A 115,343-nucleotide genomic window follows, 5' to 3' on the forward strand; every position below is an offset into this window, starting at 1 on the left:
CAGGCGCTGTCGACGCTGTCGGGCGATCCGACGGTCTTCCCAGGCCACTGGTACTCGACGGAACCGAGCGCCCCGCTCTCCGATGTGAAGCGCTCCAATTACGTCTACCGCGCCAGCAATCTGGACCAGTGGCGCATGCTGATGGGCGGCTGAGCGCGCCGCTCGACCCGCAATACTCTCGCGGCATACCTGCGCCTGGACTATTCTGCGAGGTCACAGCGCCCCGGTGGCGCACATAGGGAGGAAACCCCGCATGACGACACCGCCGACCACGGCCGGCTGGTACCCAGATCCTGACGGATCCGGAGGTCAACGCTATTGGGACGGTGCCACGTGGAGCGATCACGGGCCCGACGCCACCGAGACATCTGCGTCCACCGAAGAGACATCGGCCTGGCCGAGCGAACTGCCGCCGTGGCCCGAGGACATGACGATGCCGTCCTGGGACGAGGCCGGAAAGGCCGAGCCCGTCAGTGAGGTCGAGACTCCCGAGGCCGACCCGGCACCGGAGCCCGAGGAGCCCGTCGTCGACGAGGTCGAACCCGCCGCCGCCGAAGAGCCGGAGGTGTCCGCGGATCAGCCGACGACCGTCGTCGAACTCGCAGATCAGGATCAGCCCACCGCCGTCGTGCAGCTGCCCGAGCCGCCCACCGCGGCGGTGCCGACTCCCCCGACCGAGCCCGTGGCGTTCGCCGCCACCGCACCGCAGACCGAGGCCGGTTCTTCCGGTCCGCTGAAGGGCTATCTCATCGGTGTCGGCGGGCTGTTGGCCGTGCTGGTGGCCGTGCTGGTCTGGGCGTTCGCCTTCGCCGATCCCGGCACCGATTCCACTGAGGCCACCGGGGCTGACGAGACCTCCGAGACTGCTGGGACGACGGCACCGGCAACGGATTCCACCGACCCGACCGGGACGGCCGAGGGCGAGGTCATCGGGGCCGGCGGACAGGTCTCCGACGGCGACGTCGCGATCACCAGCAACGGCGTGGAGATCACCCCGACGGTCTCGGCCGCCGACAACGAGATGCTCACCAAGACGGCCTCCGGCGAGTTCGTCGTCGTACGCCTGACATTGCTCAACAACGGTGAACTGCCCGCCACGTTCCTCGCCGACCAGCAGGTACTCAACGCCGGCGGGCAGACCTTCAACACCGAAACCGAGAGCACGTTCTACCTCGGCGGTATCTCGGCGGTGCTGTACCCCGGCCAACCGGTCGACGTCGCCTTCGCCTACGACGTGCCGCCCGGTACCGCTCCGGAGTCCCTGGAGGTCCACGGCGACCTGGCCAGCCCGGGCGTGGTTCTGCCCCTTTCCTGAGTCATCGTTGCTTGCAAACAATTGATGCTGTACGTCATTTGGCGGATAGACAACTGATTCCGCGGCTAGATAGCCTTTGAACGCCTAATTTCGTTGAGGACTGTGGTGTTTTCAGCGAGATTACGCCTTGGTAGCACCAAGGCATGTTGGCAGAATCGTTCGCTAGAGCTTGTTTGTGTTGCAGCGCTGGGGGTGGCCATGAAGAACATCGTGTTGTGTTTCGACCATTCCGGGGAAAGCAACGCCACAACCCTCTTCCGGCTCGTCGATCAGGGCGGACAGTTCGGCTGGCGGCAGTACACCAACAGCCGGCCCGAAGATGCCCGCGCATCGGTCGCCGCCGCCTACACACACCTGGTCGATCACTGGCACCCCGGTGACCACGTCTATGTCTTCGGCGCCGGTAGCGGCGCGGCCTGCGCTCAGGCGCTGACCCGCCTGCTGGGCACCATCGGTGTGCTCGACGGCGATCTGCGCAGCTACATGCTGGCCACCTACGCACTGCCGCGGACCTCGCGCACCGCACAGGAATGGCGGCACGTCACCGAGGTCGCCGCCGGCCTGGCCGAGCACGACGACATCACGCTGCCGGTGCGTTTCCTGGGATTGTGGGATGCCACCCGCATCCGCGGAACGGCCGGGCCGGTCAACGTCATCGCCGGCCGCCACGCCGTGGCCATCGACGGCGCACCGAACCTGCAGCGCGTCGAGGGGGTGGATGAGGTGTGGTTCCGCGGGTCGCACCGCGACATCGTCTCCAGCCCGCTGACCCTGGAGTGGATGCTCGACGGCGCCGAACGGGCCGGGCTGCGACTCGACCGCACACCGTCGGTGCATGCCGAACCGGAAAGCTCGGCGCTGAACGTGGGACTGCGCCGGCTGCCCGCCGATGCCGTCGTGCACGCCAGCGTCCAGATGCATGTGCGGGCGCATCCGCGGTACTGGCGTCGGCTACCGGCGCAGGTCGAATGGGCCGATCAGGACTGGCTGGACCGCGGTGAGCGCCTGATGGCCGGTACCCCGGCCGCGCCACTGCGGCCGAGGGCGCTCGCCGCGGCCTCCTGAGCTCACCAGCTAAACCGCGCGTTGCGGTTTACGCGATCACCAGCGAAGCGCTAATGTCCGAGGCGCAATCGGATGATCAGGTGAGGTCGCGGTGGAATGGTTTAGGGATCGGTGGGCCGATCTGAGCGGCCTGGGGTCGGCCGGATGGCTGACGATCGCAGCGTGGGCTGGGCTGGCACTCGGGCTGGGCGCACTGCTGTTCACCGCGCGTGCGCTCAAGCGGAACCGCCTGATCAAGAGCGATGAGCTGCGGCCACACGTGGTGGTCTACATGGAGCCGCATCCCGCGGACTGGCATGTCATCGAACTCGTGGTGCGCAACTTCGGGAAGTCCGCGGCGCACAACATCAGGTTCGAGTTCACACATCCGCTCACGGTCGGCCGCTACGAGGACACCCGTGAGGACGGGCTGCCCGAGATCGCCGAACTCCGGTTGCCCAGCGAACTCACTCAGCTCGCTCCGGGGCAGGAGTGGCGAACTGTGTGGGATTCGGCGATCAGCCGCGAGGAGTTCGGCGGGCAGATCCGGGCCCGGTTCGAGGGCACGGTGCACTACGGAGACCGGCCCGCCGGCGGGAAGGGTCGTGACTTCGATGCGGAGGTGGTGCTGGACTGGGCGACACTGCAGCCCGTGCAGCGCCTCGAGCTGATGACGACCCACGATCTGGCCAAGCGGGAGAAGCAGAAGCTGGAACTGCTGCGCAGCGTGCTGACCTATTTCCACTACGCCTCCAAGGAGACCCAGCCCGAGGTGTTCCGCGCCGAGATCGACCGGATGAACCGGGCGGTGCGCGAGACGCAGGACCGTTGGCGGACACGGCAGTCCGATGAGACCGCCGAGCTGGAGTTCCCGTGGATCGGCCAAGAACAGTTGGCGCCGGAAGCATCCAACGGGCGGCACCACTCCAGCCCCGCCATCGGAATCAAGCACCGCGCTCCGTAACATCCGGGCCCATGACCGCCACTTACGCCGCTCACGAAGCCGTCGCGACCATCACGCTCGACGACGGCAAGGTCAACGCGTTGTCGCCGGCGATGCAGGCCTCCATCAACGCCGCCCTGGATCAGGCCGAGACCGATATCGCCGCGGGCACGGTCAAGGCCGTGGTGCTGGCCGGCAACGATCGGGTGTTCAGCGGCGGATTCGACCTGAGCGTGTTCGCCTCCGGTGACGCCGACGCCGGACACGGGATGCTCTCGGGCGGTTTCGAATTGGCGATCAGGACGCTGACGTTCCCGGCGCCCGTGGTGATGGCCGCGACCGGGCCCGCGATCGCGATGGGGTCCTTTCTGCTGCTCAGCGGTGACCACCGGGTGGGCTCGCAGCGATCGCGCTGCCAGGCCAACGAGGTCGCGATCGGGATGACGCTGCCGCTGGCGGCGCTGGAGATCATGCGGGCGCGGCTGACGGCTGCGGCGTTCTCGCGGGCGGTGTCGGTGGCCGCGGTGTTCGCCGGGGACGCGGCGATCTCCGCCGGCTGGCTCGACGAGATCGTGGAGCGCGAGGCGGTGCTGTCGCGGGCCCAGGAGGTCGCCGCGGAATACGCCGGGACGCTGCACCTGAAGGCGCATGTGGCCAGCAAGTTGAAGGCCCGCTCGTCGGCGCTGGAGGCGATCCAGGCCGGGATCGACGGGCTGGCAGCCGAATTCAAGATGTCGCTGAGCTGATTTTGGGGCCGGACGGGTCCGCCGTCCTCCACCGACCCGATCGGCAGTTCGCGAACAAATTGAAGACTCTCGAGTCGGGGATCGATCGACGTTGAATAATCACCGACACACAAAATGGTGAGGCCCCAACGCGACCGCACCGATGGAGAGGGCCCGTTGAACTACCCCACGCCAGGCTCCAGACCCCCCGAACGGGACCAACCGCAGCCGCACCGCACAACGTTGCTGTGGGTCGCTCTGGTCATTGCAGTCGTCGTCATCGTGGTGCTATCGGTGGTCGTGGTCAAGCAGTTCAGCAACGACACGTCCGACAGTCCGGCCCCGTCCTCGACGGCAGCGTCGGCAACCGTCCAATCCGCACCCCCACCGGTCTCATCGAGCCCAGACGATGGCGTCGTCAGTTCCTCGATGACCTGCGACGGCTACACCGCATCCGTCGACGAGGGCTCCCAGCCGGGATGGCACGCAGCCATCAATCGGTTCGGCTTGGCCTACGCCGCTCCGCCGGACTGGACCGTCGCGGCATGCGGTGTTCGATCGGGTTGGGCCAAGCCCTGCCCCGCAGGCCAGTGTGTGATCCGGGAACTCGGCGCGGTGGCCACCGTCGCCAACCCGGCCTGCCCGAAGCAGAACCTGGCGATGTCCGGCGTCGCCGGTTCCAAGAATCCGGACATCAGGGCCGCCCTGGACGAGGAATCTGCCCTGGTGGCACCGATTTACACCCAGGGCGAGACGGTGCCGAACGTGGAGTTCAGCCCTGTTCGTGACTTCACCATCGGGACTCGTCCCGCGGTGCAGGTGGTGGCCACGGTGACCGGCATCGCCGCAGACGACTGCAACGGGCCGAACGCGTTGCACAGCATGGTCGTCACCACGGTGCCCAACGTGGAGGGATCCGTGGTCTTTTTGATCTCGTTGCGGGAGGGGGCTACCGCCTCCCCGAAGTCCGTTGTCATCGACGAGATGGTCCAGACGCTGCGCAGCCCGGCCTGACGCGACCGCTTAGGTATGCCTTAGCAAAGCTGCTCGGCACACACCAATTGATCTTGATGTGTCGATTCAGCACGCACGATCACGGCTGCGATCAGGCCGGCATTCGGCCACGAAGGATCGTCGACAGACTTACTATCAGGTACGTCAATTTTTGCTAGGCGCATGTCGTGAGGTCCGATCGCTGGACGCTCCCCGGGGAAACGTGCCACTGCGAGGCGAGTGGTCCAACGATGGGCCCAAGGCGGCGGGAGTGGGATATTGGCATCTGGTACGCGACGTCGGGATGCGGGACGAAACCGGGCCCGCCACCACAAGCACAAGGACCCCGCCAGGGCCCAAGCGACGTACCCCACTTTCCGCCTGGACGCCCAGGCAGCCACGTCGACCGCCGACAACGGCAATTACGGCAGGTACATCGGGCGGGTCGGCGGGCTGGCTATCGCGCTCGGCGTCGGGGCCGCACTGACGACCGGGCTCGGCGTCGGGACCGCGCATGCCAGCCCCACCACGTCCAAGAACTCCTCGCACGACTCATCGCCGACTACGCCGCGCACAAAGTCGCCCAAGTCGGCGAAAACGGCGACAACATCTCCTCGGACGGCGACAGCGCCTAGGCCGACGACTGCGCCGACCCTCGACGTTCCCCCTGATGCAGCGGACGAGACCGGGCCGGACGTCACCACCGAGGCACCCACTCACACTGATGTCGATGCTGCGACGGAGCCGGCGAGCCAGCCCGACGCCACGGTCACCACCCCAGCGTCGACCAACACGGACACATCGGTCCCCGAGACGACGCCACCGTCGTCCGAACCCGACCGCGCCTACTCCGATGCGTCGGCATCCGACTCGACGCCGGCTGATCCTGCTGCCCCCGTACTACCCACCGGATCGACCCCGTCGGCCGCCATCTCGCTGCAGTCCCGGACCGACGAGACCGAGCCGGCACCACAAACCGCGGGTATGGACTTCTGGGCCAACAGCAGCCCGGCAGCGAGCGTCGGTACGCCATCGGCTTCCCTCGCGCCGATCACGGCGGCCCCAGCCGCGAAGACGAGCGTCATGCAGGTATTCGTCTCGACGCTGCTGTCGCCGTTCCTGGCACCGGGGCCGGCCGCCCCCTGCCAACCACCCCTGCTGTGGGCGATGCTGGCCTCCGTCGTCCGGGAGTTCCAGCGCACGTTCTTCAACAGGTCCCCCGTTGTGCTGCCGCAGGAAGTCACCCTCGTCCTGGAGCCGGACGGAACCAGCAGCCCGACCGCGTTCAACGGCCATGACGGCGACGGCGACAAGCTCACCTACATCGTGCCGACACGCGGTGTCCCCGGCGGACCCAGCCACGGATGGGTCACCGTCGACGAACTGACGGGCACGTTCACCTATACCCGCGACGACGACTACACCGGCCCCGACCAATTCACGGTCACGGCCAGCGACGCCGGCAACCGCTTCCACATGCACGGGCTGCTCGGGTTCCTGCGCCCAGCCTGGGGTCACACCGACACGGCGACGATCACGATCAACGTCGTCGCCGCCGAGACCCCACCGGTTGTCAACAACGACTTCTTCACCACTCCCGAAGACGTCCCGGTGCTGGGCAGCGTACTGAGCAATGACAGCGATCCCAACGACCAAACCCTCACCACCACACTGCTTTCCGAACCATCCAATGGCAGCGTGACATTGGAACAGAACGGCGTGTTCAACTACACGCCGAACCCGGACTGGAATGGCGTGGACGGATTCACCTACCGCGCCTCCAACCTCATGGCCAGCGCCAGCGCCTCCGTGGCGATTGTGGTCACCCCGGTCAACAAGGCGCCGCAGACCAGCGACGATCTGTACACGACCACGGAGGACACCGCGCTCTTCGGGAACGTGTTGAACAACGACACCGATACTGATGGCGATGCCATGACTGCCGGCCTCGTGATGCCCGCAAGTCACGGCAACGTCCAACTCAATGCCGACGGGTCCTTCACCTATACCCCGGGCACGAACTTCCACGGCACGGACGGATTCTCCTACGTCGCGTCGGACGGAACACTCACCAGCGCACCGACACTCGTCAGCATCACAGTGACACCGGCCAACGACGCCCCCGTCGCCCAGAACGACAGCTACACCATCAATGAAGACAGCATCCTGACCGGGAGTGTGCTGCCGAATGACACCGACGCGGACGGGGACTCCCTGACCGTGTCACTCGGGGCGGGACCGGCTCACGGCAGCCTCACATTGAACCCGAACGGGTCGTTCTCCTACATACCCGCCGCCAACTACAACGGGACCGACAGCTTCACCTACACCGTGTCCGATGGCGTAGCCACCAGCAATTCAGCTACCGCCACCATCACGGTCAACGCCGTCAACGACACCCCCGAAGCAAGTGACACTTCGTTCACTGTCGACGAGGACGCCAGCTACACGGGCACCGTGAGTGTCAGTGACGTCGATGGCGATTCCGTGGCCTCCGTCGTGGTCAACGGTCCCGCCCACGGAAGCCTGGTCTTCGACGACAACGGTGCGTTTGTCTACACGCCGGCAGCCAACTACACAGGCACAGACTCGTTCACCTACACCGCCACCGACGGCGTAGGAACCAGTGCTGTTGCCAAAGTATCTATTACGGTGACACCGGTCAACGACGCGCCCGTCGCCGTCAACGACACATTCACCACCAACGAGGACAGCGTTCTGACCGGAAGCGTGCTCAGCAACGACACCGATATCGACGGAAACACCCTCACTGCCACGACGATTATCGGGCCCAGCCACGGAACTCTTGTACTGAACACGGATGGCTCGTTCAGCTACACGCCGGACCCCGACTACGCCGGGGCGGATTCGTTCGCCTATATCGCCGGCGACGGTACCGCGACAAGTTCGGTCGCCACCGTGTCGATCACCATCAGCCCCGTCAACGATGCACCCGTCGCCGGCGACGACATCTTCAGCACCAATGAGGACAGCTCCCTCACCGGGAACCTGCTCGCCAATGACAGTGATGTGGACGAAGATTCACTGACGGCGTCGCTGACCGAAGGCCCGGGGAACGGCACCCTGGAGTTCAATACGGACGGCACCTTCACCTACACCCCCACCGCCAATTTCAACGGCGTGGATTGGTTCACCTACACCGTCTCGGACGGGGTGCTATCCAGCGCTCCGGCACTCGTGGTGGTGCTGGTCGATCCGGTCAACGATGTCCCGGTTGCCGGCAACGACAGCTACACGGTCAATGAGGACAGCACCCTGTCCGGCAATGTCCTGTCCAATGATACTGATGCTGAATCGCCTTCATTGACCGCGACATTGGTGTCTGGACCGGCGCACGGCACACTCACCCTGTATCCGAACGGCTCGTTCACCTACACCCCGGCGCCGAACTACAAAGGAGCGGATTCCTTCACCTACACCGCATCCGACGGTGCCGCCATCAGTTCAGTTGCCGTGGTGTCGATCTCGGTCGCCCCTGACAACAAGGTGCCCGTCGCGACTGCAGACAGCTACACCGGTGGCGAGGACAGCATTCTCACCGGCAATGTACTGTCCAACGACACTGACGCCGACGGCAACACGCTCACCGCGACACTGATCAGCGGACCCACCCACGGATCACTGGAGCTGAACTCCGACGGGACGTTCACCTACACACCAGTGCTGAACTACAACGGGGCTGATTCCTTTACGTACACCGCGAGCGACGGCACCGCCACCAGTTCTGTTGCCACGGTGTCGATCACGGTCAGCGCGGTCAACGACACTCCTGTCGCGGTGAGCGACACGTTCAGCACCGACGAGGACACCGTCCTCACCGGGGACGTGTTGTCGAACGACGCTGATGCCGAAGGCAACACATTGACCGCCACACTGGTCAACGGGCCTGCCAACGGCAGCCTGACGCTGAACCCGGACGGCACCTTCACCTACACCCCGGTGGCCGACTTCAACGGCGCCGACTCCTTCACGTATACCGCCACCGACGGCTCGGCCACCAGCTCGGTTGCCACGGTGTCGATCACCGTCAACCCAGTCAACGACGCGCCCGTCACCGTGGATGACAGCTTCAGCACCGATGAAGACACCGTCCTCACCGGGAACGTCCTGACCAACGACTCGGACGTGGACGGCAACACATTGACCGCCACCCTGGTGGCAGGGCCGGCCAACGGCACCCTGACCCTGAACCCGGACGGCAGCTTCACCTACACCCCGGCCGCGGACTACAACGGCACTGACTCCTTCACGTATACCGCCACCGACGGCACCGCCACCAGTTCGATTGCCACGGTGTCGATCACCGTCGACGCGGCCAACGACACTCCAACGGGGGTGGATGACAGCTTCACCACCGACGAAGATACCCAGCTGGTCGGCGATGTCCTGTCGAATGACTCGGACGTGGATGGCGACACCCTCACCGCCACCCTCGTCACCGGTCCGACAAACGGCACGCTCACCCTCAACCCAGACGGAAGCTTCACCTACACCCCGGCGGCCAACTACACCGGCCCCGACTCCTTCACCTACACCGCCGGCGACGGCACCACCACCAGCCCGGTGGCCACCGTGTCCATCACCATCAACCCGATCAACGACACCCCAGTTACCGTTGATGACTCGTTCATCACGGACGAAGACACCCAACTGACCGGCAACGTCCTGACCAACGACTCGGATACCGACGGTGACACGCTCACGGCGACCCTGGTCGATGGGCCCACCAACGGCACCTTGACGCTGAACCCCGACGGCACCTTCACCTACACCCCGGCGGCCAACTACACCGGCCCCGACTCGTTCACCTACACCGCAAGCGACGGCACCGCCACGAGTTCTGTTGCCACCGTGTCGATCACCGTCGACCCGGTCAACGATGCGCCCGTAGCAGCGGGTGACACGTTCAGCACCGATGAAGACACAGTCCTCACCGGGAATGTGCTCTCGAATGATTCCGATGTCGATGCCGACACGCTGACCGCCATCCTGGTCGATGGCCCCACCAACGGCACCCTGACGCTGAATGCCGACGGATCCTTCACTTACACACCGGATACAGACTTCAACGGGGCCGACAGCTTCACCTACACCGCCACGGACGGCACCGCCACCAGCCCCGTTGCCACGGTGTCGATCACGGTCGACGCGGTCAACGACCTCCCCGTCGCGGTCGACGATTCCTTCGCCACCGACGAGGACACCGCCCTCACCGGGAATGTGCTGACCAACGACTCCGACGCCGATGGCGACACGTTGACCGCGACACTGGTGACCGGGCCGACCAACGGCACCCTGGCCTTGAATGCCGATGGCAGCTTCACCTACACCCCCACCGCCGACTTCAACGGGGCTGACTCGTTCACCTACACGGCAGGCGACGGCACCGCCACCAGTTCTGTTGCCACCGTGTCCATCACGATCAACGCGGTCAACGACGCGCCCGTCACCGTGGATGACAGCTTCAGCACTGATGAAGACACCGCCCTCACCGGAAACGTCCTGACCAACGACTCGGACGTGGACGGCAACACCCTCACGGTCGCCCTGGTCGACGGTCCGGCCAACGGCACCCTGACACTCAACCCGGACGGCAGCTTCACCTACACCCCCGCCGCCGACTTCAACGGCGCTGACTCCTTCTCCTACACCGCCGGCGACGGCACCACCACCAGTTCTGTTGCCACCGTGTCCATCACCATCAACCCGATCAACGACGCGCCCGTCACCGTGGATGACAGCTTCGGCACCGACGAAGACACCGTCCTCACCGGAAACGTCCTGACCAACGACTCGGACGTGGACGGCGACGCCCTCACGGCCACCCTGGTCGACGGCCCCACCAACGGCACACTGACGCTGAATGCCGATGGATCCTTCACCTACACCCCGAATACCAACTTCAACGGGGCCGACAGCTTCACCTACACCGCAAGCGACAGCACCGCGACCAGCCCCGTTGCCACCGTGTCCATCACCGTCAACCCAGTCAACGACGCTCCCGTTACTGTTGATAACTCGTTCATCACGGACGAAGACACCGCCCTCACCGGCAACGTCCTGACCAACGACTCGGACGTGGACGGCAACACCCTCACGGCCACCCTGGTCGACGGACCCACCAACGGCACATTGACGCTGAATGCCGACGGCAGCTTCACCTACACCCCGGATGCGGACTTCAACGGCGCGGACTCGTTCACCTACGCCGCCACCGACGGTGCCGCCACCAGCCCGGTGGCCACGGTTTCGATCACCGTCAACCCGGTCAACGATGCTCCGGTCACGGTGGGTGACGCGGTGAGCACGGACGAGGACACCCAACTGACCGGAAACGTCCTGACCAACGACTCCGACGTGGACGGCGACACGTTGACCGCGACACTCGTGACCGGACCCACCAACGGCACCCTGACGCTGAATGCCGACGGATCCTTCACTTACACCCCGGATACGGACTTCAACGGGGCCGACTCGTTCACCTATACGGCGGGCGACGGCACCGAGACGAGTTCGATTGCCACGGTGTCGATCACCGTCAACCCGGTCAACGACATCCCCGTCGCGGTCGACGATTCCTTCGCCACCGACGAGGACAGCGTCCTCACCGGGAGTGTGTTGGGCAATGACACGGACGCCGAAGGCGATTCCTTGACCGCCACCCTGGTCGACGGGCCCACCAACGGCACCCTCACCCTCAATGCCGACGGGTCCTTCACCTACACGCCGAATACCGACTTCAACGGCCCCGACAGCTTCACCTACACCGCAGACGACGGCACCACCACCAGTTCGGTTGCCACCGTGTCCATCACGATCAACGCGGTCAACGACACCCCCGTCACTGTCGATGACTCGTTCAGCACGGATGAAGACACCGCCCTCACCGGGAACGTGCTGAGCAACGATTCGGATGTCGATGGCGACACCCTCACCGCCACCCTGGTCGACGGCCCCACCAACGGCACCCTCACCCTCAACCCCGACGGCAGCTTCACCTACACACCGAACGCCAACTACAACGGCCCCGACTCCTTCACCTACACCGCCACAGATGGCACCACCACCAGTTCTGTAGCCGCCGTGTCGATCACCGTCGGTGCGGTCAACGATGCGCCCGTCGCAGCGGGTGACACGTTCGGCACCGACGAAGACACCGTCCTCACCGGCAACGTGCTGACCAACGACTCGGATACCGACGGCAATACGTTGACCGCGACCCTGGTCGACGGACCCACAAACGGCACCCTGACGCTCAACCCGGACGGCAGCTTCACCTACACCCCGGCAGCCGACTTCAACGGCCCCGACTCCTTCACCTACACCGCAAGCGACAGCACCGCGACCAGCTCCGTTGCCACCGTGTCGATCACGGTTACCCCAGTCAACGACACCCCCGTCACTGTCGATGACTCGTTCATCACAGATGAAGACACCGCCCTCACCGGCAACGTCCTGACCAACGATTCGGATGTCGATGGCGACACGCTGACCGCGACACTCGTCGACGGGCCGACAAGCGGCACCCTGACGCTGAATGCCGACGGCAGCTTCACCTACACCCCGGATGCGGACTTCAACGGGGCTGACTCGTTCACCTACACCGCCACGGATGGCACGGCCACCAGTTCTGTTGCCATGGTGTCGATCACGGTCGACTCGGTCAACGACACCCCCGTCACTGTTGATGACTCGTTCAGCACCGACGAAGACACCCATCTGACCGGCAACGTCCTGACCAACGACTCCGATGCCGACGGCAGCACGTTGACCGCGACACTGGTGACCGGGCCGGCAAACGGCACCCTGACCCTGAATGCCGACGGATCCTTCACCTACACGCCGGATGCAGACTTCAACGGGACCGACTCGTTCACCTATACGGCGGGCGACGGCACCGAGACGAGTTCGATTGCCACGGTGTCCATCACCATCAGCCCGGTCAACGACGCTCCAGTTGCCGCGGGTGACACGGTGAGCACGGATGAAGACACCGTCCTCAACGGCAACGTTCTCTCGAATGACTCGGATGCCGACGCCGACACGCTGACCGCGACACTGGTCGACGGGCCGACCAACGGCACCCTCACCCTCAACACCGACGGCAGCTTCACCTACGCACCGGATGCGGACTACAACGGCCCCGACTCGTTCACCTACACCGCAAGCGACAGCACCGCGACCAGCTCCGTTGCCACCGTGTCGATCACGGTTACCCCAGTCAACGACACCCCCGTCGCCGTGGGTGACACGGTGAGCACCAACGAAGACACTGTCCTCACCGGAAACGTACTGACCAACGACTCCGACGCCGACGCCGACACCCTCACGGCCACCCTCATCGATGGCCCCACCAACGGCACCCTCACCCTCAACCCCGACGGCACCTTCACCTACACCCCGGCGGCCAACTACAACGGCCCCGACTCCTTCACCTACACCGCCACCGACGGCACCGCCACCAGCTCCGTCGCCACCGTCTCCATCACCGTCAACCCAGTCAACGATGCCCCGGTCGCAGCGGGTGACACGGTGAGCACCGACGAAGACACCCAGCTGGCCGGCAACGTGCTAACCAACGATTCAGACATCGATGGCGACACGTTGACCGCCACCCTGGTCGACGGACCCACCAACGGCACCCTGACGCTGAATGCCGACGGATCCTTCACTTACACACCGGATACAGACTTCAACGGGGCCGACTCGTTCACCTACACCGCCACCGACGGTGCAGCCACAAGTTCGGTTGCCACGGTGTCGATCACGATCAACGCGGTCAACGACACCCCCGTCACCGTGGATGACAGCTTCACCACCGACGAAGACACCGCCCTCACCGGCAACGTGCTCTCGAATGATTCCGATGTCGATGTCGACACGCTGACCGCCACCCTGGTCGACGGGCCCACCAACGGCACCCTGACGCTGAATGCCGACGGATCCTTCACTTACACACCGGATACGGACTTCAACGGCGCCGACTCCTTCACCTATACGGCAGGCGACGGCGCCGCCACCAGTTCGATTGCCACCGTGTCCATCACCGTCAACCCGGTCAACGACATCCCCGTCGCGGTCGACGATTCCTTCGCCACCGACGAGGACAGCGTCCTCACCGGGAGTGTGTTGGGCAATGACACGGACGCCGAAGGCGATTCCTTGACCGCCACCCTGGTCGACGGGCCAGCCAACGGCACGTTGGAACTCAACGAGGACGGAACGTTCACCTACACCCCAGCCGCCAACTACAACGGCACCGACAGCTTCACCTACACCGCAGACGACGGCACCACCACCGGTACGGTTGCCACCGTCTCGATCACCGTGACAGCGGTGAACGATGCTCCCGCCGCCGTGGACGACTCATTCACATTCGATGAGGACAACAGCCTGTCGGCTAGCGTGCTCTCCAATGATGTTGATGTTGATGGTAATTCGTTGACGGTGGCACTGGTCGACGGACCCACAAACGGCACCCTCACTCTCAACACCGACGGGACGTTTACCTTCACACCGACCGCCGACTTCAACGGCACCGACTCCTTCACCTACACCGCCACCGATGGCACCGCCACCAGCAACACCGCGACCGTGTCGATCACGGTCACCCCGGTCAACGACGCACCGGTCGCCAACAACGATTCCTACTCGATCGGTGAAGACAGCACCCTGACCGGAAACGTGATGTCCAACGACACTGACGTCGACGGCGACACCGTCACGGCCACATTGCTCGACGGTCCTGCCCACGGCGCCCTGACCCTCAACCCGGATGGCAGCTTCACTTACACCCCGACCGCCGACTACACGGGTATCGACAGCTTCAGCTATCGGACATCGGATGGATCTGCGACCAGCAATACCGCCCTGGTGACAATCGCGGTGACGGCCGTCAACGATGCCCCGGTCGCTGTGGATGACTCGTTCACCACCAACGAGGACACCCAGGTCAGCGGCAATGTGCTCACCAATGACACCGATGCCGACGGCAACACCCTCACCGCGACACTGGTCGATGGGCCGACCAACGGCACCCTGACCCTCAATGCCGACGGCACCTTCACCTACACCCCGACGGCCAACTACAACGGCACCGACAGCTTCACCTACGCCGCCGGCGACGGCACCTTGACGGACAACGCCTTGGTGACAATCTCGATCACGTCCGTCAATGACACTCCGGTCGCCGCCGGGGACGGCTTCAACATCAACGAGGACAGCATCCTGACGGGCAGCGTGCTCAGCAATGACACCGACGCCGACGGCAACACCCTCACCGCAACACTGGTCACCGGACCCACCCACGGCACCCTGACCCTCAACACCGACGGCACCTTCACCTACACCCCCACCACCAACTACAACGGCACCGACAGCTTCACCTACACCGCCAGCGACGGCACCGCCACCAGCAACACCGCCACCGTCTCCATCACCATCAACGCCGTCAACGATGCGCCCATCGCCGCTTCCAACAGCTACACCACCAACGAAGACACCCAACTGACCGGCAATGTCCTGACCAACGACACTGACGCAGAAGGCAACACGTTGACGGCAACGCTGGCCAGCGGACCCACCCACGGCACCCTCACCCTCAACACCGACGGCACCTTCACCTACACCCCCACCACCAACTACAACGGCACCGACAGCTTCACCTACACCGCCAGCGACGGCACCGCCACCAGCAACACCGCCACCGTCTCCATCACCATCAACGCCGTCAACGATGCGCCCGTCGCCGTCTCCAACAGCTACACCACCAACGAAGACACCCAACTGACCGGCAACGTGCTGACCAACGACACCGACGCCGACGGCAACACCCTCACCGCAACACTGGTCACCGGACCCACCCACGGCACCCTCACCCTCAACACCGACGGCACCTTCACCTACACCCCGACGGCCAACTACACGGGCTCCGACGTCTTCACCTACAAGGCCAATGACGGCACCGTCAACAGCAACACCGCGGTGGTCAGCATCACCGTCACCGCGGTCAACGACACTCCCGTCGCCGTGAACGACACCTACTCCACCAACGAGGAATCCCCCCTCAACGGCAACGTCTTGAGCAACGACACCGACGCCGACGGCAATCCCCTCACCGCCACCCTCGCCAATGGGCCGACAAACGGCACCCTGAGCCTCAACCCGGATGGCACCTTCACCTACACCCCGACCACCAACTTCAACGGCACCGACAGCTTCACCTACACCGCCACCGACGGCACCGCCACCAGCAACACCGCCACCGTGTCGATCACCGTCAACCCGGTGAACGACGCCCCCGTCGCCACCAACGACTCCTTCACCACCAACGAAGATGTCCAGCTCGCCGGCAACGTGCTCAGCAATGACACCGACATCGACGGCGACACGTTGACGGCAACTGTGGTCGCCGGACCCACCCACGGCACCCTGGCCCTCAACACCGACGGCACCTTCACCTACACCCCCACCACCAACTACAACGGCACCGACAGCTTCACCTACACCGCCACCGACGGCACCATCACCAGCAACACCGCCACCGTCACGGTGACGGTCAACGCCGTCAACGACGCACCGGTCGCCACCAACGACTCCTACAGCACCAACCAGAGCATCACCCTCAACGGCAACGTGCTGAGCAACGACACCGACGTCGACGGCAACACGCTCACCGCCTCGGTGGTGGCCGGGCCCACCCATGGGTCCCTGACGCTGAATGCGAACGGCTCGTTCACCTACACGCCCGCGACGAACTACAACGGCACCGACAGCTTCACCTACGTGGCCAACGACGGTACGGCGAACAGCACCGTCGCCACCGTCAGCATCACCATCGTCGACAACGTCGCCCCCACGGCAGTCGACGTTCAATCCACCAACAGCGGCTCCGCCGGCTTGATCGAACAGGGAGACACCTTCACCTACACCTTCAGCGAGGCGATCGATCCGACAACGATCCTGGCTGGATGGGACGGTTCGACGACGAACGTCGTGGTGCGCGGGTACAACGGCACCCTCTTGAATGGCCTGAACGACTACCTGCAGATCTACGACTCGACCAACAGCGCGATATTGCCCCTGGGTACGGTCTATCTCGGCCGCCAGGACTATCTCGCCAGTTTGAGTGGCAGCGCCCCCGTCACTTACGGCGCGACCGGAACGGCGTCCACGATGACGTTGACCGGCAACACCCTCACCATCGTGCTCGGCACGTATGACTCCGACACGCTCGGCGTGTACCGACAGTTCGCCCTGGGGACCGGTGCGATGGTCTGGACACCCTCGACGGGTACGAGGCCGGAGGACCTGGCCGGGAACGTGATGGCGACGACGTCGGCCACCGAGTCGGGCACCGCCGACAGGGACTTCTGACAACGCAGCAACGGGTGAGACCGCCCACTGCGATGTTTGGGCCTGGAGTACCCGCCGCTGTCGTAGCCGCCCACTACGCTGACCTCGATGGCTCTGCACCTGCACCGCGCCGAGCGGACGGATCAGCTCGCCGACGGTCTGGGCGCCATGCTGGCCCAGCCACTGGCGGACCCGTTCGCCACCGAGCTGGTCCTGGTGCCCGCCAAGGGCGTCGAGCGCTGGCTCAGCCAACGACTGTCCAACCGTCTCGGCATCTGCGCCGGTGTGCAGTTCCGCAACCCACGGTCCTTGATCGCCGAATTGACCGGCACCACCGCCAGCGACCCGTGGGCCGCCGACGCCATGGTCTGGCCGCTGCTCGCCGTCATCGACGACAGCCTCGACGAGCCTTGGTGCGCGACACTTGCCACCCACCTCGGCCACTTCGCCGCCGGCGAAGAACGCGAGCTCCGACAGGGGCGCCGGTACGCCGTCGCGCGCCGGCTGGCCGGGCTGTTCGCCTCCTACGCACGGCAACGCCCGGCGTTGCTCACCGACTGGGACGGCCTGCCCGACGATCTATCCTGGCAACGGCCGTTGTGGGACAAGCTGATCCAGCACATCAACGCCCCTGCCCCGCACATCCGGCATGCCGAGACGCTGGCCCGGCTCCGCGACGCGCGCACCGACCTGCCGGAGCGGATCTCGCTGTTCGGGCACACCCGACTGCCGTCCACCGAGATCGAGCTGCTGGACGCCCTGGCCGCCCACCACGACCTGCACCTGTGGCTCCCGCACCCCAGTGACAACCTCTGGCGCGCACTGTCCGGAAGCCGCGGCCCCATCCCCCGCCGCGACGATGTCGGTCACCGCGACGTCGGACACCCACTGCTGGCCACCCTGGGCCGCGACCTGCGCGAGCTCCAGCGTGCGCTGCCCGAACCGACGACCGACGAATACCTCTCCCCCGCAACGTATCCCGACACGCTGCTGGGCTGGCTACAATCCGATATCGCCGCGGACGCGGTGCGCCCCGAGGGCCGGACCCACCGGGCAACCGACCGATCCGTCCAGGTGCACGCCTGCCACGGCCCGGCCCGCCAGATCGACGTCCTGCGCGAGGTGCTGCTGGGACTGCTCGCCGACGACCCCACCCTGGAACCGCGCGACATCCTGGTGATGTGCCCGGACATCGAAACCTACGCACCCCTGATCACGGCCGGGTTCGGGCTCGGCGAGGTGGTGCGCAACGCCCACCCGGCCCACCGGCTGCGCGTGCGGCTCGCCGATCGCGCTCTTGTGCAGACGAATCCGCTCCTGTCGGTGGCCGCACAGCTGCTCATCCTCGCGGGCGGCCGGGCCGGTGCCAGCGAGGTCCTCAACATCGCCGCGGCCACCCCGGTGCGGGCCCGGTTCGCGTTCACCGACGACGATCTGGACGCCATCACCGGGTGGGTGCGCGAGGCCAACATCCGGTGGGGCTTCGACCAGCCACACCGGGCACCCTACGGCGTCGAATTCCTACACAATACCTGGCGATTCGGCGTCGACCGAGTGCTTGCCGGGGTAGCCATGTCCGATGACTCGCGCGCCTGGCTGGGCACCACGCTGCCCCTCGATGATGTCAGCAGCAACCGGGTGGAACTGGCCGGCCGCTTCGCCGACTTCGTGCAGAAGCTCACCGACACCATCGGTGCCCTCAGCGGCACCCGCCCCCTCACCGACTGGCTGCAGGCACTGACCGACGGCATCGAGGCGCTGGCCTTCGACGACGAGGAATGGCCGGCCGCCCAGGTGCAGCGCGAGTTCGCCGACATCGCCGAGAGCTCAGGCGCCGGATCGATAGCATTGCGGCTCAGCGATATTCGTGCGCTACTGGACCGGCACCTGGCCGGGCGACCGACCCGCGCCAACTTCCGCACCGGCACCCTGACGGTGTGCACGATGGTCCCGATGCGCTCGGTGCCGCACCGGGTGGTGTGCCTGGTCGGCCTGGACGACGGGGTGTTCCCGCGCCTCGGCGCCGTCGACGGTGACGATGCGCTGGCCCGCGACCCGATGACCGGTGAGCGCGATATCCGCTCCGAGGACCGCCAGCTGCTGCTCGACGCGATCGGTGCGGCCACCCAGACCCTGGTGATCACCTACACCGGCGCCAACGAGTACACCGGGCAACCGCGGCCCCCCGCGGTGCCGATCGCCGAACTGCTGGACACGCTGAAAGCCACCGCCGGCGGTCCCGTCGACGACCTACTGACACGGCATCCGTTGCAGCCCTTCGATGTCCAGAATGTGCAACCGGGCCGGCTGATCCCGGATTCGCCGTTCACCTTCGACCCGACCGTCCTCGACACCGCCCGCGCGATGGCGGGCACCCGGGCCCCGCAACCGGCCTTCGTGTCCGGGCCGCTGCCGGCGCCGCCGACCGGTGATGTGTCGCTGGCCGACCTGATCGCCTTCTTCAAGAATCCGGTCAAGGGCTTCTTCCGGGCACTGGACTACACCCTGCCGTGGGAAGTGGACGGGTTATCCGATGTGATGCCCGTCGAGATCGACGCGCTGCAGGAGTGGACCGTCGGCAACCGGATGCTCAACGACATCATGCGCGGGATGACCCCGCAGGACGCCCAGCAGGCCGAGTGGCGGCGCGGCACGTTGCCGCCGGGCAGGCTCGGCTGGCGGCGCGCCGTCGAACTGCGCGACCAGGCAGCCCTGCTGGCGGCCGAGGCCCTGCGCTACCGACGGGCCGACGGCCAGGCGTTCGACGTGGACATCGAACTGGGTTCGGGGCGGCGGCTGACCGGGACGGTGAACTCCGTCTTCGCCGATCGTCTGGTCCCCGTTCCGACCTATTCCAAGCTCGGCGGGCAGCACCTGCTGGCATCGTGGATTCCGCTGCTGGCGTTGACTGCTCAACGCGGCCAGCGGTGGTCGGCGGTGTGCATCGGCCGGCCGCCGCGTGGCACCACGCCCCGCGTGCAGGGCCTCGACGGCCCGAACGACGCCGTCGGCCTGTTGCGTGATCTGGTGGCGATGTACGACGAGGGCAGGCGCCGCCCGCTGCCGCTGCCGATCAAGACCTCCTTCGCGTGGGCCGGTGCCCGCGACGCCGGCGATGACCCCGCGCAGGCGGCGAACTACCGCTGGCGCAACGAGCGCGACGACCCGGCCATCGAGCGGGTGTGGGGCCGCGACCCCGATCTGGCTGACCTGGTGGGCATGGACGACTACGCGCAGCGGCTGTGGCTGCCGCTGCTGCACGCCGAGGCCACCGCGTGAGCGGGGACGTGCGCACCTTCGACCTGACCGGTCCGCTGCCCGCACCGGCGTCGACGACGGTGCTGGAGGCCAGCGCCGGCACCGGCAAGACCTTCGCGCTGGCCGGGCTGGTGACCCGGATGGTCGCCGAAGACCGGGCCACGCTCGACGAGATGCTGCTCATCACCTTCGGCAGGGCCGCCAGCCAGGAGCTGCGAGAGCGGGTGCGCGGCCAGATCGTCGGCGCGCTGGCCGCTTTCGCGGACCCGTCGGCGGCGGACACCGACCTGCTGCGACATCTGATCGCCGCGGACCACGAGGCGCGGCAGCAGCGGCTGCGCGACGCGCTGGCCGGATTCGATGCCGCCACCATCGCGACCACGCATCAGTTCTGCCATATCGTGCTGAAATCCCTCGGCGTGGCCGGCGACAGCGACAGCGGCGTCACCCTGGTGGAAAGCCTCGACGAGCTGGTGTCCGAGATCGTCGACGACCTGTACCTGGCCCGGTTCGGCAATGACGCCGACGCCCCCCGGCTGAGCTACCGCGACGCTCAGAAGCTCGCAGCCCAGGTGGTGCGCAACCCGGCGACAGAGCTGCGGCCGCTGGATCCCGAGCCGGACTCGCTCACCGCGGAATGCCTGAGCTTCGCGCGGGATGTGCTGGACGAGTTGGAGATCCGTAAACGCCGCCGCGGCGTGTTGGGCTATGACGATCTGCTGACCCGGCTGGCCGACGCGCTGGCCGATCCCGGTTCGGCGGCCCGGGTCCGGATGCCGCAGCGTTGGCCGGTGGTGATGGTCGACGAGTTCCAGGACACCGATCCCGTGCAGTGGCAGGTCATCGAGCGGGCCTTCGCCGGCCAGTCGACGCTGATCCTGATCGGCGACCCAAAGCAGGCCATCTACGCCTTCCGCGGCGGCGATATCGACACCTACCTGCGGGCCGCGGAGACCGCCGGGGACAAGCAGACCCTCGGCATCAACTGGCGCAGCGACGCCGCCCTGGTGAACCGACTGCAGGTGGTGCTGGGCGGCGCGCAGCTCGGAGGGCCCGGAATCGTCGTGCACGATGTCACCGCACATCATCAGGGCCACCGGCTCGCCGGCGCGCCGCGCAACGATCCGTTCCGGTTGCGGGTGGTGACCCGCGGGGGCAAGGGCACCCGCACCATCGGCATCGACCGCCTGCGCGAGCACATCGGCCGCGACCTGGCCGCCGATATCGGCGCGCTGCTGGCCGGTGGCGCCACATTCGCCGGACGGCCGCTGGAGGCCCGCGATATCGCCGTCATCGTGGAAACGCACAAGGATGCCCGGGCCTGCGACCGCGCACTCGCCGAGGCCGGTATCCCCGCGGTGTACACCGGGGACTCCAATGTGTTCGCCTCGACGGCCGCGCAGGACTGGTTGTGCCTGCTGGAGGCGTTCGAGCAGCCGCACCGCCCCGGCCTGGTCCGGGCGGCGGCGTCGACGGTGTTCTTCCGGGAGACCGCGGAAAGCCTTGCCGCCGGCGGTGACTCACTGACCGACCGGATCGCCGAGGAGCTGCGCAGCTGGGCCGGACATGCCCGGGAACGCGGGGTGGCCGCCGTGCTGGAGGCCGCGCAACTGGCCGGCATGGGCAAGCAGGTGCTGTCCTGGCAGGGCGGCGAGCGGCTGATGACCGACCTGGCACATGTCACCCAGCTGCTGCAGAACACCGCGCACCGTGCGGGTTTCGGGCTGCCCGCGCTGCGGGACTGGCTGCGCACCCAGACGACCGAGGAGACCGGCTCGGCTGAACGCAACCGGCGCCTCGACAGCGACGCCGCCGCGGTACAGATCATGACGGTCTGGGTATCCAAGGGGCTGCAGTACCCGATCGTGTACCTGCCGTTCGCGTTCAATCGGTATTCACCGGACCCGAATCCGGTGCTGTACCACGAGGACGGAGCCCGCTGCCTGTATGTCGGCGAACCCGATCCGGTGGTGCTGCGGACCGGCAAGGCCGAGGCCGCGGCCAATGACAGCCGGCTGACCTATGTGGCGATGACGCGCGCCTGCTCGCAGGTGGTTGCGTGGTGGGCGCCGTCCTGGGACGAGCCCAACGGGGGGCTGTCGCGGCTGATGCGGGGCCGCGCGCCCGGCGAGGCCGAGGTGCCCGCGGTGTGCAGCCCCGCCAAGATCTCGGACCTGGACGCGCTGGCCCGGCTGCGCGCGTGGGAGCAGGCCGGCGGCCCGGTGCTGGAGGAATCACTGATCGAGCCGGTCACCCCGGCGCCGGCGCCACCCGCGCCCACCGCGTTGGCGGTGCGGCATTTCCACCGCGCCATCGACACGTCGTGGCGGCGCACCTCCTACTCCGGTCTGCTGCGGGCGGCCGAGGAGTCCCCGGTGTCCAGCGAGCCGGAGGTGGCCGAACTCGACGACGAGGTGGCCGACATCCCCTTGGTGGCACCGGCTTCCGGCGCGGATGTGCCCTCGCCGATGGCGGATCTGCCCTCCGGTGCGGCTTTCGGGTCACTGGTGCACGCGGTGCTGGAGACCGCCGATCCGTTCGCCGGCGATCTGACCGCCGAACTGACCGAGCACGTGCGCCGCCACGCTGCCCGCTGGCCGGTGACGGTGACCGCCGAGGATCTGGCGGCCGCAATGGTCCCGATGCACGACACCGATCTGGGCCCGCTGGCGCCCGGGGTCACCCTGCGCCAGATCGGGTTGTCGGACCGGTTGCGGGAGTTGGATTTCGAGTTCCCGCTGGCCGGCGGCGATACCGCGGCCGGGACGTTCGCGCGGCTATCGGACGTGGGTGCGCTGCTGGCCGAGCATCTGAGCACCGACGACCCGTTGGCCTCCTACGCGGGCCGGTTGTCTGCGGGCGCGCTGGGCCGGCAACCGCTGCGGGGTTATCTGTCCGGTTCGGTGGACGCGGTGCTGCGTATCGGTGATGGGCTTGACGCGAAATTTGTGATCGTGGACTACAAGACCAACTGGCTGGGCGTCGCCGATGCGCCACTGACCGCCGCCGACTACGGCCGCGAACGCATGGTCGAGGCCATGCTGCACTCGGACTATCCGCTGCAGGCGCTGCTGTACAGCGTGGTGCTGCACCGCTATCTGTCGTGGCGGTTGCCGGGCTATGACCCGCAGCGCCATCTCGGCGGGGTGATGTATCTGTTCGTGCGCGGCATGTGCGGCGCGCTGACCCCGGTGCAGGACGGCCACCCCGCCGGCGTGTTCAGTTGGGACCCGCCGGCCGCGCTGACCATCGCACTCGCCGACCTGCTGGGGCGCACATGATCATCGACGATTTCGCACCCGCCGATATCCAGGTGGCACAACGGCTGACGGCGCTGGGCGGGGAAACCTCCGAGGACGTGGCGCTGGCCGTGCGCCTGGTGGTGCGGGCGCTGCGCGGCGGATCGGTGTGCGTGGATCTGCGGGCGGCCGCACCGGAGGTGGGACTGCAGGCCGACCAGTGGCTGGCGGCGGTGGCGGCGAGCCCGCTGGCCCAGACCCCGCCGGTGCTGCGACTGTTCGGCGATCTGCTCTACCTGGACCGGTACTGGCTGGAGGAGCAGCAGGTGTGCACAGACGTGCTGGCCCTGGTAGGCACCGTCCCGCCCGGGCGAGCTCCGGATGTGCTGCGGCTGTTCGACGACGACTACGCCGAGCAGCGGGCCGCGGCCAATATGGCGCTTTCCCAAGGGCTTACCGTGCTGACCGGCGGCCCCGGCACCGGGAAGACGACGACGGTGGCGCGGCTGCTGGCCCTGCTGGCCGAGCAGGCGGCCCTGGAGGGCAGGCCGTCTCCACGGATCGCGCTGACCGCGCCCACCGGCAAGGCTGCGGCCCGGTTGCAAGAGGCCGTGCAGGCCGCCGTCGACGAGCTCGATGCGGCGGACCGGTCACGGCTCACCGGGTTGCAGGCCACCACGTTGCACCGGCTGCTCGGGTCGAGACCGGACACCTCGTCGCGGTTCCGGCATCACCGCGGCAACCGGTTGCCCCACGATGTGATCGTCGTGGACGAGACCTCGATGGTGTCGTTGACCATGATGGCCCGGTTGTTGGAGGCCGTGCGCCCGGATACCCGGCTGCTGCTGGTGGGCGATCCGGATCAGTTGGCGTCGGTGGAAGCCGGTGCAGTACTTGCGGATCTGGTGCAGGGACTGGGTGCGGCGCGGGTAGCGTCGCTGACGACCTCGCATCGGTTCGGCGCCGATATCGGCGACCTGGCCGCCGCGGTGCGCGACGGCGATGCCGACACCGCGTTGCAGGTGCTGCGGGCCGGCGGCGCGCATATCGAGTGGCTGCCCTCGGCGCAGTCGCTGCGCGATGTGCTGCTGCCACAGGCACTTCGGTTGCGGGAGGCGTGTGTGCTCGGCGATACCGCCACGGCGCTGCGGACGCTGGAGGAACACCGGCTGCTGTGTGCGCACCGGCGCGAGGTGGCGCACTGGAACCGTCAGGTGGAGCGGTGGCTGACCGAGGCGACCGGCGAACCGCTGTGGTCGACGTGGTATGCCGGGCGCCCGATCCTGGTGACCGCCAACGACTATGGGCTCAAACTGTACAACGGCGACACCGGGGTGACGGTGGCAGCACCGGACGGGTTGCGGGTGGCGGTCGGAGGCCCCTCGTTCGGAACACTGACGTTCGCCCCGGGCCGGCTGGCGGAGGTGGACACCATGCACGCGATGACGATCCACAAATCCCAAGGCAGCCAGTCCGCCGAGGTGACGGTGCTGTTGCCGCCGGAAGACTCCCAGCTGCTGACCAGGGAGCTGTTCTACACCGCGGTGACGCGGGCGCAGAGCCGGGTGCGGGTGGTGGGATCGGAAGCCGAGGTGCGCGCGGCCATCGACCGGCAGGCGGTGCGCGCTACCGGACTCGGGCGGCGGCTGAAGGTCTAGCTAAACCGTCTTGGCGGCGAACGCCGCGCTGGAGATGATGCCGATCGCCAAGGCGATCGTGCCGTATCCGAGGATCGCGGCGGCCACGACGGCGGCGATGGAGCCGGCGCCCAGCAAGACCATCACTATGCCCAGAAGTACACCGCTCATGATCGCGCCCTTTCGTATGACTGCCGTCACAATGTAGCGCATACCGTGCGGTGAATCACACTCAACCCGGCGACGATTTGGGCACGATCACTTACGCGCATTTGTACAGCACACAGCCGGGTTTGCCGGGTCTGGAGCAGATATTTTGTTAGCTTGGCATAGTACCGATCTCTAGCTGGCTCAGTTAGGTGAGCTATCGATTCTGCCGCCGTTGCCGCCGCGGCATGGGCAGCGCTGCAACGATTCAGGTGGCCGCTTTCGAAGCTTGGCTGCGGCACGTATGACGGGACTAGAGTCGCCTCGATGATCAGACGATTCCAAGAATTGGGCTGGCAAGACACCCCGATGGGTGAGCTCAGTTTGCGCCGCCGCTTTGATCTATCCGTACGCACCGACGTGTACGAGATCAAACTCGACGACGAGTACGTGATGACGAGCCTGTTCACCGTTGCGGAGCGCGAACTTGCCACACTTGGATTGGCGCGCACGCCGGGAACCGACCTGGACGTGGTCATTGGCGGACTGGGCCTGGGGTACACCGCGCAAGAAGCACTGACATGCGATCGACTTCGATCACTGACGGTCATCGAATACGCCGCTGCAGTCATCGATTGGCACCAGCGAGGCCTTCTTCCGGACACTGCGGGTTTGGCCGCCGACAGCAGGGTCACCCTCGCGTGCTCGGACTTCTTCGCGGATGCCGCGAGCGCCGCGGGATTCGAGCCCAGCAAGCCCGGCCGGACGTATGACGCGATACTGCTCGACATCGACCACTCGCCCCGCCACGTACTGAACGCCCCTCACGGCCACTTTTACACCCGCGACGGTATCCATTCCGCCGCAACCCATCTCACCCCTGGCGGCACCTTTGCCATGTGGTCCGACGACGCGCCGGACGATGACTTCAGCACAGTCCTCGAATCCGTCTTCACCGACGTCGAAGCCCGCCGGGTCTGGTTCGACAATCCGCTGACCCGCGGCCGGTCCAGCGCCACCATCTATCTCGCAACCAATCCGTAGCGGCAACGCGGGCGTGCGACCTAGCCGCTCTGCTCGGGCCTACTCCCGCTCAGCGGCCAGCAACCCGATCAATTCCTCGGCGTAGGCGAGCTGCTTGCGCAGCTTCACAGCGCTTTCCTGAGCCTTCAATCGGGATTCCTGCAGATATCGCGCCGCGTCTGCTCGTTGCTTCTGCGTGCCGCCGCCCCCGTTGAGGACACGCAGTGAGTCCAACAGATCTTTCATGTCAACGAGCGTGAACCCCAGTGGCTTCATCCGCCGGATCACCAACAGCCGCTCGACATCGGCCTCGGTGTAGAGCCGGAACCCTCCGGTCGAGCGTGCGGACGGAGTGACCAGTCCGACCTCGTCGTAGTGGCGCACGGTGGCGATGGACAATTCGGTGCGGGCAGCGACCTGCCCGATCTGCATGTGCGCGTCGTCGCTCAATGTCCCGCACCCAGAGATCCGGACAGCCTGTCGTGCCGGTCCGCGGAATCGGTGTTCAGGCCGACGATTTCGACGTTCTTGCCTCTGGCGTGGTACTTGGTCGTCACCGCATCCAGCGCGGCGACCGTGGAGGCGTCCCAGATATGCGAGGCGGACATGTCGATCACGATGTTCACCGGATCCTCGGTGTAATTGAACTGGTACACGAGGTCATTGCTGGAGGCGAAGAACAGCTCACCGGTCACGCGGTACACGACCGTGTCGGTGGTGCCGTCATGGTCGTCATCGGTTTCCTCGATCTTCTCGACGGTGACCAGGTGGGCCACCCGACGGGCGAAGAGCACCATCGCGGTCAACGAACCGACGATGACGCCGTAGGCCAAGTTGTGCGTGGCCACGGTGACCACAACGGTGGCCAGCATGACCAGCGTCTCGCTACGCGGCATGCGCCGCAACGTCTTCGGCGAGATGCTGTGCCAGTCCATCGTGCCGACCGAGACCATGATCATCACCGCCACCAGAGCCGCCATCGGGATGAGCGCGACGATATCGCCCAGCCCCACCACCAGACCCAGCAGGAACAACCCGGCCAAAAATGTCGAGATCCTGGTGCGCGCACCGGAGACCTTGACGTTGATCATGGTCTGGCCGATCATCGCGCAGCCGCCCATACCGCCGAAGAATCCGGTGACGACGTTGGCGACACCCTGGCCCCAGCCCTCACGGGTTTTGTTGCTGTGGGTGTCGGTGATGTCGTCCACCAGCTTCGCCGTCATCAGCGATTCGAGCAGGCCGACCAACGCCATGGCCAGTGCGTACGGCGCGATGATCGAGAGGGTCTCCCACGTGAACGGTACGTCGGGGAAGAACAGGGACGGCAGACTCGAGGGCAGTTCACCCTCGTCACCGACGTTGGGGATCTGGATGTGGAACACGATGGCGGCCGCGGTCAGCAGCACGATGGCGACCAGGGGCGCGGGAATGATGGTGGTCAGCTTCGGCAGGAACACCATGATCAGCAGGCCGATGGCCACGAACGGGTAGACCAGCGCCGGTACGCCCAGCAGGTGCGGCAGTTGCGAGGTGAAGATCAGGATCGCCAGCGCATTGACGAAGCCCACCATCACGCTGCGCGGGATGAACCGCATCAGCCGAGCCACCCCCAGCACGCTGAGCAGTATCTGCAGGACGCCCGCGAGGAGCACTGCCGCCACGAAGTAGTCCAGCCCGTACTGGCGGGCGAGCGGCGCAATGACCAGGGCTATCGCGCCGGTTGCCGCCGAGATCATGGCCGGGCGGCCACCGACGATCGCGATCGTGACCGCCATCGTGAACGAGGCGAACAACCCGACCCTGGGGTCGACTCCGGCGATGATCGAAAAGGAGATGGCCTCGGGGATCAGGGCCAGTGCCACCACGAGGCCGGCCAGCACTTCGGTCTTGAGGCGTTTGGGGGACCGCAGCGCTGCCATCACCGACGTGCTGGGGTCACCATCGACCTCCCGCACGATTGACGAAGACGAAGTCGGTTGAGAAGACACAGTTTTCCGTTCGAAGTCTCGGCACCGCGGTACCAGGCGATCATCAGGCGCGGCCGTCGCGTCGGTGCGAGAGCCGTGGACCCTGCAACCGATACGGTGCGAGTCACTCCGGCTTCAGCCGGACATGACCCTACTCTCACCCAAGGTTAGAGTGCGAATCACGTGGCGTACATCTCGCCGATTGCGCCGGCGCAGGTGTGTCGGCGACGCACCGGAAGCCGATGTGGGTGGTCGAACTGTCCTGTGATTGCGAGGACCTGGCCGCCGGCCGGTAGCGGTGGCAGTACTCGGGCGCGCACAGGTGTGAGCCGCCCTTGAGCACCTGATTGACCGACGGGTCACCGCCGGGGGCCGGGCAGCACCCGGACACCTCGGGGTGGGCGCGGTGCCGCGGGGCGTAGCGGGTGGCCGTCCACTCCCACACGTTGCCGATCATGTCGAGCAGCCCGAATCCGTTGGCGGGAAAGGTACCGACCGGCGAGGTGCCGGCCCAGCCGAGGGCGCCGTCGTTGCGGTGGGGGAACGCGCCCTGCCAGGTGTTGGCCATCAGCGCGCCGCCGGGACGGACGTCTTCGCCCCACGCGTAGGCCGATGTCGCACCCGCGCGGGCGGCGTACTCCCACTGCTCCTCGGTCGGCAGTCGCCGGCCCGCCCACGCCGCGTAGGCGGCCGCGTCGGGATAGGCAACCTGCACCACCGGGTGATCGGGCCGGTCCTCGAACGTCGAGCCCGGGCCCTTCGGGTGTTTCCAGGACGCCCCGGGCACCCAGGTCCACCACTGCCGCCAGTCCCGCAGGTCGACGGGACCGGCGGTGGGCTGGAAGACCAGCGAACCTGGTACCAGCTCGTCGGCGGGAACACCGGGAAAGGCCGCCGGATCGAGTTGCTGCTCGGCGACGGTGACATGGCCGGTGGCGGCCACGAACTCGGCGAACTGGGCGTTGGTCACCGGGTGCCGCTCGATCGCGAACGGTGCGACGGTGACGTCGTGCACCGGCGCTTCCTCGGGGTAGAAGTCCGGCGATCCCATGCGGTAGGTGCCGCCGGGGAGCGCGGCGAGTTCGGTGAGCATGCCGACAGACTATGCAGAGACCGCGATCGGGGCCGCTACGAGGAAGCCAGCACCGCCAGCAGATCGGGTAGCGGCACGGTGGCGATGCCGATCTGGGCATCGCCGATCCCGTACGGCAGCACCAGGGTGTCGGCGTGCACCAGCCCACCGCAGGAGTAGACGACATTGGGCACATAGCCGTCCTGCTCGTCCGCCGCGGGCGACAGCAGCGGCCGGCGCAACCGGCCGATGATCCGGGTGGGGTCATCCAGGTCGAGCAGGATCGCCCCGATCCGGTAGGTCCGCATCGGACCCACCCCGTGGGTGAGGACCAGCCAGCCCGCCTCGGTCTCCATCGGCGGACCGCAATTGCCCAGCTGCAACGTCTCCCATGCCAACAACGGGCGCTGGCACGGCAGCGTCGTCTCCCACACCGAGAGGTCATCGGTGAAGGCGATGGTGTTCGATTCGCGGTCCGAGCGCGACAGGGCGGCGAAGCGCCCGCCGATCCGGCGGGGGAACAATGCCAGACCCTTGTTCGCCGCGGCGTCGCCCACCAGCGGCGCGGAGGCGAACGATCGAAAATCGTTGGTGGTCAACATCTGCTGACTGATATGCGAGCCGTTGTAGGCCGTGTAGGTGGCGCGGTAGATCACCGATCCGTCGTCCTCGACGAACCGCACCAGCCGCGCATCCTCCATACCGACGGCCTCGGCGGCCATCGCCGGCCAGAGCACCCGCTCGGACAGCTCGGTGTCGGTGGGGAATTCGACGGTGTAGGTGCGGTCCGCGATCTCCCGGATCAGTTCGATCGTCTCGGGCACGTGCATCCAGGTGGCGCGGTGCCGGTACAGCCGTTCGAGTCGCTCATCGAGATCGGCTCGGGTGAACCGCTCGCCGAGCCCGGCGAGGACGTACTCGGTCGCCTCGGCGGCATGCACACCGAACAGCTCGTGCCGGAAGATCTTTGCGTCCAGGAGCGTCGACGCGACCGTGCCTTCGGTGGCGAACGGTGCCGGCTCATCGATGAGGGCGCTGCCCGCGGCGTCGACGGTTCCGGTGCGGAAACCGATGGACGACCGGTGCCCCTCCCCGATCCCCCGCACGCTCATCACGAATCGCAGGCTGCCGTCGGATAGACCGCTCTGATCGGGATGCGCGACGATGCTCGGGTTGCACAGCGCGGCCCCCTCGATCGCCACCTCGCTGGTGAACGTCGCTCCCAGCAACAGCATGCGGTCCGCCGACAGACCGATACCGGGGTCCAGTCGATCGGTGAGCTCACGCGCATGCTTGCCGAAGGTCACCACCAGATCGCGGTGTCGCCCACCGAATCTGGTCAGCACATCGTCCATCGAGGCTCTCACCTCGTCCTCGCTCAAGGCCAGTACCCGCCGTAGCGCCGCGCCGGCACGGGACTCCTGGTCCTCGAAACCTTCCTGCCCGGGCACGAACAGTTTGGTGATGACGCGGGACCTGTCGGCCACCAGCCGCTGCGGGCTCCGGGTGATCAACTCATCCCGCACCGCCGTCACTGAGGCACGCCGACGAATCGCCGAGCCTGCTGGAAGGTCGACAACAGTGCCAGTGTCGACTCCGCGCCCTGGTTGAGGTTCACGCCGTCTGCGTGCAGACCGTCGAATCCACCGCCGGTCTCGGTGTTCCACATGACGGCCCCGGCATCGTTGTCCCCCTGGAACCAGGCCGCCGCCGCCCGCACCGTGTCGGGCCAGATGGCCGCGGCATCCACCGATGCGGCGCGCGCGCAGGCATCCGCCAACGAGGACACCTCGATGGGTTGTTGGTCGAACCCCGGCCGCGGTTCACCGGCGGCCCAGCCGCCGACCGGGGTCGGCGACAGGTGCCCCCCGGATGTCTCCTGCTCGATCAGCCAGCCCAGCAGTTCCAGCCCGCGTTGGCACAGCGCCTCGTCGTCGAGCGCGGCACCGGCGGCGATCATCGCCTCGGCGAGTACCGCGTTGGCGTAGCTCAGGCGCGGCTCCGGCCACGGCCAGCCGGTATCGCCGCCCGCCTCGGCGAGACCGTCCGCGTAGTCACCGATCAGCTTGCGCGCGGCGGCATTTCCGGGTTCGACGCTCAGCAGCTCAGCCGCACCGATGGCCGCAAAGGCCATGGCCCGCGGCCACGTGGAACGGCCGTGCGCGGCCCGCTCGAACTGGATCACCGCCAGCCTGCGGATCAACCCGTTGTCACTGTGCGCGGCGGCGGAGCCCAGACCCCACAGGCAGCGGCCCCAGCAGTCGTCGAACGCGTGCGTGTCGGTCCAGCGCCCGGTGTGGTCCATGCGGTTTCGGCAGCCGCCGAGATAGGCCTGCGCCTCGTCGAGGAACCGCACCGCGACCTTCGCCAGTCCGCGCACGGCATCGCCGGCATCGGGTTCGCGGGTGGTCACCACCAGCACCCTGGCCATGTCGTCGGTGCAGTAGCCGTGCTCGCGCCGGGGCTGCGCACCGCAGGCGTGCTCGAAGGTGCCGCGGTGGTCCGAGAGCGCGAGCAGGTGGTCGAACGTGGGTTCTAGAACGACCACGTGCGCTCCCGCGGCGTCGAGATGCTCTGCGCCACAGCCTGATAGGACCTGGCGACCAGGGACCACGCCATGGTGGGCGCGAGCCGACGCGCCTCGGCGGCCATGCCACCGGCCAGCCGGGGGTCCGACAGCACGGATCGCAGCGCCGCGGTCATCGCGTCGGGATCATCGTGGGCGACGATCAGTCCGGCGCCGCTGCCGAGCAGTTCGACCGCGTGCGGGAAGGCGGTCGCGACCACCGGACGTCCACTGGCGATCGCGTCCACCAGCACCCCGGAGGTGACCTGCTCGGTGGAGTCATACGGCAGCACCACCACGGCCGAGGTCTGCGCCAGCGCCGACAACGCCGCCGTGCTGCGGTAGGTGGCGTCGAAGAACACCGAGCCCGCCACCCCGAGGCGCTGCGCCTGTTCGACGCGTGCCTCCCGGTAGGCGTCGCCCTCGTGTGCCAGCACCTTGGGATGGGTCCGGCCGGCGATCAGGTAGCGCGGGTTGCCCCGCAACGTCTGCAGCGACGGCATCGCGTCGATGACCCGCTCGATGCCCTTTCCGGGCCCCAGCAACCCCCAGGTCAACAGGGTCGGCCGGCCGGCCCGCTTGCTGGCGGCGACGGTCGGGGCCGTCGATCCGTGCGGGATCGTGGAGATCTTGCGTCGTTCGACGTCGAACCCGGCCCGCAGCAGCGCACCGGCCGAGTCGGACATCACGACCACGTGGTGGGCCAGCCGCATCACCGATTCGAGCACCGAGCGCTGATGCGGGGTCGGGCTCCTGGGCACGGTGTGCAGTACCACGATGGACGGAACATTCAGCCCGCCAAGGATATCCACCACTTCGTCGCCGTCGGCTCCGCCGTAGATGCCGAACTCGTGCTGGATGACGGCGACATCACTGTCGTTGAGCAGGTCCGCACAGGCGGCCACCGATGCCGGGGACCCGTTGATGAGTTCGCCGACGACGCGACCACTGGGGCTGGGCGGTCCGTCGGCCACCCGCACCACGTTGACGCGCGAGCCGTTGGCGGACAGCCCGTCGGCCAGTGCCGCGCTGAAATTGGCGATGCCGCACGGTGTCGGCGGATAGGTGCTGAGCAGGCCGACAGACGGGGTGCGGCCGCGCGGGCGCTCCAGCACCGAGGTGCCGGAGGAATGAAAAGTGGGCGCGCTGGTAACTGCGGTCAAGGGTGATCCAAACAGACGGATGTCACCTGAGTGTCCGGCGCAAGCTGACGCTCGGCGAGTTCAACGGCGGACGGCTGACTCATCCCGGACTGGCTGGGTTCCCAACTTCCCCCACGTTACACCCCGTGACCTGTGCCTGGGGAATCGGCTGCGGCGGGCAGGAGCGCAGCGACCCGGGAATCAACCCCGCCGGGCACGTGCCCGGCGGACGGCCTCGTCGACGACGCGTTCGGCCACCGCGGCCAACTTGCGGTGCTCGGCCTGACTCATCGCCCGCAACTGGTCGAACGACTCGGCGGCGCTGCGGCCGGTGCGCGATCGAATGATGCCGATCGCCTGGTCGATGACCGGCCTCGTCACCAATGCCGCCTGCAACTGATCGGTCAGCGCCAACGCGTCGGCGAGGATGCGCGCGTTGTGCACCGCGACCGCCGCCGGCTTGGCGAACAGTTCCCCGAACCGCGCGGCATGCTCGTCGAAACTGTCCTTGCCGTAGGCGTAGGCCGTGATCGCGCCGACCACCCGCCCGGAGACGTTCAGCGGTAACGCCAGCGTGCTGTGGACCCCCAGGCGCCCCGCCCGCGGGCCGAACCGCGGCCACGACTGGTCACCACCGAGCGACCCCGACCACACGGTGCGTCCTAGTTCCACGGCCGTGACGCCCGGGCCCTCCTGCAACGTCCGGTACTGGATCTCTTCGAGCTCGGTGACGAACGGCGCACTGGCCGCCAACGCCACCGCTGTCCCGTCACCGGGCGCACCGTGCATCAGCGTCACCCCGACGCCGTCGGCGCCCGGTATCGCACGGACCGCGGACGCGGCCACCTCGGCGAGCACCTGCGCCAGTCCGAGGCTGTCGGCCACCAGACCGGCCAGCCGGGTCAGCCCGGCCTGCAGGTCGGCGGCGGCAGAGGCGCTGTCATCCGGTGCCGGGAACTCCGCCCTCGTCGACATCTACACCCGTGACGGGTCGGGGCGGTCGGGTAGCGCGAGACGGAAGTTGGTCCGCACCGTCTGCAGGTACTGCCGGGGCAGCGACCCGGTGATATAGGCAATGTCGTACTTCTCGCACAGTTCTCGCACCCGCAGGCTGATCTCGGCGTAGCGGTTGCTGGGCAGGTCGGGAAAGAGGTGATGTTCGATCTGGTAGCAGAGGTTTCCGCTCGAAATGGCCAGCACCGGACCGGCTTTGAAGTTCGCCGCGCCCAGCATCTGGCGCAGATACCATTCAGCCCTGGTCTCATCCTGCAGGGACTCCGGGGTGAATTGCTGAACGCCGTCGGGGAAATGCCCGCAGAAGATCACCACGTAGGTCCACAGGTTGCGCAGCAGGTTGGCCGCGGTGTTGGCGGCCAGCGTCCGCCGCCACCGGCGCAGGCTGAGCGCAGGCCAGATGACGTAGTCCTTTGCCACCTGACGAGCCATCTTGGCCAGCATTGTCCGTTTCACCGTACGTTTGGCATCCTCGGTGTCGGCGCGCTCCATATCGGAGTGATAGCCGTGACGTGCGATGCCCCATTCGAAGATGACGGCGAGCAGCAGGTTGCGCAGGGGCTGAAACAGATGCTCGCGTTTCCATGGTTGATCGGGGGTCACCCGCAGCACCCCGAACCCGAGATCATCGTCGACCCCGAGCACGTTGCTGAACACGTGATGCCGGTAGTTGTGCGAGTAACGCCACTGCGACGAGGCACCCGCCATATCCCATTCCCAGCTGGTCGAGTGGATCTCGGGATCGTTCATCCAGTCCCACTGGCCATGGCTGATGTTGTGGCCGAGCTCCATGTTCTCAATGGATTTCGCGTAGGCCAGCGCGGACGTGCCGAGCAGCCACCCGGCCCTGGAGCGGGTTCCGGCGATCGTCAGTCTGGCCGCCAGGTCCAGGGTCCGCTGGAAGACGATGGTCCGCCGAATGTAGGACGCGTCCTTGGCACCCAGGGATTCCTCCACATCGCTGCGGATGCGGTCCAGCTCGGCACCGAACGCCTCGACGTCGGCGCTACTCATGTTCGCGTACGCCGCGATATCGCTGATTGCCACCTGAGTTCCTCGTCCGATTGTGTGCGGCGGCGAGGGTCCGGACCACCTGCGATGTGCCTCCAAGCCTAGGCCCCGACCGGGATCTGCGCCAAGTCGGTAGACCGATAAGCAAGACTGGAGTCATGACAGAAACCGCCGCCACCCGCGTCGCGGTCTACCTCGACTTCGACAACATCGTGATATCGAGATACGACCAGGTCAACGGCCGAAACTCGTTTCAGCGGGACAAGGCCAAGGGCCTGGAAACCGAGAAGCTGACCCGCGCCACCGTCGACGTCGGCGCCATCCTGGACTTCACGTCCTCGTTCGGCACACTCGTCCTCACCCGGGCGTACGCCGACTGGTCGGCCGACGTCAACGCCGGGTACCGCCAGCAGGTGGTGGGCCGCGCGGTGGACCTGGTGCAGCTGTTCCCCGCCGCCGCGTACGGCAAGAACGGCGCCGATATCCGGCTTGCCGTCGACGCCGTCGAGGACATGTTCCGGCTGCCCGACCTGACCCACGTCGTGATCGTGGCCGGCGACTCCGACTACATCGCCTTGGCGCAGCGCTGCAAACGGCTGGGCCGCTACGTGGTGGGTATCGGCGTCGCCGGCTCCTCCAGTCGCGCCCTTGCCGCCGCCTGTGATGAGTTCGTCGTCTACGACGCGCTGCCCGGTGTGCCGGTGTTCGAGCCCGAGCCGGTCACCGAGCCGCAGAAGAACACCCGGCGCAAGAAGACCGAACCCGAGGAGCCCGACCCGCAGACCGCGGCGACCGCACTGCTGACCCGCGCGCTGCAGATCGGGCTGGAGAAAGATGATGTCGACTGGCTGCACAACTCGGCGCTGAAGGCTCAGATGAAGAGGATGGATCCGTCGTTCAGCGAAAAGTCGCTGGGATTCCGGTCTTTCAGTGATTTCCTGCGCTCACGCACCGATGTCGTCGAGCTCGACGAGAGTTCCACGACCCGGATGGTGCGGCTGCGCAGCGCGGACTGAGACACGAAAAACCTAAATTCACAAGAAAATTCGCGCAGTCCCATCCGTGCCGCGCGGGTGTATGGTCGAAGAACAGGGACCATCTCAGGCCCCCTCATCGAAGGGGCCACTATGGCCGACAAGTCTCCGCGTCAAAGCATGACGAAGAAATCCGGTAAGTCTCTCAAGGAGAAACGCGCGGACAAGCGCGGAGATTCGTCCACCAACACGACCGACAACGTCTTCAACAACAAGAAGCGCTGAGCCCTATCGCGTCGCCCCATTGATCTGTGGCGCCGTGATGATCCCGCGTTCCACACCCCACATGGTCGCGATGGTCTTGTACTCCCCCGTCTCGATCAGGTGCTCGAGCGCCCGCAACAACGGCCGCGCCAGCGGTGAGCCCTTGGCGACCGGCCAGCCGTACGGCGCCGAGTCGAACACCCCACCGGCCGGCACCAGCGCCCCGCCGCTGAGCTTGATCGCGAACCCGGTGACCGGTGAGTCCGCGGACATGGCATCGATCTCCCCGGCGATCAACGCGGCAGTCACATCGTCTTGCCGGGCGAAGACCACCTTCTCGATCGGCGCCAGCCCGGCCGCCACGCACGCGTCACTCTTGGCCGGGATCTCCACCGTTTCCTGAAGCACGCTGTGCGCCACGCCAATCCGCAGCCCACACGCCGCCGCCGGGTCGATCGAGGAGTCGCGCTGCTGGGCCCAGAGCGTGCCCGCCTCGAAGTAGGTGACGAAGTCGACCAGCTTCTGGCGATCGAGGGTGTCGGTGAACGACGACATCCCGACATCCAGTGAACCGTCCTGCACCGCGGGAATGATGGCGTCGAACTCGCTCTCGCGGTACTCCGTGGCCAGCCCCAACGTCCGCGCGACCGCATTCATCAGGTCCACATCGAAGCCCACGATCTCGCCCTCGGAGTTGGTGAACTCGTTGGGGGCGTACGGGACGTTGACCCCGATCGTCAGCGTGCCGTCCGCGCGGATGTCTGCGGGCACGCCGGCCGCGATGGCCGGTACCGCACCCTCGGGGAAATCCTGTGCCGACCGCACATCCCACCACTTCCACGCACCGACCGCGCCGGCCCCGACGAGCACCAACACCCCGGTGATCACCAGCGCGCGCTGCGGCAGCCGGCGTCCCCCACCGGAGCGCGCCGCCGTGTGCCGCCCCGAACCGGTGACCCGCACCGGCGCCGACAATGCCCGCCTGGCCGCGGCCGCCAGCTCCGCACCGGTCTGGTAGCGCTTCTCCGGTTTCTTGGCCATACCCTTCGCGATGACCTCATCGAAGGCGCCCAGGCGCGCATTGGATTCCGACGGCTTGGGCGCCGGCGACACCATGTGCCCGGCGATCTGCTGCTCCAGGCTGTCCGCGGGGTAGGGCCGCGCGCCGGTCAGGCATTCGTAGAGCACGCACGTCAGCGCATAGGTGTCGGCCCGGGCGTCGGCGAACCCGCCGTCGAAACGCTCCGGCGCCATATAGGCCAAGGTGCCCAGTGTGCTGCCCGCGGTGGTCATCCCGGACTCACCCGCGGTACGGGCCAAGCCGAAGTCGATCAGGTAGGCGAAGTTCGACCGGGTCAGCAGGATGTTGGACGGTTTCACGTCGCGGTGGATCAGCCCCAGCTGATGCGCCGCATCCAGGGCCGAGGCCACCTGCTCGATGATCTGCACCGCGAGCGCAGGAGCGACCGGCCGGTCGGTCTCGGAGAGCAGCGCGCCCAGGGTGCGGCCCTCGATGAGGCGCATGTCCAGGTACAGCCGGCCGTCGATCTCGCCGTAACCGTGGATGGGCACCACATGCGGGTCGTTGACGCCGGCGGCCGCCTGGGATTCCCGGCGGAACCGTTGCTGGAACACGGAGTCCTGGGCGAGCTGGGGCGGCAGCACCTTGAGGGCGACGACGCGGTCGGTCTTGGTGTCGTAGGCCCGGTAAACCTCGCCCATACCGCCCCGGCCGATCAGCTCCTGGAGCCGATAGTGACCGAAAGGTGTCGCGTCCACCGGTTTTCCTCTCGGCGCGGGCCCCCAGGCGGCGATATGTCGATCGAAGTTACATCACAGTTGGCAAAAATGTCATGACGGGACAGCTAGGCGGGCGGCAGCTGACGTGGGGAATCGTCCGCGGCGCGCTCGCCGATCTGTCGCTGCTCGTCGGATCCGTCGAGCACAACACCGCGGCGCGACTCGATCCGCGGCCGGGACAGATCCACCCATTCGCGTTCCGTCGTCACCTGCTGGGGGTGCTCGCCACCCTCGGATTCCACCGTGACCCGGTGCGTGCGACGCATCGTGAAGTGGAATTCCTCGGTCTCCTCGAACACCTGCCGGATCGGCTTGGTGGCGGTATCGATCGCTCCCGCGACGATCGGCGGCACGAAGGGCCGGATGAACCGGACGGCGGCCCTGGTCACGTCGGGGATGAGCGGCACCCCGCCGCCCCGGTGCGGCTCCAGTTCCTTGGACGCTTCGGAGTCCCTGCCGGCGGCGACGGGCAGCGCCGGTGGCGCCGGCTCGGTGGCCTCCGCCGGTGCGAGCGCCTCGGCGACCCGGCGGCGCTGCCGCTCGGCGTCGATCGCGTTCTGCGCCTCGATCGCCATCCGCGCGCTGGCCAGCTCCTGCTCGGCCCACAGCTGATCGACCTGTGCGCGCACCTCGGCCCGCTTCACCGCGATCGCGGTGTCGGCCGCGGACTCGGCCTCCAGGGTGGTGGCGCCCTGCCACCGCTTCATCAGCAGCGGCAGGATGGTCAACAGCACGAAGAACGCGGCGATCAGGGCCCGCAGCACCAGCGGACCCGGATGGCCCAGCGTGTACGCATTCATCCCCTGCCAGCGGGCGCCCAGACCGCCGGTCAGTGCCGCGTCGCGGGCCTGCGCCAGCGCCTGCTCCCGGACCGCCATCTCGGCGTCCAGGCCGGCGGCTCGGCTGTCGCGTTCGGCGATCGCGGTGTCCAGGGCACGGTCTGCCGCACCGAGGAAGTCGTCGGCGGTCCGCGCCCCAGGCCCGGTACCGGGTAGCCCGGTGATCCGGCTCTGCGGGCAGTCCGCCGCCGGGTTCACCTCGCAGCGCGCCACCACCAGCGCGTCATCGCGGCGCTGCTCGGCCCGCGCGACGGCGTCATCCAATCCGGCACGCGCCTGGCGGGCCTGCTGCAGCGAGGCCGCAGCCAGCTCGGTGCGCGGGGAGGCCTGACTGGCCAGCTCCGCGTCGATGGACCCGCTGAAGACCACGACGGCGGCCAGCTCACCGAGCACCAACCCGACCGCGACCCCCACGGCCAGCCGGGCCGGCAACGCCGAGCGGCCGACGGACACCGCGCGTCCGACCACACCGGCCAACACCCCGACGACGATGCCGCCCGCGATCACGGCCGCCGTCGGCCATGTCGTCGAGGCGGCCAGCGCCAGCGCGAAAACCACCGCGGCCACCGCCGCGAGCAGGACTTCTACGATTCGATCGGCACGCATTGAGGCTCCAAAGTGTGGGGTGCTGTGCGGTGCGCCATGCGGAATCCCTCACGCCGGCTGCGAATACCGGGATCATCTCACAGCCCCGAACGTTGCGCTTCGCGCGTATAAGGGCCCGGCATGGTTACGTTGGTCCCCGTGCGAGTCGACGGTCGTGACATCAGCGTCACCGGCAGCCTGCTGCAACCGCTCACCCGTCGCACCAACGAGATCCTGCGGGTGGTGCTGTCGGCCGCCTTCCTCGGCGTCGTCATCACCAGTTCACTGATCACCCGCAACGAGTGGGTGAGCCTGGAGCGGTCGGTGTCCGAGATCATCGGCGTGCTCACTCCGACCCAGTCCAACCTGGTGTATCTGGCCTACGGCGTGGCCATCCTGGCGCTGCCGTTCATCATCCTCGTCCAGCTGGTCGTCGGCAGGCACTGGACGCTGCTGGCCGCCTACGCCGCGGCCGGTGTGCTGGCCGTGCTCGCACTGTCCATCAGCGGCCGGGGTATCGCCGCGCCGCAATGGCATTTCGATCTGCGCGACCGCCTGGACACCCAGCTGTCCCAGTTCCTCGACGACCCCCGCTGGATCGCGCTGCTGGCCGCGGTGCTCACCGTGTCCGGGCCGTGGCTGTCGCGGCGGCTGCGCCGGTACTGGTGGGCGCTGCTGCTGGCCTTCGTGCCGATCCACCTGTTCGTCAGCGCCGTCGTCCCGGCCCGCTCACTGCTGGGCCTGGCCGTCGGGTGGTTCGTCGGCGCGCTGGTGGTGTGGGTGGTCGGCACGCCCGCCCTGGAAGTGCCGCTCGACGGTGCGGTGCGGGCCCTGACCCGGCGCGGTTTCGTGGTCTCGGCGCTGGCGGTCATCCGCCCGCCCGGGCCCGGCCCGTTGGTGCTCGCCGCGACCGGCCCGGACAGCACCGCCGTCGTCGAGTTGTACGGACCGAACCAGCGCAGCGGCGGCGCGCTGAGCCAGTTGTGGCGAAAGTTCCGGTTGCGTACCGATGAGACGGCCCCGCTGCAGGCCTCGATGCGCCGCGCCGTCGAGCACCGCGCGCTGATGGCCATCGCCATCGATGATCTGGGGCTGTCCAACATCTCGTCGGTGACGGTGAGCGCGCTGGACCGCGGCTGGACGCTCTACGCCCGCAAGCCCGCCCGCGGAACGCCGCTGAGCGCGCACGCGGCCGCGGTGGCCGATGTCTGGCAGGCGCTGCACACGCTGCACCAGAGCCAGATCTCGCACGGCGATCTGTGCTGCGGTAAGATCACCGTGCACGACGGGCAGGTCCAGTTCGGCGGATTCGACAACGCCGAATACGGCGCCACCGACGCCCAGCTGCAATCCGATATCGCCCAGCTGTTGGTGACCACCTCGGCGATGTACGACCCGGCCTCGGCGGTGTCCGCGGCGATCGACACCTTCGGCCGCGACACCGTGCTGACGGCGTCGCGACGGCTCACCAAAACCGCGGTGCCCGCAAGGATCCGCGAGTCGGTGACCGACGCCAAGGCCGTCATCTCCGCGGCCCGCGAACAGGTTCAGCACCAGACCGGCGCCGACAAGATCACCACCGAGACCATCACCCGGTTCACCCGGGTGCAGCTCATCCAGTTGGTGCTGTTGGTCGCGCTGGTCTACGTGGCCTATCCGTTCATCAGTACGGTGCCCGCCTTCTTCGACGAGCTGAGCAACGCCAACTGGTGGTGGGCGTTGCTCGGCCTGGCGGTCTCGGCGTTGCGCTACCTCGGTGCCGCCGGTGCGCTGTGGGCGTGCGCCGACGGCCTGGTGCGCTTCCGCCACCTGGCGATCATGCAGGTGGCCAACACTTTCGCCGCGACCACCACCCCGGCCGGGGTGGGCGGGCTCGCGCTGAGCACCCGGGTGCTGCAGAAGGGCGGGCTGAGCACCATGCGCGCCACCGCAGCCGTCACACTGCAGCAGAGCGTGCAGGTGCTGGTGCACGTGACGCTGCTCATCCTGTTCACCGCCGTCGCGGGTACCTCGGCGAATCTGCAGCATTTCGTGCCGAGCGCCACCGTGCTGTACCTGGTGGCCGGTGTCGCGCTCGGCCTGGTCGGTGCGTTCCTCGCGGTGCCCAAGCTGCGGCACTGGCTGTCCTCGGCGGTGCGCCCGCGGCTGCAGGAGGTCAAGTCCGACCTGTGGGAGCTGTCCCGCGAGCCCAAACGGCTGGCGCTGATCGTGCTGGGCGCCGCCGGAACGACTCTTGGCTCCGCACTCGCGCTGTGGGCGAGCATCGAGGCGTTCGGTGGGGACACCTCGTTCGTCACGGTGACGGTGGTGACGATGATCGGCGGCACCCTGGCCTCGGCAGCTCCCACCCCCGGCGGTGTCGGCGCGGTGGAGGCCGCGCTGATCGGTGGCCTCGCCGCGTTCGGTGTGCCCGCCGCGATCGCGGTGCCCTCGGTGCTGCTGTACCGGGTGCTGACCTGCTGGTTGCCGGTGTTCGTGGGCTGGCCGGTGATGCGCTGGCTGACCCGAAACGACATGATCTGACGTTTGCGGGCGCCGGCGTCTGGATACTGGAGGGTGACCCGCGACACTCTGACGATTCTGGAGCGCCACTGTGCAGATCCGCACGTTCGTCCCGACCGCGCTGGCGGTCGCCGCCACCGCCGCCGTCGGCAGTTTCGCCAGCAAACCGGCCGTGGAGTCGGACTGGTACGCCACCCTGCGCAAGCCGAGCTATCAGCCGCCATCGGTCGCCTTCCCGATCGCCTGGACATCGCTCTACACCGATATCGCCGTCGTGTCGGCCCAAACCCTCGATGACGCTCCGCCGGAGGTGCGGCGCACCTACATCCGGTCCCTGGTGGTCAACCTCATTCTCAACGGCAGTTGGTCGTGGTTGTTCTTCAACCGGCGCCAGCTCGGCGCCTCCGCCGTCGCCGCCGGACTGCTCACCGCGAGCAGCGCCGACCTGACCCGCCGCGCCGCCGCGGTGCGTGGGGTCAAGGCTGCACCGATGGGCCTGTACCCGTTGTGGTGCGCATTCGCCACCGCGCTGTCCACCCATATCTGGGTGCTCAATCGCCGCTGAAAGGCGGCCGGCCGGCACCCAACTCCGATCGGCCCGAGAGACGGACATGACACGCTCGAGCCATCGTCAGAGCACGCTCGCCCGCTGGTGGAACGACCCCGTCGACCACTACTGGTTACTGAACTTCCTGCGCCACCGCGGACATCTGGCCCCGCTGCGGGCGCTCATCGGTTCCGGCGGCGTCGCAATGGGCATCGCACTGGTGCTCCTGCAGTTCACCCAGCTGACCGAACCGGTGTCGCTGTCCCGCGCCGTGTTGGGGACGCTCACGATCGCCGCATTCGCGTGGCCCCTCTACTGGTGGTTCTTCCGGTGGCCCTCGCCCCGCACGTCGATCACCCTGTTCATCCTCACCGACCTCGGCATCGCCGTGGCATGCGCGGCCCAAGGCGCGCCGATGGCTGCAATGGCCACCACCCCGTTGTTCGCGGTGACCGGGATCTACCTCGTCTACTTCCACGGACCACGGGCCACCGCGGTGCACCTGCTGATTGCGATCGCCACGGTGCTCGGTGTGGCGGTATGGCTGAGCCTCTCCGACGAACCGGGCGCCGTGTTTCTCGCGATCGGCAAGGCTCTGGTGTCGCTGCTGGTCACGGTCGGCATTCTGCCCTCCGCCCAATTCGGCTTCTGGCTCATCCGGAACAGTTCGGTGGAGTCGCTTGTCGATGAGCTGACCTCGCTGGCCAACCGGCGCGGGCTGCAGGACCACGTGTCGCGTCTGAGCGCATCGGCCGATCCGCTGCCCGCCATGTGTGTCCTCGTCATCGATCTCGACAAGTTCAAGACGATCAACGACCGGCACGGCCACGTCGTCGGCGACCAAGTGCTGGTGCGAACGGCCCACCAACTGCGCGATGTGGTGGGCAGGCGGGCGTTCCTCGCGCGGACCGGCGGCGAGGAGTTCGTCGTCATCGACCGGTTGCCGTCCGCCGAAGCGGTGGCCCTGGGCGAGCGCCTGCGCGCCGCCGTGGCCGCCGCCGGACCGCCGGCGGTGACGGCCAGCGTCGGGGTGGTCTGCGGGCACCTGGACAACGCCGCCGATTTCGACCGCCTGCTGCACCTGGCCGACACCGCGATGTACGCGGCCAAACGTGACGGCGGAAACCGGCTGGCCGTCGCGCAGCCGTAACAAAACGGCCATACCCGCCGATCCACGGATATAGGTCATCTATCGTGGCACGACACAACCCAGGGAGTTCCAACAGTGAAAACGCTTGTAGTGGCCGGTGCCGCAACGCTTCTGATGTCCGTGGTCGCCGCTCCGACCGCGGCGGCTGCGACGATCTGGGAGATGCCGTCCCTGGTGGGCATGAATCTGGCCGACGCCGAGGCTCTCTACGAGGAGACGGTGGGCGAAGAAGGCCCCTGGCTGGACATCATCAACAGGGCACCCGCAGCGTCCGGCGCGATCGCCGCCCCGGTCATGTGGGAGGTCTGCCAGCAGGCGCCCAGCGCCGGGGCGAAGATCGCCGCGAAGTCGTACACGGCGGTTGCGGTCAACCGACCGGGTAAGTGCTAGCACCACCCCGCTCGTAGTTCGGGGCGCACCGAGCCCGGTTATGCTCGGTGCGGCGATACGCGCGTGCCTGGGTTCGGGCCGGCGACAGGCCAGGACCCTCCATTTTGCAGACAACACAGCACACCCCAGTCACTGTCGCGCCGGTCGCACGGCAGTCCCGGCGCGACCTGGACATCGTCGCGACGGTCGCCGTCACCCTCGTCGTCCTCGGCCATTTCTGGTGGGGACGGGTCACCGGTGGCGTCGACGTACTGCTGGTGCTGGCGGGCTACTACGTGGGCATCCGGGTGCTGCGCAGCCCCTCGGTCCCGGCCGAGATCTGGTGGTGGGCCCGGCGGGTGCTCCCCGCGCTGGTCCTGACGCTGACGGTGTGCGCCGGACTGACGCTGGCGGTGCAGCCGCAGACCCGCTGGGAGTCCTTCGCCGAGCAGACCCTGGCCAACCTGGGCTTCTATCAGAACTGGCTGCTGGCGACGACCGCGGGCGACTATGTGCAGGCCGGCGAGACCGTCACCCCGCTGCAGCATATGTGGGCGGTGTCGGTGGCCGCCCAGGTGCTGCTGGCCGTCCTGCTGCTGGGTGCGCTGATCCGCCGGCGCGCCGCGCTGGCGACGGTCCTGGCCGCGGCTGCCCTCGCCTCGCTGGTGTGGGCGATCATGCAGAACGCCGGCGAACAGACCGTCGCCTACTACAGCAGCTTCACCCGGGCCTGGGAGGTGCTGGCCGGTGTGCTGGCCGCCGTGGCGGTCGGGCGCGTGCCATGGCCGCGGTGGCTGACCCGGCCGGCGGTGGTGGCCGGGTTGATCGCGATCGTGGTGTCGGGATTCCTGGCCGACGGGCTGGCCGACCACCCGGGCCCCTGGGCCCTGGTGCCCGTGCTGGCCACGGTGCTGATCATCGTCGGCGGCACGGAGACCGGAACCGTGCCGTACGCCGGGTGGGCGTTCGCGATGTACCTCTGGCACTGGCCGCTGCTGATCTTCTGGATGGCGTACACCAACAACGACACCGTGGGCGTCGACGAGTCCGCGGCGATCCTGGCGGTGGCCGCGCTGGCGGCGTTCCTGACGTGGCGCTGCGTCGACACGCAGTGGTGGCCGTCCTGGCATCCGCTGCTGACCGGCAGCGTCACCGCGTGTCTGGTGGTGGCACTGGCGGTGGCCTCGGTGGGATGGCGGGACCACGTCCAGCGGGTGCGGGACAGCGGCACCGAGCTGACCGCGCTGTCGGTGCGCGACTATCCGGGCGCGCGGGCGGTGATCGAGTACCGCAAGACCGCCCGGCTCCCGGTCCGCCCGACCGGGCTGGAGGCACCCGATGACGTCCCGCCGACCACCATCGACAGATGCCTGGCCGATTTTGGCGGCGAGGAGGTGGTCACCTGTGTGTACGGCGACCCGCGCGCCGACCGAACGGTCGCACTGGCCGGCGGCTCGCACTCCGAGCACTGGCTGACCGCGCTGCACACCCTGGGCCGCGAGCACGGTTTCCGGGTGACGACCTACCTGAAGATGGGCTGCCCGCTGACCACCGCGGAGGTGCCGATCATCGCCGGACCGTTCACGCCGTATCCGTCGTGCCGCACCTGGTCGGACAACGCGATGGCGCAGATCATCGCCGACCGTCCCGACTACGTGTTCTTCACGACGACGCGGCCGGTGCTCGACGGCCCCGGCGATTACGTGCCGGACTACTACCCGGGTATCTGGGAGGAGTTGTCGGACAACGGCATTGCCATGCTCGGCATGCGCGATACCCCGTGGATGCTGCGCGAGGGCCGGTTCTTCTCCCCCGTCGACTGCCTGGCGGCCGGCGATGACGCCGACACCTGTGGGCTGGCCCGCGACGAGGCCCTGCAGGAGCGCAATCCGACGCTGGATTACGCGGCCGACTTTCCGATGATGCAGCTACTCGATCTCAGCGACGCGGTGTGCCGGCCGAACATCTGCCGGGCAGTGGAGGGCAATGTGCTGATCTATCACGACGCGCATCACCTGTCGGGGACGTACGTGCGCTCGATGGCCGGCGAGCTGGGCCGCCAGCTGGCCGACGCCACCGGGTGGTGGTGACCTCGGTGCGCGCCAGATCCGGGCTACGAGCAGGCGTTGGCGACCATATCGTCCCAGGTGTTGCGGGCCGCGTCGAATTCGCGCGCCACGCCGAAGTCGACATCCGCTGCGCTGGTGATCTTCTCGCCGGCCGCGGGTGACTGGTCGCATACCAGCCAGTCGGCCAGGCTCAGCTGCTTCTGCTTCATGCCCTTGATGTTGTGTGAATGCATTTGCAGCGGAATGCCGTTGGCCGCCGCGGTCACCGCGTCCTCGGCTTCCTGCAGGTTCATCCCGTCGATGCTGGGCATCACGAATCCGGCCGCGGCCTGAGCCGGCGCGGCGAAGCCGATGACGGCCGGCAGCAGCAAAGTTGCCGCGCCGATGGCGAAGGAGCGCTTCTTCAACATGATGTGTCCCTAGATGTCGTTGCCCGCGGTAACCGGGGCCATGCCAGTGGGGTCGAAATAATCTGACGCTGAGCGACGTTCACCGTTGTAGGCTTGGTCTGTCGCGGCTACCGCGCTGTAGGGCCGACGATTCGCACAGAGTCACATCCCGGACCTGTACATACCAGTGCGACGCGCTGTGAGGATTCTGGCTAACCGCTGTCACGCGATACAGCGACCTCGCAGCGGGCTCACAGAAACTACCTCGACCCGTACTCCAGCGCCCGCTCAGCCGAATCGACGCGCCCATTGCTCAGGATGGTCAGCGTGTCCGGGCGGACCTCGTATCGGGCGCCGTCCGCCGGGTTGACCGCGTCGAATCCCCCATCGGCGGGGACGGCGTTCGCCAACCGCACGTTGGCGCCGTCGCGCAGCCGTTCGCCGTGGTAGTAGTAGCCGCCCGACGACCCGTCGCAGATGACCGCCAACGATGACGCGGTGCGGATCGCGGCCACCAGCGCATCCCCGGCCTCGCAGCGCGCCGCGTGGCCGACGAAGCCCTGCGCGTCGGCGCCCGACACGCCGGCCAGGGCGGTGGCGCTCGTCGTCGTGGTCGAGGGCGGCGCGGAGGACGACGGCGGCACCGTGAGCGGGCGCTGCGACGGTGAACCGTCACCGCCGGTGAACACGATCGCCGCGGCCAGCCCCGCGGCCACCGCGAGCGTGCCGATCGCCGCCAGCAGCAGCCCCGTCTGCGAGCGGCCGAAGCGGGCCTTCCCGGCAGGGGCCGCCGGCGGTTGCGGAACATAGGGGTGGGGCGCAGCAGCCTGCAGTTGCCGGGTCGGCGGCGGTGTCTGACGGGCGGGCGGACCGTGCAGCGCCGCGGCCGCAGCGCGGGCGAGTTCGCCCGCCGTGCCGAACCGATCGGCGGGATTCTTCGCCATTCCCCGGGCGATGACATCGTCGAACGCGGGGCCGATCCCATGGCCCTCGGCGCTCGGCCGCGGCGGCGGCGCGAACATGTGCGCGCTCATCACCTGCCGGATGTCGTCGGCCTCGAACGGCGCGCGGCCGGTCAGACACTCGAAGAGCAGACACGTCAGCGAGTACACATCCGAGGCCGGGCCACCGGGCGTGCCGTTGAGCCGTTCGGGAGACATGTACGCGCACGAACCGATGACCAGCCCGGTCTTCGTCACGGTCGCCTCACCGCCGCCATAGGCGATGCCGAAGTCCACCAGGTAGGCGAAATCGTCATGGGTGAGCAGCACGTTCTCCGGCTTGATGTCGCGATGCACCAGGCCGACGGCGTGCGCGGCGTCCAGTGCCGCGGCGATCTGCGCGATGATCGCGGCCGCACGAGCCAGCGGGAGCACCCCGTTGACCCGCACCAGCTCTCGCAGGCTGGGCCCCTCCACCAACCGCATGTCGATGAAGAGCACGCCGCCGATATCGCCGTAGTCATGCACCGGGATGACGTGCGGCTCCTGCAACCGGGCCGCGATGCGCGACTCCCGCCGGAAACGGGCCTGAAAGCTCGGGTCCGCCGCGACATCGGTGCGCAACACCTTGAGCGCGACCATCCGCTCACGCCGGGTGTCGTAGGCGCGATACACCTCGCCCATCCCGCCGATACCGATCACCGACCGCAGCTCGTACGGCCCGAACCGGGTCCCCACACTCGGGTAGCCCATGCCTGCCGTTCACCCCTTCGCGGCCGCCTCGGCGCAACCGAAGTCACACCGGTACAAGCCAATTGCTTCCCGTGCAGGCTACACGCCGGAACAGAAGCGGTGACAAATGTCGAACGTGTGTTCTAATGACTCCCGAACCGCGAGCCCGCGCCGTGCGGGCGATGATGACGAAGGAGTTCGCCGTGACGATGACACTGACCACTCCGGTTGCCGAGACGTTGCCCACCACCTCCGAGGATGCCGCACAGCCGCCCGTCGACGAGGCACCCAAGAAGCCTGCGGCCAGGAAGACGGCCGGCAGGAAGGCCAAGACGATCGAACTGGTGCTGACCGTGACCGGCACCGCCGACGGCGAATGGCGGGCCGAACTCAAACAGGGCGCCAGTTACCTGGCTCGTGACCTCGCCGTCGCGGCCGCCGCGGTGTCCCGCGCGGCCCGGGAACTGCACCAGGATCTCGCCACGCCGATCGATTCGATCATCGAAGAGGCGCGAGTTCAGCAGGCCGCCAAGGTCTCTGCACTCGAAGCCGAACTCGAGGCCGCCCGCAAGGTGCTCGCCGACCTGGACTGACGGCGACGATCGGGGTACAACTCCCGGTCGCGCGCAGGCCATTCCCCACCCGGCGGTGAGATGGATCACTGCGCGTCACCGGAATCCCGCCCGCCCATCCCGGCTTGTAGCAGGTAACTGCCACCTCTACACCGAAGCGATGGCACCGCGGATTCCGGATCGGGGAACCTCATGAGCACATCGCCACAGAGCTGGGGCATCAAGGCCGCACGATCGGCCCTCTTCGCCGCGCTGGCGGCATTCGCTGTCATGGCGGGGCTGTTTGCCGGCCCGGCCGCGACCGCCAGCGCCGCCGACGATTCCTGTGTGGATGTCGCGGTGGTGTTCGCCCGCGGCACCTTCGAGGGCCCCGGGGTGGGCGCCACCGGCCAGTCCTTCGTGGATGCCCTCAATGCGCGGCTGCCGGGCCAGTCGGTCAGCGTGTACGGGGTGAACTACCCCGCCTCGCTGGACTTCGGGCGGGCCGTCGACGGAATTGCCGACGCCACCAACAAGATTCAGCAGATCGCGGCCGACTGCCCCGACACCGAGATCGTGCTGGGCGGTTACTCGCAGGGCGCCGCTGTCGCCGGTTACAGCACCAGCAGCAGCGTCCCCGCCGGCTTCGTCCTGCCCGCCGGACTGGCCGGACCGATGCCCGCGTCGGTGGCATCCCATGTGTCGGCCGTCGTGCTGTTCGGCACCCCCGACAACTGGGTCCTCAACGTCGCCGACCGCGGCGCACCGCCCATCGCCATCGGCGATCTGTACGCCGGCAAGACCCTGCAGCTGTGCGCCGTCGGCGATCCGATCTGCTACCCGGGTGGGCTGGACCGGTCCGCGCACAGCTCCTACAAGAGCAACGGGATGGCCGTGCAGGCAGCGGACTTCGTGGCCGGCCGACTGGGTGTGCCGGCTCCCGCCGCACCCGTCGTGCAGGCGGCCGCACAGGTCGGTTGATCCCGGCGACATGAATCAGGCCCCCTCCGGCGAGGGGGCCTGATTTCTGCGTGCACGTCTACTCGGAGTCGGTGCCCGTGTCGGAGGACGGCTTGGGAGACGAGGCCGACGGCGAGGACGTCCCGGCGACCGCGACGGAGCGCGGGGAGACCTTCGCCGATCGCGGAGACGTCAGGCGCGCCCGCCGGACGGGCGCCTCATCCACCTCTTCTTCGACGTTCTCGAGGGCGGCGGCCGCCGCCGCCAACTCGTCGACGACTTCCGGTTCGTCGACCTGGACCTGGACCTGCGCCGTCGCGACCCGGGCGTTCAGCGCGGGCGCGCCGTTGAGCTCCTCATCGCGATCCTCCATGGCGTCGATGATCTCGGTCGTCGTATCCGGTGCGGTGACGACGGGCGGTTCGCCCGGCTCCTCGGGATCGGGGTAGTTGCCCGCGAGGATCTGGCTTGCCTTCTCGAATCCCGCGGCGACGGCCTGCAACTGCTGGAAGATTTTCTGCGGGGACGGCAGGAACCCCACCTTGCCGGTCTCGTACATGCCGGTGCTCTCGACCATCGGCTGCAGGATCGCCTGGAAGGCGTCGATGATCCGGGTCGGTGCGCCGAGGATCTTCAGCGGCATGAGCAGCGGCATCACCGGGCTGTTCACCCGCACCGTGACGACATTGCCGTCGACGGTGACGACATTCTCGGGATCCTCGAAATCGAAGTTCTCCAGCCGGGAGTGCTCGAAGATGAACCCGGCCGCCAGCTGAACCCAGCTCATCGGGTTGAACAGGTACTTGGGGAAATAGGCGATCGGGTCGTACTCGCGATTGACCCGCAGATAGGTCCCGTCGGGCAGCTGGATGGCACCGCCGAGGACATCGGATCCGAAGGTCGGCTCGTCCGGAGCGTAGCGGGCGAAGATGCCGGTGCCGGGGGTGTTGGAGTCACCGTAGAAGACCCCGAACACGCTGGACATGTCGTAGCCGGTGGCCGCCACCCGGGTCAGCGCCTCGGCGGCGACGCGGCCGCCGAAGGACCCGGTGTTGATCCCGCTGACGATGGTCGACGGATCCCGCGCCAGGATCAGCTCGGTCAGCCAGGTGGCGCCCGCATCGACCGACGCCGCCGTGACGGTTCCCGGATAGCGCGTCGGATCGTTGAGCACCGTGAGGTCCTGGATGCGGCGCCAGATGCCGCCGTCCTGGGTGTCGAGCGCGCCCGGCGGGAACTGGACCCCCGCACCCGGCACCGCGAAGAGCGCGAGCGCGGCCAGCGCGACGTCCTGGGCGGAGACGACCCGGTGCTGCTGCTGCACCACGGTCGGCACCGGCCGGCTCACCGGCTGATCGACGATCCCGGCGGCAAGCAACGCCGCCACGGCGGGCACCGCGACGACCCTGGCTGCTCGGCTGTGTTTCTTGGCGCGATGACGTGCACTCACGGCGGCTCCTCTATCGGGCTCGGACGTCGCTGAAAGGGACCAGACGGGTTGATGATTCGCGTCCCCCGCGACGCCATACCCAATCAGCCAGGCATTTTTCCGTGTGACCATACGTCATCCACTGCTGTTGTTCTCGGCAAGAAAATTTGCCCAAATCACCGCATCGCGTTCGCTGCCGCGGCGGCGCGAACCGGCCGTGCACCGCTACGCCACGGCGGACAGACCGCGGCCGGCCCGGTAGCGGGCGCGCCGCCCGACTGCGTTCGAGAAGCGTTCGCTCGCAGCATTGATCAATTCCGCACACCGTGGGGTAGACGCTGTGCTCACCGCGGTGCTGGCGCGCAGACCCGACGCGGACCGGCCGTTGCCAGCCGCCGCCGACGATATTGACGGTCGAGTTAGCGGGGGCGGCGCCGGCCGACGAGCCGACGCACGGGGTGCTCGAGCACCCCCGCCCCGGGTCGACCGTTGCTGCACCCGCATACGTGTGACACCGGGCCCCGGAAAATTCACCCGAACGACGGACGGCCGCTGGCGGCGGCCCGGGTCCGACTCCGTTGCGCGGACCTCCCGCCGGCACACCAACGCGCCGTTCGTCGTCCACTGCGCGAACGCGCCGAGTGGACGTGTGCGTCCGGCGGCTATTTCAGCAACCGATCGCACCGCCTCCGCGGGTGTCGCCCGGGATTCGTCACCCCGGTCGACCCCATCAGCGACGGAAGCAACATTTCCGCTGAACAGCCCTGGAATCGACGCCGGCGATAATTAGTTGTCCCGTTCGTGCCATGCACGGCGTCGCGATGCCGCACAATCAGCAGGCGGTGACACCAGCAATCACACCGCCTCAACGGATGGGGTTTGCATGGATCACGCACGGTACGTCGGGCGCGTCGGGGCACTGGCAGTCGCTCTCGGGGTGGGGCTGGGCATCGTATGGGCGCCGGGCATCGCGCTCGCCGATCCGTCCGACACCGGCGGCTCGACCACTTCGAGCACCGACGGCGGAGATGTCGGGGACTCCGACAAACCCGGAACGCCGTCCACCGGGGATGATGCGTCGGGCCCACAACCCGACCGGGAACCAGCCGACGAGGACGACTCGGGTGACAAAAAGTCGCTCTCGGTCATCACGACGAGATCCGTTGCCGGCGTGGGTCGCCCGCAGGCGACAGGGTCGTCCACCCGCACCTCACGGGTGACGAAGAAGGAAGCCGCCGACGCGGCGGACATCGCCCCGGCTCGCGCGGGCGCCGCGTCTGCGATGACGGCGCCAGAACCGCAGGACATCCCGGCGGCCACCGCGCCCGAGGCCGCACCCGCCGCACCCACCCTGCGAACCATCACCACCATTGATTCCGGCCCGGGCCCGCGTCCACTGCAGGTGCTGCTGGCCGCGCCGGTGCGCATCTTCGATTCGATCGTCAGTGCGCTGCTGGGGCCGGCCGGTCCGCGTACGCCGGCGCCGACCACACTGTGGGCGTTGCTCGCGTGGACCCGCCAGGAGCTGCACCGGACCTTCTTCAATCGCGCGCCGCGCCTGGCCGCCGCACCTGTCGACGTCGAGCAGGTCGATGACGTCATCACCGGAACAATCGTCGGCACCGACCCGGACGGCGACCCGCTCACCTTCTCGGTGACACCGGTGACCGCGCAGGGCGGCACCGTCACGGTCGACGGTGCCGGCAGGTTCACCTACGTCGCACCGGCGGGCTGGAACGGCACCGATCCACTGACGGACAGCTTCACGCTGTCGGCGGTCGACAAGGGGTTCCACATTCACGGGCTGGCCGGGCTCCTGTTCGGGACGGGACACGTCTCCAGACGCGTCGTCACGGTCCAACTCATCGGCGGTATCGCCGGGGTGAGCGAGACCATTCCTGTCGCGGTACCGCCGGGCTGGACGAGCCCGCGCACGGTCGTCGGGCCCGGCGGGACCGTCGCGATCACCCAACGGTTCGGATCCGGCACGGTGGAAGACCCGTTCACGACACAGATCCTGGTGCAGGGCCCCGGACGGCCGCCGGTGACGGCGACCGCGGCGGGTCTCGTGTACTACGGTGCGCCGCTCATCGCGGGCGATGGCACCGTCCACATGACCACGGTGGTCTACGCGGCGGGCACTCCCACCATCGCCGAGTTCACGGTGACCACGCTGCGACCCGGCGCGTCGCCGGTGGCATGGACGGTGACCGGAGCGCCCGTCGGCGGCCCCACCCTGACCGGTGCCGGTGACTTCGTGCTGACGGCGGCGACCGGTGGCGGTGCCCCCGATGACACACAGACCACGGTCACGATCATTCGCGACGGCCAGCGAAGTGACGTCCTGACCATCGCGGGCGTCACCCAGGAGCAGGCGGTCATCGGGGCGGACGGCACCATCGCGTTGGCCGCGACCAATGCCTCCGGGGGCGCGATCATCGGCGTGCTCCGACCGGGAGCCGCCGCCGAGTACCTCGACCTGCCCGCAGCCCCGCAGGGGGCCGTCACGGTCGCCGACGACGGCACCATCGTCTTCACGACGGTGGGCGTCACCGGCTTCACCGCCCGCGCGAGTTCGACGACGACGCTCTGGGTCTGGCGCGCAGGAGAACAGGCCGTGGCGAACACCGCCGCGGGCACTCTCGTCCAGGTGGTCACCGGCGGTGGCGGCACGGTCGCGTACGTGACGACCACGGGCACCGGAACGGAAGACGACCTCGTCACGACGACCGTCACCGTGCTGCGCCCGGGATCGCCCGACCGGGTCTCGACTGTCGTCGGCACGCTGGTCTCCAGCGTGGTCGCCGGTGCCGACGGCACGGTGGCGTTCCATACGTACGCCGGGCCGGGGAACGCGATCGTCACCGACATGACGGTGACGATCATGCGTCCGAATGGAACCGTCGAATCACTCACGAGGACGACCAGCCAGATCTACCGGATCCGGCCTGCCATCGGACCCGACGGCACCGTCGCCTCGATGTGGGGCAACAACGGGATGACGATTGCGGTGTTCCGGCCGGGACAACCCCCGATCGTCGTGACCAACCCCAATGGCATCAGCATCGACCCCCGGATCGGCAGCGACGGCACGGTCGCCTTCACCGTCGCCGTCGCCGCGCCCACGGGAGAGCAATACAGCCAGATCGTCGTGTTGCGGCCCGGGCAGAACACCTTGACCGCCTCGACGATCGGCAACGCGTGGGGAGAACCCACGATCACCGGTGACGGCACGGTGGTGATCTCCACGCGCGTCGACAGGAACCTCAGCTACATCACGGTGCTGCGCGCCAACGGAGATTATCTGATCGTTCCCGCACCCGGATTGATCAGCAACGCGGCCCAGGTCGGACCGGACGGAGTCATCTACCTTCCGACCGATGTGGACGGCACGAGCGTCAACGTCACCATCGTGAACACCGCCAACCGCTCCGTGACGCTGAATCTTCCGGGACGGGCGTCCGGCTTCTCGATCAACGCCAATGGTGGCGGAACGGATTTCGTCACGGTGTCCCTGGATGCCTCGGGGTCGGTGAGGTACATCATCAATCGGGTCTTCGTGGCCACGGTCGCGTGATCGCCACCATGATCTCGGAGCGGCTCAATTTCACCATCGGATAGCGATCCGATGGTGCCGGAAAAACACGTCAGGCCCCTCGATGAGGGGCCTGACCGGTGTGGCAGGTACAGGATTCGAACCTGTGTAGGCGTAAGCCGACGGATTTACAGTCCGCTCCCATTGGCCGCTCGGGCAACCTGCCGGAATTTGGTGCGAGTAGCAGGGTACAACGAGGATGTACTGAAGACGAAAACGGCCAGCACCATGAGGAGGCTCCAATGGCGGATTCCAGCTTCGACGTCGTCAGCAAGGCAGATCGGCAAGAGGTCGACAACGCGCTCAACCAGGCAGCCAAGGAGCTGTCCACCCGGTTCGACTTCCGCGGCACCGACACCACCATCGAGTGGCAAGGTGAGGAAGGCATCATTCTCGTCTCCTCCACCGAGGAGCGGGTGAAGGCCGCCGTCGACGTGTTCAAGGAGAAGTTGATCCGCCGCGACATCTCAATGAAGGCGTTCGACGCCGGCGAACCACAGCCCTCCGGCAAGACCTACAAGGTCATCGGCAGCATCAAGCAGGGCATCGACAGCGAGAACGCCAAGAAGATCACCAAACTGATCCGCGACGAGGGCCCCAAGGGCGTCAAGGCGCAGATCCAGGGCGAGGAGATCCGGGTCAGTTCGAAGAAGCGGGACGACCTGCAGGCCGTGCAGGCGCTGCTGCGCGGGGCCGACCTCGAGGTCGCGCTGCAGTTCGTCAACTACCGGTAGCGGACGCTGGGGCGGCACCCCGGTGGCCGCGCTAGGGACGAGATCGACCTGACGGCTGTGGATTCGTGCCATACCGCGCCGAAACACGACCCTGAGGTCGATCTCGCCCCTAGGGCGTGTCTGACAAATGTTTCGGGTGTTTCGGCTGAGACTTAGGCCATGTCACGGTTCCAGCTGCTCACCGATGCTCAATGGTCGTTGATTGAAGAGCTTCTTCCTGTTCGGACAGGTAAGAAGGGCAGGCCTTTTCGGGATGCCCGCCAGATGCTCGAGGGGATCATCTACCGGTACCGGTGCGGCATCGCCTGGCGCGACGTTCCCGAGGCGTTTGGGCCGTGGCAGACGATCTGGACCTGGCATCGAAGGATGAGCGCAGAGGGCACCTGGGATGCGGTGTTGGCGCGGTTGCTGGCTGCCGCCGACGAAGCCGGGATCATCGATTGGTCGGTGTCGGTGGATTCCACGATCGCCCGTGCTCATCAACATGCCACGAACATCACCCGTGACACAGGGGGCTGGGTCGAATTACACAAATCTGGCCAGCGAGCCGCCTGACCACGGCATTGGCCGCTCCCGCGGCGGACTGACCAGCAAGATCCATCACCTCGTCGACGGCCACGGACGACCGTTGGTCGTGCTCGTGGGCGCTGGCCAAGCCAACGACGGACCGGTTCTGGAGCATTTGCTCGCCCACCTGAAAGTCGAGCGCTGCGGTCGGGGGCGGCCACGCACGCGGCCTGATCGCCTGCGTGGCGACAAGGCCTATTCCAGCCGAGCGACTCGACAGCGGCTGCGACGACGAGGGATCGTCGCAGTCATTCCCGAACCGTCCGATCAGATCGGCCACCGCAAACGTCGTGGCACCCAAGGCGGGCGACCACCAGCCTTCGATGCCGAAGACTACAAGGGCCGCAACGTCATCGAACGCAACTTCAACGTCGTCAAGCAATGGCGCGGTCTGGCCACCCGCTACGACAAACTCGCCATCGTTTACCGCGGCGGAGCAGTCCTAAGGGCCATCACACTTTGGCTACCGCATTTATCAGACACGGCCTAGGGGCGGGAGCCCTCCCCCGAGCTAACTCCCGCCGTATTCGGGCCGCAGGATCGGGCTCAGCGCCGACAGCGGGATCCGCGCCTGCACGGTGCCGCCGTCCATCGACCATTGCATGACACCTGGCGTGAAATCGGTGGGGGTGTCCCGGGCCACCGGGTAGTCCGGCATGTAGAGGATGAGCTCGTCGGGTGTCAGCGCCCACGCCCGGTAGCCGCCGGAATACACCGTGTCCGGTGACCACCGGTCCGCGACGAACGGGTAGCTGCCCGGCTGGTGTTGCGGCGGAGCCTGATTCAGCGCCTGCTTCACGAACGGCCGCGCCAGCGGTGCGATGGCCGTCGGCGGGTCGAGGCCGGGCTTGGTCAGATCTGCAAGCTGCAACTGCCGGCCTGCGCCGAAGGTGAAGGTGCGGTAGGCATTGTTGAAGTCCGGCCCGTCGGCGTGGTAGGTCTCGCGGAACACCACCGACAGCGTGTCGCCGTGGTGGAACAACTCATAGTTCGCTTCACCAAAGCTGTTCGCCGCCATCGAGCGCCCGACTCGGGTCCAGTTGTCCACCAGCGTGGTCAGGTATCCGCGCAGCACCGGCCCGACGACAGGGTCGTCGATGAGCTCCCCCGGCACGGCGATCTTGATATCGCGCAACGCATTACGCTCCGAGACCACCGACGTCTGGCAGTACCGACCGTTCCACTGGCCGGCCAGCTGATCGCAGAATGTCGCCGGTGAGGCCACCGCCACGGGAGCGGTGACGGCCGCGAGGACCGCCGCGCCGAGCACGCCGGCCAGGCGCCGCATCAGGGCAGCTCGACGGTGGCGGCGCGCCACTGTCCGTCGACCTTTTCCATGGTCATCTTGATCCGGCTGCGATCGAGCCTGGGATCCGGCACGCTGGCATTCGACACCGACTGGTCGACGAACAGCAGCACCACGACGCGGTCCTCGGCCGCCGACTGGATGGCCGACTCGACCACGACACCGTGTGCGGTGGCCTTGTTGTCGATCAGCAACTGCCGCAACTGCACACTGGACTCCGAGTACATGTCCTTGAACTCTCCGGTGGCGCCCGCGAGCACCTGGTCGAAGTTCTCGTCGACCTTGTCGGAGTCGATGCTCGTGAGCACCTGCGCATACGACACCGCCGCGTCACGCGCCTGCTGCCCGGCCTCGGTCAGCTGCTGGTGCTGCCAGAGCCGCCAGCCCAGAAAGCCCGAAACCGACACCAGCACCACGAAAACCGCGAGGACGGCCGCGGTGGTGCCGCGACGGCGCCGGGCCGGGGATGCGGGCACGGTCGCCTCGGCGTCGGCGCCGACGTCCTCGGCCGTGGGCTGATCGTCATCGGTCTTGTCGTCGGTCGTCACTGTCACAGTTGCTCCTATCTCAGCGGGGCGGTTCGATCGGCAGTACCGGGCCGCCGTACGGCGTGGGAATGGTGAACCGGCCCTTGGGCGTCGGGTCCGTCGTGCGGCCGAGGTCCGCACCGGGCGGTGGACCGGCGGTGTCGTCCCCGGCGGGACGCGGTGCGTTCTTGGCCCCCCGCACCAGAACGCCGGGGTGGTCATCGCGGCAGTAGGTGTACATGTACGGCTCGGGGTAGTCCGCCGAGGACGGCGGGCGACGCGGCGTTCCGTAATCGCAGGCATACCGCGGGTAGATGTCGCCGGTCGCCCACAACCCGTTGTCGTGCATGACGCTTCCCAGCGCGTCCAGCACCGAGGTGCGGTGGTTCGGGAACAGTGCGTTGAGCGCGGGCACCCGCAGGTACAGCAGCCTCGATGTGGTGGTGAGGTTGCCGAGCAACTGCACCATGGTGTCGGAGTTGTCGGCGAACAGGTTGTCGATATCGGTGAGCGCGCCCGGCGCCTGATCGGTGAGCCGACGGTAGCCCTCCCGCATCCGGCTGACACCGTCGAGGGTGGCCGCGAGATGGTCTGCCGCCACGTCGATTCCGGCATTCTTGTCGGCGGCCAGGGTGAACACCGATTGGCTGGTGCGCAGCAGGCTGGTGGTCTCCGGGAGCACCGAATCCAGGGTGGACAGCAGGAACGTACCGCCGTCGATGATGTCGGCGAGCTTCTGCGGGCCGTGCTCGCTGAGGCTCAGCTCACGCCGGATGATGTCCAGCTTCCCGGTGTCCACCTGGGCCAGTGCGCCGTCGGCGTGGGCCAGCAGATCGGCCAGGCTCACCGGCACCGTCGCGCGCCCCTGCTCGACGATGCTGCCGTCGCCCAGGAACGGCCCCTCGTTCGAGGAAGCCACGAAATCGATGTACTGCTCACCGGCCGGCGACAGCCCGGACACCCGCACATCGCTCGACATCGGGATGGGCGCAGACGATTTCACGGTGATCACCGCGTCCACACCGGCCGCGGTGATGTCGAGGCGCTCGACCTTGCCCACCGGCACCCCGCGCAGCGTGACGTCCTGGTTGGGCAGCAGCCCCGCCGATTCGGACAATTGCACGGTGACTCGGTAGTCCGAGTCGAACGGATTGACCCGCAGCGCGCCGACCAACAGATAGCCGGTGGCGACGACGAACGTCATCGCCAAGGCCCCCGCGGACAGCCACGCCCGTTTGCGGTGCCCGGCGCGGACCACGCCGACCAGGACGTCGGCCAGGCCGGCGATCATCGGGGGGCCTGCGGTGCGGGTGCCGGAATGATCTGACCCGGTTCGGTCGGACTCGGGATCACCGGAACCTGCGGAACGCCCGGCCCGCGCCCGACGACGCGTTCCTGCAACCGCAGCAGGGTGTACTGCAGGGAGCCGACCAGTTGGTGCCAGTTGTAGCGCTTGGGACCGTGCAGCCCCGGATCACCGGCGAACCCGATATCGGGGATCGAACCCAGCACCAGCCGGTCGATGCTCGCTCTCGTCGAGATCGCGTTGCTGGCAGTGGCTTTGACCAGGGCGGGCATCAGCCGGTTGAGCGAGTACAGGCTGGCATCGGGCGCCAGCGCGACATCATTCCATGCACCCGCCACGCTGTTGATATCGGCGATCGCGCTGCGCCCGCTGGTATCGGTGCCCGCGATGGACGGGAACTTCTGCAGCTGCACCGATGTGTCACCGATCAGCTGGACGAGATCGGTGATCTGGGTGGTGTGCGCGGCCAGCGTCTCGGTGGCCGGGCCCGCAGCGTCCATCAGTTCGCCGATGGTGTCATTCTTGGCCTCGATCTCACCCAGTAGCCCCGAGGTCTCGGTCAGCGCCGTGGAGATCTGATCGGAGCGGGCGTTCAGGGTGCTCAGGGTGTGGTTGGTCTTGGCGATCAGATCGCCGAAGGCCTGCCCCTGATCGCCGGTCGCCTTGCCCGCGCCGTTGATGATGTTGGTGAGGTTGCGCACCGCACCCCCGTTGACCATGACCGCGGCGGCACTCAGCAGCGACTCCACCGTCGCGGCCGCGGTCGTGGAATCCAGACCGATGGTGTCACCGTCGCGCAGCAGCACCGCGCTCGGCGCCGTGGGCGTGGGCGGCTTGATCGCGACGAACACATCGCCCAGCGGTGTCGCGGAACGCAATTCGGCCGTGCTGCCCTGTGGTAGCTGGACACCGTCGAGAATGCGCAGGGTGGTGACGGCGGTGTAGTGGCGGGCCACCATCGACTCCACCTGCCCGATATCGGCGCCGGCGAGCTTCACCTTCGCGTTGGCGGGCAGGTTGAGCGCGTTGCCGAACACGGCGGTCAGCTCGTAGCCGCCCGCACCCACCCCGGGCGCCGGAAGCGGCAGGCTGGCCAACCCTTCCGTCGCACAGCCGGCGACGGTCAGGCAGGCCGCGACGGCCAGCGGCAGGACGGACCTGGGCAGCCGCGCGCTCACTTCTGCCCCATCGCGGCCATACCGTCGAGCATGTAGGACAGCCCGAAGTCCGGTCCGAAGTCCTGCATCGTGCCGGTGCTGCAACCCAATTGGCGCAGGCCCATCATGTTGCACATCTCTTTGACGGTCTGGGAGTCGAAGAGCACCTTGTCCACCAGGACGTGCACCCGCGCCGAGCCGTTTCGCTGGTCGACGATGTTGTACAGGTTGTCCAGGGTCATGGGGGTCAGATCGAGGAACTCGGCGAGATCGCGGCGATGGTCGACGGTGGTGGTCACCGCGGTGTTGCCGTTGAGGATGATCTTCTTGACCGCATCGCGGTGGGTGGCCAGCACCTCACCGACCTGGGTGATGACATCGTTGAGCTTCTTGCCGGTGGCGCCGGTGCCGAACTGCTCATCGGCCAGGATCTGGCTGAGCTGGTTCACCGACGAGCCGAACTCCCGCAGGGTCGCGTCGTTGCGGGCGGTGGCCTCGAACAACGAGCTCAGGTTGCGGATGCTGGTGGTCAGTTGATCGCCGGTCAGGGTGCCGCGATCGGCGCTGAGCCGCAACGCGTTCGACAGCTCGCCGAGTGCGTCCTTCATCTGCTGACCGTTACCGTCGGCGATCGCGGCCGACGCGTTGACCAGATCGGCGACCGGGCCGTTGCCCGCGCCGTCACCGTGCAGCGATGCCGAGAGCTTGTCCAGGACATCGAGCACGCGGGCGAATTCGACCGGTGTCTTGGTGCGGTTCAGTCCGATGGTGTCGTGGTTCTGCAGGGTCGGACCACCCCGGTAGGGCGGGGTCAGCTCGATCTGCCGGTCGGTGAGGATGGAGTTCGAGATGGTGACGGCCTGCACGTCGGCGGGTACCGCGACGTCCTTGTCCACGCTGAACTCGACCTCGACATATCCGCCCTTGGCGGTGATCGTCTCGACCTTGCCGACCGGCATTCCCAGCACGGCAACGACGTTGCCCTCGTAGAGACCGGCCGCACTGTCGAACTGGGCGGTGACGCGGATGGTGTCGACCTGGTCGCGGACGTAGGACCAGCCGACGCCGACGGCCACCGCCGCCACGATCACCGCGATGGCGCCGACCGCGAGGACCGTCACCGATGGCCGCCTCATTTGCAGTCCTGGAAGTACTCGATCATCCCGAACTGTTCGGCCCGGCCGCTGATCGCGCACATCCACGAGTCGATCAGCAGCCCGTTGGACACATTGAGGTCCACCGCGTTGCCGGTACCCGTGGCATTGGTCAGCCCACGCAGCGCCACCGGGCCGGCCTGCAGGGTGCTGCGCAGCAGATCGTCGTGCTGGCCCAGCATGTCGGACAGTTCGCGGAGATTGACGAGCAGGTTCTCCAGTTCCGGCCGGTCGTCGATGACGATGCCGCTCAGTGTCTCCACCAGATTCGTCAGCGCGGCCATCAGCGCGCGGAAGGACGCCCGCCGGGCGACGAACTCACCGACCAGATCGTTGCCCTGCGTGACCAGCGCGCCGATCGCCGACTGCTGTCGCCGCAGCGTGGTGCTGACCAGTTCGGTGGTCTTGAGCAGCGAGCCCAACTGGTCGCGGCGGTCGGCGATGATCGTCGACAGAGTGTGCGTGTTGGTCAAGGCCTGGGGCACCACCTCGGGCAGACCGTGCATCTGCTCGCCGAGAATGCCCAAGGTCTGGGCGAATTGGTCGGTGTCCACCTGTTCGTAGGTGGTGGTGACATCGGCCAGCGCCTCCTGCAGATCATAGGGAACCTCGGTCCGGCTGAGCCCGAAGGTGTTGTCCGGCAGCGATCCCGGCCCGGCCGGCTGCAACGCCAGGTACCGGGAGCCGAGGATGGTGGTGACCTTGATGATCGCCCGGGAGTCCTGCCCGAGGACGACATCGTTGCGCACCTTGAGCTGTGCTTCGACATGGTCGCCGGCCAACGTCATATCCGTCACCTCGCCGACCGGGATGCCCGCCACGGTGACCGGGTTGCCGGTCTTGAGCGCCGCAGCCTGCAGGAAGTGCGCCGTGTAGCTGCGGTAGCCGATATCGGCGACCTTCACGGCCAGCATCGCCCCGATCAGCACGGTGACCACGGCGATGGCGGTCATGCCCAGCCAGGTCCGGTCCCAGCTGAGCAGCGGCCGGCGCCACCCTCTCCGTCCGTCAGCCATTGGCCATGTTCCTGCACCTCGGTGTGTAGTGGGCCCCCTCGCCGGGGGTCGCCGCGTCGACGATGATCGGTGTCACGTCGTTGAGACCCGGGAAGAAGCCGGTGGCGTTCAGGTCGCACGCGTAGCTGTTGGCGTAGGCGCCCTCGTTGGTGATTCGCGCAAACCCTTTGAGCAGCAACGGAAGGTTGGCGCCGGTGAAGGCGAGCTGCGGTTCGATGCTCACCAGGTGCTGGGCGAATCCCGGTTCGCGGACCACCAACTCGTTCAGCGAGGGGTACACCTCGTCGGCGATGGTGGACAGCTGGCGCACCACCGCGGTGATGGATCCCATCGAGTCGACGAGTTCGGGGCGCCGCGCATCGAAGGCGGACACCACCCCCCGGGTCTGGGTGATGACCTCGTCCAGGCTGTCGTTGTGCTGGGCGAGATTGGTCACCACGACGTTGAGGTCGGTGATCACCTGCCCGAGCTGCTGGTCCTGCCCGGCGAACGAATCGGTCAGTCGCGCAGTCTCATCGACGAGGGTGACGACCGAGGCACGGTCGCCCTGCAGGGATTCGATGACGCCTTTGGTGAGGTTGTCGGCGTCGGTCGGGTTGAGCGCACTGAACAATGGCTCGTACCCGTTGAGCAGCGCCCCGACATCGAAGGACGGATCGGTACGCTCCAGCGGGATCTCACTGCCCGGCGGCAACGCCTGCGGCTCGCCGGTCTCACCGAGCGACAGACCGAGATAGCGCTGACCGACGATGTTCTGGTAGGTAACCGACGCGACGGTGGTGCCGAGCAGTTGCTGATCGCTCTGCACCACGAAGGACACCTTCGCCACATCGCCCTGCAACTCGATCTTCTCGACGCGGCCCACCCGCACACCGGCCATCCGGACGTCATCGCCCTCGCGCAAGCCGAACACGTCGGAGATCACCGCGGTGTAGCCGACGGTGTCGCCGGCGACGTCGCGACGCAGCGTGACATAGACCAGCCAGGTCAACGTGATGGCCACGGCCATGAACAGAGACAGGCCGATCATCGGTCCGCGATACGTCACCGGGCTCCCCCTACTGACACGGTGGTGCCGCGGGCGACCGGACCCAGCAGCAGTTGAGTCGCCGGGCTCGCGGGTCGACCGATGGCCGCGCTCAGCACGTCGCGTTCCTGCGGACTACCGACCGGCCCCACGTTGCCCCCGAACGACGCGGGTGCGGCCTCGGCCGCGAGCGGCGGCCCCGGACGGGGTGCCACCGGCGCCAGGGGTGACAGCGGCACTGGCGGCGGTGGGGTCGGCGCCAGCGCCGGATTGGCGGTGCCGGGCACCGGCGCAGCAGGTGCCATCCATGTCGGCAGCGGCGGATTGGGATCGGCGAGGCTGGGGTTCGGCACGACCAGCGGCGGCCCGGTCGCGGCGAGGTTACCGTCGGCACCCGGCACCGTCCCGACCGGCGGCAGCAGATCCGCGGGCGGCTGATAGTTCTGCGGCAGCAGGACATCGGGCAGCTCGGGGCGGGTCGGCACGAGTGGCGCGGTGAAACAGCTGGGCCCCTTGAGCCCGGCGTACTGCGGGCAGTCGGCGCGGGTATAGGTGTGCGAGGGCGTGAACGAGAGGTTCACCCGCATGTTGCCGGTGTCCAGATCGGAGATCCACACGTGGTCGAAGAACTTGTCCGACAGTTGATTCAGCTTCACGAACGCCGGCACCCAGTGATGAGAGGTGTCGGCGAGCTGGCCGAGCACCGGGGTGAGATCGGAGGTGATCTGCACCAGTCGGTCGGTGTGATTGCCCAGCGCCGTGTGTGTGGTGCCCATGGTGTTGAGTCCTCCGTTGACCAGCGACGTGAGCTGCGCCCGCTGCTCCACCAGGGTCTGCATCGGCGCCACCGCGACGTGCAGCGCGTCGAGAAGTTCGGGTGCCGTGCTCTGCAGGCCCGTGGCCGCGTCGATGAGCGCCGACACCGTGGAGGGCCCCGGCTCGGTCGCCACGATGGCATCCAGCTGGTCCACCAAACGGTTCAATTGCGCTCCGCTGCTCAGTAATTCGGTGCGACGGTGCTCGGTGGCCGCGTTGATGGCGGCCAGCACTCCGATGGTCTTGTCCTCACGCCCGCGGCCGGTGGCGGCCAGGATGTCGCGCAGCTTGCTGATGGTGGTCTGGAACAGCACGGTCGGCAGCTCGGTGTCCTCGGGAATCTGCGCCCCCGCGGTGATCGCCGGCCCGGGGCCACGGTCGACGAGCTGCACCGAGGAGACCGCGAATACGTTGCTGGGCACCACCCGCGCGGTCACCGTGTTCGGGATCGAGGCCGCGTATTCGGGTTTGAGGTCGATCCGCACGAAGTTCGGGTCGCCGTTGGCCGCCGGCGTGACATCGTCGACCATGCCGACGAGCACCCCGTGGTACTTCACGTCGGAACGTTGCGGCAGGCCGTCACCGACGTTGATCAGGGTGGCCACCACCGGCACCCGGGCGTCCAGCCTGCCGGTCGCCTTGACCAGTAGAGCTGCCGAAACCATCCCCGCCACAAGCAGAATCGCGATGCCGGTGGCGAGCAGCTGGCGGTCGGAGAGCCCGCGTCCGTCGGTCTCGATCGAGTTCGGCATCTACCCGCCGAACCTGGCGCCGGAATCGACCGTCCACAGCGCCATGGTGAGCAGCATGTTGACGATGATCACCACGGTGATACTGGCCCGCATGGCATGGCCGGCGGCGACGCCCACACCGACCGGACCGCCGGAGGCGTAGAAACCGTAGTAGCACTGCACTGTTGACGCGATCCACACGAAGATCACGGTCTTGAGCACCGAGAAGAGAATGTCCTGACCGGAGAGCATCAGGCTGAAGTAGTGCAGATAGGAGCCGGTCGATCCGCCGCTGATCAGAAAGACCACCACCTGGGTGGTCAGGTAGCTGACCGCCAGCACCACCACGTAGAGCGGGATCACCGCGATCACCGAGGCCATCAGGCGGGTGGTCACCAGATACGGGATCGGGCGGATCGCCAGGGCGTCCAGCGCGTCCACCTCTTCGGCGATGCGCATCGAACCCAGCTGCGCGGTGAAGCGGCAGCCCGCCTGCGTCGCGAACGCCAGCGAGGCCGCGATCGGCGCCAGCTCGCGGGTGTTCACCAACGAGGAGATGATGCCGGTCGCCGGGCCCAGCCCCAGCAGGTCCAAGAAGTTGTAGCCCTCGATGCCCACCAGCGCGCCGACGGTGATGCCCAGCACCACCGCCACCCCGGCGGTGCCGCCACCGACCACCAGAGACCCGTTGCCCCAAGCGATGTCGGAGAGCAGCCGGACGAACTCACCACGGTAGTGCCGCAGCGCCACCGGGACGCCGGCCACCGCCCGCACGAAGAACACCAGCATGTGCCCGATGCGGATCACCGGAACGGCGCTTCGCCGCAGGCCTCTGGCCCACGGCCCCATGAAGGTCGAGGCCGTCACAGCCCGACCCTCGGGAACAGCATGATGTAGAGCTGGCTGACCGCCACGTTGACCACCATGAGCAGCAGGATCGATTCGACCACCGCCGCGTTCACCGAGTTGGCCACCCCGGTCGGCCCGCCCGCGGTGGACAACCCCTTCTGACACGAGACGATGGCGACGATGGCACCGAAGATCACCGCCTTCACCAGCGCGATGACCATGTCACCGGTGGTCGCGAACGACGCGAAGGTCGCCACGAAGCTGCCCGGGGCGCCGTTCTGGAAGTACACGTTGAACAGGAAGCTGGCCAGGAAGCCGACGAAACACACCACGCCGGTGAGCGCGACGCCGATCATGACGGCGGCCGCGAATCGCGGCACCACCAGTCGCCGGATCACCGAGACTCCCATGACTTCCATCGCGTCGGTTTCCTCGCGCATGGTGCGCGAGCCGAGGTCGGCGGTGATCGCCGACCCCACCGCCGCGGCCATGAGCACGGCCGCGGTCAGCGATGCGGCCTGGCGGATGACGGCCAGACCGCTGGCCGCGCCGGCCAGGGACGTCGCGCCGACCTGCCCGGCCAACAGCGCGAACTGGATGGAGAGGGTGACCCCGATCGGCAGCGCCACCAGCACGGTGGGAATCACCGCGGTGCCGGCCATGAACGCGCCCTGCCGGATGAACTCCTGCCACTGGAACTGTCCGGTGAACAGGTCGACGAACAGATGCTGCAGGGTGCGCACGCCGAGCACGAACTGATCACCGACGGTGCGCAGCGACGCCACCGGATGGCGCCGGACGTAACCGTCGGTCCAGTGCTCGATGGCAGCGAGCCCGTCGGTCGCGCGCTGAATGGGCAAAGCGCTTCCCTCCCGGTAGCGAGCCGCGACCACCCCCGGGCCCGATCACTCGCAATGCTTGGCACGGTATCGCCGCGGTTCCATCGGCGTCAACGTTTTGAGAATTCTCATTCACATATTTGGCGCGTGCAGCGTAGCACCGGCGGCAAACAGGGAGCCTTCATACGCTCAAGCTGCACCGAGGTGGCCGATCCGCACATCTCGGGACTCTCCACTATCGCGGATGGCGGGTTAACTTATTCCGAGCAGGCAGTTCTTCGGGGCGGGACGCCGCCCGCTCCGGCACACCCGCGCGCATCCGAGCCAGTTCAGCAACTTGCGGTCACCGGCACGATCGCGGCAATACGCTGACCCGATGGCACCTGCACAACGCGAACCGAACGTCGTCGTCCTGGGCGGAGGGTCCTGGGGCACCACCGTGGCCACCATCTGCGCGCGGCGCACGCCGACCCTGCAGTGGGTGCGATCCGAGGACACCGCCAAGGACATCAACGACAACCACCGCAACTCGCGCTATCTCGGCGACGAGGTGGCGCTGCCGGATGGCCTGCGGGCCACCACCGATTTCTGCGAGGCCGCACAGAGTGCCGACGTGATCGTGATGGGTGTTCCGTCGCACGGGTTCCGCGGTGTGCTCGAGGAACTCGCCCTGGAGCTGCGACCTTGGGTTCCGGTGGTCTCCCTGGTGAAGGGCCTGGAGCAGGGCACCAACCTACGGATGAGTCAGATCGTCGACGAGGTGCTGCCCGGGCATCCCGCCGGAATTCTGGCCGGGCCGAACATCGCCCGCGAGGTCGCCGAGGGCTACGCCGCCGCCGCCGTGCTGGCCATGCCCGACCAGCATCTGGCCGCCAACCTGGCAGACCTGTTCCGCACCAGGCGCTTCCGCACCTACACCTCCGATGATGTGGTGGGCGTCGAAATGGCCGGAGCGCTGAAGAACGTGTACGCGATCGCCGTCGGAATGGGCTACTCGCTGGGCATCGGGGAGAACACCCGCGCCATGGTGATGGCCCGCGCGGTGGCCGAGATGTCCAAGCTGGGCGTGGCCATGGGCGGGCATCGCGACACCTTCGGCGGCCTCGCCGGGATGGGCGACCTGATCGTCACCTGTACCTCACAGCGCAGTCGCAACCGCCACGTCGGCGAACAGCTCGGGTCCGGGAAGACCGTCGAGGAGATCATCGCGGCGATGAACCAGGTCGCCGAGGGCGTGAAGGCGTCATCGGTGATCATGGATTTCTCCGAGCAATACGGGATTCCGATGCCGATCGCACGCGAGGTCGACGGGGTGATCAACCACGGCTGCACCGTCGAGGACGCCTACCGCGGACTGATGCTGGAAAAGCCCGGCCACGAGGTGCACGGCGCGGGCTTCTAGCGTCCTGCGTCAGTTGAAGTAGGGGTTGGTGCCCTCGGGCCGGTCCAGCAGCGGGTTGCTCGGATTGAGGATGTAGCTGCCTGCCGGGCTGATCACGAAGCCGGACTGGTCGAACGAGTTCTGGCACGCGGTCACCACGCCGTCGGTGCCACAGCTGACATTCTGGAAACCGATGCGCGAGTTGGCGGGCAGCGGCTGGGCCGGCTGATCCCCGACGTAGATCGCGTTGGCGGCGTTCGCGAAACCGGGGGCTCCCACCTGCCCGCCGGACACCACGTTGGCGCCGTTGGGGGCGGCCGGGAACGGCCCACTGCAGCCGTAGCCACCGGTGCCGCGGCTCATCACGCAGGTGATGTCGCCGGGCACGGTGAAGGCGTACATGGTGCCGTCGTTGACGGCGTAGGCGGAGGGCTTGACCAGTTCCCAGGCATTGATGTTCGGGCCCGGCGGCGGTGGGGGCGGCGGCGCAGGTTCGGCACCCGCGATCGCCGGGGCGCTCAAGGCGGCAGCCGCCGCCGTGACGAAGAGCAGACCTCGCATACGCATGGCGACACCCTAGCCAACCTCCGTGATTTCGGCGCGCTCGCGTACGAAACACGTACGTAGCCGCTCCGCAATCACAGGGGTCCGCGACCGGCCATCGCCTCCAGACGCGCGATGCGGTCCTCGATGGGCGGGTGGGTGGAGAACAGCTTGCCGATCTTCTCCCCCGCCCGGAACGGGTTGGCGATCATCAGGTGCGCCTGGTCGGCCAGTTGCGGCTCGGGCGGCAGCGGCGCGGCCTGCACGCCGTAGGCGATCTTGCGCAGCGCGCTGGCCAGCGCCAGCGGATCCCCGGTCAACTCGGCGCCGGACTGGTCGGCCTGGTACTCCCGCGAGCGTGACACGGCCAGCTTCACCACGGTGGCCGCGATCGGCCCGAGCAGCGAAACCAGCAGCAGCGCAAACGGATTCGCGCCACCCTCGCGATTACCACCGAACATCGAGGCGAACATGGCGATATTGGCCAGCGCGGTGATGACCGATGCGAGAGCGCCGGCCACACAGGAGATCAGGATGTCGCGGTTGTACACATGGGACAGTTCATGGCCCAGCACCGCACGCAGTTCCCGCTCGTCGAGGATCTGCAGGATGCCGGTGGTGCAGCACACCGCGGCATTGCGCGGGTTGCGGCCGGTGGCGAACGCGTTGGGCGCGGCGGTGTCGCTGATATACAGCCGCGGCATGGGTTGGCGGGCGGTGGTCGCGAGCTCGCGGACGATCCGGTACATCGCCGGTGCCTGCATCTCGGTGACAGGCTGGGCATGCATCGCCCGCAGCGCCATCTTGTCGCTGTTGAAGTACACATATGCGTTCATGCCGACGGCGAACAGCACCGACAGCCACAGGATCGACGGGTTCCCGAACAGCGAACCGATGAAAACTATCAGCGCAGACATGCTGACGAGCAGCACGAAGGTCTTCATCCGGTTGGCATGAGGATGCCAGGTCATCAGAGTTCCTCCTACGAAAGCCTTCGCTGATGTAACGCCGGTCGACCCCCGTAGGTTCCGGCTACCCGTGCCGGTTGACGGTGTAGTCCACCAGCGTGGCCAGCGCAGCCCGGCCGGGACCCTCGGGCAGGTTGTCCAGCTCCTCGCGCGCCCGCACCGCGTATTCGCGCACCGTCTCCTTGGCGCGCGCCATGCCCGGGGACCGGCGCAGCAGAGTCAGCGCCTCGGCGACCTCGTCATCGTCCTCGATCGGCTGGGCCAGCAGCACCCGCAGTCGCTCGGCGTCGGGGCCGGACTCGCGCAGGGCGTACAGCACCGGCAGGGTGTGCACGCCCTCGCGCAGGTCAGTGCCCGGGACCTTGCCGGACTCGTCGGGATCGCTGTCGATGTCGATGATGTCGTCGGAGATCTGAAACGCCGTCCCGACGATGCCGCCCAGCCGGGACAGCCGCTCGATCTGCTCCTCGCCGGCACCGGAGAAGGTGGCACCGAAACGGCCCGACGCGGAGATCAGGCAGGCAGTCTTCTCGTAGACCACCTTGAGGTAGTGCTCGATCTCGTCGGTACCGCCGGCGGCGCCGCGGGTCTCGCGCATCTGGCCCGTCACCAGCTGGGCGAATGTGTCCGCAATCACCCGCACCGCGTCCGGGCCGAGCCGCGACACCAGCCGCGACGCCGTCGCGAACAGGTAATCGCCGGCCAGGATCGCGATGTTGTTGCCCCAGCGCGCGTTGGCGCTGTCCGCACCGCGGCGCACCTGGGCCTCGTCCATCACATCGTCGTGATAGAGCGTGGCCAGGTGCACCAGCTCGATCACGGCGCCGGCGATGGTGACGTCGTCGTCCTCGGGGCGTGGCCCCAGCGACCCCGACAGCACGGTGAACAGCGGCCGGAACCGCTTGCCGCCGGCCTGGAACAGATGCTGGACGGCCTCGGCCATCAGCTCATCTGCCTTGCCCAGCTCGGTGGCCATCAGATCTTCGACGCGCGCCACTCCGTCGCGCACCTGCGCGGCGAATTCGGGATCCCCGAAGTCCACCCCCGCCACCACGCTCGCCGGTGTCCTCATGCGTCCAACATACTGTGAGGTGTCGGGGATAGAGCGGGCAGGAGCGGAGCGACTTGATCAAGGCCGATGTGGTTGTCGTGGGGGCCGGGCCCGCCGGTTCCTCGGCCGCCGCGTGGGCGGCCCGGGCCGGTCGCGACGTCCTCGTCATCGACTCCGCGCAGTTTCCCAGGGACAAGGCCTGCGGTGACGGATTGACCCCGCGCGCGGTCACGGAGCTGCAGCGCCTCGGCCTCGCCGACTGGCTGGACGGCCGGATCAGCCATCACGGCCTGCGGATGTCCGGGTTCGGCGCCGACGTGGAGATCCCGTGGCCCGGCCCGTCCTTCCCCGCCACCAGCAGCGCGGTCCCGCGCACCGAGCTCGACGACCGGATTCGCATGGTCGCCGCCGACGAGGGCGCCAAGATGATGCTCGGCGTCAAAGTTGTCGATGTGCGCCATGATTCGTCAGGGCGGGTAGCGGAACTGATATTGGACGACGGGTCGGTGGTCGGTGTCGGCGAGCTGATCGTGGCCGACGGCGCCCGCTCCACGCTGGGGCGCGTTCTCGGCCGCGCCTGGCATCAGGAGACGGTGTACGGCGTGGCGGTGCGCGGATACATCGCGACCCCGCGCTCCGACGAACCCTGGATCACCTCGCACCTGGAATTGCGCTCCCCGGAGGGCAAGGTCCTCCCCGGCTACGGCTGGATCTTCCCGTTGGGCAACGGTGAGGTGAACGTCGGTGTGGGTGCGCTGGCCACCGCGAAACGTCCGTCGGAGGCCGCGTTGCGGCCGCTGATGTCCTACTACTGCGATCTACGCCGCGAAGAGTGGGGTTTCGAGGGCGAGCCCCGGGCCGGGTTGTCCGCCCTGCTGCCGATGGGCGGCGCGGTGTCCGGGGTGGCCGGCCCGAACTGGATGCTGATCGGCGACGCCGCGGCGTGCGTCAATCCGCTCAACGGCGAGGGCATCGACTACGGCCTGGAGACCGGGCGGCTGGCCGCGCAGCTGCTGGGAACCGGCGATCTGACCACGGCGTGGCCCGCGGTGCTGACCGAGCACTATGCGCGCGGTTTCTCCGCGGCGCGGCGCCTGGCGCTGCTGCTCACGCTGCCGAGGTTCCTGCCCGCGGTAGGCCCGATCGCAATGCGCTCGCACTTCCTGATGAAGGTGGCGGTGCGGATGATGGGCAATCTGGTCACCGAGGAGGACGAGGACTGGATCGCCCGGGTCTGGCGATCCGCCGGCCTGGCATCGCGCAGGTTCGACGAACGCAAACCGTTCAGCTGAGAACCTCAGACAAGCTGCGGTTCACGCCCCAACAGCGTCATCTCCATCAGCAGCTTCACGCAGGCTCGGGAGTGCTCGGTGTCCTGGTACTGCACCAACCGACCGAGGTCGACCACCAGACCGAAGGCGGCGTGCACGGCGAACTTGGCCTGCGCGTGGCTGAACTCGGGACGCGCGGCGGCCAGTAGCCGCGCCCACTCGTCCACCGTCGCGCGCTGGATATTGCGGATCGGCGCCCCGTCGGCCTCGGGCACATTGCCGCGTTCGGCGTAATACACGTAGGCGATCTCGGGTTCCCGGAACGATCGGGCCACGTAAAGATCGATCAGGCGGGCCAGCGCCTGCTCCGGATCCGATTCCGCGGCAAGAACGCTGGACGCATCTGCGGACACCCGGTCGGCGCTGCGCCGGTAGGACGCGACCAGCAGATCGGCCTTACCCGGGAAGTACCGGTAGATACCGGATGCCTGGATGCCCACCGCCGCGGCGATGTCCTCCATGCTGGTCTCGCGGAACCCCTTCTTGTGGAACAGCAGCAGGGATTCGTGCAACAGCATCTCGTACTTGCCGCCGGCACCGGAACCACTGGGCGCCAACGGGTTCGATTCGGGCGATTCGAACGGGGCGGGCAGGGTGGCCGCCAGCACGGCGGCGGCCAGGCCGGCCAGCAGCACCCGCACCTCGCCGACGGGCAGCGAGTTCCGGTGATCGGTGACGCTACCGATCACACTCAGCGCGGCCGACGACAACGTCCAGCGTTCGCGCGAGGTCAGCTCCGGCCGCAGCCGGATCAGCGGCTCATGCAACCGGCGGTTCACGAGCTCGATCTGACCGCCCAGGACGGCCTGGTCATCCTCGTTGAGGTAGCGCCCCTCCCAGCGGTACAGCCCACCGGAGTTGCGGTTGGCGATCGCGGTCTCCACGAGAGCGTCGACGAGGCCGGCCAGCAGGAGTGCCGGATCGCGTTCCGGATCGGCGATATCGGTGCTGTCCACCAGTTGCTGACCCAGACCGAAGACGGCGTCGCGGAACAATCCGTACTTGTTCGGTGAATGCCGATACAGCGCCGCGGCCGAGATGCCGACCCGCGAGGCGATCTCCTCCATGCTGACCGCGTGGTAGCCGAGCTCGCTGAAGGCCTCGGCGGAGGCCTTGACTATCTGGGCCTTGCGATCGCGCGGCCGGCGTCGCACAGGAGGTTGCGCGGGAGGACCGGCCGGAGACATACCCTCACGGTAACGCATTCGGCAGTTGCCCAGAGGTTCCGGGAATGCCTCTTCATTCTTGATCACAGTTGACCATATGCAGGTGGGCATTTCACCGGGGCACTGCCGCAGATTCGCGAGAATAGCCGTTCACATAAAGCCTTGCGTGAACGTCAACCCGTGTGTCAGGCTCCGTATACGGCCCAGCGGTCGACGTTGCTGATCACCCTGGAATGTTCCGCCCCGGTAAGGAGAAAGTCGCGATGCCTGCGCGCTACCTCGATTTCGGGTCGCCCCCACGGCTCACCAACGCCGACACCCGCATCACCATCGAACAGCGAACCCCGCGCTGGCACCGCGGCGACGTCGCCATCGCCGACGCCCTGGACTTCTGGTCCTTCGCCGGCGCCGCCGCCAACGTCGTCATGCAGCTGTCCTGGCCGGAGGTCGGCTACGGGGTGGCCGAGAGCCGGGTGAAATCCGGCAGCCTGATGGAGCATCCCTGGAAACGGGCCCGCACCACGACCCAGTACCTCGCCGTCGCCATCCTCGGCACCGCGGAGGAACGCGCCGCCTACCGGGACGCGGTCAACGGCGCGCATCGTCAGGTGCTCTCCACCGAAGCCAGCCCGGTGCGCTACAACGCTTTCAACCGTGAACTGCAGCTGTGGGTGGCGGCCTGTCTGTTCGTCGGGTTCGAGGACACCTTCGAACTGCTGCACGGTGCGATGACCGAGGAGCAGGCCGAGCAGTTCTACCGGACCGCGCAACCGCTGGGCACCACGCTGCAGGTCACCGCGGACCAATGGCCGGCCACCCGGGCAGATTTCGACGTCTACTGGAACACCGCGTGCGAACGGGTCGCGATGGACGATCACATCCGCGAATACCTGATGACACTGGTGGATCTGAAGATGGTCCGGTGGCCGCTGCGGGTGACGTTCGGACCGCTGCTCAAGTTCCTGACCATCGGGTCACTGGCGCCGGTGTTCCGCGATGCCATGGGCCTGCATTTCTCGGACGCCGACAGACGGCGCTTCGAGAACCTGTTCGTCTTCGTCTCGTTCGTCAACCGGTTTCTGCCGCGTTTCATCCGCCAGGGCGCCAGTCAGCTACTGATGGGCGATGTCCGGCGCCGGATCCGCGGCAAAAAGGCGCTGATCTAGCGGTACTCGCACAGGTAGGCCGTCTCGACGTCGGCACGCACCGCGAACGTGCTGGCCGCGGGGACCGTGAATTGCGTTCCCGCCGCGTAGGTTTCCCAGTCGTCGGCACCGGGCAGTCGTACTGTCAGCGCGCCGGACACCACGCTCATGATCTCCAGCTGGGTGGTCCCGAACTCGAATTCACCGACGGCCATGACGCCGACGGTGGCCGGCCCTTGCGCGGTCGTGAAGGCGATCGACGCGACATCGCCGCCGAAGTACTCGTTGACTGTGAACATGGGCGCAGAGTAGCGAGTGGGTACCGGCACTTCGTCTGCCGGGGTCCGGACCACCTGGCTACACCACGTACTTGTGCACGCCGAGCATCGCGTTCTCATCGGCGGGTTCGCGGGTGCAGTCCTGCAACGCCGCCGACAATGCCGACTCATCGATGCCGGTGCCGATCAGCACCAGGGTGGTCCCCCGCCCGGCCGCACCACGCTTCTCGAAACGCAGTGAGCTGCCCACCAACTGCACGCAATAGCGACCACCGTCACCGAAATCCACGAAACCCTTTGCGCGGTAGAGCCCGGCGGGCCGGTCCTGCAGAAAGGCCAGGAAGCGGCGCGGATTCACCGGCGTATCGGCACTGAACTCCACACTCTGATACTCCGGGTGCTCGTGGTGGTGATCGTCGTCGCGGAGCAGCTCGTCCAGCGACAGCTGCGCCGGGCGCTCCCGCCGCTGCACCGGAGCGTCGATCAGCAAGCCAGGGTCCACCCGCGCGAAGTCGGTGTACACCAATGGAACTCGTGGGTTCTCGGCGCGCACCGCGGCCGCCACCGCGTCGGCGTCACCGTCGGCGGCCTTGTTGAGCACCACCAGATCGGCCACCCGCACCCCGTGGCCCAACTCGGCGGGCTGAGCGGCGTCGACCACCAGCACCAGACCGGCGTAATGGAACCGGTCATCGCCGGCGGTGGCGATGGTGCGTGCCAGCACCGGCGGCTCGGCGATACCGCTGGCCTCCACCACGATCAGGTCCAAGGCGGGGCGCACCGCGGCAAGCCGGCCCAGCATCTCGGCGGCCTCGGAAGCGTCCACCGCGCAGCAGATGCACCCGTTGGACAGCGAGGCCATCGCGTCGACCTGGCCGGCGACGAACATCGCATCGATGTTCACCGCACCGAAATCGTTGACCAGAGCCCCGATTCGCACCCCGCGACTGTTGCGCAGCAGGTGATTGAGCAGCGTGGTCTTGCCGGCGCCGAGGAAGCCGGCGAGGGCCAGGACGGGCGTACTCATGGCTCGACTCCGCGGCTAGCCCGGCTTGACGGCGGCGTGCAGCGCGACGATCCCGCCGGTCAGATTGCGCCAGCGCACGGCTTCCCAGCCGGCGTCGCGGATACGGTCGGCCAGTTGCGGCTGCGTCGGCCAGGCCCGGATCGACTCGGCCAGATACACATAGGCATCCGGGTTGCTCGACACCGCGCGCGCCATCATGGGCAGCGCCTGCATCAGGTATTCCTTGTAGGCGGTGGCGAACAGGCCGTTGGTCGGCGTGGAGAACTCGCACACCACCAGCCGCCCACCGGGGCGCGTCACCCGGGCCATCTCCCGCAGCCCCGCGACGTGGTCGACCACATTGCGCAGCCCGAAGCTGATGGTCACCGCGTCGAACACCCCGTCGGCGAACGGCAGCCTGGTGGCATCCCCGGCCACCTTGGGCACGCTGCGGGAGGCGCCGGCGGCCAGCATGCCGACCGAGAAGTCCGCGGCCACACACCAGGCGCCCGAGCCGGCCAGTTCGACCGTCGACACCGCGGTGCCGGCCGCCAGGTCGAGCACCCGCTCCCCCGGCCCGATGTCCAGCGCCGAGCGGGTCTGACGGCGCCAGTACCGGTCCTGCCCCAGCGACATCACCGTGTTGGTGATGTCGTAGCGGCGGGCCACGGCGTCGAACATCGACGCGACCTCGTGCGGGTCCTTCTCCAGCGACGCCCTGCTCATCGGATCAAAACTACCTTGGAGTCTCGAGGTTCCGGGAATGGGGATTCCGTGCTGGGGTCGGTGCAGGCCCAGGGCTGACGTCTCCTCGGCGCGAGCAGACACAACTGGCCGCAAAAGTGGCCCATTTCGGGGCCATTTGTGTCTGTTCGCGGGAAAGAGGGCTAGGGGTTGCGCACCGCGAGGTAGTGCTCGGAGACCGGCGCACCGTCGGTGTAGCGCTCCACGGCCTGTTCGATCAGCAGGTCCTGCCCGGTGAGCCGGGTGTGATGTTGGTGCATGTGCTCGCCCCAGGACCGCACGATGAACGTCTCGACGAACGTCGACTCGTGTTCGACACTGCGGAACAGTCGCCACTGCGAGGCCCCGGTGCGCTGCCGGGACCGGCCGAGGACGTCCATCGCGGCGAGGAAGTTCTGCTCGTCCTGCGGCGTGACGCGGTAGGCGGTGATCACCAGCACGGGTCCGTCCAGCGGGGCGGGATCGAAAACCAGGTTGGGCTCCGGCCAGTGCGAGGACGGCGTCAGGTCGAGGTCACCGGTCCTGGCGTGCAGCGGCCACCACAGCGAGGACAGTCCGCACACCACCAGGAACCCGGCGCTGATCAGCAGGCTCGTGACACTGGTGGTGGCCGCGGCGAGCACACCCCAGACCAGCGAGCCGACCGCCTGCCCTCCCATGAAGACCAGCTGGTACACCGACAGCCCGCGGGCGCGCACCCACCCCGGCAGGCTCAGCTGCATCGAGGCATTGAGCGTGGACAGCGACAGCAGCCAGGAGGCGCCGCCCACCAGCAGCGCCAGCAACACCGCGACGAAGTTCGGCACCAGGGCCAGTACCACGGTGGTGAGCGCGAAACCGGCCGCCGCGGTGGTGAGCAACGCGTTCTGGCCGAACCGGGACCGCAACCGCGACAACAGGAAGGCACCGAGCACCGCGCCGGCGCCCAGGGCGCCCAGCAGCACCCCATAGCCCGAGGACGACAGGCCGAGTTGGCTGCTCGCGATCACCGGCAGCAGCCCCCACAGCGCGCTGGCGGGAGCGACGAACAGCGCCGCCCGCAGCAGGATTCGCCGCACGATCGGTGAGCTGCGGATGAACCGCCCGCCCGCGCCGAGCGCCGCCAGGGCCCGCTCGGGCGGTTCATTGCGTTCCACCACGGCGGGGCGCCAGCAGAAGAGCACGATGACGATCCCGGCGAATGACACGGCGTTGAGCGCAAAGACCAGGGTCGGGCCGGACAGCGACACCAGCACCCCGGCGATCGCGGGCCCGATGGCCCGGGCCAGGTTGATGCTCATGCTCCCCAGCGCCGCGGCCGCCGGAATCTGCTGAGCGGGAACGAGATCAGGCTGGATGGCCTGCCAGGCCGGCGCCACCAGCGCCTGCCCGCAACCGATCATGAACAGCAGCATCAGCAGTACCGCCGGCGTCGTGAGCCCCGCACCGGTCAACGATGCGAGCAGACCCACCCCGGCGGCCATCGCACCCTGGGTGGCGATGAGCAGACGGCGCCGGTCGATGAGATCGGCCAGCACGCCGGACGGCAACGCCAGCAGCATCACCGGCAGCGTGGTCGCGGTCTGCACCAGCGGCACCAGCACCGCGGCGCGCGGGTCGCCGACCAACATCCACTGCGCGCCGACGGTCTGCATCCAGGTGCCGAGGTTGGACACCAGCTGCGCTATCCACAGCGCGCGGTAGACCGGCGATCGCAGCGGCGCCCAGGTCGAGGTGGACGGTGCCGATGCCATCGTTGCCCCCCCACCACCGTCTTTTCGACCACTGTAGAGGGGCGGACCGGCAGATTCGCTAGGCGGCCTTGCGACGTCGCTGACCGATGACCGATTCGTAATGCCCGAGCAGTTCCTCGCAGACCGCGGGCCAGGTCCGAGCGAGCACGCTGCGCCGGGCGGCGGCCGAGTACCGGACCCGTTCGGCGACCAGATGGTCCACGGCGCCCGAGAGCCGAGCCTCGAACTCGTCGACACCCAGCAGCAGGCCGGTGTGCATCGGGGTGACCAGATCCCGCGGTCCGCCGGCATCGGGGGCGATCACCGGCAGACCCGAGGCCATCGCCTCCTGGACGGCCTGGCAGAACGTCTCGTGTTCGCCCGGGTGCACGAAGACATCCATGCTGGCGTAGGCCGCAGCCAGCTCCGCCCCGCGCAACTCACCGGTGAAAACCGCTGCGGGCATCAAAGATTCGAGCTTACCCTGGTCGACACCGGCGCCGACGACCACGACCTGCAGGTCATCGCGGGCCGCGAGGGTGGCCAACCGCTCCACGTGCTTCTCCGGGGCGAGCCTGCCGACGAAACCGATGACCGGCTTACCGTCCGGCGACCACCTGGCCCGCAGCGACTCATCGCGCGCCGACGGGACGAAGCCGGTGATATCGACCCCGCGCCCCCACTTGTGTAGACGCGGAACACCATGGGCGGCAAGATTTTCCATCGCCGAGGTGGACGGCGCCAGGGTACGGTCGGCCTTGCTGTGCAGCCGACGGGTCCATGCCCAGGACACCCGCGACAGGACGCCGACGCCGTAGCTCTCGGCGAAACCCGCCACATCGGTCTGAAAGACCGCCACCGCCGGGACACCAAGGTGCCGGGCCGCATGCACACCGCCCCAGCCGAGCAACGCCGGCGAGGCCAGATGCACCACATCCGGATCGAAACCACGCAGTACGCCGACGATCCGCGGCATGGGCACACCGAGCGGCAGCGAGGTCACCTTCGGGAACATGTGCGAGGGCACCCGGTGCACCCGGACTCCGTCGTGCACGCGGTCGGCGGGCGGCTGGCCGCGCGGGGTGTCCGGCGCGATGACCAGAACCTCGTGACCCGTGCGCCGGAGGTGCTCGATCACCCGGAGCACCGAGTTGGTGACGCCGTTGACGTTCGGGAGGAAGGATTCGGCAACGATTGCAACGCGCACATGAGGACTGTGGCACCGCAGGTTGACAGCACGGTTGCGGGCGGGCATATGGCGTGCGAACACCACGCCAGCGGTACGGTGGCCTGGTGCATCGAATGCTGGCCTTGCTCACCGGTTTGACGCTGCTGACCGCCGTGGGCTGCACAAACCAGATCGAAGGCAGCGCCCAGTCCGATCCCGTCAAGCCGTTGACACAGGTGAGTGAGGACGGCTTCGGCATTCACGCCGGATTCGACGACGCGCCGGTGCAGATCGAGATCTTCGCCGAACCGCAGTGCACGCACTGCGCGGACCTGCAGCACGATGCCGGGGAATCCATCCGGCGCCACATCGCCGCCGGCCGACTTGCCGTCACCTACCGCCCGATGACGTTCCTGGAGATGTCGGACCACACCTACTCCGAGCGGGTCAGCAACGCGCTGTTCGTCGCGGCCGAGGACGGCCGCACACCCGCGGTGGCATTCCAGAAGTTCGTCGAGGAACTGTGGGCCGACCAGGACCCGTCCGGCAAGGGACCGACCGATGACGAGCTGGCCGAGAAGGCCCGCGCCGCCGGGATACCCGACGAACTGGCGCAACGCATCGCCGACGGCGACGCCGCGGTGGACGCCGCCGAGATGGACGAGATGAACTACGAGTTCCTCTACCTGGTGGACCCGGTGAACACCGGAACACCGACGGTGTATGACCTGGTGAACGACGAGAAGGTCGACATCTACGACGAGGACTGGCTGGACACGCTGATGGCGTCTTCCTGATCTGTGCCGGCCTCGTCCTCGATCCGCCGGGCGATCACCGCCACCACCAGCAGTGCCGTCCCGGCGATCAGCCAGCCCAGTACCGCGATGGACCCGGCCGGGATGATGGCCAGCGCCGCGTTGCGGTGCTGCACCCGCACCAGATCGGGATCCGAGCGGTCGTACTCCACGTAGATCCGCATCCCGGTGTCCAGTTCTGACGGATAGAGCACCCCGAGTTCCGGCCGGTAGGTCACCCGGTCCGGGGTGACGAATTCGATGGTCGAACGCCGCGGGCCGGCGTCGAGCACCTCGGCGGCCGCCACGCCCATATCGGCCTCGATCCGGCGGTCGTTCTCCCAGGCACCGAGCACCAGCAGCACCGACTGGAACGTCACCAGGCACGCCCCCAGGATGATGCCGACCCGCACCCGGCGGATGACCCGCTGCGACCTGGTCTCGGTGCCGTCCCCGAACATCCGCGGGACCCGCAGCCACCGGTCTTTCAGCGTGGTGAACAGTCGCACTAGAGCGCCGCCCGGATGGACGCGTGCAGCGCACGAAGCGATGACCGGTCGGCCTTCACCTCCAGCACCCGCATGCCGTCGAACGGTTGGCGCAGCGCGTCGGCCAGGCCGTCCACCTCGATCTGCTTGTTGTCCACGTGATACGCCCGGCACAGCGCCGCGATGTCCACATCGTGGGGGGTGCCGAAGATGCGCGAGGACACATCGGAGAACCGCGGGTCGCCCTGCTCCAGCAGTTCGAAGATGCCCCCGCCGTTGTCGTTGGACACCACGATGGTGAGATTGCGCGGTCGCGGCTCGGTGGGCCCGATCAGCAGCCCCGAACTGTCATGCACGAAGGTCAGGTCGCCGATCAGCGCCACGGTGCCCCCACCGTCGGAGCGTTCGTGGGCCAGGGCGGCGCCGATCGCCGTCGACACGGTGCCGTCTATACCGGCGACGCCGCGGTTGGACCGCACCTTGACCCCCGGAGCGCGCAGACCGACCAGGGTGATATCGCGCACCGGGTTGGAGGCACCCAGCACCAACTGGTCCCCGTCACGCAGGCCGGCGACCACCGCCGCCGCGACGTGCAGGCCGGTGGTGTGCGGGTGCACGTCGAGCTGGCTGTGCACGGCAGCGCAGGTGCGCTCGTTGAGCGCGGCGCAGCGCTGCAGCCACGCCGGATCCGGCGTTCCTGAGGTCACCGCCCGGGTACCGGTGGCCTGCGAGTTGCCGGACACATCGGGCCAGCGCGGCCCGGTGGTCAACGCGAACACCGGCACCGAGGAGTCGGCCAGCAGCGTGGACACCGTGCGGTGCAGGGTCGGGCGCCCGGCCATGATGACCTGCTTGGGGTGCAGCAGCGACAGCGCCAGCGGGTGCAGCGGGTTGACCGCAGCCGGCGCCGTCGGCTCGGAGACGGTGGGCAGCCCGGCCAGGTTGGGATGTGCGCCCGCGCCGTGGCCGGCGATGACGACGGTGTCCGGGGTGAGGTCGATGTCCAGCGGCTGGTCGAAGCTGACCGGCGGGGTGTAGGTCCAGGACCGCCCGTCGGGACGGCCATCCGGTGTCTCACCGTCGCTGTCGGCGTCGGGGACCAGCGGCTCGCGCAGCGGGATGTCGAACTGCACGGGCCCCGCATTGGCGGTACGAGATCCCTTGGCCGCCACCAATACCCGGCAGGTCGCCGATCGCCACTGCGCGTTCGCCGCGGCAAGATCGCGGTCCTCGGCCAGTCCGAGGCTGATACTTTCACGCACCTGGTTGCCGAAGTAGCCGAGCTGTTCCATGGTCTGGTTGGCCCCGGTGCCCAGCAACTCGTAGGGCCGGTTCGCGCTCAGCACGATCAGCGGCACCCGCGCATAGTTGGCCTCGACCACGGCCGGACCCAGGTTGGCCACCGCGGTACCCGAGGTCATCGCGATGGGTACCGGCGCCTGCCCGGACACCGCCAGCCCGATGGCCAGGAAACCCGCGGTGCGTTCGTCGATGCGCACGTGCAGACGGATGCGTCCGGCCCGGTCCGCGTCGTGCAGCGCGAAGGCCAGCGGGGCGTTGCGCGACCCGGGACACAACACCACGTCGCGGACGCCGCCGCGGATCAGTTCGTCGACGACGACGCGGGCCTGGGTCGTCGAAGGGTTCACCCCGACAGCCTATTGCTTTGCTTCAGCAAAGAATTCCAGGATCGCCTCGTTGACCGGGTCGGGGTGCTCGATGAAGCCCAGGTGACCGGCATCCGGGATCTCCAGGTAGCGCCCACCCGGGATGGCCTCGGCCACCTCGCGGCTCAGATGCGGGGCCATCAGCACATCGTCGCCGAAACCGATGACCAGCACCGGCGCCTTGATGTGCGCGTAGGCGGGCAGCCGGTTGCCTTCCGGGGACACCGCGAGCTGACTGCGCAGGCCCGGGGTGTATTTCGTGGGCCACATGGTGAACATCTCGGCCCAGTCCCGCACCGCACGGTCGTCGTTCAGGGTCTTCGGCGAGAAGTTCTCCATCAGCCGGATCTTCGCGTCGTAGCTGGGTGGCAGTGTGATGTTCGCGTCGTGGAACTCGCGTTCGGCCTTGTTGAAGAAGTCCCGCGCACCGTCGTGGCGGCCCCGGGTCGCCATCAGCACGGCCTGGCTGACCAACTCGGGCCGCGACACCATCAGTTCCTGGGCGATGAACGAGCCCATCGACACCCCGACCACCCGGACCGGGCCGCCGACCACCTTCTCGATCAGGGATGCGGTATCGGCCACCACCTGCTCGGTGGTGAAGCCGCTGGCGTTCTCGGTGGCCCCGACGCCGCGATTGTCGAAGGTGATCACGCGGTAGCCGGCCCGCTGGAAGGCCGGGACCTGATGCAGGTGCCAGGTGCGGCCGGCGCCCCCGCGGCCGGCGATGAAGAGCACCGGTTCGCCGGTGCCGCCCTTGTCGACGTAAGCCAGATTCACCCGCTCGAGCCTACGTGCGAGCGCGGACCTTGCGGATCGCCTGGTCCCACAGCAGCTGGGTGGTGGCCTTGAGCTGGGCGGGCTTGAGCAACTCCTTCGACATCAGTGCGGTCGCACTCGCCTTGGTCGCCGCCGATGCCTTCGACATGTGGCCGGAGTCGAACGGCGGCTGCGGGTCGTACTCCATCGACAGCTGAATGGCCTTCGCACGATCGTCGCCGGCGATGCGGCCCGCCAGCCACAAGCCGAGATCGATACCGGCCGACACCCCGGCGCAGGTCACGATCTTGTTCTGGGCCGAGCCCTCGGCCGCGACGATCCGCTCATCGCTGACCGGTTCCACCCCGAACGCCTTCAGCAGCGGCACCGCGGCCCAGTGCGAGGTCGCACGTTTGTCCCTGAGCAGACCGGCCGCCGCCAGGATCACCGAACCCGAGCACACCGACGTCGTCCACGTCGCCGTCCGGTGAGCCTGCCGCACCCACTCCAGGACCTTCTCGTCGCGGGCGTGCTCCATCGTGGTGAACCCACCGGGCACCAGCACGATATCGGGCGCGGGTGTCTCGTCGAACGAGTGCGTGGCGCCGATGACCAGCACACCCGAGTCGGCGGCAATCGGTCCCGGCTCATGCCACACGAACCGAACCTCTGCGTCGGGCAGCCAACGCAGCGACTCGTAGGGTCCGATGAAGTCCAGGGCGGTGAATCCCGGGTACAGCACGATGGCGATCTGCATGATCTCTCCTTCAGGCGAACGTTTTGCGGTAGTGGTCTGGCGATACGCCGACGCGTCGAACGAAGTTGCGCCGCATGGTTTCTGCGGTGCCGAAGCCGCACCGCGCGGCGATGACGGTGACGGTGTCGTCGGTTTCCTCCAGAAGACGGCGGGCGGCCTCGGTGCGGATCCGTTCGACATAGCTGCCCGGGGCCTCACCGACCTCGTCGGTGAACACCCGGGTGAAGTGCCGCGGGCTCATCGCCGCCCGGCGGGCCAGCGCGCCGATGCTGTGCGCGCCACCGGGTTCGGTCTCGATGAATTCCTGGACCGCACGGATCGGTGCCCGCTTGGCACGCGGTGCCCACACCGGCGCGGCGAACTGGGTCTGGCCGCCGGGGCGGCGCAGATGGAGCACCATCCAGCGGGCCACGGTCTGCGCGACCTCGGTGCCGTAATCGTCCTCCACCAGCGCCAGCGCCAGGTCGATGCCCGCGGCGACACCGGCCGCCGTCCACACCGTGTCCGAGCTGCGCACGAAGATGGGATCGGGATCGACTGACACAGCAGGGAATTCGGCGGCCATCCGGTCCGCGAAGGCCCAGTGCGTGGTGGCCCGACACCCGTCGAGCAGACCGGCCTCGGCCACCAGGAAGGCGCCGGTGCACACGCTGACCACCCGCCGCGCGGTGTCGGCGGCGCGGCGGATCCAGTCCAGGACATCGGGGTTGGCACGCAACTCGTCGATCCCGGCGCCGCCGGGCACCAGCACGGTGTCCACGGGGTGCTGCGGCAGTGGTTGCGCGACGATCTGCAGACCGTTCCAGGTGCTGGCGGGGCTGCCGTCCGGGGAGGCGATGATGATGTCGTAGCCGTCGTCGTGGCGGTCCTGACCGGCCAGGGCGATGGTCGCACCGGTGAACACCTCGAACGGACCGACCAGATCGAGTGCCTGCACCCCCGGGTAGCCGAGCAGCACCACTGATCGCTTCACGCCTCCCATGGTGATCGCGATTTCCGATGGCGTCTACGCCGGGCACCCCACAGATCAGGACATGCGTACTTCGAGCGCCGCTATCGGCACACAAACGGGTAGCAGTCGCGGATCCGGTCGATCCACCACTGCCGGCGGTCCGCAGGCGCGGCCAGCGCAGCCAACCGGGCCGGGTCCGGGATCACCGGTCCGACCGGCAGCAGGCCGTCCACCGGCGCCACCGCATCGACGACGTCCTCGACGAACAACCCACCGGTGCCCAGCCCGCAGGCGTACGGCAACTCGGGCAGGCAGGCCGCGGCCAGCAGCCCGCGGGACATGCCGACCGCGCTGTCCAAGGCACTCGACACCACCACCGGGATGCCGATGCGGGCGGCAATATCCAGCAGCGGGTCCACCCCACCCAGCGGCGCGACCTTCACCACCGCGATATCGGCCGCGCCCAGCGCGACCACCCGAAAGGGGTCGGCGGCCTTGCGGATCGATTCGTCCGCCGCGATCGGGACATCGATCCGGCGCCGCAGCGCAGCCAGCTCTTCGACTGTGGCACAGGGCTGTTCGAGATACTCCAACTCCCCCAGCGCGCCGGCCGCGGCCACCGCCTCGGCAACACTCCAGCCGCCGTTGGCGTCGACGCGCACCTTCGGCACCACCGCACGCACCGCCTCGACGCGCGCGACGTCATCGGCCAGCGTCTGCCCGGCCTCGGCGACCTTCACCTTTGCGGTCTGCGCCCCCGGGAAACGGGCCAGCACCTCGGGCACGCGCTCCGGTGCGACGGCGGGAACGGTGGCGTTGACCGGGATGCGATCACGCAGCGGTGCCGGTGACTCCCGGTAGGCGGCCTCGATGGCCGAGGCCAGCCAGTGCGCCGCCTCGGGCGGCTCGTACTCACCGAAGGCCCCGAACTCACCCCAGCCTGCCGGGCCGTCGAACAGCGCCACCTCCCGCACGGTGATACCGCGGAACCGCACCCGCATGGGCAGCGCGACGACGTGCAGACGATCCAGCAGGTCGCTGCACGGCGGGCACTCAGATGGTGGCGCGATCGCGTCCCTCCCAATGGGGTTGTCTCAGGTCCTTCTTCATGATCTTGCCGGTGGGGTTACGCGGCAGGGCATCGATGATATCGACGGTCTTCGGGCACTTGTAGGCGGCCAGATGCTGACGGGCCCAGGCGATCAGCTCGGCCTCGGCCACACCGTCACCGTCGAGCGCGACCACGGCCTTGACCGCCTCACCCCACTTCTCGTCGGGCACACCGAACACCGCGACCTCTACGACCGCCGGATGCTCGGCCAGAATCCGCTCGACCTCGATCGAGTAGACGTTCTCGCCACCGGTGATGATCATGTCCTTGATCCGGTCCTCGACGAACAGGTAGCCGTCGGGGTCCAGCCGGCCGATGTCACCGGTACGGAACCAGCCGTCTTCGGTGATCGACTCGGCGGTGGCTTCCGGCTTGTTCAGGTATCCCTTCATCAACTGCGGTGTGCGGAACCAGATTTCCCCCTGGGTACCGGCCGGAGCGTCCTGCAGGCTGTCGGGGTCCACGATGCGCACCTCGACACCCTGGATCGGGGTGCCCGCACTCACCATGCGCTCCTCGTTGCCGCCGCGATGATCCTCGGGGCCCAGCCGGGTGGCCACACCGCACACCTCCGTCAGCCCGTACACCTGGATGAAATCGGTGTCCGGCCATGCCTTGAGTGCCTCCCGCAGCAGCGGCAACGGCATCGGCGACGCCCCGTAGGCGAAGGTCTTCAGCGCGCCGAACAACTTGACCGCATCGGGACCGGCCTCCAACACCTTGGCCAGCACCGCGGGCACCAGGAAGGTCCGGTTGGCGCCGGCCAGGATGCCTCCGGCCAGCGCTGCCCCGTCGACATCGCGGGTCATGTAACTCGGAGCGCCGTTGTGCAGGCCGAACTGCATATAGGAGGTGCCACCCACATGGAACAGCGGCATCGCCACCAAGTTCTTGTCGCCCTCGTTGAACGGCCAGTCGTCGAACGCGTTCACGGTGTGGGCAATGAGGTTGGCGTGGCTGAGCGCCACTCCCTTGGGCCGGCCGGTGGTGCCCGAGGAATACATCACCACGACCGTGTCGCCGGGATCCACCTCGGGTGAGCGGTCCGCCGGGGTCGCCGCGGCGAGCACCGCCTCGTATTCGTCATCACCCTCGGGTTTGACCTCGATGACATCGGTGACCGCCGGCAACCGGTCCCGGATCGCCGTCACCGCCGGCAGCAGTTCCTCCCCGACGAACAGCACCTTGGCCCCGGAATCGTTGAGCACATAGTCGATCTCATCGGCCGCCAGCCGGAAGTTCACGATGGCGGTCGCCGCACCCAGCGAGGCCGCGCCGAGGGTCACCTCCACACACGCCGGGTGATTCTTGTCCAGGAAGGCGACAACATCGCCGCGACCGACGCCCCGGGCGGTCAGCGCGCCGGCGACCCGGCGGATGCGGTCGTCGAACTGCGACCACGTCCAGGTCCGACTCAGATAGGTGATCGCCTCGTCATCGGGTTTGGTGGCCGCCCAGTGGGCGACGCGCTCGTCGAGAAACTGGGGAACTGTCAGGTCAGACATGTCCGACAGCCTGCCACGACGCCCACCCCCTCACGCCGGTTTCGGATGAACCTGCCGACCCGCCATATAGGTGGCCTCCACCTGCAGATCGGCGATCTCCTCGGCGTCCACGGTGCGCGGATCAGCCGACAGCACAACGAGATCGGCGTACTTGCCGACCTCGATCGAGCCGATGCGGTCGTCGGCGAACAACTGATAGGCGGCGTCGAGCGTCTGCGCCCGGATGGCCTGATCCACCGTGAGGCGCTCCTGCGGCGCGAGCACGCGCCCGCTGGGCGCCCGCCGCGTCGCGGCCACGCTGATGTTGCGCAGCGGCTCCTCGGGAGTGACGGGCGGATCGTTGTGCAGCGAGATACGCATCCCGGTCGCCGCCGCCGACCCGCACGGCATCCACCGCTCGCCGCGCTCGGGACCGAAGAGTCCGTCGACGATGACGTCACCCCAGTAGTGCAGCTGGTCGACGAACAGGCTGCAGGTCACCCCGAGCGCGTGGGCGCGGGCCAGCTGGGCATCGGTGATGGCGCCGACGTGCTCCAGCCGCAGCCGGTGGTCGTCGCGCGGATGCGCGCGCAGCGCCTCCTCGTACACATCAAGGATGGTGTCGACGCCGGCATCGCCCTGCACGTGGCAGGCCATCTGCCAGCCCTTCGGATAGAAGGTCCCGACGATCTCGGCCAACTGCTCGCGGGAGTAGTTCGCGTGCCCGCACGAACCGGGGATCACGCCGATGCTGCGGGTGGCGTCGGTGTCCAGGTACGGGAAACTCAGGTCGATGTTGCCGATCCACGGCGAGCCGTCCACCCAGATCTTGATCCCGACCTGTCGCACCACGTCGTCACCGTCGAATGGGCTGGCATCGGTGTGCAGTGCGGCGGTCGACATCTCGTAGGTGCGCAGCCGGACGGTCAGCCGATCGTGCAGGGCTTCCAGCATCGGCCGGAACATCGGGTCGAACGCCATCTCCGAACAGGTGGTCAGGCCGGCCCGGTTGAGCCGCTCGCACTCGGCCATCAGCATGGCCGGGTAGTCCCCGACCGAGATGGCGCCGCCGATCAACGGGAACACCGCGGCGGATTCCTCCGCGCTGCCGTCCAGGTCACCGTTGGCATCGCGGCCATAGCGGGCGCCCTTGGGATCCGGGGTGTCCCGGGTGATCCCCGCGACCCCGGCCGCCGCCGAGTTGAAGAATGCCTTGTGCCCGGAATTGTGGATGATCACCAGCGGGGTGTCGGCCACCCCGTTCAACCAGTCCAGGGTCGGGTCCGGTAATCCGTTCTGCAGCAGCGGGTCCCAGCCGTTCAGGTAGGCGCCGTCGGCACCTCTGCGGGCCACCTCAGCGTGCACCGCCGCAACCACGTCATCGGCCGAGGGCAGCGTCACCGGCCGGATGTCCACCATCCGCTCCGACAGGGCCACCGCCTCCATCAGTGGATGGCCGTGCGCCTCAACGAAACCGGGCAGCACACAACCCTCGCCCACCGAGACCACGGTGGTGTCCGGCCCGATCCAGCTCTGCAACTCGTCCTCGGGCAGGTCCACCGCCGCGATCCGTCCGTGCGAGACGGCCAGATTCCGCGCGGTCGGCAGGGCCTCGTCGACGGTGAGGATGGTCCCCGTGAGGATCAGATCGGCCGGTTGCTCTGGGCTGGTCATGGCGCAAAGGCTAGTAGTTCGCTGCCCGCGGCCGGGGTACGCGATGAGAAAAGTTCGCGGCGCGTGTCGATTCTGTATGGATTCCGTTCGACGTATCCATGAGGGCACGATCGACGTGCCCCTTCCCGAACAGAAGGAGACACCGAGATGTCGCGCTACATGCTGATCATGCGAGTTGCCGATCCCGCCGCCGCCGAGGCCGCCATGGGCGGGGTCGATTTCGATGAGATCATCGCGTCGATGGGCCGCTATAACGAGGAGCTCATCAAGGCCGGCGTCATGCTGGCCGGCGAGGGTCTGTGCGAACCCGAGGACGGCTTCGTCGTCGACTTCGACGCAGACCCGCCGGTGGTGACCGACGGCCCGTACACCGAGGCCAAGGAGCTGTTCAACGGGTTCTGGATCATCGAGACGTCCTCGGTGCAGGAGGCCAAGCAGTGGGCCCGCAAATGCCCGCTCGGCCCGGGCGTGAAGCTCGAGGTGCGCCGCGTCAGCGAGACCGAGGAGTTCGACCCGTCCAACCCGTGGATCCAGAAGGAGATCCAGTGGAAGGCCGACCTCGCCGAGAAGGTCGCCGAGACGGCACGGGCGGCCGCCGGCCGCTGATCAGGGCGTGGCGCGGATCCGGATGGGTCCGCGCCACGGCTCGTCGGGGTCGAGCGTCACGCCCTTCTGACTGATCTCCACCTCACCGTGGCGGGCGAGCTCACGCGCCTGTTCGCGGGCGTCGTCCATCAGGTCGCGCCACTGCGGCCCACCCACCGCGCGGGCCGCATCCGACGGGCAGATCGTCTTCTCCGGTCCGCGTTCGCGGGCCAGCCGCAGGATCGCGGCGCGCAGGTCCTGGTTCACCTCGACCAGTCAAGCCGAATCGGGCGGGCCTTGCCAGCAATTCTGTAACACGTTCTAATCTGTTGCTATGAGTGACGAGCAGCTCCGCCATTTCCTGCACTCCGGCCATCTCACCGTCGGCGCGCTGAAGCGCCACAAGGACCGCCCCCTGCTGTTCCTCGGGGACACCACGCTGACCGGCGGCGAGCTCGCCGACCGCATCAGCCAGTACATTCAGGCCTTCGAAGCGCTCGGCGCGGGTACCGGAGCGGCCGTCGGCCTGCTCTCCCTGAACCGTCCCGAGGTGTTGATGATCATCGGCGCCGGCCAGACCCAGGGCTACCGGCGCACCGCACTACACCCTCTCGGCTCGCTGGATGATCACGCCTATGTGCTCTCCGACGCCGGGGTCACCTCGCTGATCATCGATCCCAACCCGATGTTCACCGAGCGCGCACTGGGACTGCTGGAGAAGGTGCCCTCGCTCAAGCAGGTCCTGACCATCGGCCCGGTGCCGTCCGAGCTCGCGGATGTTGCGACGGACCTGAGCGCCGAGGCCGCCAAATACGCGCCCCAGCCGCTGGTCGCCGCGGACCTGCCGGCCGATCACATCGGCGGACTGACCTACACCGGCGGTACCACCGGCAAACCCAAGGGCGTCATCGGCACCACCGGATCGATCACCACCATGACGACGGTGCAGCTGGCCGAATGGGAGTGGCCGGAGAACCCCCGCTTCCTGATGTGCACGCCGCTGTCGCACGCCGGCGCCGCGTTCTTCACCCCGGTCATCGTCAAGGGCGGTGAGTTGATCGTGCTCACGAAGTTCGACCCGGCCGAGGTGTTGCGGGTCATCGAGGAGCAGAAGATCACCGCGACCATGCTGGTGCCCTCGATGATCTACGCGCTGATGGACCATCCCGACAGCCACACCCGCGACCTGTCCTCACTGGAAACGGTGTACTACGGCGCCTCGGCGATGAACCCGGTGCGCCTCAAAGAGGCGATCCGGCGGTTCGGGCCGATTTTCGCCCAGTACTACGGGCAGTCCGAGGCGCCGATGGTCATCACCTACCTGTCGAAGAAGGATCACGACGAGAAGCGCCTGACCTCCTGCGGTCGGCCCACTCTGTTCGCGAAGGTGGCGCTGCTGGGCGAGGACGGCCAACCGGTGCCCCAGGGTGAGGTCGGCGAGATCTGTGTGGCCGGCCCGCTGCTGTCCGGCGGCTACTGGAACCTGCCGGATGCCACCGCCGACACCTTCAAGAACGGCTGGATGCACACCGGCGACCTGGCCCGCGAGGACGAGGACGGCTTCTACTTCATCGTCGACCGCACCAAGGACATGATCGTCACCGGTGGTTTCAACGTCTTCCCGCGCGAGGTCGAAGATGTGGTGGCCGAACATCCTTCGGTCGCCCAGGTGTGTGTCATCGGCACCCCCGACGAGAAGTGGGGCGAGGCGGTCACGGCCGTGGTGGTGCTGCGGCCCGACGCCGACACCGCCGAGGCGGCGGTCGCGACCATGATCGCCGAGATCCAGGCCTCGGTGAAGGAGCGCAAGGGATCGGTGCAGGTGCCCAAGCAGGTCGTCGTCGTCGATTCGGTGCCGATCACCGCGCTCGGCAAGCCCGACAAGAAGGCCGTGCGCGCGCAGTTCTGGGAGGGCGCGGGACGTTCGGTGGGTTGACGTTCGGTGGGTTAATGTGCGGCGCGGCGGGGTACAGGAGCGCTGACCCCGTAGCTTCGCCCAGATAGGACCGCCCCGATGGACGACCGCACCGCTGTCGCCGCAGCACCCGCCCGCACGTCCGAGGCGCTCAGCACCTGGGCGCTGTTCCTGAGCATGATCGCCATTGTCGGGTTCGCGATGTCCGTCGGCACCTTCGGGTTCGACAACATCGGGCTGTCGATGGGGGCCGGTCTGCTCTCGCTGACCAGCTTCGTGGCCAGCATGTTCTTCTTCCACGCCGATGCGCAGGACGCACCCGACGCCTGACGGGCGCTAGTTTGGTCCAGTGCCGGACATCGATCTGCGCGACACCGTCGACGCCGTCTGGCGGATGGAAGCCGCCAAGATCGTCGCCACCCTGACCCGCGCGGTCGGCGATGTGGGCCTGGCCGAGGACCTGGCGCAGGAAGCCCTTGTCGATGCGCTGGCACAGTGGCCGACCTCCGGAGTCCCCCGTAATGCCGGGGCCTGGCTGACCACCGTCGCCAAACGCAAGGCCATCGACCTCTGGCGCCGGCAGGACACCCTGGACACCAAGTACGCGGTACTGGCGCGTGAGTTCGAGGAGTCCGTCGCAGAACCCATGCGGGACCCGTGGGATCCCGACCGTATCGACGACGACGTGCTCCGTCTGGTGTTCATCGCCGCACATCCCGCCCTGACCCGCGAATCGCAGATCGCGCTGACGCTGCGGGTCGTCGGCGGCCTGGCCACCGACGAGATCGCCCGGGCCTTCCTGACCTCGAAGGCCACGGTGGCCGCGCGTATCACCCGCGCCAAGAAGACCCTGGCCGGCATGGCGTTCGAGGTGCCCGAGCGCGCCGACTTCGGCCCGCGGTTGTCCGCGGTGCTGGCGGTGATCTACCTGATCTATAACGAGGGCTATGCGGCCTCGGCCGGGCAGCGCTGGATCCGTGACGAATTGTGCAGTGAGGCTTTACGTCTGGGGCGGGTGCTGCAGGCGCTGACCCCGGACGAGCCGGAGGTGCACGCCCTGGTGGCGCTGATGGAGTTCCAGTCCTCGCGGTTCGCCGCACGCACCGACGCGCACGGCAATCCGATCCTGCTGGAGGATCAGGACCGCACCCGCTGGGACAGGGCCCAGATCCATCGTGGCGTCGCCGCCCTGGAGCGGGCCGAGCGCGCCCGCGGGCCCAAGGGGTGGGGACCGTACGCACTGCAGGCCGCGCTCGCGCAATGCCACGCCGTCGCGGCGACGGCCGCCCAGACCGACTGGGCCCGCATCGTGGCCCTCTACGACGCGTTGCTGCAGATCGCCGGATCCCCGGTGGTCGAACTCAACCGGGCGGTGGCCGTGGCCATGTCCGACGGGCCGGGGGCGGCCCTGCGGGTCGTCGATGCCATCGACGGGCTCGACGGCAGCCATCTGCTGCCCAGCGTGCGCGGTGAGCTGCTGGCGCGGCTGGGCCGCGACGCGGAGGCCGCCGCAGAGTTGACCACCGCGGCGTCCCTGACCGCCAACCAGGCCGAACGCGCCGTGCTGCTGAAAAAGGCCGCGCGCGCAACCGGTGCGCCACGGCGGGCTTGACCGATCCGAACCCCGCTCGACGCCGAATACCACGGTGAAGGAAGGGAGCAGCGCCATGGACCGCGTCATCAAGCTGGCAGGCCAGGTCGTGGAATCCGTGCTGTCGATCGTCGGCATCCGTACCGTCGAGGAACCGCACTACATCGGGCGTCCGCTGTCCGGTGACGTCGAGATCCGGCAGTACGGCCGCCGGATCGCCGCCGAGACCACCATCACCGGCGACAAACAACGCGCCCTCTACGAAGGCTTCCGCAAAGTGGCGGCCTACATCTTCGGGGGAAACCACCGAAACACCGACATCGCGATGACGGCACCGGTGAGTCGGCAGTCGTCGGCCGAAGAGATCGCCATGACGGCTCCGGTGTCGCAGACCGGCAGCTCCGAGAGCGGCTGGACCATCCGCTTCTTCATGCCGTCGAAGTGGTCGATGCAGACCCTGCCGACACCCGACGACGAGGACGTGCGACTGGTCGAGGTGCCGCCGGCAACGATGGCCGTTGTCCGGTTCACCGGCGATCGCAGTCCGTCGGCGGTGAACCGGCGGACCGAGGAGTTGGTGCGGACGCTGCGCGCGAACGGCATCGAGCCGGCGGGCGATGCGGTCGCGTGGTTCTACGATCCGCCGTGGACGCTGCCGTTCCGGCGCCGCAACGAGGTCGCCATCCCGATATAGCGCGCAGAAAAGGCCGCGCGCGCACGGGGTGCGGCACGGTAGACATGAGTATGTGATCGACCTGACCCTGCGCACCGTCCGCGATGATGACGACTTCACCTCCTTCAATGCCGCGCTGTACTCGGTGTTCCTAGAGGACCCGCAGGACGACGAGACCGAACTGTCGCGCAAGATCACCGATTTCGACCGGATGTTCGGCTTCCACGACGGAAGCCGGTGGGCCTCCACCGCGGGCGACTACCGCAAGCAGGTGATCCTGCCCGGCGGCGCGCTGGTTCCCGTGGCCGCCGTCACCGCGGTCACCGTGTCACCCGCGCACCGCCGCCGGGGTCTGTTGACGCAGATGATGCGGTACCAGCTCGACGGCATCAGAGCCCGCGGAACCGAGGCCCTGGCCATGCTGTTCGCGTCGGAAACGATGATCTATGGGCGGTTCGGGTACGGCCTGGCCAGCCAGAACGCCGTGCTGACCGGGCAGGTGCGCGATCTGGGTTTCCGCCCGGAGGTCGACCTCGGTGACGGATCGGTGTCCGAGACCGATGCCGCGACGCTGCTGGCCCACGGGCCGGCGATCTTCGACCGGGCGATCGGGGATCTACCCGGCCGGATGGACCGGCCACGGGGGTGGTGGGACAACCTGATCCACGACAACGCCGAACGGCGCAAGGAGAGCGGCAGCATCCGGTTCGCGGTGCATCACGAGGCCGACGGCACCCCCAGCGGATTCGCCATCTACCGGCCCAAGTCGGACTGGTCGGCGACTGGGCCAAACGGCGAGCTGCACGTCCACGAGGTGCGGGCCACCAATCCGCGGGCCTACGCCCGGATATGGCGTTTCCTGTTGGAGATCGACCTGATCCGGAGCATCAAGTACGACGGGGCAGCGGTCGATGAGCCGTTGCGCTACCTGGTGGCCGATCAGCGGGCGCTGCGATGCGCGGTCAACGACGGCATCTTCGTACGCCTGGTCGAGGTGGACCGTGCGCTCGCTCTGCGCCGCTACGCCGCGCCGATCGATATCGTGCTCGACGTGCGGGACGAGTTCTGCCCGTGGAACACCGGCCGCTACCGACTGCGCGGCGGACTCGACGGTGCCGAATGCGAGAAGACCGGCGCACCAGCCGATATCGCCATGTGCGCGCGAGACCTGGGCGCCGTCTATCTGGGCGGCACGAGCGTGGCGCAACTGGTCGCCGCGGGCCTGGTCGACGAACTGACACCGGGGTCGGCGCAGCGGGCCGCGGTAGCCTTCGGCTGGCCCGTCGCACCCGCGATCCCCGACCACTTCTAGGAAGGTTGACCTGGCGTGACAAACACCAGCGGTCTCACCGCAGTCCTCTTCGATTTCTCCGGCACCCTGTTCCGGCTCGAGGAAGACGACAGCTGGTTCGACGGCATCACCGTCGACGAGAAGTCGGTCGACGGTCACGTGCAGGCCGAGTTGATGCGCCGGGTGACCGCCCCCACCGGCAGCTCTGTGCCGATGTCGGAAGAACAGCAGCACAATTGGGCCAACCGCGATCTGGAACCGCACCTGCACCGCGAGGCGTATCTGCACGTGCTGCGCGAGTCGGGGCTCACCGGCGCGGATGCCGCCGCGCTGTACCCCAAACTGGTCGACCCGGCGTCCTGGACGCCGTATCCGGACACGGTCGCCACCCTGAACGGGCTGCGCGCCGCCGGGATCAAGACGGCGGTGGTGTCCAACATCGCCTTCGACCTGCGGCCCGCACTCGCCGCCGCCGGTACCTCGGCCGACGAGTACGTGCTGTCCTTCGAGGTGGGTGCGGTCAAGCCGGACCCGGCCATCTTCGAGACCGCGCTGACGCGCCTGGGTGTCGAGCCCGCTGCCGCGCTGATGGTCGGGGACAGCGAGGAGGCCGACGGCGGGGCCCGCGCCGTGGGTTGTGCCTTCGCGCTGGTCGATCCGCTGCCCACCGCGCAGCGCCCCGACGGTCTGATCACGGCCGTGCGGGCGTACGGCCTGGAGGTCTAGACAGCCATCCAGGTGTGGGTCTCGCTGCGGGACACCACCACACCGTCGTGGATGACGATGCGATCGGCGGGCGCGTTGGCGATCACGTCGGTCACGCCGGTGCCGCGCACCGCCAGCAGTTCGGCGCGGGCACCGACGCGCGGGCCCGCCGTCGGGAGCCCGAGGACCGCCCGCGCCTCATCGGTGACCAGCGAGAGGGCGACGTCCGGATCGACGTGGCCGGCGACGACGGCCAACATCGCCGTCTCCAGTGCATCGCTGCGGCCGAGCGGGTTGAAGGGGTCGCGGACGTTGTCGGCGCCGGCCGCCACCGGTACGCCGGCGGCGCGCAGGCGCGCCATCGGGGCGATCCCGCGCGGTGTCGCGGTCTCGATATCGCGGCCATGGATCGACAGGTTGGTCAGCGGGTTCGCCACCACCCCCAGGCGCGCCGAAACAATATGCGGCAGAAGATCATCGAGTTCTGCCGGTGTCATCATCGACAGCCGGGTGCAGTGGCTGGCGGTGCGGTTGCGATCGGCAGGCCAGTCCCGTACCCGCGCGGCGTAGCCCGGCAGGGTGTGGTGGTCACCGAGCAGGAATTCGTCGGTGTGCAGATCCGCGCCGACACCGCGGTCCTCGGCGACACCGAGCAGACGATCCAGCTCGGCCAGCGGTTCCGGCGCGCTGTGCGGGGAGCCTCCCACCAGGTCGGCGCCGGCATCCAGGGCGCCGTGCAGCAATTCGACGTCCGAGTAGGCCTTGATCAGGGCGACGATCTGGATGTCCATCACACCGCGCAGTTCGCGGCGCACCGCATCGACGGCGCGGATGCCGCGCAACGGGTCGTCGCCGTAGAGCACGTCGACATGGGTGCGAACGGCCGTGGTCCCGTTACGCAGCAACGTCAACGCCGCGGTTCGGGCGCGCGTGCGGAACGACGCCTCGTCGAACCGCAGCGAACCCTCCTTCCAGGTCGCGATGGCATGGTGCAGATCGCCGGGCTCCGGGCGCAGCTCGTCCCAGGACAGCGCCTTGTCCAGGTGGGCGTGCGGCTCGGCGGGCGCGGTCAGCAGCACGAAACCGGCGAGATCCAGCACGCCGGGATCATCACCCGGACCGGTCCCGCAGGCCGGACGCACGGCGGTGATGACGGTATGCCCGGCCTCGCGTCCCAGGCTCACATCGACCGTCGAACCGTCCGCCAGCGTCGCGTTGGCCAGTGTCGAAAGCTGTTGTCCGGGCGAGATTGTTGTCATCCTCGGCGCGTCCGCACGTAGAGTCCGGACACGTGGGCGCACGCCGCGGCGCGGGCCCCCTCTGCGTCGCCGGCCTCGATGGCCGCCACGATGCGCTCATGCTCACCCACCGCCAGCCTGCGGTTCAGCTCCGCGGTCCACATATCGGACCGGTAGAGGTGGGACTGGCCGTCGAGGCGTGCCAGCGCATCGCTGAGCGGACGGTTGCGCGCGGTGTCCCGGATGAGGGTGTGGAACTCGAGGTCGAGCTTCGCGTCGCGGAACCGGTCCGGTGCCTCGTCGAGCATCTCGCGCTGCACCTGGACCATCTTGCGCAGCTGTTCGACGGTGCCCCGGCTGGCGTTGAGAGTGGCGTTCTGGGCGGCCAATCCGTCGAGCACCTCTCGAACGTCGAAGACGGACTTGACCGTCTCCTCGTCCAGCAGGGTCACCCGGGCGCCGGCATTGCGAGTGTGGGTGGCCAGCCCCTCATAGATCAGTTGTTGCACGGCCTCGCGCACCGGCGTGCGGCTGACGTTGAGGCGGGCCGCCAGCGCCGGCACACTCAGCGGGCTGCCGGGCTGCAACTCGCCGCTGAAGATCAGCTCCTGCAACGCACTGTGCACCGACTCGGTGAGCAACGCACCCTCCGAACTGGTCATCGTGGTGCCCTCCTACTCGGCCGCGGCGGACACCCGGGCGGCTTCCCGCAACGCTATCGGTGGTGGGGCACCGGTACGCAGACCGGCAACCTTCATCGCGATGTTCTCCGCGACGGTGATCGGGCTGTACCCGGTCTCACCGTCTGCCACGGTGCCCGGCAGCGGGGCCAGCACCGCATCGTGGTTGCCGTCGAAGAAGAAGGCCGCCGATCGTCTGCGCTGAATCCGGCCGTCAACCACCGGCGGGTCGACCCGGTGCACGGTGGACAGCCAACGGTCGTTGGTCCACCGGGCCATGGCGTCGCCGAGGTTGATCAGCAGCGCGCCGTCGGCGGGTTGCACATCGTGCCAGGTTCCGGTGCGGTCCAACACCTGCAGGCCGGGCACCTGATCGGCCCACAGGATGGTCAGGATGCCGAAATCGGTGTGCGCGCCCATGCCCTGGAGATCACCGGAAAAGCGGTCATCGCCCTCGGGGAGCGCAAAGTTGTTCATCTTCAGCACCTCGATGGAATGGTCGATCATCGAGTCGAAGTAGCGGTGCGGCAGGGCCAGCGCGTCGGTGACGGTGACCATCAGTGTCCGGGCCAGCGCCTGCACCTGACCGAAATAGTGCTGGACCCGGGGCTGGAACCCCGGGGCGGTGTCGGGCCAGTTGTTCGGCGCGTAGCTGGTCTCGGGCAGATCCAACCCGGGAAAGGAGGTGACCTCGGTGCCGATGGTGAACGCCTCGTAGTAGTCGTTCATCTGGTTCGCCGAGATGCCCAGGCTCATGCTCAGCGATTCGCTCTTGGGCGGCGAGTAGCCGCGATTGGTCGACGGGTCGCGCCGGTAGGCCTGCTTGACCGACAGCGGCAGCCCGAAGAATTCGTCGAGCGCCGCGGTCAGACCCAAGACGGCGTCGAGATCGATCCCGTGACCGACGATCTGGATGAAGCCGACCTCGCGGCACGCGGTGTCGAAGGCGGCGGCCACGGCCGCGCATTCGGGATCGGATGCGGCGTCACCACCCGCCACGTACGGGCTGACGTCCAGGACGGGAACGACGAAACGGCTCACAGCTGACTCCCTGACTCGTGCCAACGTCCCACGGCCATCCGCGAGATCACGCCCATCACGGCGAACACCAGCACGCCGAAGACCGATGCCAGCACGATCGCGGCGACGAGGTCCTCCGACTGCAGCCGCGCCCGGTACACGTCGAGCAGGGTGCCGATGCCGGGCTGGCCCTTGGCGAAGAACATGTCACCGATGATCGCGCCGACCACCACCAGGCCGGCTCCGGTGCGCATGCCGGTCATGATGGCCGGAAGCGCGGCCCGCAGTTCGAGTTTGACCATCCGGTCCCAGCGGGAGGCGCCCGACACGGTGAACAACTCGTGCATGCCGCGGTCCACCGACCGGATGCCGAAATGTGTGTTGGTGATGATGGGGAACACCGCGATCAGCATGCACACCAGGGTGCGGGCGGCCATGCCGTAGCCCATCCACAGCCCGATCAAGGGCACGATGGCCAGGATCGGGATGACCTGGATGACGACCGCGTACGGGTAGATGACCTTTTCCAGCCATGTCGCCTGGCACATCAGCACTCCCGTGCCGACGCCGACGACCGCTGCCACCGCGAAGCCGATGAGCGTGACCTCCGCGGTGACCGCCAACGCATCCAACATCGGCTTCAGCCGCGTCCAGTCCAGCAGCGAGTTGCGGAAGACGTCGATCGGCGGCGGCAGCAGGAACCGGCGGTGAGGTTCGAGGACCAGGTAGCTGACCGCCGACCACAACGCCAGACCGAATCCCAACGACAGCAGCGGATAAAGGACTGCGCCGCTGACCTTTCGGCCGCGCCTGCCCTTGGCCACCGCCGGCGTGGAGTCACCGGCCGCCGCCCTGCGGGTCAACAGCCGGCCCGGCGCGTCCAGCGCGGTCCCGAGAACGGTCATGACACCCTCCCGTGCAGCAGCGCCGAGATCTCGGCGACGTGGTCGATGAACCGCGATTCGAAACGCAGCTCCGGAGAGCGCGGATAGTCGAACCCCACGTCGACGATTCCCGCGATGCAACCCGGCCGCGGTGTCATCACCACGACACGGTCGGCCAGATACACCGCCTCCGAAACCGAGTGCGTGACGAACATCGCGGTGAAACCCCGCTCGGTGTAGAGACGTTGGAGTTCGACCTGCATCTCCAGACGCGTCATCTCGTCCAGCGCTCCGAACGGCTCGTCGAGCAGCAGCACGTCTGGCGAGAGCGTCAGCGCACGCGCCATCGACACCCGCATCTTCATACCGCCGGACAGCGACTTGGGCAACTGATCGGCGAAGGCCTCCAATCCGACCGCCGAGATGGATTCCGCTGCACGCTTTTTCGCCTCGGACCGGCCTGCCTTGCTGAGTTCCGCACACAGCTCGACGTTCGCCCGGACGCTGCGCCACGGCAACAGGGTGGGCTCCTGGAAGATGAAACCCACCGACGAGGTGGCCAGCCGCACCGATCCCGAGGTGGGCGCCTCCAGATGCGCCGCCATCCGCAGCAGCGTCGACTTGCCACACCCGGACGGACCGACCACGGCGACGAACTCGCCGGGCCGGATGGACAGGTCGATACCGTCGAGTGCCACGGTGCCGGTGTCGAATCGTTTGGTGATGCCGCTGAACTCGATCTGCGCGGCGGCGAGGGCGACCCCGCCGGGCGGGTGGGTCCGGTCCGGTTCCACGAAAACTCCCGAAGATTGGTGTTACATGCAGCAAGACTGCTGATCACATATTCTCAGCGTCGATTACATGTATTACGTCGGTGTTTCTGAGCGTAAAGCGCAGGTAAGAACTCGCACCTAAAACCCTGGAAAGCAGGGCCGATCCGGGGCCGGACGGATTCGTTTACACGGCCGCAATAGAGATCGTGATTGCATGTAATTGCCTGCGCTCCAGCGATGTAGCGCAACCGCTCCTTCCCGTCACGCTACCGACGAAGTCACCGAGGAACCCATGAACCGATCAGCTTTGTGGCGTGCGGCCGCCGCCGGCGCCGTCGCCTCCTTCACCTTCACCGCCTGTTCGTCGGCCTCCGAGTCACCCGGTGACACTGCGGCCTCCGAGGCGGCGGCGTCCCTGGCACCGGCCCCCGAAGCACAGCAGCTCGCCGACGTCTGCCCCGCCGATGTCGGCATCCAGCTGCAGTGGCAACCGCAGTCGGATATGGGTGCGGTCTTCGGCATGCTCGGCCCCGGGTATCAGGTCGACACCGAGGACAAGTCCGTCACCGGGCCGCTGGTGGCCGGCGGCCTGGACACCGGAGTCGACATCACCCTGAAATCCGGCGGGCCGGCCATCGGCTTCCAGTCGGTGCCCTCACAGCTGTATCTGGACGACTCGCTGATCCTGGGCATCGTGCACGGCGACATGCTGGTCGCGGCCGCCGCCGAGCAACCAGTCACCGGGGTCACCCCGCTGCTGAAGTACAGCCCGGCGATCCTGATGTGGGATCCGGCCACCCACCCCGACTTCAAGACCGTCGCCGACGTCGGCAAGACCGATGCCACCGTGGTGACCTCTGAAGGCCAGATCTACCCGGACTGGCTGGTCGCCAAGGGCATGCTCAAGCAGTCGCAGATCGATCCCAGCTATGACGGGTCGCCCGCGCGGTTCGTCGGCGATCCCGCCATCGTGCAGCAGGGGTTCGCCAACTCCGAGCCCTACGTCTACGAGCACGACACCCCCGCGTGGAACAAGCCGGTGGGCTACGGGCTGGTCAAGGACGTCGGCTATGACATCTACGCGTCGAACATGTCGGTGCGCGCCGACCGGGTCGACGAACTCGCGCCGTGTCTGGAGAAGCTGGTGCCCATCATCCAGCAGTCCGGCGTCGACTACGCCGCCGCGCCCGAGGCGGTGAACTCCGTCATCGTCGACATCATCTCGCAGGACAGCACCTACTCCCCCTACACCGACGGCGAGGCCGCATTCGGGGCGCAGACCCTGGTGGACAACGGCCTGCTGGCCGCCGAGGACGACGGGTCGTTCGGCGTGTACGACACCACCCGAACCGCACGCAACGTCGAGGATCTGCGGGGCGTGCTCGCCACCACCGGCAATGTGGTGCCCGCCGAGATGACCGCCGACGAGCTGTTCACCAACCGGTTCAGCGATCCCTCGATCGCGATGAACTGACGCAGACAAGGAGACCCGACATGGTCGAGATGACCGAACTGCAGCGCGAACGTGCGATGGGCGCGCTGGGCACCGAGAGCGACCGGGAGGTCAGGCGGATCTCGCTGGCCGACCTGCCCACCCGTCGCGACCAGATCGCCGACGAATTATGGAGTGCAGCAACTGATATCGGCTTCTTCCAGGTGGTCGACCACGGTATCGACCTGGCGGACGTGCGCGCCGCGTTCGCGATGTCCGAACGCTTCTTTGCGCTGCCTGACGAGGTCAAGGCCCGCTGGCCCAAGCGGTACAACTCCGGTTGGGAGCAGCTGACCCAGATCCGGCCGTCGGTCGGGGTGCCCGATCAGAAGGAGTCCTATCAGGTCACCCTGTCGAACATGGACGGATTGTGGCCCAGCGAACAGGAACTCGGGCAGTTCTCCACGACGATCCGCGATTTCGAGCACAAGTGCTGGGCGCTGGCCATGGAACTGCTGTCGCTGTTCGCCGGCAAGCTCGGGTTCGATCGGGAGTTCTTCACCCGGGCGCACGACCCGTCGTCACCGACCTACCAGAGCACGCTGCGCCTGCTGCATTATTTCGCACTACCGGCCGATGCCGACCTCACCGGGGTGTGGCGTGCCGGCGCACACACCGATTTCGACTGTCTGACACTGCTTTTCCAGCGTGACGGTCAGGGCGGTCTGCAGGTCTGCCCGGGCAAGGAGCGCGAGGCCCAGGAGTGGACGTCGGTGCATCCGTCGGAGGAGGCCATCACCTGCAACATCGGTGACATGCTGATGCGCTGGAGTGACGATCTGCTGCCGTCGAACTTCCACCGGGTCCGCAGCCCCGGTCCGGCAGATCACCGCGGCGCGCGCTACAGCATCGCCTTCTTCGCCCAGGCCAACCGTGAGGTGATGATCGCCGGACCCAACGGGAAGTACCCGCCCATCAGTGCGAAAGATTATCTGCAGCAACGGATCAGCGCGAACTTCGCGCGGTAGCCTACCCTGGGGGCATGGCTGAGCAGCGGGTACGGCCACCATGGTGGCTGAAGTACGTCAACAAGGTGTTCATCGGGCTGTCCAAGCTCGGCATCGGCGGCACCAAGGGCCCACTGGTGTTGACGGTGGTGGGCCGCAAGACCGGCAAACCGCGTTCCACACCGGTCACCCCGATGACGGTCGACGGTGCCCGCTACGTGGTCGGTGGCCTACCCGGTGCCGACTGGGTGGCCAACGCCCGCGCGGCGGGGACGGCCACTCTGCATCAGGGCCGGCGTACCCAGCAGGTGCGGATGACCGAGATTTCCGCCGAGCAGGCTCGCCCACTGCTGCGCCAGTTCCCCACTCTGGTGCCGACCGGCGTCGGCTTCATCCGCAACGCGGGGCTGGTCGACAAGGGCACCCCCGACGAGTTCGAGGCGCTGGCCGGCCGACTGCCGGTGTTCCGGTTCGACGAGATCTGAGACCTATTGGTCCGTACCCGGTTTTGGCTGGCTACTTGTTGGAGAAGTTGTGCGCGTTGACCTTTGACCGGGATCGATCCGTGGCGGCGGGTCCGGCGGCGTGTTCTGCCGCCGGACCCGCTGTGCGGGCGGTTTCTCTGTGGAGTTGTCAAGGTGCCGTGCGGTTTTGGTTATGCGGCGGTAGGCAGGTCGGTCATGGTGCGTCGGGCATGCGATCGCAGGTGTGCCGGTTCGGGCCCGGCCGGGTCATGCGGTGGGATGAACCAGGGGTGGCGGTCAGCGCCGAGGTAGACCTGCCAGCCACCGTGATGGATCGCGGTGTGGTGCAGTCGGCACAGCAGCACACCGTTGTCGATGCTGGTGGTGCCGCCGCTGGCCCAGGGTTGGATGTGGTGGGCATCGCACCAGGAGACGGGTCGTCCGCAGCCGGGGTGCGCGCACCCACCATCGCGCACCGCCAACCCTTTACGGATCAAGGGCGTAAACAACCTTTCACTGCGTCCGACGTCCAGGGGTGCACCCGCGCCATCGACAGTCACCGTCGTGAGGGTGCTGTCGCAGGTGATGAGGTCTGCGGTGCCTGCGGTGATGAGGCCGGTGAATCCGAGGGTGTCGACGAACCCTGTTGCGGCGGGCCGGACCAGGGTGACGTGCGGGAGCACACCACCGCTCATCGGGCGCTGCGAGCTCGACAGATAGGTCCGCATGATCTGTCCGAAGGCATCCGCGCGGCGGCGCCCGACCGGGCGTGGGTCCGGGGATCCGTCCGGCAGCGGTATCGGCCGGCATAACGGGTCCAGTGCGGCCAACAGTTCTTCCGCCGTGAGTGCGTCGAGGTCCAGGCTGGCGGCGACCCGCCCGTCCTCGGTCTGCACCACGGTCATGTCGTTGAGGTCGGCGTTCTCGGCGACCGGTACCGACTGGTCGTCTTCGGATTGAGCGCAGGCTCTATCGATGGCGATCTCACGGGCCTTCTCGGCCACCTGCGATGGCGTGGTCTGAATCATCAACGTGGTAACCACCGTCGCCCGCTCCTCCTCGGACAGGGCGACTCTGGCGCTGATGTGGGCTATTCCTTTACCGATGGCGTCGGCGAACTCGATACCGATCCCACCGAGGCGCTGGGCCCGGGTCAACGCCGGCAGCATGTGCGCCGCCCGACCCACCCGCGCCGCGCGGTACGCGGCACCGGGGGTCATGCCGCAACTGATGAGCAGGTCGCTGCCTGAGCTCAGGTGCCGCCGTGCCGGGATCCCGGCCCGTTCGGCGGCCGCAACCGCCTGGGCGATCACATGGTCGAGCAGGTTGCGGGCCACCACCGCAGCGGCCATCACCGCCAGCAGAGGCTGTTCATCGAGGACCCGGCGCGGGCAGTCCAGCAGATGAAACAGAGTGCGCTCCTCATCGCGCGCAGGCACCGGGGCGAGGTCATCGATCAGCGCATCAATGAAGGTGTCGAGATCAGTGGCGTCCATGTGGATACCGGCTTTCACAGAAGGTGCCCAAAGGGCACGATCAGGCAATACGGTCCGGGGCCCCAAAGGGACCATCGAACCTCGCGGCGACCGGAGTCGCGGTCTGTGCTCACCGGGTGATGATGGGAGCAACGTCGCATTCGAACTTGTGTTCGATACTACGCCGAATCATGGCCCCACGCAAGCACTAACATCAAGAAATCGGCGACAGATCGGATGGCTTGGTGGCCGACCTTCTACCTCACGGAGTGAGTCGTGATTGTCGGTGAACCCATCGATCCCGGCTTCCGTCTGGCCATCTCGCAGTGGCCTGGTGACGCGCCCCGCGAAGCGGTCTCGACGTTCCGTGCCGAGCGCGGCATCTCCCGGAAATCGTTCTAGTGCGGGCGGTGGCAGTGCGTCGCGCTAGGCGACATCCGGACTCGATCATGGGCCGATCAGTGTGCGCGAACGGATGCGCGCGACGGGCCTAAAACAGCACAGCCGACCACTAACCGGTGCTGGACAGATCCATCTCGGGCAGGCAGATGCGGGCGAGTTCGTCCAACGGGATCCCCAGCACGGCGGCCAGCGCCGCGACGGTCGTAAAGGCCGGTGTGGCCAGGCGTCCGGTTTCGATCTTGCGCAACGTCTCCGGCGAGATCGATGCGGCGTGCGCAACCTCGGCGGGTTTGCGGTCGCCCCGGCTTTCGCGCAGGAACGCGCCCAGGCGTTGACCGGCGGCACGTTGTTGCGGCGTCAGGGGTGAGCGGACCATGCGACGAGAATACGCCACCCTGGTATGAAAATACCGAGAGCTCCGCTAGGCTGGTATTTCTATACCGCTCGTTGGACAGGAATGTGGATGCTGGAACTCAAGACGCCCCACGAAATCGCGGCGATGCACACCACGGGTGCCTTCATCGCCGACCTGCTGGAGGATCTGCACTCGCGTGCTGCGGTGGGGGTCAACCTGCTCGATCTCGAATACCGGGCCCGCCAGTTGATCGAAGACCGGGGCGCGGTGTCCTGCTACTGGGATTACGCGCCGTCCTTCGGACGTGGACCGTTCCGCAACGTCATCTGCCTGTCGGTCAACGACGCTGTGCTGCACGGACTTCCACACGACTACGCGCTCCGCGACGGTGACCTGTTGAGCATGGACATCGCCGTCTCGATCGACGGCTGGGTGGCCGATTCGGCGCGCAGCCTGATCGTCGGCACCCCACGGCCCGAGGACCAGCGAATCATCGAGGCGACCGAACGGGCCCTCGATGCCGCCATCGCCGCCGCGCTCCCGGGTGGACGGCTGGGCGACATCTCCGCGGCCATCGGTGCCGTCGCCGACGCATACGGCTACCCAGTCAACGTCGAGTTCGGCGGGCACGGCCTGGGCCGCACCATGCATGAAGATCCGCACGTCTCCAACCGGGGGCGTGCCGGACGCGGGCTGGTGCTGCGACCCGGGCTGACGCTCGCGCTGGAGCCCTGGTTCGCCCGGAGCACCAACAAAATCGTCTATGACCGGGACGGATGGACCATCCGATCGGCCGACGGGTCACGCACCGCCCACTCCGAACACACCATCGCCGTCACCGACGGGTCACCCCTCGTGCTGACCCGTCGGGCGGCCTGACCCCGCTACAGGTGCGGGGCCTCCTTGATGGTCGAGTCCGGGGTCCCGGCCGTCTGACACCAGGTCTGCACGGCCAGTCGGGTCCCGGTGACCTCCAACTGCGCTGCGTCGGTGCCCTTTTCGTCCTTGAGCATCTTGGCAACCGCTTCGTTCTGCGTCTTCTCGTCCTGGCCGATGAAGTCCTCACACTTGGTGTCACCACCGGTGACCGCCGGCGAGCATCCGACCAGGGCGGCACTCACAGCCATCCCCGCCATCAATAGACCTGCCGAACGCTTCACTGTGCTCTCCAACCTCGTGCGTCCCATACGCATCGTCGCACCGTTTGTACCCGATGCCCGACCCGTCGAAACCTGCCGGTGGTCGCCGTCGCGCTCGCGCCTAAAGTCACATGCGTGACCACTGCGAACCCCTTCGATCCGTCCCGCTGGCAGCCCGTCGACGGCTTCGAGCTGACCGACATCACCTACCACCGGCACATCGTCGACGGAGTGCGCCAGCCCACCGTGCGGATCGCCTTCGACCGCCCCGACGTGCGCAACGCGTTCCGCCCGCACACCGTCGACGAGCTCTACCGGGTGCTCGACCACGCCCGGATGTCCCCCGATGTCGGCGTCATCCTGCTGACCGGCAACGGCCCGTCCGCCAAGGACGGCGGCTGGGCGTTCTGCTCCGGCGGTGACCAGCGCATCCGCGGCCGCAGCGGCTACCAGTACGCCGAGGGCGAGACCGCCGAAACCGTGGACCCGGCCCGGGCAGGCAGGCTGCACATCCTGGAGGTACAGCGCCTCATCCGGTTCATGCCCAAGGTGGTCATCTGCCTGGTCAACGGCTGGGCGGCCGGCGGCGGGCACAGTCTGCACGTCACCTGCGACCTCACCCTGGCCAGCCGTGAGCACGCCCGGTTCAAGCAGACCGATGCCGATGTCGGCAGCTTCGACGGCGGGTTCGGCAGCGCCTACCTGGCCCGCCAATCCGGCCAGAAGTTCGCCCGCGAGATCTTCTTCCTGGGCCGGGCCTACGACGCGCAGACCATGTATCAGATGGGGGCGGTGAACGCCGTCGTCGACCACGCCGACCTGGAGACCGAGGGTCTGCAATGGGCCGCCGAGATCAACGGCAAGTCCCCGCAGGCCATCCGGATGCTCAAGTTCGGCTTCAACCTGATCGACGACGGGCTGGTGGGCCAGCAGGTGTTCGCCGGTGAGGCGACGCGGCTGGCCTATATGACCGATGAGGCCGTGGAGGGACGGGACGCGTTCCTGGAGAAGCGGGACCCGGACTGGAGCGGGTTCCCCCGCTACTTCTGACCCGTGATTCGGCGCGGATGCGTATGGTCAGCGGACGAAAACGCGCCCGACTCTAGGATCGAGCGGTGAGTAAGAACCCTTTGCGCCGGCTGTCCGACGCCGTGCTGCTGACCAGCATGCGGCCCCCGCTGACCGAATACCTGGGCCGCGGCCCCGAGGTCGAGTTGCGCGGTAAGCGCGTCCTGATCACCGGGGCGTCCTCCGGTATCGGTGAAGCCTCGGCGGTGAAGCTGGCCAAGCTGGGCGCCAGCGTCATCGTGGTGGCGCGGCGCGAGGATCTGCTCGGCGCGGTGGCCGACCGGATCCGCGCAGCGGGCGGTATCGCCGAGGCGATCACCGCCGACCTGTCCGACCTCGACGCCGTCGACGCGTTGGCCGCCCGGGTCATGGAAAGCCATGGCGGTGTGGACATCCTGGTCAACAACGCCGGCCGCTCGATCCGGCGGCCGCTGATCGACTCGCTGGAACGCTGGCACGACATCGAACGCACCATGGCGCTGAACTATTACGCCCCGCTGCGTCTGATGCGCGCCCTGGTGCCGGGCATGATCGCGCGCGGCGACGGGCACGTCATCAACGTGTCCACCTGGGGCGTGATGAACGAATCCTCGCCCCTGTTCGGTGCGTATCAGGCGTCCAAGGCCGCCCTGACCGCGGCGAGCCGGGTGGCCGAGACCGAATGGTCGGGCAAGGGTGTGCATTCCACCACGCTGTACTACCCGCTGGTGAAGACGCCGATGATCGAGCCGACCAAGGAGTTCGTGGCGATGCCGGGCCTGTCCGCCGAGGAGGCCGCCGACTGGATGGTGACCGCGGCCCGCACCCGCCCGGTGCGTATCGCGCCGCGGATGGCGGTCACCGCCAAGGCGCTGGACAGTGTGGCGCCCGGGCTGCTGGGCGTGATCATGAAGCGCGGCGTCGTGGAGCCCTCGTAAATTTCACCCGGCACATACCATCAGCACTCATGCTGACCCTGGACTGGATCCGGCAGCGAGACCCCGAGTACGACGCGCTGCGCCGCGCCGTCCGGGCGGCCATCGTCCTCCCCATCGCGGCGGCGGTCAGCTTCCTGCTCGCCGGCGGCACCCAGGCGCCGATGTTCGCCATCTTCGGTTCGGTGGCGCTGCTGATCATCGCCGACTTCCCCGGCAACCGGTCCGCCCGGGCCCTGGCCTACGCCGGGCTCGGGTTCAACGGCGCGGTGCTGATCAGCATCGGCACCCTGGTGGCGCCCTACCCGTGGCTCAGCGTCGGGTCGATGTTCATCCTCGGTGTCACGGTGATTTTCTCCGGGGTGCTCAGCGAGACCGTCGCCGCCGGGCAGCGCGCCACCCTGCTGACCTTCGTGCTGCCCGCCTGCACGCCGCCCGGCCCCATCGACGAACGGCTGACCGGATGGCTGATCGCGCTGGCCGTGTGCGTGCCGGCGGCGCTGTTCCTGCTTCCACCACGGCATCACGACGACCTGCGCCGGCACGCGGCAAGCGTGTGCCGCGCGCTCACGGACTGCCTGGAGGGTGTCGCGTCGACCAAGGACGTCACCCGGGCCATGAACGCGTTGTGGGCCAACTTCGTCAACGCCGATTTCCGTCCGGTCGCCCTGACCGCGGGCAGCCGGGCGTTGGTCCGCGTGGTCGACGATCTCGGCTGGCTGTCCGACCGGATCACCGACCGGACCGGCGCGGCCCTCGGCGATCTGCTGCCACCCATCGTCGCCGTGCTGCGCGATTGCGCGGCGGTGCTGTCCATCTCCGATCCACGGCTGCGCGCCACCCGCGGCGCCGAGCTCACCTCCGCGCTGACCGAACTGCGGGCGGTCGCCCAGGGCCGTTACCGGGAGGACATCGAGCAGATCCTCGCGGTGCCCGATGACGCGACCGCCGTCGAGGTCGGCCGGGTCCTGTTGGGGCGCCGCACCTTCTCGGCCACCGTGGGGGTCACCGGACGCATCATCCGCAACGCCGCGCTGGCCGATGCCCGGCCGGTCTGGGCGCGGGTACTGGGGCGTGGACTCCCGGAGACCGGTGCCGCGGACTGGGTGATGCCCGAGACCACGGCCGTCGCGGCCATCACCAAGGGTTTCCTGGACACCCGGGCGCTGGTGTTGCGCAACAGCCTGCGCACCGGGCTGGGCCTGGCGCTGGCCGTCGCGGTCACCCACGTGTTCCCGGTGGAGCACGGGTTCTGGGTCGTGCTCGGCGCGCTGTCGGTGCTGCGCAGCAGCGCGCTCACCACCGGGACACGGGTGCTGCGCGCGGTCGCCGGTACCGTACTCGGGTTCGCGCTGGGTGTCGCGGTGATCGAGCTGGTCGGCGTGGACCCGGTGGTGATGTGGCTGCTGCTGCCGATGGTCGCCTTCGGGTCGGCCTTCGTGCCCGAGGTGGCCTCGTTCATCGCCGGGCAGGCAGCGTTCACGATGATGGTGCTGATCATCTTCAACCTCATCCAGCCCTCGGGGTGGGCGGTGGGACTCATCCGCGTCGAAGACGTTGTGGTGGGAGCGCTGGTCGGTGTCGCGGTCTCGCTGTTGCTGTGGCCCCGCGGCGCATCAGCGCCGACATCGCTGGCGGTCGACAAGGCACGCGCGGCGGGCGCGGCGCTGCTCAAGGCGGCGGTGCGCCGTGTCATCCGCGGATCCTCCGAAGCCACCGACAACCAGGTGTTCTCGCTCAGCCGCAGCGCGCTGGAGGCCAGCCGGAGCCTCGATGATGCAGTGCGGCAGTATCTTTCGGAGAACGGTGGCCACAACGATGTGCGGGCGCCGATCGTGCGGGCGGCCAACCGGGCGGTGCGACTGCGGGCCGCGGCCGAGTTGGTGGCCGACGTGGTGCCCCCGCCGCTCGGGGTGTATCCGCGGGCACGCGAACTGCTGGAACAGCACGCCGAGGTGGTGTGCGCGGAAAAGGCAGCGTCGGGTCAGCCGATCAGCGACGACTTCGTGCTGGCGCTGCGCGCCGAGGCCGGGGCCGACGCGCTCGCGGTGTCCGCGGCGCTGCCGCTGCTCACCGTCGCGGCCCATCTCGGTGAACTCGAACTGCTGTACCCGGGTGGTTGATTCCAGCGAGCGTGCGCGGACTGTCCGAAGGCGGCGGCGTGTCGGCCCGCAGACTCGCACGCTCGCGGGAGATTGGGTCAGGGCCGGGTGATGGTGCGCGGCGGCAAGCCGAGCGAGCGCACGTGTTCGGCGATCGCGCCCAGGCTGGTGGTCCACACGTCGGTGTGCTCGACGACGTAGCGCATCAGGTCACCGAGTTCGGCAGCGCGGGAGGCCCGCCCGCTCAGGAACGGGTGATTGGTCAGCACCCAGCAGGCGCCCAGGGCGCGCAGCGCGTCGAACTCCAGCTGCCACAGTTCGCGTGCCTTGCGCGGGCTCTCGATCAATCCGCTGCCGGCGATATCGGGCAGATAGCAGTACTGCTCCCAGTCGTCGAGCGCCCACTGGATCGGGATCTCCACCAGAGACTGCGACCCCACGGCCAGCTCATACGGATGGTCGGCGTCCATCAGGCTGGAGTCGTAGAGAAAGCCGCGTTCGGCGAGCAATCCCGGTGTGCGCCACGACAGATCCCACATCGGTGCGCGGTAGCCCGCTGGTCGCACCCCGGCCACCTCGGCCAGTGCCTCCAGGCCACGGTCCAGCGCCTCGATCTCCCCGTCCAGGGTCAGCGCGGTGGGCTGCTCGTGCAGATAGCCGTGGTGGGCGATCTCGTGGCCGGCCGCCACGATGGAGCGCACCGCTTCCGGATAGCGGTGCGCGGTGTGTCCGGGCACGAAGAACGTGGCCGCAATCTGGTGGCGATCGAGCAGATCCAGGATCCGCGGGATGCCCACCAGCGGCCCGTAGGCCTGATGGCTCATCACGCTCATCCGGGCACCGGCGGCCTCATTGCCCCACAGCACCGCGGATTCGGCGTCCACGTCGAAGGTGAACGCGGCTGCCGCCAATTTACCTGCTGGCCAGTTGAATTCAGACATTGTCGGCCATCAGGGTGATCAGTTCATAGCCCAGGTTGGCCGCCGCGACCGCGGTCACCTCACCGCTGTCATAGGCCGGGGCGACCTCGACAACGTCGGCGCCGACGATGTGCAGACCACGCATGGCGCGCAGGATGGCCACCAGTTCCCGGCTGGTCATCCCGCCGATCTCCGGGGTGCCGGTGCCGGGGGCGAACGCCGGGTCCAGCACGTCGATGTCGACGGACACGTACACCGGATGCTCGCCCACCCGCTCCCGGATTCGCTGCACCACACCGTCCACGCCGATGCGGTCGATATCGCGGCAGTGCACCACCGTGAAGCCGAGGGACTCGTCGTCCAGCAGATCGGCCCGGTCATACAGGGATCCACGGATCCCGATGTGCGCCGAGCGATCCTTGACCAGCAGACCCTGCTCGGCGGCACGGCGGAACGGGGTGCCGTGGGTGCAGGGCGCGCCGAAATAGGTGTCCCAGGTGTCCAGGTGCGCGTCGAAATGCACCAGCGCCACCGGTCCGTGCACCCGATTGATCGCCTGCAGTGCGGGCAGCGCGATGGTGTGGTCACCGCCGAAGATCATCACCCGCTGCTCGGGCGTATTCAGCAGTCCGGCAATGCCTTCGCGTACCTGATCGACCGCGGCCTCGATATCGAACGGGTTGGCCGCGATGTCTCCGGCGTCGACCACCTGCGCCTGCGCGAAGGGGCTGACGTCAAGCGCCGGGTTGTACGGCTTGAGCAGCCGGGATACCTGGCGGATCGCGGCAGGCCCGAACCGGGCACCCGGCCGGTAGGTGACGCCGCTGTCGAAGGGCACCCCGACGACCGCGATGTCGTAGCGGTCGACCTCGTGGCGCTGCGGCAGCCGCGCGAAGGTGGCCAGGCCTGCGTAGCGGGGTACCTCCATCGCATTGATCTGGCCGACGTTTCCCGACGCCGATCGCACATACGGCTGGTTCGGCACCTGCTCATCTCCTGTCATGCTCTGGTCCTGGTGGATCCGCCGTTGCAGGAGATCACCTGTCCGACGATGGCGGCCACCCCGAAATCGGCCAGCAGTTCCATGGCGACGGCGATCTCGTCGGGCCGACCGATCCGGCCCAGCGGAATCGCCTCGGCGTAGCGGGCGTGTATGGCCTGCACACCGATTCCGGCGGCGTCGGCATCGACCTGCAGTTGCGGGGTGTCGGTGACCCCGGGCGCGACGGCGTTGACGATGATGCCTTCGGGTGCGAGTTCGCGGCCGAGTGCCTTGACCAACGCGATCAGCCCGGCCTTGGCGGCGCCGTAGGCGGTGGCCTCGGGCCAGCCGGTGACACCCCATTCACTGGCGATCACCACGATGCGGCCCTCGCCGCCCCGGCGCATGTGCGGTAGCACCGCCTGCACCAGGTGGAAGGTGCCGCCGAGGTTGGTGTCCACGATCCGCCACCAGTCCTGCTCATCGTGATCGAGCAGCGGCGCCATCGTCATGTAGGCGTGGTTGGCGACCAGCACATCGAGTCGACCGGTGGCCTCGGCCACCGCATCGGCGATGCGCTCGCACTCGGCCGGGTCGGCGACATCGCCGGAAACGGCCAGACCCCCGATCTCGGCGGCGAGCGCCTCCAGATCGGCCCCGCCCCGAATGTCGTTGACCGCCACCGTCGCCCCGGCCGCCGCCAGCCTGCGGGCGTGGGCGGCGCCCATCCCCCGTGCGGCACCGGTCACCAGTACCACTCTGCCGTCCAGCGCCGTCATATCACCGCTCCCGAGTTGACGTTGACGACGTCACCGACGCTGAATGTCGCGTCGCAGACCAGGTATTCGACGCAGCGCGCCACCTCGGTCGGGGCGGTCAGCCGCCGCAGCGGCAGCGTCGACAGGTATTCCTCGGCGCGCCACGGTGAATCGTCACTGAGCAGCGGCGTGTCGGTCGGTCCGGGTGCGACGGCGTTGACGCGCACGCCGGCACCGGCGACCTCGGCGGCCAGGCTGCGGACGAACCCGAGGATCGCGCCCTTGGCCGCGACGTAGTGGGCCTCCCGGTCCCCGCCACCGACGGCGAGTTCACTGGCCACCGCGACCACAGCTCCCGAACCCGCAGCCAGCATGTCGGGCAGGCACGCACGTGTCGCGTTGACCAACCCGCCCAGGTGCACCCGCAGCATCCGCCGCCAGGACTGCGCATCGATCTGATCGACCCGCGCCATCTCGTAGTAGCCCGCCGAGGTCACCAGGGCACTCACCGGGCCCAGCCGGTCGCGAATCTCGGAGATCGCGGCGGCGACGGCGGCGCTGTCGGAAACATCCACCGCCACAGCATGATCGGCATCGGCGCCGGGGGTGAGGTCCAGCGCGCCGATCCGGTAGCCGCGACGACGCAGAGTCAGCGCGCAGGCCGCGCCGATACCGCTGGCGGCGCCGGTGACGACCACTACCGGGCCGGTGTCACCCACGAGTTGCGTCCTCTTCCACGATGCCGTCCTCGATCACCGCGGCCTCGACGATACGGGAGCGCACCGTGGCCAGGATCGCGGTCCCGAGCACCAGCAGCACGGCGATGCCGATCCACACCGACCAGTCCAGGTAGCGCTGCTCGAAAGCCACTCGCGGCCAGGCGATGTTGAGGAACTGCAACACCGCCCACACCACGGCCACCACCGCGACCGGCAGGGTCGCCCGGCCCAGGGAGAAGTTGGCCGGCGTCCAGGCCCGCCGCACCAGCACCACCACGAATCCGATCAGCGGGAACAGGAAGGCCAGATAGAAGCCGCCCGCGGTGAAGTTGACCATCAGCGAATATATGTCGCCGGCAACGATGCTCAGCAGGAACAGTGCCGCGCCGACCACCGTGGTGACTCCGATGGCCACCACCGGGATCCGTGCCGGGCCGCGCAGCTGGGCCAGCGCGCCGGCGGCGGGCAGGGCGCCGTCGCGGGCGTAGGCCCAGATGACCCGGGAAGCCGAGGTCTGCAGCGCCAGGAAGCTGGCCAGGAAGCCGATCACGAACATCACCTCGACGGGCCGGGCAACGCCGTGACCCAGTGCGGTGGTGAGGGTTTCGTATACCGGGTCCGCGACGGCGCCCTGCGCGACCGCATCCAGATCCGGGATGGCCAGGATGATCGCCAGGCTGGAGTACGCCACCACGACGAAGATGAATGCGAGCGAGAACAGCACCGCCTTGGGCAGGTACCGGCGCGGTTCGTGCACCTCCTCGGCGATGGATCCCGCGCTCTCGAAGCCCACGAAGGACCAGCCGATGAAGGCGACCGCCAGCATGAAGGGCCCGGTCAGGTAGGCCAGGGTGTCGGTGTCGGCGCCGCCAC

The 115,343-nt window shown here is 67.9% G+C and carries 96 protein-coding genes, 1 tRNA gene and 1 pseudogene (2 of these 98 running past the window's edge); 42 read left to right on the top strand and 56 right to left on the bottom strand.

Annotated features, from left to right (window positions below):
• From EXE63_RS09910 to recD, 11 genes and pseudogenes are all read left to right on the top strand, one after another.
• Positions 1-153, top strand: partial view of an MBL fold metallo-hydrolase gene (locus tag EXE63_RS09910; protein WP_168141802.1) — the 3' portion only. The gene continues 567 nt to the left of window position 1, outside the view; 153 of the gene's 720 nt are visible here — the last part of the coding sequence; the start codon falls outside the window, past its left edge; its stop codon occupies positions 151-153.
• A 100-nt stretch (positions 154-253) separates the two neighbouring features.
• Positions 254-346, top strand: a pseudogene (locus tag EXE63_RS33460) (DUF2510 domain-containing protein); the annotation flags it as partial.
• An 87-nt stretch (positions 347-433) separates the two neighbouring features.
• Positions 434-1,315: a DUF4352 domain-containing protein gene (locus tag EXE63_RS32515; RefSeq protein ID WP_366515346.1), complete on the top strand. Its 882-nt coding sequence runs from the start codon at positions 434-436 to the stop codon at positions 1,313-1,315.
• A 198-nt stretch (positions 1,316-1,513) separates the two neighbouring features.
• Positions 1,514-2,380 carry a phospholipase effector Tle1 domain-containing protein gene (locus EXE63_RS33260; protein ID WP_168141803.1) on the top strand — a complete coding sequence of 289 codons (867 nt, stop codon included), beginning with the start codon at positions 1,514-1,516 and terminating at the stop codon, positions 2,378-2,380.
• A 91-nt stretch (positions 2,381-2,471) separates the two neighbouring features.
• Positions 2,472-3,323, top strand: coding sequence for a DUF8453 domain-containing protein (locus tag EXE63_RS09925; protein WP_168141804.1), 852 nt, complete (start codon positions 2,472-2,474; stop codon positions 3,321-3,323).
• A gap of 11 nt (positions 3,324-3,334) precedes the next feature.
• Positions 3,335-4,048 carry a crotonase/enoyl-CoA hydratase family protein gene (locus EXE63_RS09930; protein ID WP_168141805.1) on the top strand — a complete coding sequence of 238 codons (714 nt, stop codon included), beginning with the start codon at positions 3,335-3,337 and terminating at the stop codon, positions 4,046-4,048.
• A gap of 222 nt (positions 4,049-4,270) precedes the next feature.
• Positions 4,271-5,041, top strand: coding sequence for a DUF8017 domain-containing protein (locus EXE63_RS09935; RefSeq protein WP_168141806.1), 771 nt, complete (start codon positions 4,271-4,273; stop codon positions 5,039-5,041).
• Between the two features lie 258 nt (positions 5,042-5,299).
• Positions 5,300-17,416, top strand: a complete 12,117-nt coding sequence (locus EXE63_RS09940; RefSeq protein WP_168141807.1) for a beta strand repeat-containing protein — start codon at positions 5,300-5,302, stop codon at positions 17,414-17,416.
• 87 nt (positions 17,417-17,503) lie between these two features.
• Positions 17,504-20,674, top strand: a complete 3,171-nt coding sequence (gene recC / locus EXE63_RS09945) for an exodeoxyribonuclease V subunit gamma (protein WP_168141808.1) — start codon at positions 17,504-17,506, stop codon at positions 20,672-20,674.
• An 8-nt stretch (positions 20,675-20,682) separates the two neighbouring features.
• Positions 20,683-23,934: an exodeoxyribonuclease V subunit beta gene (gene recB, locus EXE63_RS09950; RefSeq protein WP_168145492.1), complete on the top strand. Its 3,252-nt coding sequence runs from the start codon at positions 20,683-20,685 to the stop codon at positions 23,932-23,934.
• Positions 23,931-25,550: an exodeoxyribonuclease V subunit alpha gene (gene recD, locus EXE63_RS09955; RefSeq protein WP_168141809.1), complete on the top strand. Its 1,620-nt coding sequence runs from the start codon at positions 23,931-23,933 to the stop codon at positions 25,548-25,550. The genes recB and recD overlap by 4 nt, the downstream gene beginning before the upstream one ends.
• On the opposite strand, the gene EXE63_RS09960 is transcribed toward recD, so the two are convergent.
• Positions 25,551-25,700, bottom strand: a complete 150-nt coding sequence (locus tag EXE63_RS09960) for a hypothetical protein (protein ID WP_168141810.1) — start codon at positions 25,698-25,700, stop codon at positions 25,551-25,553.
• 429 nt (positions 25,701-26,129) lie between these two features.
• Between EXE63_RS09960 and EXE63_RS09965 the strand changes: the two genes are divergently transcribed.
• Positions 26,130-26,720: a polyamine aminopropyltransferase gene (locus EXE63_RS09965; protein WP_234904432.1), complete on the top strand. Its 591-nt coding sequence runs from the start codon at positions 26,130-26,132 to the stop codon at positions 26,718-26,720.
• A 39-nt stretch (positions 26,721-26,759) separates the two neighbouring features.
• Here EXE63_RS09965 and EXE63_RS09970 read toward each other — a convergent pair whose 3' ends face one another.
• From EXE63_RS09970 to EXE63_RS10005, 8 genes are all read right to left on the bottom strand, one after another.
• Entirely contained in the window at positions 26,760-27,131 is a 372-nt protein-coding gene (locus tag EXE63_RS09970; protein ID WP_168145493.1) for a MerR family transcriptional regulator, read from the bottom strand.
• A gap of 14 nt (positions 27,132-27,145) precedes the next feature.
• Positions 27,146-28,621: a SulP family inorganic anion transporter gene (locus tag EXE63_RS09975; RefSeq protein ID WP_168145494.1), complete on the bottom strand. Its 1,476-nt coding sequence runs from the start codon at positions 28,619-28,621 to the stop codon at positions 27,146-27,148.
• A gap of 205 nt (positions 28,622-28,826) precedes the next feature.
• A complete protein-coding gene (locus EXE63_RS09980) occupies positions 28,827-29,762 on the bottom strand; it encodes a formylglycine-generating enzyme family protein (protein WP_168141812.1) in 936 nt (311 codons plus the stop codon).
• A gap of 35 nt (positions 29,763-29,797) precedes the next feature.
• Entirely contained in the window at positions 29,798-31,276 is a 1,479-nt protein-coding gene (locus tag EXE63_RS09985; RefSeq protein ID WP_168141813.1) for a glycoside hydrolase family 130 protein, read from the bottom strand.
• On the bottom strand, positions 31,273-32,289 hold the full coding sequence (locus EXE63_RS09990; RefSeq protein ID WP_168141814.1) for a glycosyltransferase: 1,017 nt from the start codon (positions 32,287-32,289) through the stop codon (positions 31,273-31,275). The genes EXE63_RS09985 and EXE63_RS09990 overlap by 4 nt, the downstream gene beginning before the upstream one ends.
• Positions 32,277-33,419: a glycosyltransferase gene (locus EXE63_RS09995; RefSeq protein WP_168145495.1), complete on the bottom strand. Its 1,143-nt coding sequence runs from the start codon at positions 33,417-33,419 to the stop codon at positions 32,277-32,279. The genes EXE63_RS09990 and EXE63_RS09995 overlap by 13 nt, the downstream gene beginning before the upstream one ends.
• Positions 33,420-33,650: 231 nt before the next feature.
• Positions 33,651-34,424 (bottom strand): GAF and ANTAR domain-containing protein, encoded by a 774-nt coding sequence (locus EXE63_RS10000; protein ID WP_168141815.1) that lies wholly within the window; start codon positions 34,422-34,424, stop codon positions 33,651-33,653.
• Positions 34,425-35,510 carry a fatty acid desaturase family protein gene (locus tag EXE63_RS10005; RefSeq protein ID WP_168141816.1) on the bottom strand — a complete coding sequence of 362 codons (1,086 nt, stop codon included), beginning with the start codon at positions 35,508-35,510 and terminating at the stop codon, positions 34,425-34,427.
• 122 nt (positions 35,511-35,632) lie between these two features.
• Between EXE63_RS10005 and EXE63_RS10010 the strand changes: the two genes are divergently transcribed.
• Entirely contained in the window at positions 35,633-36,490 is an 858-nt protein-coding gene (locus EXE63_RS10010; RefSeq protein WP_149443988.1) for an NYN domain-containing protein, read from the top strand.
• A 246-nt stretch (positions 36,491-36,736) separates the two neighbouring features.
• Here EXE63_RS10010 and stpK7 read toward each other — a convergent pair whose 3' ends face one another.
• Both stpK7 and EXE63_RS10020 read right to left on the bottom strand, forming a co-directional pair.
• Positions 36,737-38,491: a serine/threonine protein kinase StpK7 gene (stpK7, locus tag EXE63_RS10015; protein ID WP_168141817.1), complete on the bottom strand. Its 1,755-nt coding sequence runs from the start codon at positions 38,489-38,491 to the stop codon at positions 36,737-36,739.
• Between the two features lie 86 nt (positions 38,492-38,577).
• Complete coding sequence (locus EXE63_RS10020; protein ID WP_168141818.1) at positions 38,578-39,957, bottom strand: DUF4407 domain-containing protein; 1,380 nt, start codon at positions 39,955-39,957, stop codon at positions 38,578-38,580.
• Positions 39,958-40,095: 138 nt separating this feature from the next.
• Between EXE63_RS10020 and EXE63_RS10025 the strand changes: the two genes are divergently transcribed.
• The 5 genes from EXE63_RS10025 (at position 40,096) to EXE63_RS10045 (ending at position 46,594) form a co-directional block, all read left to right on the top strand.
• Positions 40,096-42,459: a lysylphosphatidylglycerol synthase transmembrane domain-containing protein gene (locus tag EXE63_RS10025; RefSeq protein ID WP_168141819.1), complete on the top strand. Its 2,364-nt coding sequence runs from the start codon at positions 40,096-40,098 to the stop codon at positions 42,457-42,459.
• A gap of 70 nt (positions 42,460-42,529) precedes the next feature.
• Entirely contained in the window at positions 42,530-43,003 is a 474-nt protein-coding gene (locus EXE63_RS10030; protein ID WP_168141820.1) for a TspO/MBR family protein, read from the top strand.
• 46 nt (positions 43,004-43,049) lie between these two features.
• Positions 43,050-44,135 (top strand): GGDEF domain-containing protein, encoded by a 1,086-nt coding sequence (locus tag EXE63_RS10035; protein WP_168141821.1) that lies wholly within the window; start codon positions 43,050-43,052, stop codon positions 44,133-44,135.
• A gap of 75 nt (positions 44,136-44,210) precedes the next feature.
• The gene (locus tag EXE63_RS10040; protein WP_168141822.1) at positions 44,211-44,525 is read left to right on the top strand and encodes a hypothetical protein; all 315 of its coding nucleotides are present in this window, start codon (positions 44,211-44,213) and stop codon (positions 44,523-44,525) included.
• Positions 44,526-44,629: 104 nt separating this feature from the next.
• Entirely contained in the window at positions 44,630-46,594 is a 1,965-nt protein-coding gene (locus tag EXE63_RS10045) for an acyltransferase family protein (protein ID WP_168141823.1), read from the top strand.
• A gap of 23 nt (positions 46,595-46,617) precedes the next feature.
• On the opposite strand, the gene EXE63_RS10050 is transcribed toward EXE63_RS10045, so the two are convergent.
• Both EXE63_RS10050 and EXE63_RS10055 read right to left on the bottom strand, forming a co-directional pair.
• Positions 46,618-46,983, bottom strand: a complete 366-nt coding sequence (locus tag EXE63_RS10050; RefSeq protein WP_168141824.1) for a PASTA domain-containing protein — start codon at positions 46,981-46,983, stop codon at positions 46,618-46,620.
• A gap of 239 nt (positions 46,984-47,222) precedes the next feature.
• Positions 47,223-48,656, bottom strand: a complete 1,434-nt coding sequence (locus tag EXE63_RS10055) for a serine/threonine-protein kinase (protein ID WP_168141825.1) — start codon at positions 48,654-48,656, stop codon at positions 47,223-47,225.
• Between the two features lie 182 nt (positions 48,657-48,838).
• Here EXE63_RS10055 and EXE63_RS10060 point away from each other — a divergent pair, with 182 nt between their 5' ends.
• Together EXE63_RS10060 and EXE63_RS10065 are read left to right on the top strand one after the other, a co-directional pair.
• Positions 48,839-49,228 carry a DUF6319 family protein gene (locus EXE63_RS10060; RefSeq protein ID WP_372513079.1) on the top strand — a complete coding sequence of 130 codons (390 nt, stop codon included), beginning with the start codon at positions 48,839-48,841 and terminating at the stop codon, positions 49,226-49,228.
• 171 nt (positions 49,229-49,399) lie between these two features.
• Positions 49,400-50,167: a cutinase family protein gene (locus EXE63_RS10065; protein ID WP_210000412.1), complete on the top strand. Its 768-nt coding sequence runs from the start codon at positions 49,400-49,402 to the stop codon at positions 50,165-50,167.
• Positions 50,168-50,225: 58 nt separating this feature from the next.
• On the opposite strand, the gene EXE63_RS10070 is transcribed toward EXE63_RS10065, so the two are convergent.
• Positions 50,226-51,596 carry a PE-PPE domain-containing protein gene (locus EXE63_RS10070; RefSeq protein WP_168141826.1) on the bottom strand — a complete coding sequence of 457 codons (1,371 nt, stop codon included), beginning with the start codon at positions 51,594-51,596 and terminating at the stop codon, positions 50,226-50,228.
• An 862-nt stretch (positions 51,597-52,458) separates the two neighbouring features.
• On the opposite strand from EXE63_RS10070, the gene EXE63_RS10075 reads away from it, so the two are divergent.
• Positions 52,459-55,152 (top strand): Ig-like domain-containing protein, encoded by a 2,694-nt coding sequence (locus EXE63_RS10075; protein WP_168141827.1) that lies wholly within the window; start codon positions 52,459-52,461, stop codon positions 55,150-55,152.
• 101 nt (positions 55,153-55,253) lie between these two features.
• Here the strand turns inward: EXE63_RS10075 and EXE63_RS10080 are convergent.
• Positions 55,254-55,336, bottom strand: a tRNA-Tyr gene (locus EXE63_RS10080).
• A gap of 76 nt (positions 55,337-55,412) precedes the next feature.
• Here EXE63_RS10080 and EXE63_RS10085 point away from each other — a divergent pair.
• Entirely contained in the window at positions 55,413-55,904 is a 492-nt protein-coding gene (locus EXE63_RS10085) for a YajQ family cyclic di-GMP-binding protein (protein WP_057166479.1), read from the top strand.
• 159 nt (positions 55,905-56,063) lie between these two features.
• Positions 56,064-56,961 (top strand): IS5 family transposase gene (locus EXE63_RS10090; protein ID WP_372451606.1). Its coding sequence is split into 2 segments (ribosomal slippage): positions 56,064-56,447 and positions 56,449-56,961, totalling 897 coding nucleotides; the frame shifts between segments, so codons are not numbered across the junction.
• 21 nt (positions 56,962-56,982) lie between these two features.
• Here EXE63_RS10090 and EXE63_RS10095 read toward each other — a convergent pair.
• From EXE63_RS10095 to EXE63_RS10140, 10 genes are read right to left on the bottom strand one after another with little or no spacing between them, the layout of a single operon-like run.
• A complete protein-coding gene (locus tag EXE63_RS10095) occupies positions 56,983-57,759 on the bottom strand; it encodes an RsiV family protein (protein ID WP_168141828.1) in 777 nt (258 codons plus the stop codon).
• Positions 57,759-58,331, bottom strand: coding sequence for an Rv1363c family protein (locus EXE63_RS10100; protein ID WP_168141829.1), 573 nt, complete (start codon positions 58,329-58,331; stop codon positions 57,759-57,761). The genes EXE63_RS10095 and EXE63_RS10100 overlap by 1 nt, the downstream gene beginning before the upstream one ends.
• Before the next feature lie 13 nt (positions 58,332-58,344).
• Positions 58,345-59,595, bottom strand: a complete 1,251-nt coding sequence (locus EXE63_RS10105) for an MlaD family protein (RefSeq protein ID WP_168141830.1) — start codon at positions 59,593-59,595, stop codon at positions 58,345-58,347.
• Positions 59,592-60,788: an MlaD family protein gene (locus tag EXE63_RS10110; RefSeq protein ID WP_168141831.1), complete on the bottom strand. Its 1,197-nt coding sequence runs from the start codon at positions 60,786-60,788 to the stop codon at positions 59,592-59,594. The genes EXE63_RS10105 and EXE63_RS10110 overlap by 4 nt, the downstream gene beginning before the upstream one ends.
• Positions 60,785-61,903 (bottom strand): MCE family protein, encoded by a 1,119-nt coding sequence (locus EXE63_RS10115; RefSeq protein ID WP_168141832.1) that lies wholly within the window; start codon positions 61,901-61,903, stop codon positions 60,785-60,787. The genes EXE63_RS10110 and EXE63_RS10115 overlap by 4 nt, the downstream gene beginning before the upstream one ends.
• Complete coding sequence (locus EXE63_RS10120) at positions 61,900-62,937, bottom strand: MCE family protein (RefSeq protein WP_168141833.1); 1,038 nt, start codon at positions 62,935-62,937, stop codon at positions 61,900-61,902. Before EXE63_RS10120 ends, EXE63_RS10115 begins: the two co-directional genes overlap by 4 nt.
• The gene (locus tag EXE63_RS10125) at positions 62,930-63,985 is read right to left on the bottom strand and encodes an MCE family protein (RefSeq protein WP_168141834.1); all 1,056 of its coding nucleotides are present in this window, start codon (positions 63,983-63,985) and stop codon (positions 62,930-62,932) included. The genes EXE63_RS10120 and EXE63_RS10125 overlap by 8 nt, the downstream gene beginning before the upstream one ends.
• On the bottom strand, positions 63,982-65,532 hold the full coding sequence (locus EXE63_RS10130; RefSeq protein WP_168141835.1) for an MlaD family protein: 1,551 nt from the start codon (positions 65,530-65,532) through the stop codon (positions 63,982-63,984). The genes EXE63_RS10125 and EXE63_RS10130 overlap by 4 nt, the downstream gene beginning before the upstream one ends.
• Positions 65,533-66,360: an ABC transporter permease gene (locus EXE63_RS10135; protein WP_168145498.1), complete on the bottom strand. Its 828-nt coding sequence runs from the start codon at positions 66,358-66,360 to the stop codon at positions 65,533-65,535.
• Positions 66,361-66,374: 14 nt separating this feature from the next.
• The gene (locus EXE63_RS10140; protein WP_234904433.1) at positions 66,375-67,220 is read right to left on the bottom strand and encodes an MlaE family ABC transporter permease; all 846 of its coding nucleotides are present in this window, start codon (positions 67,218-67,220) and stop codon (positions 66,375-66,377) included.
• Between the two features lie 355 nt (positions 67,221-67,575).
• Here EXE63_RS10140 and EXE63_RS10145 point away from each other — a divergent pair, with 355 nt between their 5' ends.
• Entirely contained in the window at positions 67,576-68,601 is a 1,026-nt protein-coding gene (locus EXE63_RS10145) for an NAD(P)H-dependent glycerol-3-phosphate dehydrogenase (RefSeq protein WP_168141836.1), read from the top strand.
• A 9-nt stretch (positions 68,602-68,610) separates the two neighbouring features.
• Here the strand turns inward: EXE63_RS10145 and EXE63_RS10150 are convergent, their stop codons facing one another.
• The 3 genes from EXE63_RS10150 to grcC1 form a co-directional block, all read right to left on the bottom strand.
• Positions 68,611-69,147 carry a hypothetical protein gene (locus EXE63_RS10150; protein WP_105365585.1) on the bottom strand — a complete coding sequence of 179 codons (537 nt, stop codon included), beginning with the start codon at positions 69,145-69,147 and terminating at the stop codon, positions 68,611-68,613.
• 71 nt (positions 69,148-69,218) lie between these two features.
• Positions 69,219-70,094 carry a zinc metalloprotease HtpX gene (gene htpX / locus EXE63_RS10155; RefSeq protein ID WP_168141837.1) on the bottom strand — a complete coding sequence of 292 codons (876 nt, stop codon included), beginning with the start codon at positions 70,092-70,094 and terminating at the stop codon, positions 69,219-69,221.
• Between the two features lie 61 nt (positions 70,095-70,155).
• Positions 70,156-71,163 (bottom strand): nonaprenyl/(2E,6E)-farnesyl/geranylgeranyl diphosphat synthase, encoded by a 1,008-nt coding sequence (gene grcC1 / locus EXE63_RS10160; RefSeq protein ID WP_168141838.1) that lies wholly within the window; start codon positions 71,161-71,163, stop codon positions 70,156-70,158.
• A gap of 68 nt (positions 71,164-71,231) precedes the next feature.
• Here grcC1 and menJ point away from each other — a divergent pair, with 68 nt between their 5' ends.
• Positions 71,232-72,434 (top strand): menaquinone reductase MenJ, encoded by a 1,203-nt coding sequence (menJ, locus tag EXE63_RS10165; protein ID WP_210000652.1) that lies wholly within the window; start codon positions 71,232-71,234, stop codon positions 72,432-72,434.
• A gap of 5 nt (positions 72,435-72,439) precedes the next feature.
• On the opposite strand, the gene EXE63_RS10170 is transcribed toward menJ, so the two are convergent.
• Positions 72,440-73,660, bottom strand: coding sequence for a TetR/AcrR family transcriptional regulator (locus tag EXE63_RS10170; RefSeq protein ID WP_168141839.1), 1,221 nt, complete (start codon positions 73,658-73,660; stop codon positions 72,440-72,442).
• Between the two features lie 242 nt (positions 73,661-73,902).
• Between EXE63_RS10170 and EXE63_RS10175 the strand changes: the two genes are divergently transcribed.
• The gene (locus tag EXE63_RS10175; protein ID WP_168141840.1) at positions 73,903-74,805 is read left to right on the top strand and encodes an oxygenase MpaB family protein; all 903 of its coding nucleotides are present in this window, start codon (positions 73,903-73,905) and stop codon (positions 74,803-74,805) included.
• Here EXE63_RS10175 and ppnP read toward each other — a convergent pair.
• From ppnP to EXE63_RS10200, 5 genes are all read right to left on the bottom strand, one after another.
• Complete coding sequence (gene ppnP / locus EXE63_RS10180; RefSeq protein WP_168141841.1) at positions 74,802-75,083, bottom strand: pyrimidine/purine nucleoside phosphorylase; 282 nt, start codon at positions 75,081-75,083, stop codon at positions 74,802-74,804. The genes EXE63_RS10175 and ppnP overlap by 4 nt on opposite strands.
• A gap of 58 nt (positions 75,084-75,141) precedes the next feature.
• Positions 75,142-76,089 (bottom strand): CobW family GTP-binding protein, encoded by a 948-nt coding sequence (locus EXE63_RS10185; RefSeq protein WP_168141842.1) that lies wholly within the window; start codon positions 76,087-76,089, stop codon positions 75,142-75,144.
• A gap of 15 nt (positions 76,090-76,104) precedes the next feature.
• Complete coding sequence (locus tag EXE63_RS10190) at positions 76,105-76,794, bottom strand: demethylmenaquinone methyltransferase (RefSeq protein ID WP_168141843.1); 690 nt, start codon at positions 76,792-76,794, stop codon at positions 76,105-76,107.
• Positions 76,795-76,955: 161 nt separating this feature from the next.
• Entirely contained in the window at positions 76,956-78,545 is a 1,590-nt protein-coding gene (locus EXE63_RS10195) for an MFS transporter (protein ID WP_168141844.1), read from the bottom strand.
• A gap of 58 nt (positions 78,546-78,603) precedes the next feature.
• Positions 78,604-79,731 (bottom strand): glycosyltransferase family 4 protein, encoded by a 1,128-nt coding sequence (locus EXE63_RS10200; protein WP_168141845.1) that lies wholly within the window; start codon positions 79,729-79,731, stop codon positions 78,604-78,606.
• Positions 79,732-79,826: 95 nt separating this feature from the next.
• On the opposite strand from EXE63_RS10200, the gene EXE63_RS10205 reads away from it, so the two are divergent.
• Positions 79,827-80,489 (top strand): DsbA family protein, encoded by a 663-nt coding sequence (locus EXE63_RS10205; protein WP_168145501.1) that lies wholly within the window; start codon positions 79,827-79,829, stop codon positions 80,487-80,489.
• On the opposite strand, the gene EXE63_RS10210 is transcribed toward EXE63_RS10205, so the two are convergent.
• From EXE63_RS10210 to EXE63_RS10245, 8 genes are all read right to left on the bottom strand, one after another.
• Entirely contained in the window at positions 80,447-80,947 is a 501-nt protein-coding gene (locus EXE63_RS10210) for a DUF3592 domain-containing protein (protein ID WP_168145502.1), read from the bottom strand. The genes EXE63_RS10205 and EXE63_RS10210 overlap by 43 nt on opposite strands.
• Positions 80,948-80,994: 47 nt before the next feature.
• On the bottom strand, positions 80,995-82,623 hold the full coding sequence (gene menD / locus EXE63_RS10215) for a 2-succinyl-5-enolpyruvyl-6-hydroxy-3-cyclohexene-1-carboxylic-acid synthase (protein WP_168141846.1): 1,629 nt from the start codon (positions 82,621-82,623) through the stop codon (positions 80,995-80,997).
• Between the two features lie 9 nt (positions 82,624-82,632).
• On the bottom strand, positions 82,633-83,421 hold the full coding sequence (locus tag EXE63_RS10220) for an alpha/beta fold hydrolase (protein WP_168141847.1): 789 nt from the start codon (positions 83,419-83,421) through the stop codon (positions 82,633-82,635).
• Positions 83,422-83,431: 10 nt separating this feature from the next.
• On the bottom strand, positions 83,432-84,157 hold the full coding sequence (locus EXE63_RS10225) for a DJ-1/PfpI family protein (protein WP_168141848.1): 726 nt from the start codon (positions 84,155-84,157) through the stop codon (positions 83,432-83,434).
• Between the two features lie 10 nt (positions 84,158-84,167).
• On the bottom strand, positions 84,168-85,130 hold the full coding sequence (locus EXE63_RS10230; protein WP_234904434.1) for a GlxA family transcriptional regulator: 963 nt from the start codon (positions 85,128-85,130) through the stop codon (positions 84,168-84,170).
• 80 nt (positions 85,131-85,210) lie between these two features.
• Positions 85,211-86,110: an o-succinylbenzoate synthase gene (locus tag EXE63_RS10235; RefSeq protein ID WP_234904435.1), complete on the bottom strand. Its 900-nt coding sequence runs from the start codon at positions 86,108-86,110 to the stop codon at positions 85,211-85,213.
• A gap of 52 nt (positions 86,111-86,162) precedes the next feature.
• On the bottom strand, positions 86,163-87,725 hold the full coding sequence (locus EXE63_RS10240) for a long-chain-fatty-acid--CoA ligase (protein ID WP_168141849.1): 1,563 nt from the start codon (positions 87,723-87,725) through the stop codon (positions 86,163-86,165).
• 30 nt (positions 87,726-87,755) lie between these two features.
• On the bottom strand, positions 87,756-89,378 hold the full coding sequence (locus EXE63_RS10245; RefSeq protein WP_168141850.1) for an amidohydrolase: 1,623 nt from the start codon (positions 89,376-89,378) through the stop codon (positions 87,756-87,758).
• Positions 89,379-89,525: 147 nt separating this feature from the next.
• Between EXE63_RS10245 and EXE63_RS10250 the strand changes: the two genes are divergently transcribed.
• Positions 89,526-89,984 (top strand): YciI family protein, encoded by a 459-nt coding sequence (locus EXE63_RS10250; RefSeq protein ID WP_168141851.1) that lies wholly within the window; start codon positions 89,526-89,528, stop codon positions 89,982-89,984.
• Here the strand turns inward: EXE63_RS10250 and EXE63_RS10255 are convergent, their stop codons facing one another.
• On the bottom strand, positions 89,985-90,230 hold the full coding sequence (locus tag EXE63_RS10255) for a DUF3253 domain-containing protein (protein ID WP_168141852.1): 246 nt from the start codon (positions 90,228-90,230) through the stop codon (positions 89,985-89,987). It lies immediately after the preceding gene.
• A gap of 67 nt (positions 90,231-90,297) precedes the next feature.
• On the opposite strand from EXE63_RS10255, the gene fadD8 reads away from it, so the two are divergent.
• The 6 genes from fadD8 to EXE63_RS10285 all read left to right on the top strand — a co-directional run bounded on the left by fadD8 (position 90,298) and on the right by EXE63_RS10285 (position 96,159).
• Positions 90,298-91,899, top strand: a complete 1,602-nt coding sequence (gene fadD8 / locus EXE63_RS10260; RefSeq protein WP_168141853.1) for a fatty-acid--CoA ligase FadD8 — start codon at positions 90,298-90,300, stop codon at positions 91,897-91,899.
• Between the two features lie 78 nt (positions 91,900-91,977).
• Positions 91,978-92,208, top strand: coding sequence for a hypothetical protein (locus EXE63_RS10265; protein ID WP_105365606.1), 231 nt, complete (start codon positions 91,978-91,980; stop codon positions 92,206-92,208).
• Between the two features lie 64 nt (positions 92,209-92,272).
• Entirely contained in the window at positions 92,273-93,490 is a 1,218-nt protein-coding gene (locus tag EXE63_RS10270) for an RNA polymerase sigma factor (RefSeq protein ID WP_168145505.1), read from the top strand.
• A 55-nt stretch (positions 93,491-93,545) separates the two neighbouring features.
• Positions 93,546-94,163, top strand: coding sequence for an SOUL family heme-binding protein (locus tag EXE63_RS10275; RefSeq protein WP_168141854.1), 618 nt, complete (start codon positions 93,546-93,548; stop codon positions 94,161-94,163).
• A 52-nt stretch (positions 94,164-94,215) separates the two neighbouring features.
• Positions 94,216-95,454, top strand: a complete 1,239-nt coding sequence (locus EXE63_RS10280; RefSeq protein ID WP_168141855.1) for a GNAT family N-acetyltransferase — start codon at positions 94,216-94,218, stop codon at positions 95,452-95,454.
• A gap of 15 nt (positions 95,455-95,469) precedes the next feature.
• Entirely contained in the window at positions 95,470-96,159 is a 690-nt protein-coding gene (locus tag EXE63_RS10285) for an HAD family hydrolase (protein ID WP_168141856.1), read from the top strand.
• On the opposite strand, the gene EXE63_RS10290 is transcribed toward EXE63_RS10285, so the two are convergent.
• Genes EXE63_RS10290 through EXE63_RS10310 form a run of 5 tightly spaced genes read right to left on the bottom strand, consistent with a single transcriptional unit; the run spans position 96,156 to position 100,700 of the window.
• The gene (locus EXE63_RS10290; RefSeq protein ID WP_168141857.1) at positions 96,156-97,397 is read right to left on the bottom strand and encodes an amidohydrolase family protein; all 1,242 of its coding nucleotides are present in this window, start codon (positions 97,395-97,397) and stop codon (positions 96,156-96,158) included. The two genes, EXE63_RS10285 and EXE63_RS10290, sit on opposite strands and share 4 nt — an antisense overlap.
• Positions 97,394-98,038, bottom strand: a complete 645-nt coding sequence (locus EXE63_RS10295; RefSeq protein ID WP_168141858.1) for a GntR family transcriptional regulator — start codon at positions 98,036-98,038, stop codon at positions 97,394-97,396. Before EXE63_RS10295 ends, EXE63_RS10290 begins: the two co-directional genes overlap by 4 nt.
• A gap of 12 nt (positions 98,039-98,050) precedes the next feature.
• On the bottom strand, positions 98,051-99,097 hold the full coding sequence (locus EXE63_RS10300; protein WP_168141859.1) for an isopenicillin N synthase family dioxygenase: 1,047 nt from the start codon (positions 99,095-99,097) through the stop codon (positions 98,051-98,053).
• The gene (locus EXE63_RS10305; protein ID WP_168141860.1) at positions 99,094-99,981 is read right to left on the bottom strand and encodes an ABC transporter permease; all 888 of its coding nucleotides are present in this window, start codon (positions 99,979-99,981) and stop codon (positions 99,094-99,096) included. The genes EXE63_RS10300 and EXE63_RS10305 overlap by 4 nt, the downstream gene beginning before the upstream one ends.
• Positions 99,978-100,700, bottom strand: a complete 723-nt coding sequence (locus tag EXE63_RS10310) for an ABC transporter ATP-binding protein (RefSeq protein ID WP_234904564.1) — start codon at positions 100,698-100,700, stop codon at positions 99,978-99,980. Before EXE63_RS10310 ends, EXE63_RS10305 begins: the two co-directional genes overlap by 4 nt.
• Before the next feature lie 325 nt (positions 100,701-101,025).
• On the opposite strand from EXE63_RS10310, the gene EXE63_RS10315 reads away from it, so the two are divergent.
• From EXE63_RS10315 to EXE63_RS10325, 3 genes are read left to right on the top strand one after another with little or no spacing between them, the layout of a single operon-like run.
• Positions 101,026-102,207: a nitrate ABC transporter substrate-binding protein gene (locus tag EXE63_RS10315; protein WP_168141862.1), complete on the top strand. Its 1,182-nt coding sequence runs from the start codon at positions 101,026-101,028 to the stop codon at positions 102,205-102,207.
• A 20-nt stretch (positions 102,208-102,227) separates the two neighbouring features.
• Positions 102,228-103,193, top strand: coding sequence for an isopenicillin N synthase family dioxygenase (locus EXE63_RS10320; RefSeq protein ID WP_168141863.1), 966 nt, complete (start codon positions 102,228-102,230; stop codon positions 103,191-103,193).
• A gap of 14 nt (positions 103,194-103,207) precedes the next feature.
• Complete coding sequence (locus EXE63_RS10325) at positions 103,208-103,657, top strand: nitroreductase family deazaflavin-dependent oxidoreductase (protein WP_168141864.1); 450 nt, start codon at positions 103,208-103,210, stop codon at positions 103,655-103,657.
• Between the two features lie 170 nt (positions 103,658-103,827).
• On the opposite strand, the gene EXE63_RS10330 is transcribed toward EXE63_RS10325, so the two are convergent.
• Positions 103,828-105,132, bottom strand: a complete 1,305-nt coding sequence (locus EXE63_RS10330; RefSeq protein WP_168141865.1) for an HNH endonuclease signature motif containing protein — start codon at positions 105,130-105,132, stop codon at positions 103,828-103,830.
• Positions 105,133-105,387: 255 nt separating this feature from the next.
• On the opposite strand from EXE63_RS10330, the gene EXE63_RS33265 reads away from it, so the two are divergent.
• Positions 105,388-105,513 carry a hypothetical protein gene (locus tag EXE63_RS33265; protein ID WP_264056517.1) on the top strand — a complete coding sequence of 42 codons (126 nt, stop codon included), beginning with the start codon at positions 105,388-105,390 and terminating at the stop codon, positions 105,511-105,513.
• A 109-nt stretch (positions 105,514-105,622) separates the two neighbouring features.
• Here EXE63_RS33265 and EXE63_RS10335 read toward each other — a convergent pair whose 3' ends face one another.
• The gene (locus EXE63_RS10335) at positions 105,623-105,889 is read right to left on the bottom strand and encodes a helix-turn-helix domain-containing protein (protein WP_168141866.1); all 267 of its coding nucleotides are present in this window, start codon (positions 105,887-105,889) and stop codon (positions 105,623-105,625) included.
• A gap of 87 nt (positions 105,890-105,976) precedes the next feature.
• Between EXE63_RS10335 and map the strand changes: the two genes are divergently transcribed.
• Positions 105,977-106,747 (top strand): type I methionyl aminopeptidase, encoded by a 771-nt coding sequence (gene map, locus EXE63_RS10340; protein WP_168141867.1) that lies wholly within the window; start codon positions 105,977-105,979, stop codon positions 106,745-106,747.
• A 5-nt stretch (positions 106,748-106,752) separates the two neighbouring features.
• On the opposite strand, the gene EXE63_RS10345 is transcribed toward map, so the two are convergent.
• The gene (locus EXE63_RS10345) at positions 106,753-107,028 is read right to left on the bottom strand and encodes a hypothetical protein (protein ID WP_105362341.1); all 276 of its coding nucleotides are present in this window, start codon (positions 107,026-107,028) and stop codon (positions 106,753-106,755) included.
• Between the two features lie 114 nt (positions 107,029-107,142).
• Here EXE63_RS10345 and EXE63_RS10350 point away from each other — a divergent pair, with 114 nt between their 5' ends.
• The 3 genes from EXE63_RS10350 to EXE63_RS10360 all read left to right on the top strand — a co-directional run bounded on the left by EXE63_RS10350 (position 107,143) and on the right by EXE63_RS10360 (position 111,112).
• Positions 107,143-108,057 carry a 1,4-dihydroxy-2-naphthoyl-CoA synthase gene (locus tag EXE63_RS10350; RefSeq protein WP_168141868.1) on the top strand — a complete coding sequence of 305 codons (915 nt, stop codon included), beginning with the start codon at positions 107,143-107,145 and terminating at the stop codon, positions 108,055-108,057.
• A 65-nt stretch (positions 108,058-108,122) separates the two neighbouring features.
• Entirely contained in the window at positions 108,123-108,992 is an 870-nt protein-coding gene (locus EXE63_RS10355) for an SDR family oxidoreductase (protein ID WP_168141869.1), read from the top strand.
• A gap of 29 nt (positions 108,993-109,021) precedes the next feature.
• On the top strand, positions 109,022-111,112 hold the full coding sequence (locus EXE63_RS10360; RefSeq protein WP_168141870.1) for an FUSC family protein: 2,091 nt from the start codon (positions 109,022-109,024) through the stop codon (positions 111,110-111,112).
• Between the two features lie 77 nt (positions 111,113-111,189).
• On the opposite strand, the gene EXE63_RS10365 is transcribed toward EXE63_RS10360, so the two are convergent.
• The 5 genes in view from EXE63_RS10365 to EXE63_RS10385 are tightly spaced (each overlapping or abutting the next) and all read right to left on the bottom strand, a layout consistent with a single transcriptional unit that may run on beyond the window.
• A complete protein-coding gene (locus EXE63_RS10365) occupies positions 111,190-112,032 on the bottom strand; it encodes a polysaccharide deacetylase family protein (RefSeq protein ID WP_168141871.1) in 843 nt (280 codons plus the stop codon).
• Entirely contained in the window at positions 112,025-113,014 is a 990-nt protein-coding gene (gene speB, locus EXE63_RS10370) for an agmatinase (protein WP_210000424.1), read from the bottom strand. Before speB ends, EXE63_RS10365 begins: the two co-directional genes overlap by 8 nt.
• A complete protein-coding gene (locus tag EXE63_RS10375; protein ID WP_168141872.1) occupies positions 113,011-113,772 on the bottom strand; it encodes an SDR family NAD(P)-dependent oxidoreductase in 762 nt (253 codons plus the stop codon). Before EXE63_RS10375 ends, speB begins: the two co-directional genes overlap by 4 nt.
• On the bottom strand, positions 113,769-114,470 hold the full coding sequence (locus EXE63_RS10380; protein ID WP_168141873.1) for an SDR family NAD(P)-dependent oxidoreductase: 702 nt from the start codon (positions 114,468-114,470) through the stop codon (positions 113,769-113,771). Before EXE63_RS10380 ends, EXE63_RS10375 begins: the two co-directional genes overlap by 4 nt.
• Positions 114,463-115,343, bottom strand: partial view of an APC family permease gene (locus EXE63_RS10385; RefSeq protein ID WP_168141874.1) — the 3' portion only. The gene runs 565 nt beyond the window's last position; 881 of the gene's 1,446 nt are visible here — the last part of the coding sequence; its start codon lies beyond the right edge, outside the window — the gene reads right to left on this strand; the stop codon is at positions 114,463-114,465. The genes EXE63_RS10380 and EXE63_RS10385 overlap by 8 nt, the downstream gene beginning before the upstream one ends.

It is taken from the genome of Mycolicibacterium frederiksbergense (genome assembly GCF_012223425.1).
Classification (GTDB): Bacteria; Actinomycetota; Actinomycetes; order Mycobacteriales; family Mycobacteriaceae; genus Mycobacterium; species Mycobacterium frederiksbergense.

Coding starts and splice junctions, on each gene's coding strand:
- EXE63_RS10185 (WP_168141842.1), bottom strand. CDS start 76,089: ATGAGTACGCCCGTCCTGGCCCTCGCCGGCTTCCTCGGCGCCGGCAAG.
- EXE63_RS10020 (WP_168141818.1), bottom strand. CDS start 39,957: ATGCGTGCCGATCGAATCGTAGAAGTCCTGCTCGCGGCGGTGGCCGCG.
- EXE63_RS09960 (WP_168141810.1), bottom strand. CDS start 25,700: ATGAGCGGTGTACTTCTGGGCATAGTGATGGTCTTGCTGGGCGCCGGC.
- EXE63_RS10335 (WP_168141866.1), bottom strand. CDS start 105,889: ATGGTCCGCTCACCCCTGACGCCGCAACAACGTGCCGCCGGTCAACGC.
- EXE63_RS10135 (WP_168145498.1), bottom strand. CDS start 66,360: ATGGGGCCGTGGGCCAGAGGCCTGCGGCGAAGCGCCGTTCCGGTGATC.
- EXE63_RS10085 (WP_057166479.1), top strand. CDS start 55,413: ATGGCGGATTCCAGCTTCGACGTCGTCAGCAAGGCAGATCGGCAAGAG.
- EXE63_RS09980 (WP_168141812.1), bottom strand. CDS start 29,762: ATGCTCACCGAACTCGCCGCGCTCCCCGGCGGCACCTACCGCATGGGA.
- EXE63_RS10150 (WP_105365585.1), bottom strand. CDS start 69,147: ATGCGTATGCGAGGTCTGCTCTTCGTCACGGCGGCGGCTGCCGCCTTG.
- EXE63_RS10375 (WP_168141872.1), bottom strand. CDS start 113,772: ATGACGGCGCTGGACGGCAGAGTGGTACTGGTGACCGGTGCCGCACGG.
- EXE63_RS10290 (WP_168141857.1), bottom strand. CDS start 97,397: ATGACAACAATCTCGCCCGGACAACAGCTTTCGACACTGGCCAACGCG.
- EXE63_RS10050 (WP_168141824.1), bottom strand. CDS start 46,983: ATGTTGAAGAAGCGCTCCTTCGCCATCGGCGCGGCAACTTTGCTGCTG.
- EXE63_RS10250 (WP_168141851.1), top strand. CDS start 89,526: ATGTCGCGCTACATGCTGATCATGCGAGTTGCCGATCCCGCCGCCGCC.
- EXE63_RS10240 (WP_168141849.1), bottom strand. CDS start 87,725: ATGTCTGACCTGACAGTTCCCCAGTTTCTCGACGAGCGCGTCGCCCAC.
- EXE63_RS10320 (WP_168141863.1), top strand. CDS start 102,228: ATGGTCGAGATGACCGAACTGCAGCGCGAACGTGCGATGGGCGCGCTG.
- EXE63_RS10105 (WP_168141830.1), bottom strand. CDS start 59,595: ATGATCGCCGGCCTGGCCGACGTCCTGGTCGGCGTGGTCCGCGCCGGG.
- htpX (WP_168141837.1), bottom strand. CDS start 70,094: ATGACCTGGCATCCTCATGCCAACCGGATGAAGACCTTCGTGCTGCTC.
- EXE63_RS10315 (WP_168141862.1), top strand. CDS start 101,026: ATGAACCGATCAGCTTTGTGGCGTGCGGCCGCCGCCGGCGCCGTCGCC.
- recC (WP_168141808.1), top strand. CDS start 17,504: ATGGCTCTGCACCTGCACCGCGCCGAGCGGACGGATCAGCTCGCCGAC.
- EXE63_RS10235 (WP_234904435.1), bottom strand. CDS start 86,110: ATGCGGGTGCGGTTCCGCGGTATCACCGTGCGGGAGGTGGCGCTGTTC.
- grcC1 (WP_168141838.1), bottom strand. CDS start 71,163: ATGAGGACACCGGCGAGCGTGGTGGCGGGGGTGGACTTCGGGGATCCC.
- EXE63_RS10170 (WP_168141839.1), bottom strand. CDS start 73,660: ATGTCTCCGGCCGGTCCTCCCGCGCAACCTCCTGTGCGACGCCGGCCG.
- EXE63_RS10330 (WP_168141865.1), bottom strand. CDS start 105,132: ATGGACGCCACTGATCTCGACACCTTCATTGATGCGCTGATCGATGAC.
- ppnP (WP_168141841.1), bottom strand. CDS start 75,083: ATGTTCACAGTCAACGAGTACTTCGGCGGCGATGTCGCGTCGATCGCC.
- EXE63_RS09965 (WP_234904432.1), top strand. CDS start 26,130: ATGACGAGCCTGTTCACCGTTGCGGAGCGCGAACTTGCCACACTTGGA.
- EXE63_RS10365 (WP_168141871.1), bottom strand. CDS start 112,032: ATGTCTGAATTCAACTGGCCAGCAGGTAAATTGGCGGCAGCCGCGTTC.
- EXE63_RS09930 (WP_168141805.1), top strand. CDS start 3,335: ATGACCGCCACTTACGCCGCTCACGAAGCCGTCGCGACCATCACGCTC.
- map (WP_168141867.1), top strand. CDS start 105,977: ATGCTGGAACTCAAGACGCCCCACGAAATCGCGGCGATGCACACCACG.
- EXE63_RS10145 (WP_168141836.1), top strand. CDS start 67,576: ATGGCACCTGCACAACGCGAACCGAACGTCGTCGTCCTGGGCGGAGGG.
- EXE63_RS10010 (WP_149443988.1), top strand. CDS start 35,633: ATGACAGAAACCGCCGCCACCCGCGTCGCGGTCTACCTCGACTTCGAC.
- EXE63_RS10295 (WP_168141858.1), bottom strand. CDS start 98,038: ATGACCAGTTCGGAGGGTGCGTTGCTCACCGAGTCGGTGCACAGTGCG.
- EXE63_RS10205 (WP_168145501.1), top strand. CDS start 79,827: ATGCTGGCCTTGCTCACCGGTTTGACGCTGCTGACCGCCGTGGGCTGC.
- EXE63_RS10095 (WP_168141828.1), bottom strand. CDS start 57,759: ATGCGGCGCCTGGCCGGCGTGCTCGGCGCGGCGGTCCTCGCGGCCGTC.
- EXE63_RS10195 (WP_168141844.1), bottom strand. CDS start 78,545: ATGGCATCGGCACCGTCCACCTCGACCTGGGCGCCGCTGCGATCGCCG.
- EXE63_RS10115 (WP_168141832.1), bottom strand. CDS start 61,903: ATGAGGCGGCCATCGGTGACGGTCCTCGCGGTCGGCGCCATCGCGGTG.
- EXE63_RS32515 (WP_366515346.1), top strand. CDS start 434: ATGCCGTCCTGGGACGAGGCCGGAAAGGCCGAGCCCGTCAGTGAGGTC.
- EXE63_RS10325 (WP_168141864.1), top strand. CDS start 103,208: ATGGCTGAGCAGCGGGTACGGCCACCATGGTGGCTGAAGTACGTCAAC.
- EXE63_RS10130 (WP_168141835.1), bottom strand. CDS start 65,532: ATGCCGAACTCGATCGAGACCGACGGACGCGGGCTCTCCGACCGCCAG.
- EXE63_RS33260 (WP_168141803.1), top strand. CDS start 1,514: ATGAAGAACATCGTGTTGTGTTTCGACCATTCCGGGGAAAGCAACGCC.
- EXE63_RS09970 (WP_168145493.1), bottom strand. CDS start 27,131: ATGCAGATCGGGCAGGTCGCTGCCCGCACCGAATTGTCCATCGCCACC.
- EXE63_RS10275 (WP_168141854.1), top strand. CDS start 93,546: ATGGACCGCGTCATCAAGCTGGCAGGCCAGGTCGTGGAATCCGTGCTG.
- speB (WP_210000424.1), bottom strand. CDS start 113,014: ATGACAGGAGATGAGCAGGTGCCGAACCAGCCGTATGTGCGATCGGCG.
- EXE63_RS10245 (WP_168141850.1), bottom strand. CDS start 89,378: ATGACCAGCCCAGAGCAACCGGCCGATCTGATCCTCACGGGGACCATC.
- recD (WP_168141809.1), top strand. CDS start 23,931: ATGATCATCGACGATTTCGCACCCGCCGATATCCAGGTGGCACAACGG.
- EXE63_RS10360 (WP_168141870.1), top strand. CDS start 109,022: ATGCTGACCCTGGACTGGATCCGGCAGCGAGACCCCGAGTACGACGCG.
- fadD8 (WP_168141853.1), top strand. CDS start 90,298: ATGAGTGACGAGCAGCTCCGCCATTTCCTGCACTCCGGCCATCTCACC.
- EXE63_RS10305 (WP_168141860.1), bottom strand. CDS start 99,981: ATGACCGTTCTCGGGACCGCGCTGGACGCGCCGGGCCGGCTGTTGACC.
- EXE63_RS10225 (WP_168141848.1), bottom strand. CDS start 84,157: ATGCAGATCGCCATCGTGCTGTACCCGGGATTCACCGCCCTGGACTTC.
- EXE63_RS10000 (WP_168141815.1), bottom strand. CDS start 34,424: ATGTCGACGAGGGCGGAGTTCCCGGCACCGGATGACAGCGCCTCTGCC.
- EXE63_RS10270 (WP_168145505.1), top strand. CDS start 92,273: ATGGAAGCCGCCAAGATCGTCGCCACCCTGACCCGCGCGGTCGGCGAT.
- EXE63_RS10065 (WP_210000412.1), top strand. CDS start 49,400: ATGAGCACATCGCCACAGAGCTGGGGCATCAAGGCCGCACGATCGGCC.
- EXE63_RS10075 (WP_168141827.1), top strand. CDS start 52,459: ATGGATCACGCACGGTACGTCGGGCGCGTCGGGGCACTGGCAGTCGCT.
- EXE63_RS10175 (WP_168141840.1), top strand. CDS start 73,903: ATGCCTGCGCGCTACCTCGATTTCGGGTCGCCCCCACGGCTCACCAAC.
- EXE63_RS10055 (WP_168141825.1), bottom strand. CDS start 48,656: ATGGGCTACCCGAGTGTGGGGACCCGGTTCGGGCCGTACGAGCTGCGG.
- EXE63_RS10120 (WP_168141833.1), bottom strand. CDS start 62,937: ATGGCTGACGGACGGAGAGGGTGGCGCCGGCCGCTGCTCAGCTGGGAC.
- EXE63_RS10035 (WP_168141821.1), top strand. CDS start 43,050: ATGACACGCTCGAGCCATCGTCAGAGCACGCTCGCCCGCTGGTGGAAC.
- EXE63_RS10190 (WP_168141843.1), bottom strand. CDS start 76,794: ATGAGCAGGGCGTCGCTGGAGAAGGACCCGCACGAGGTCGCGTCGATG.
- EXE63_RS10210 (WP_168145502.1), bottom strand. CDS start 80,947: ATGTTCGGGGACGGCACCGAGACCAGGTCGCAGCGGGTCATCCGCCGG.
- EXE63_RS10265 (WP_105365606.1), top strand. CDS start 91,978: ATGGACGACCGCACCGCTGTCGCCGCAGCACCCGCCCGCACGTCCGAG.
- EXE63_RS09975 (WP_168145494.1), bottom strand. CDS start 28,621: ATGGCAGCGCTGCGGTCCCCCAAACGCCTCAAGACCGAAGTGCTGGCC.